The 114,838-nt window shown below is 60.5% G+C and carries 106 protein-coding genes, 6 tRNA genes and 2 pseudogenes (2 of these 114 only partly in view); 36 read left to right on the top strand and 78 right to left on the bottom strand.

The genetic code is table 11. The annotated features are described in order from the left end of the window. On the top strand, positions 1 to 637 hold the 3' portion of the coding sequence (locus F0M17_RS07275) for an IclR family transcriptional regulator (RefSeq protein ID WP_038991426.1). 89 nt of this gene lie to the left of the window's left edge; 637 of the gene's 726 nt are visible here — the last part of the coding sequence; the start codon falls outside the window, past its left edge; it ends in the stop codon at positions 635 to 637. A gap of 27 nt (positions 638 to 664) precedes the next feature. Here F0M17_RS07275 and thiL read toward each other — a convergent pair whose 3' ends face one another. From thiL to F0M17_RS07215, 12 genes are all read right to left on the bottom strand, one after another. After that, positions 665 to 1,681, bottom strand: a complete 1,017-nt coding sequence (gene thiL / locus F0M17_RS07270; RefSeq protein ID WP_149596790.1) for a thiamine-phosphate kinase — start codon at positions 1,679 to 1,681, stop codon at positions 665 to 667. Between the two features lie 6 nt (positions 1,682 to 1,687). Further along, on the bottom strand, positions 1,688 to 3,331 hold the full coding sequence (locus tag F0M17_RS07265) for a GTPase (RefSeq protein ID WP_149596789.1): 1,644 nt from the start codon (positions 3,329 to 3,331) through the stop codon (positions 1,688 to 1,690). Then, positions 3,331 to 5,097 (bottom strand): GTPase domain-containing protein, encoded by a 1,767-nt coding sequence (locus F0M17_RS07260; protein WP_149596788.1) that lies wholly within the window; start codon positions 5,095 to 5,097, stop codon positions 3,331 to 3,333. Before F0M17_RS07260 ends, F0M17_RS07265 begins: the two co-directional genes overlap by 1 nt. Before the next feature lie 100 nt (positions 5,098 to 5,197). Beyond that, positions 5,198 to 5,273, bottom strand: a tRNA-Glu gene (locus F0M17_RS07255). A 48-nt stretch (positions 5,274 to 5,321) separates the two neighbouring features. Then, positions 5,322 to 5,393: transfer RNA gene (locus F0M17_RS07250), tRNA-Gln, on the bottom strand. A 138-nt stretch (positions 5,394 to 5,531) separates the two neighbouring features. Further along, a complete protein-coding gene (locus F0M17_RS17840) occupies positions 5,532 to 5,807 on the bottom strand; it encodes an HAD family hydrolase (protein WP_371737264.1) in 276 nt (91 codons plus the stop codon). 41 nt (positions 5,808 to 5,848) lie between these two features. Then, positions 5,849 to 6,259 (bottom strand): HAD family hydrolase, encoded by a 411-nt coding sequence (locus F0M17_RS07240; protein ID WP_149596787.1) that lies wholly within the window; start codon positions 6,257 to 6,259, stop codon positions 5,849 to 5,851. 30 nt (positions 6,260 to 6,289) lie between these two features. Further along, entirely contained in the window at positions 6,290 to 7,795 is a 1,506-nt protein-coding gene (gltX, locus tag F0M17_RS07235; RefSeq protein WP_149596786.1) for a glutamate--tRNA ligase, read from the bottom strand. A 158-nt stretch (positions 7,796 to 7,953) separates the two neighbouring features. After that, entirely contained in the window at positions 7,954 to 8,718 is a 765-nt protein-coding gene (locus F0M17_RS07230; RefSeq protein ID WP_149596785.1) for a fumarylacetoacetate hydrolase family protein, read from the bottom strand. Between the two features lie 17 nt (positions 8,719 to 8,735). Further along, the gene (galE, locus tag F0M17_RS07225) at positions 8,736 to 9,827 is read right to left on the bottom strand and encodes a UDP-glucose 4-epimerase GalE (protein ID WP_149596784.1); all 1,092 of its coding nucleotides are present in this window, start codon (positions 9,825 to 9,827) and stop codon (positions 8,736 to 8,738) included. Positions 9,828 to 9,902: 75 nt separating this feature from the next. Next, entirely contained in the window at positions 9,903 to 10,997 is a 1,095-nt protein-coding gene (locus F0M17_RS07220; RefSeq protein ID WP_061952313.1) for a branched-chain amino acid aminotransferase, read from the bottom strand. 114 nt (positions 10,998 to 11,111) lie between these two features. Further along, the gene (locus F0M17_RS07215; RefSeq protein WP_149596783.1) at positions 11,112 to 12,170 is read right to left on the bottom strand and encodes a 3-isopropylmalate dehydrogenase; all 1,059 of its coding nucleotides are present in this window, start codon (positions 12,168 to 12,170) and stop codon (positions 11,112 to 11,114) included. Between the two features lie 182 nt (positions 12,171 to 12,352). Between F0M17_RS07215 and F0M17_RS07210 the strand changes: the two genes are divergently transcribed. Both F0M17_RS07210 and F0M17_RS07205 read left to right on the top strand, forming a co-directional pair. Beyond that, complete coding sequence (locus F0M17_RS07210; protein ID WP_149596782.1) at positions 12,353 to 13,585, top strand: sensor histidine kinase; 1,233 nt, start codon at positions 12,353 to 12,355, stop codon at positions 13,583 to 13,585. Positions 13,586 to 13,591: 6 nt separating this feature from the next. Further along, on the top strand, positions 13,592 to 14,284 hold the full coding sequence (locus F0M17_RS07205) for a response regulator transcription factor (protein ID WP_149596781.1): 693 nt from the start codon (positions 13,592 to 13,594) through the stop codon (positions 14,282 to 14,284). 99 nt (positions 14,285 to 14,383) lie between these two features. Here the strand turns inward: F0M17_RS07205 and metG are convergent, their stop codons facing one another. Continuing rightward, the gene (gene metG / locus F0M17_RS07200; protein WP_149596780.1) at positions 14,384 to 15,934 is read right to left on the bottom strand and encodes a methionine--tRNA ligase; all 1,551 of its coding nucleotides are present in this window, start codon (positions 15,932 to 15,934) and stop codon (positions 14,384 to 14,386) included. Positions 15,935 to 15,991: 57 nt separating this feature from the next. Next, positions 15,992 to 16,999, bottom strand: a complete 1,008-nt coding sequence (locus tag F0M17_RS07195; RefSeq protein ID WP_149596779.1) for an NYN domain-containing protein — start codon at positions 16,997 to 16,999, stop codon at positions 15,992 to 15,994. 192 nt (positions 17,000 to 17,191) lie between these two features. On the opposite strand from F0M17_RS07195, the gene F0M17_RS07190 reads away from it, so the two are divergent. From F0M17_RS07190 to F0M17_RS07175, 5 genes and pseudogenes are all read left to right on the top strand, one after another. After that, complete coding sequence (locus F0M17_RS07190; protein WP_246857157.1) at positions 17,192 to 18,268, top strand: IS1634 family transposase; 1,077 nt, start codon at positions 17,192 to 17,194, stop codon at positions 18,266 to 18,268. 42 nt (positions 18,269 to 18,310) lie between these two features. Then, positions 18,311 to 18,802 carry a hypothetical protein gene (locus F0M17_RS17665; protein ID WP_246857156.1) on the top strand — a complete coding sequence of 164 codons (492 nt, stop codon included), beginning with the start codon at positions 18,311 to 18,313 and terminating at the stop codon, positions 18,800 to 18,802. Between the two features lie 1,194 nt (positions 18,803 to 19,996). After that, positions 19,997 to 20,911, top strand: a complete 915-nt coding sequence (locus F0M17_RS07185) for a GT-D fold domain-containing glycosyltransferase (protein ID WP_149596778.1) — start codon at positions 19,997 to 19,999, stop codon at positions 20,909 to 20,911. Between the two features lie 177 nt (positions 20,912 to 21,088). Further along, positions 21,089 to 22,072, top strand: coding sequence for an IS21 family transposase (gene istA / locus F0M17_RS07180; RefSeq protein ID WP_168201976.1), 984 nt, complete (start codon positions 21,089 to 21,091; stop codon positions 22,070 to 22,072). A gap of 155 nt (positions 22,073 to 22,227) precedes the next feature. Then, a pseudogene (locus F0M17_RS07175) lies at positions 22,228 to 23,673 on the top strand (integrase core domain-containing protein). A gap of 314 nt (positions 23,674 to 23,987) precedes the next feature. Here the strand turns inward: F0M17_RS07175 and F0M17_RS07170 are convergent. The 5 genes from F0M17_RS07170 to F0M17_RS07150 form a co-directional block, all read right to left on the bottom strand. Then, complete coding sequence (locus tag F0M17_RS07170; protein ID WP_149596776.1) at positions 23,988 to 27,848, bottom strand: CDP-glycerol glycerophosphotransferase family protein; 3,861 nt, start codon at positions 27,846 to 27,848, stop codon at positions 23,988 to 23,990. A 56-nt stretch (positions 27,849 to 27,904) separates the two neighbouring features. Then, positions 27,905 to 28,924 (bottom strand): XcbB/CpsF family capsular polysaccharide biosynthesis protein, encoded by a 1,020-nt coding sequence (locus F0M17_RS07165; protein WP_168201975.1) that lies wholly within the window; start codon positions 28,922 to 28,924, stop codon positions 27,905 to 27,907. Positions 28,925 to 28,995: 71 nt separating this feature from the next. Then, a complete protein-coding gene (locus F0M17_RS07160) occupies positions 28,996 to 31,560 on the bottom strand; it encodes a glycosyltransferase (RefSeq protein ID WP_168201974.1) in 2,565 nt (854 codons plus the stop codon). A 906-nt stretch (positions 31,561 to 32,466) separates the two neighbouring features. After that, positions 32,467 to 34,299: a hypothetical protein gene (locus F0M17_RS07155; protein ID WP_210416705.1), complete on the bottom strand. Its 1,833-nt coding sequence runs from the start codon at positions 34,297 to 34,299 to the stop codon at positions 32,467 to 32,469. Positions 34,300 to 34,337: 38 nt separating this feature from the next. Continuing rightward, positions 34,338 to 36,959, bottom strand: a complete 2,622-nt coding sequence (locus tag F0M17_RS07150; RefSeq protein ID WP_149596773.1) for a polysaccharide pyruvyl transferase family protein — start codon at positions 36,957 to 36,959, stop codon at positions 34,338 to 34,340. A gap of 262 nt (positions 36,960 to 37,221) precedes the next feature. Between F0M17_RS07150 and glf the strand changes: the two genes are divergently transcribed. Continuing rightward, positions 37,222 to 38,394, top strand: a complete 1,173-nt coding sequence (gene glf / locus F0M17_RS07145) for a UDP-galactopyranose mutase (RefSeq protein WP_149596772.1) — start codon at positions 37,222 to 37,224, stop codon at positions 38,392 to 38,394. A 156-nt stretch (positions 38,395 to 38,550) separates the two neighbouring features. Here glf and F0M17_RS07140 read toward each other — a convergent pair whose 3' ends face one another. Continuing rightward, positions 38,551 to 39,567 (bottom strand): glycosyltransferase family 2 protein, encoded by a 1,017-nt coding sequence (locus tag F0M17_RS07140; protein ID WP_149596771.1) that lies wholly within the window; start codon positions 39,565 to 39,567, stop codon positions 38,551 to 38,553. Positions 39,568 to 39,982: 415 nt separating this feature from the next. After that, on the bottom strand, positions 39,983 to 41,578 hold the full coding sequence (gene serA / locus F0M17_RS07135; RefSeq protein WP_149596770.1) for a phosphoglycerate dehydrogenase: 1,596 nt from the start codon (positions 41,576 to 41,578) through the stop codon (positions 39,983 to 39,985). A gap of 472 nt (positions 41,579 to 42,050) precedes the next feature. On the opposite strand from serA, the gene lhgO reads away from it, so the two are divergent. Then, positions 42,051 to 43,061, top strand: a complete 1,011-nt coding sequence (gene lhgO / locus F0M17_RS07130; RefSeq protein ID WP_246857155.1) for an L-2-hydroxyglutarate oxidase — start codon at positions 42,051 to 42,053, stop codon at positions 43,059 to 43,061. A gap of 4 nt (positions 43,062 to 43,065) precedes the next feature. Then, positions 43,066 to 43,254 carry a hypothetical protein gene (locus tag F0M17_RS17660; protein WP_246857154.1) on the top strand — a complete coding sequence of 63 codons (189 nt, stop codon included), beginning with the start codon at positions 43,066 to 43,068 and terminating at the stop codon, positions 43,252 to 43,254. 424 nt (positions 43,255 to 43,678) lie between these two features. On the opposite strand, the gene F0M17_RS07125 is transcribed toward F0M17_RS17660, so the two are convergent. Next, on the bottom strand, positions 43,679 to 44,560 hold the full coding sequence (locus F0M17_RS07125; protein WP_149596769.1) for a hypothetical protein: 882 nt from the start codon (positions 44,558 to 44,560) through the stop codon (positions 43,679 to 43,681). Here F0M17_RS07125 and F0M17_RS07120 point away from each other — a divergent pair. The 3 genes from F0M17_RS07120 to F0M17_RS07110 all read left to right on the top strand — a co-directional run bounded on the left by F0M17_RS07120 (position 44,553) and on the right by F0M17_RS07110 (position 49,460). Continuing rightward, on the top strand, positions 44,553 to 46,940 hold the full coding sequence (locus F0M17_RS07120; RefSeq protein ID WP_149596768.1) for a SpaA isopeptide-forming pilin-related protein: 2,388 nt from the start codon (positions 44,553 to 44,555) through the stop codon (positions 46,938 to 46,940). The two genes, F0M17_RS07125 and F0M17_RS07120, sit on opposite strands and share 8 nt — an antisense overlap. A gap of 70 nt (positions 46,941 to 47,010) precedes the next feature. Next, positions 47,011 to 48,423, top strand: a complete 1,413-nt coding sequence (locus F0M17_RS07115) for a SpaH/EbpB family LPXTG-anchored major pilin (protein WP_168201973.1) — start codon at positions 47,011 to 47,013, stop codon at positions 48,421 to 48,423. Between the two features lie 125 nt (positions 48,424 to 48,548). Then, positions 48,549 to 49,460, top strand: coding sequence for a class C sortase (locus F0M17_RS07110; RefSeq protein ID WP_149596766.1), 912 nt, complete (start codon positions 48,549 to 48,551; stop codon positions 49,458 to 49,460). 29 nt (positions 49,461 to 49,489) lie between these two features. On the opposite strand, the gene F0M17_RS07105 is transcribed toward F0M17_RS07110, so the two are convergent. Beyond that, positions 49,490 to 50,194 (bottom strand): class I SAM-dependent methyltransferase, encoded by a 705-nt coding sequence (locus F0M17_RS07105; RefSeq protein ID WP_149596765.1) that lies wholly within the window; start codon positions 50,192 to 50,194, stop codon positions 49,490 to 49,492. A 259-nt stretch (positions 50,195 to 50,453) separates the two neighbouring features. Here F0M17_RS07105 and F0M17_RS07100 point away from each other — a divergent pair, with 259 nt between their 5' ends. Next, positions 50,454 to 51,062, top strand: a complete 609-nt coding sequence (locus F0M17_RS07100) for a hypothetical protein (protein WP_149596764.1) — start codon at positions 50,454 to 50,456, stop codon at positions 51,060 to 51,062. Positions 51,063 to 51,372: 310 nt separating this feature from the next. Here the strand turns inward: F0M17_RS07100 and ilvC are convergent, their stop codons facing one another. The 3 genes from ilvC to F0M17_RS07085 all read right to left on the bottom strand — a co-directional run bounded on the left by ilvC (position 51,373) and on the right by F0M17_RS07085 (position 54,930). After that, positions 51,373 to 52,404 carry a ketol-acid reductoisomerase gene (gene ilvC / locus F0M17_RS07095; protein ID WP_038991389.1) on the bottom strand — a complete coding sequence of 344 codons (1,032 nt, stop codon included), beginning with the start codon at positions 52,402 to 52,404 and terminating at the stop codon, positions 51,373 to 51,375. Between the two features lie 120 nt (positions 52,405 to 52,524). Continuing rightward, entirely contained in the window at positions 52,525 to 53,043 is a 519-nt protein-coding gene (gene ilvN, locus F0M17_RS07090) for an acetolactate synthase small subunit (protein WP_038991387.1), read from the bottom strand. A 3-nt stretch (positions 53,044 to 53,046) separates the two neighbouring features. Then, positions 53,047 to 54,930: an acetolactate synthase large subunit gene (locus F0M17_RS07085; protein WP_149596763.1), complete on the bottom strand. Its 1,884-nt coding sequence runs from the start codon at positions 54,928 to 54,930 to the stop codon at positions 53,047 to 53,049. Positions 54,931 to 55,545: 615 nt separating this feature from the next. On the opposite strand from F0M17_RS07085, the gene F0M17_RS07080 reads away from it, so the two are divergent. Next, entirely contained in the window at positions 55,546 to 56,007 is a 462-nt protein-coding gene (locus F0M17_RS07080; RefSeq protein WP_038991384.1) for a hypothetical protein, read from the top strand. Between the two features lie 80 nt (positions 56,008 to 56,087). On the opposite strand, the gene F0M17_RS07075 is transcribed toward F0M17_RS07080, so the two are convergent. From F0M17_RS07075 to F0M17_RS07035, 9 genes are all read right to left on the bottom strand, one after another. Further along, positions 56,088 to 56,612, bottom strand: coding sequence for a hypothetical protein (locus F0M17_RS07075; protein ID WP_149596762.1), 525 nt, complete (start codon positions 56,610 to 56,612; stop codon positions 56,088 to 56,090). Between the two features lie 80 nt (positions 56,613 to 56,692). Continuing rightward, a complete protein-coding gene (idi, locus tag F0M17_RS07070; RefSeq protein ID WP_149596761.1) occupies positions 56,693 to 57,217 on the bottom strand; it encodes an isopentenyl-diphosphate Delta-isomerase in 525 nt (174 codons plus the stop codon). A gap of 30 nt (positions 57,218 to 57,247) precedes the next feature. Further along, positions 57,248 to 58,108: a prenyltransferase gene (locus F0M17_RS07065; protein ID WP_149596760.1), complete on the bottom strand. Its 861-nt coding sequence runs from the start codon at positions 58,106 to 58,108 to the stop codon at positions 57,248 to 57,250. Further along, positions 58,105 to 58,419, bottom strand: a complete 315-nt coding sequence (locus F0M17_RS07060; protein ID WP_038991379.1) for a lycopene cyclase domain-containing protein — start codon at positions 58,417 to 58,419, stop codon at positions 58,105 to 58,107. The genes F0M17_RS07065 and F0M17_RS07060 overlap by 4 nt, the downstream gene beginning before the upstream one ends. Next, complete coding sequence (locus F0M17_RS07055; protein ID WP_149596759.1) at positions 58,409 to 58,738, bottom strand: lycopene cyclase domain-containing protein; 330 nt, start codon at positions 58,736 to 58,738, stop codon at positions 58,409 to 58,411. Before F0M17_RS07055 ends, F0M17_RS07060 begins: the two co-directional genes overlap by 11 nt. Beyond that, entirely contained in the window at positions 58,735 to 60,327 is a 1,593-nt protein-coding gene (crtI, locus tag F0M17_RS07050) for a phytoene desaturase family protein (RefSeq protein WP_149596758.1), read from the bottom strand. Before crtI ends, F0M17_RS07055 begins: the two co-directional genes overlap by 4 nt. After that, positions 60,324 to 61,268, bottom strand: coding sequence for a squalene/phytoene synthase family protein (locus tag F0M17_RS07045; RefSeq protein ID WP_149596757.1), 945 nt, complete (start codon positions 61,266 to 61,268; stop codon positions 60,324 to 60,326). The genes crtI and F0M17_RS07045 overlap by 4 nt, the downstream gene beginning before the upstream one ends. 5 nt (positions 61,269 to 61,273) lie before the next feature. After that, complete coding sequence (locus F0M17_RS07040) at positions 61,274 to 62,407, bottom strand: polyprenyl synthetase family protein (protein ID WP_149596756.1); 1,134 nt, start codon at positions 62,405 to 62,407, stop codon at positions 61,274 to 61,276. Next, on the bottom strand, positions 62,404 to 62,901 hold the full coding sequence (locus tag F0M17_RS07035; RefSeq protein ID WP_168201972.1) for a MarR family winged helix-turn-helix transcriptional regulator: 498 nt from the start codon (positions 62,899 to 62,901) through the stop codon (positions 62,404 to 62,406). The genes F0M17_RS07040 and F0M17_RS07035 overlap by 4 nt, the downstream gene beginning before the upstream one ends. A 116-nt stretch (positions 62,902 to 63,017) precedes the next feature. On the opposite strand from F0M17_RS07035, the gene F0M17_RS07030 reads away from it, so the two are divergent. Together F0M17_RS07030 and F0M17_RS07025 are read left to right on the top strand one after the other, a co-directional pair. Continuing rightward, entirely contained in the window at positions 63,018 to 63,848 is an 831-nt protein-coding gene (locus F0M17_RS07030; protein ID WP_149596755.1) for a tryptophan-rich sensory protein, read from the top strand. Further along, positions 63,845 to 65,308 carry an SDR family oxidoreductase gene (locus F0M17_RS07025; protein WP_149596754.1) on the top strand — a complete coding sequence of 488 codons (1,464 nt, stop codon included), beginning with the start codon at positions 63,845 to 63,847 and terminating at the stop codon, positions 65,306 to 65,308. Before F0M17_RS07030 ends, F0M17_RS07025 begins: the two co-directional genes overlap by 4 nt. A 21-nt stretch (positions 65,309 to 65,329) precedes the next feature. On the opposite strand, the gene F0M17_RS07020 is transcribed toward F0M17_RS07025, so the two are convergent. From F0M17_RS07020 to F0M17_RS06995, 6 genes are all read right to left on the bottom strand, one after another. Beyond that, positions 65,330 to 65,890, bottom strand: coding sequence for a MarR family winged helix-turn-helix transcriptional regulator (locus F0M17_RS07020; protein WP_073707546.1), 561 nt, complete (start codon positions 65,888 to 65,890; stop codon positions 65,330 to 65,332). A 112-nt stretch (positions 65,891 to 66,002) separates the two neighbouring features. Then, positions 66,003 to 66,087 (bottom strand) — tRNA-Leu (locus tag F0M17_RS07015). A gap of 92 nt (positions 66,088 to 66,179) precedes the next feature. Beyond that, the gene (gene bcp / locus F0M17_RS07010; RefSeq protein ID WP_038991372.1) at positions 66,180 to 66,671 is read right to left on the bottom strand and encodes a thioredoxin-dependent thiol peroxidase; all 492 of its coding nucleotides are present in this window, start codon (positions 66,669 to 66,671) and stop codon (positions 66,180 to 66,182) included. A gap of 66 nt (positions 66,672 to 66,737) precedes the next feature. After that, positions 66,738 to 66,810, bottom strand: a tRNA-Lys gene (locus tag F0M17_RS07005). Positions 66,811 to 67,243: 433 nt separating this feature from the next. Next, positions 67,244 to 67,316 (bottom strand) — tRNA-Lys (locus tag F0M17_RS07000). A 49-nt stretch (positions 67,317 to 67,365) separates the two neighbouring features. Next, a tRNA-Lys gene (locus tag F0M17_RS06995) sits at positions 67,366 to 67,438 on the bottom strand. A 173-nt stretch (positions 67,439 to 67,611) separates the two neighbouring features. On the opposite strand from F0M17_RS06995, the gene F0M17_RS06990 reads away from it, so the two are divergent. The 3 genes from F0M17_RS06990 (at position 67,612) to F0M17_RS06980 (ending at position 72,105) form a co-directional block, all read left to right on the top strand. Beyond that, positions 67,612 to 68,544: a 2-hydroxyacid dehydrogenase gene (locus F0M17_RS06990; RefSeq protein ID WP_149596753.1), complete on the top strand. Its 933-nt coding sequence runs from the start codon at positions 67,612 to 67,614 to the stop codon at positions 68,542 to 68,544. A gap of 150 nt (positions 68,545 to 68,694) precedes the next feature. Beyond that, the gene (locus F0M17_RS06985; protein WP_168201971.1) at positions 68,695 to 70,539 is read left to right on the top strand and encodes an ABC transporter substrate-binding protein; all 1,845 of its coding nucleotides are present in this window, start codon (positions 68,695 to 68,697) and stop codon (positions 70,537 to 70,539) included. A gap of 72 nt (positions 70,540 to 70,611) precedes the next feature. Then, positions 70,612 to 72,105: a malate:quinone oxidoreductase gene (locus F0M17_RS06980; protein WP_256370210.1), complete on the top strand. Its 1,494-nt coding sequence runs from the start codon at positions 70,612 to 70,614 to the stop codon at positions 72,103 to 72,105. Positions 72,106 to 72,182: 77 nt separating this feature from the next. Here the strand turns inward: F0M17_RS06980 and F0M17_RS06975 are convergent, their stop codons facing one another. Continuing rightward, positions 72,183 to 72,689 (bottom strand): OsmC family protein, encoded by a 507-nt coding sequence (locus tag F0M17_RS06975; protein WP_149596750.1) that lies wholly within the window; start codon positions 72,687 to 72,689, stop codon positions 72,183 to 72,185. A gap of 385 nt (positions 72,690 to 73,074) precedes the next feature. Between F0M17_RS06975 and F0M17_RS06970 the strand changes: the two genes are divergently transcribed. Next, positions 73,075 to 76,437 carry an efflux RND transporter permease subunit gene (locus F0M17_RS06970; RefSeq protein ID WP_149596749.1) on the top strand — a complete coding sequence of 1,121 codons (3,363 nt, stop codon included), beginning with the start codon at positions 73,075 to 73,077 and terminating at the stop codon, positions 76,435 to 76,437. Positions 76,438 to 76,524: 87 nt separating this feature from the next. Here F0M17_RS06970 and F0M17_RS06965 read toward each other — a convergent pair whose 3' ends face one another. The 3 genes from F0M17_RS06965 to F0M17_RS06955 form a co-directional block, all read right to left on the bottom strand. Then, positions 76,525 to 77,160 (bottom strand): CueP family metal-binding protein, encoded by a 636-nt coding sequence (locus F0M17_RS06965; protein ID WP_149596748.1) that lies wholly within the window; start codon positions 77,158 to 77,160, stop codon positions 76,525 to 76,527. 33 nt (positions 77,161 to 77,193) lie between these two features. After that, complete coding sequence (locus F0M17_RS06960; RefSeq protein ID WP_038991366.1) at positions 77,194 to 77,796, bottom strand: DUF305 domain-containing protein; 603 nt, start codon at positions 77,794 to 77,796, stop codon at positions 77,194 to 77,196. Positions 77,797 to 77,889: 93 nt separating this feature from the next. After that, positions 77,890 to 78,324, bottom strand: a complete 435-nt coding sequence (locus F0M17_RS06955; protein WP_149596747.1) for a DUF6153 family protein — start codon at positions 78,322 to 78,324, stop codon at positions 77,890 to 77,892. Between the two features lie 144 nt (positions 78,325 to 78,468). Between F0M17_RS06955 and F0M17_RS06950 the strand changes: the two genes are divergently transcribed. From F0M17_RS06950 to F0M17_RS06940, 3 genes are read left to right on the top strand one after another with little or no spacing between them, the layout of a single operon-like run. Next, positions 78,469 to 78,921, top strand: a complete 453-nt coding sequence (locus tag F0M17_RS06950; protein WP_236641100.1) for a MarR family winged helix-turn-helix transcriptional regulator — start codon at positions 78,469 to 78,471, stop codon at positions 78,919 to 78,921. Between the two features lie 34 nt (positions 78,922 to 78,955). After that, positions 78,956 to 79,378 (top strand): organic hydroperoxide resistance protein, encoded by a 423-nt coding sequence (locus tag F0M17_RS06945; protein ID WP_149596746.1) that lies wholly within the window; start codon positions 78,956 to 78,958, stop codon positions 79,376 to 79,378. Further along, entirely contained in the window at positions 79,371 to 79,808 is a 438-nt protein-coding gene (locus F0M17_RS06940; RefSeq protein WP_073707554.1) for a DoxX family membrane protein, read from the top strand. The genes F0M17_RS06945 and F0M17_RS06940 overlap by 8 nt, the downstream gene beginning before the upstream one ends. Before the next feature lie 107 nt (positions 79,809 to 79,915). On the opposite strand, the gene F0M17_RS17440 is transcribed toward F0M17_RS06940, so the two are convergent. The 3 genes from F0M17_RS17440 to F0M17_RS06930 are packed head-to-tail and all read right to left on the bottom strand — an operon-like array spanning position 79,916 to position 81,631. Then, on the bottom strand, positions 79,916 to 80,068 hold the full coding sequence (locus tag F0M17_RS17440; RefSeq protein WP_168201970.1) for a hypothetical protein: 153 nt from the start codon (positions 80,066 to 80,068) through the stop codon (positions 79,916 to 79,918). Between the two features lie 23 nt (positions 80,069 to 80,091). Beyond that, positions 80,092 to 80,673 carry a hypothetical protein gene (locus tag F0M17_RS06935; RefSeq protein WP_210416704.1) on the bottom strand — a complete coding sequence of 194 codons (582 nt, stop codon included), beginning with the start codon at positions 80,671 to 80,673 and terminating at the stop codon, positions 80,092 to 80,094. A 31-nt stretch (positions 80,674 to 80,704) separates the two neighbouring features. Further along, complete coding sequence (locus F0M17_RS06930) at positions 80,705 to 81,631, bottom strand: ATP-binding cassette domain-containing protein (protein WP_149596744.1); 927 nt, start codon at positions 81,629 to 81,631, stop codon at positions 80,705 to 80,707. 136 nt (positions 81,632 to 81,767) lie between these two features. Here F0M17_RS06930 and F0M17_RS06925 point away from each other — a divergent pair, with 136 nt between their 5' ends. The 3 genes from F0M17_RS06925 to F0M17_RS06915 are packed head-to-tail and all read left to right on the top strand — an operon-like array spanning position 81,768 to position 83,891. After that, positions 81,768 to 82,553 carry a sensor histidine kinase gene (locus tag F0M17_RS06925; protein WP_149596743.1) on the top strand — a complete coding sequence of 262 codons (786 nt, stop codon included), beginning with the start codon at positions 81,768 to 81,770 and terminating at the stop codon, positions 82,551 to 82,553. Then, the gene (locus tag F0M17_RS06920; RefSeq protein ID WP_149596742.1) at positions 82,502 to 83,191 is read left to right on the top strand and encodes a hypothetical protein; all 690 of its coding nucleotides are present in this window, start codon (positions 82,502 to 82,504) and stop codon (positions 83,189 to 83,191) included. The genes F0M17_RS06925 and F0M17_RS06920 overlap by 52 nt, the downstream gene beginning before the upstream one ends. 31 nt (positions 83,192 to 83,222) lie before the next feature. Beyond that, positions 83,223 to 83,891 carry a response regulator transcription factor gene (locus F0M17_RS06915; RefSeq protein WP_083586897.1) on the top strand — a complete coding sequence of 223 codons (669 nt, stop codon included), beginning with the start codon at positions 83,223 to 83,225 and terminating at the stop codon, positions 83,889 to 83,891. On the opposite strand, the gene csrA is transcribed toward F0M17_RS06915, so the two are convergent. The 30 genes from csrA to F0M17_RS06765 form a co-directional block, all read right to left on the bottom strand. Then, a complete protein-coding gene (gene csrA / locus F0M17_RS06910; RefSeq protein ID WP_149596741.1) occupies positions 83,888 to 84,160 on the bottom strand; it encodes a carbon storage regulator CsrA in 273 nt (90 codons plus the stop codon). The genes F0M17_RS06915 and csrA overlap by 4 nt on opposite strands. A 9-nt stretch (positions 84,161 to 84,169) precedes the next feature. Then, positions 84,170 to 85,213: a hypothetical protein gene (locus F0M17_RS06905; protein WP_149596740.1), complete on the bottom strand. Its 1,044-nt coding sequence runs from the start codon at positions 85,211 to 85,213 to the stop codon at positions 84,170 to 84,172. Further along, on the bottom strand, positions 85,191 to 87,245 hold the full coding sequence (locus F0M17_RS06900) for a flagellar biosynthesis protein FlhA (protein ID WP_149596739.1): 2,055 nt from the start codon (positions 87,243 to 87,245) through the stop codon (positions 85,191 to 85,193). Before F0M17_RS06900 ends, F0M17_RS06905 begins: the two co-directional genes overlap by 23 nt. A gap of 16 nt (positions 87,246 to 87,261) precedes the next feature. Next, entirely contained in the window at positions 87,262 to 88,356 is a 1,095-nt protein-coding gene (locus tag F0M17_RS06895; protein ID WP_149596738.1) for a flagellar biosynthesis protein FlhB, read from the bottom strand. Next, positions 88,353 to 89,117, bottom strand: a complete 765-nt coding sequence (locus F0M17_RS06890; RefSeq protein ID WP_121866619.1) for a flagellar biosynthetic protein FliR — start codon at positions 89,115 to 89,117, stop codon at positions 88,353 to 88,355. The genes F0M17_RS06895 and F0M17_RS06890 overlap by 4 nt, the downstream gene beginning before the upstream one ends. Further along, positions 89,118 to 89,393: a flagellar biosynthesis protein FliQ gene (gene fliQ / locus F0M17_RS06885; protein ID WP_073707563.1), complete on the bottom strand. Its 276-nt coding sequence runs from the start codon at positions 89,391 to 89,393 to the stop codon at positions 89,118 to 89,120. It lies immediately after the preceding gene. Positions 89,394 to 89,396: 3 nt separating this feature from the next. Next, complete coding sequence (fliP, locus tag F0M17_RS06880; protein ID WP_121866618.1) at positions 89,397 to 90,200, bottom strand: flagellar type III secretion system pore protein FliP; 804 nt, start codon at positions 90,198 to 90,200, stop codon at positions 89,397 to 89,399. Beyond that, positions 90,197 to 90,781 carry a flagellar biosynthetic protein FliO gene (locus F0M17_RS06875; RefSeq protein ID WP_168201969.1) on the bottom strand — a complete coding sequence of 195 codons (585 nt, stop codon included), beginning with the start codon at positions 90,779 to 90,781 and terminating at the stop codon, positions 90,197 to 90,199. The genes fliP and F0M17_RS06875 overlap by 4 nt, the downstream gene beginning before the upstream one ends. Before the next feature lie 2 nt (positions 90,782 to 90,783). Beyond that, complete coding sequence (fliN, locus tag F0M17_RS06870; protein WP_149596737.1) at positions 90,784 to 91,527, bottom strand: flagellar motor switch protein FliN; 744 nt, start codon at positions 91,525 to 91,527, stop codon at positions 90,784 to 90,786. Between the two features lie 2 nt (positions 91,528 to 91,529). Further along, on the bottom strand, positions 91,530 to 92,456 hold the full coding sequence (locus tag F0M17_RS06865) for a flagellar motor switch protein FliM (RefSeq protein WP_244213597.1): 927 nt from the start codon (positions 92,454 to 92,456) through the stop codon (positions 91,530 to 91,532). A gap of 92 nt (positions 92,457 to 92,548) precedes the next feature. Further along, positions 92,549 to 93,379 (bottom strand): flagellar motor protein MotB, encoded by an 831-nt coding sequence (locus F0M17_RS06860; RefSeq protein WP_256370199.1) that lies wholly within the window; start codon positions 93,377 to 93,379, stop codon positions 92,549 to 92,551. After that, positions 93,376 to 94,182, bottom strand: coding sequence for a motility protein A (locus F0M17_RS06855; RefSeq protein WP_149596736.1), 807 nt, complete (start codon positions 94,180 to 94,182; stop codon positions 93,376 to 93,378). Before F0M17_RS06855 ends, F0M17_RS06860 begins: the two co-directional genes overlap by 4 nt. A gap of 13 nt (positions 94,183 to 94,195) precedes the next feature. Then, positions 94,196 to 94,402, bottom strand: a complete 207-nt coding sequence (locus F0M17_RS06850; RefSeq protein WP_121866613.1) for a flagellar FlbD family protein — start codon at positions 94,400 to 94,402, stop codon at positions 94,196 to 94,198. Positions 94,403 to 94,467: 65 nt separating this feature from the next. Beyond that, entirely contained in the window at positions 94,468 to 95,643 is a 1,176-nt protein-coding gene (locus F0M17_RS06845; protein WP_149596735.1) for a flagellar hook protein FlgE, read from the bottom strand. A 41-nt stretch (positions 95,644 to 95,684) separates the two neighbouring features. Next, positions 95,685 to 96,200, bottom strand: a complete 516-nt coding sequence (locus tag F0M17_RS06840; protein WP_149596734.1) for a flagellar hook assembly protein FlgD — start codon at positions 96,198 to 96,200, stop codon at positions 95,685 to 95,687. A gap of 16 nt (positions 96,201 to 96,216) precedes the next feature. After that, on the bottom strand, positions 96,217 to 97,791 hold the full coding sequence (locus tag F0M17_RS06835) for a hypothetical protein (RefSeq protein WP_149596733.1): 1,575 nt from the start codon (positions 97,789 to 97,791) through the stop codon (positions 96,217 to 96,219). Beyond that, on the bottom strand, positions 97,788 to 98,615 hold the full coding sequence (locus F0M17_RS06830) for a C40 family peptidase (protein WP_149596732.1): 828 nt from the start codon (positions 98,613 to 98,615) through the stop codon (positions 97,788 to 97,790). Before F0M17_RS06830 ends, F0M17_RS06835 begins: the two co-directional genes overlap by 4 nt. Further along, the gene (locus tag F0M17_RS06825) at positions 98,612 to 99,034 is read right to left on the bottom strand and encodes a flagellar FliJ family protein (RefSeq protein ID WP_149596731.1); all 423 of its coding nucleotides are present in this window, start codon (positions 99,032 to 99,034) and stop codon (positions 98,612 to 98,614) included. Before F0M17_RS06825 ends, F0M17_RS06830 begins: the two co-directional genes overlap by 4 nt. Beyond that, a complete protein-coding gene (locus tag F0M17_RS06820; protein WP_246857153.1) occupies positions 99,031 to 100,359 on the bottom strand; it encodes a FliI/YscN family ATPase in 1,329 nt (442 codons plus the stop codon). The genes F0M17_RS06825 and F0M17_RS06820 overlap by 4 nt, the downstream gene beginning before the upstream one ends. Next, positions 100,356 to 100,964 carry a FliH/SctL family protein gene (locus F0M17_RS06815; protein ID WP_168201968.1) on the bottom strand — a complete coding sequence of 203 codons (609 nt, stop codon included), beginning with the start codon at positions 100,962 to 100,964 and terminating at the stop codon, positions 100,356 to 100,358. Before F0M17_RS06815 ends, F0M17_RS06820 begins: the two co-directional genes overlap by 4 nt. Further along, on the bottom strand, positions 100,954 to 101,973 hold the full coding sequence (locus F0M17_RS06810; RefSeq protein ID WP_149596729.1) for a flagellar motor switch protein FliG: 1,020 nt from the start codon (positions 101,971 to 101,973) through the stop codon (positions 100,954 to 100,956). Before F0M17_RS06810 ends, F0M17_RS06815 begins: the two co-directional genes overlap by 11 nt. After that, positions 101,970 to 103,556: a flagellar basal-body MS-ring/collar protein FliF gene (gene fliF / locus F0M17_RS06805; RefSeq protein ID WP_246857152.1), complete on the bottom strand. Its 1,587-nt coding sequence runs from the start codon at positions 103,554 to 103,556 to the stop codon at positions 101,970 to 101,972. Before fliF ends, F0M17_RS06810 begins: the two co-directional genes overlap by 4 nt. Further along, a complete protein-coding gene (fliE, locus tag F0M17_RS06800) occupies positions 103,556 to 103,861 on the bottom strand; it encodes a flagellar hook-basal body complex protein FliE (protein ID WP_073707577.1) in 306 nt (101 codons plus the stop codon). Before fliE ends, fliF begins: the two co-directional genes overlap by 1 nt. Beyond that, positions 103,861 to 104,256: a flagellar basal body rod protein FlgC gene (locus F0M17_RS06795; RefSeq protein ID WP_073707578.1), complete on the bottom strand. Its 396-nt coding sequence runs from the start codon at positions 104,254 to 104,256 to the stop codon at positions 103,861 to 103,863. Before F0M17_RS06795 ends, fliE begins: the two co-directional genes overlap by 1 nt. Further along, a complete protein-coding gene (locus tag F0M17_RS06790; protein ID WP_121867793.1) occupies positions 104,253 to 104,594 on the bottom strand; it encodes a flagellar basal body protein in 342 nt (113 codons plus the stop codon). Before F0M17_RS06790 ends, F0M17_RS06795 begins: the two co-directional genes overlap by 4 nt. Before the next feature lie 110 nt (positions 104,595 to 104,704). Then, entirely contained in the window at positions 104,705 to 105,037 is a 333-nt protein-coding gene (locus F0M17_RS06785) for a hypothetical protein (protein WP_149596728.1), read from the bottom strand. Further along, positions 105,021 to 105,431: a flagellar export chaperone FliS gene (gene fliS / locus F0M17_RS06780; RefSeq protein ID WP_149596727.1), complete on the bottom strand. Its 411-nt coding sequence runs from the start codon at positions 105,429 to 105,431 to the stop codon at positions 105,021 to 105,023. The genes F0M17_RS06785 and fliS overlap by 17 nt, the downstream gene beginning before the upstream one ends. An 8-nt stretch (positions 105,432 to 105,439) precedes the next feature. Then, the gene (gene fliD, locus F0M17_RS06775; RefSeq protein WP_149596726.1) at positions 105,440 to 106,744 is read right to left on the bottom strand and encodes a flagellar filament capping protein FliD; all 1,305 of its coding nucleotides are present in this window, start codon (positions 106,742 to 106,744) and stop codon (positions 105,440 to 105,442) included. A gap of 119 nt (positions 106,745 to 106,863) precedes the next feature. Then, positions 106,864 to 107,730: a flagellin gene (locus tag F0M17_RS06770; RefSeq protein ID WP_149597715.1), complete on the bottom strand. Its 867-nt coding sequence runs from the start codon at positions 107,728 to 107,730 to the stop codon at positions 106,864 to 106,866. Between the two features lie 149 nt (positions 107,731 to 107,879). Further along, on the bottom strand, positions 107,880 to 108,683 hold the full coding sequence (locus F0M17_RS06765) for a sigma-70 family RNA polymerase sigma factor (RefSeq protein WP_168201967.1): 804 nt from the start codon (positions 108,681 to 108,683) through the stop codon (positions 107,880 to 107,882). A gap of 257 nt (positions 108,684 to 108,940) precedes the next feature. Between F0M17_RS06765 and F0M17_RS06760 the strand changes: the two genes are divergently transcribed. The 8 genes and pseudogenes from F0M17_RS06760 to F0M17_RS06725 form a co-directional block, all read left to right on the top strand. Next, on the top strand, positions 108,941 to 109,432 hold the full coding sequence (locus F0M17_RS06760) for a flagellar protein FlgN (protein ID WP_149596724.1): 492 nt from the start codon (positions 108,941 to 108,943) through the stop codon (positions 109,430 to 109,432). 9 nt (positions 109,433 to 109,441) lie between these two features. Next, complete coding sequence (gene flgK, locus F0M17_RS06755) at positions 109,442 to 110,854, top strand: flagellar hook-associated protein FlgK (protein WP_149596723.1); 1,413 nt, start codon at positions 109,442 to 109,444, stop codon at positions 110,852 to 110,854. A gap of 5 nt (positions 110,855 to 110,859) precedes the next feature. After that, a complete protein-coding gene (flgL, locus tag F0M17_RS06750) occupies positions 110,860 to 111,738 on the top strand; it encodes a flagellar hook-associated protein FlgL (RefSeq protein WP_149596722.1) in 879 nt (292 codons plus the stop codon). Next, a pseudogene (fliW, locus tag F0M17_RS06745) lies at positions 111,735 to 112,040 on the top strand (flagellar assembly protein FliW); the annotation flags it as partial. The gene flgL and the pseudogene fliW, both read left to right, overlap by 4 nt. A 288-nt stretch (positions 112,041 to 112,328) precedes the next feature. After that, positions 112,329 to 113,462: an LLM class flavin-dependent oxidoreductase gene (locus F0M17_RS06740; RefSeq protein WP_149596721.1), complete on the top strand. Its 1,134-nt coding sequence runs from the start codon at positions 112,329 to 112,331 to the stop codon at positions 113,460 to 113,462. Then, positions 113,446 to 113,904 (top strand): MarR family winged helix-turn-helix transcriptional regulator, encoded by a 459-nt coding sequence (locus tag F0M17_RS06735; protein ID WP_149596720.1) that lies wholly within the window; start codon positions 113,446 to 113,448, stop codon positions 113,902 to 113,904. Before F0M17_RS06740 ends, F0M17_RS06735 begins: the two co-directional genes overlap by 17 nt. A 124-nt stretch (positions 113,905 to 114,028) precedes the next feature. Next, positions 114,029 to 114,712 carry a hypothetical protein gene (locus tag F0M17_RS17605; protein ID WP_210416703.1) on the top strand — a complete coding sequence of 228 codons (684 nt, stop codon included), beginning with the start codon at positions 114,029 to 114,031 and terminating at the stop codon, positions 114,710 to 114,712. A gap of 109 nt (positions 114,713 to 114,821) precedes the next feature. Next, positions 114,822 to 114,838, top strand: the 5' end (the start) of a protein-coding gene (locus F0M17_RS06725) for a dihydrofolate reductase family protein (RefSeq protein ID WP_149596719.1). The gene runs 577 nt beyond the window's last position; 17 of the gene's 594 nt are visible here — the first part of the coding sequence; the start codon lies at positions 114,822 to 114,824; its stop codon lies off the right edge, out of view.

Genomic DNA, 114,838 nt, shown 5'->3' with positions numbered 1-114,838 from the left:
GGTGGAACTCACCGAAATTTCGCGCCCCACGGTGCACCGCATTGCCCAGTCGCTCGTCCATCACGGATTAGTTGGGCGCGATATGCATGGCCGCTTTGAGCTGGGAAACCGTCTGGTGGAGCTCGCCAGCGCAGCGGGCGAAGACCGGTTGGTCAGCGCAGCAGGGCCTGTGCTCATCAAGCTTCGCGACCTCACCGGTGAAAGCACGCAAATATTCCGCAAGCAGGGCGATTACCGTGTGTGCATCGCCAGCGCCGAGCGCCCAATCGGCCTGCGCGACACTATTCCAGTGGGAACCCAGCTGTCGATGAAGGCCGGTTCGGCAGCCCAGATCCTGCTCGCGTGGGAAGACAATGAGCGCATGGTGGAAGGATTGCACCACGCGCGTTTCACACCGACAATCCTGGCCGGAGTCCGCCGGCGCGGTTGGGCCCAGTCGCTGGGAGAACGCGAGCCTGGCGTCGCTTCGGTTTCCGCACCAGTTCGCGGGCAGTCCGGACGGGTTATCGCGGCCCTGTCCTTATCGGGCCCGATTGAACGGCTTACCCGCCAACCAGGCAAGATCCACCACGAAGCGGTGACGAGCGCCGCCCACGAACTTTCTGAACTGCTGCGCGTTCAAAACGACCGTGCATAGCCAGCACAAGAATCAGTTGCCGAGGAGCTAAGCGAAGTGGTCAAAGCCCGTCTCAGGCTTTGCGACCTTGCCATCAATCTTCACGACTGCTCGACGCCCATTGGCCGGCTTGGCTACACCGATGACAGTAAATTCTCCGGGGATTTCAACTCCCTCAGGGAAGGCTGCCAGGAGTCCGAAATCCTCACCGCCAAAGAGTACCCATGACATCGGATCGGTGCCCGTCAGTTCTGAGGCAGCCTCCAGCCGAATCGCGAAGTCCTGGAGAGCGGAAGATTCCAACTCGAGATTGACATGGCTGGCTTTGGCCATGCGCCCGGCGTCGCGGATCAGTCCATCGGATAGATCCAACATGGCTGTCGCACCCGCTTCGGCAGCACGTGGGCCAGATTCCAACGGCGGGACGGGCCGGCACTGCGCCTGGACCAGACGGCGAACCGCCCTGCTCCAACGTTCATTGTCATGCTCGTGTTCAAGCACTGAGAGCCCTGCCCCCGCGGCGCCAACACGTCCGGCCACTGCTATGCGGTCTCCGGCTCGGACTCCACTCCTCAGCACCTTCCCATGCTCGCATTCGCCAAGAACGGTCGTGGTAACGGAAATTTCCTGCGACTTCCCGAGGTCTCCCCCGAGAATCGTCAGTTCCTTGGCGCCAAGCTCCGCGATAGCCTCGGCAACTCCACGGCTGAAGTCCATCACCCATTCCAGAGACGTGGACTTCGGCAGGGACAGCGAAATCACAGCGCCAGTGGCGCGACCACCCATCGCATTAATGTCTGAGACATTTTGCGCAATGGACTTCCATCCGATGTCATAAGCATTGTGTTCCAACCCGCTGGGCCAGAGGAGCCGAAAATCCTGGTTTTCAACCAGGGTATCGACCGAAACGAGAACTTCGTTCCCGCTCACCCTCAACGCACCCGCGTCGTCGCCCGGACCGAGACTTGCCTGTGCTGAATCGAGCAGCGGCAAGATCGCTTCCAGGATGCCTTGCTCGCCTAGGTCACCCACTGTTGCATCGACTTTTGGCTGGTTTGTAGTCACAGAGTTCTAATCGGCTTTCTTGGCTGCAGAGGTGATCAATGCTGAGTAGCTGTTGTAGGTGTCCAGATGCTGGTCAACGGGCTCAATGACTGCCTGCCTCACCAGCTGGGATACCGAGCGTTCAATATTCTTCAACGCTTTCCTTCGCTTAACTTTAGCGACTATTCGGTTGACAAACGAGCACGCCAATCCCAAGACAATGCCCAGCAGTATTCCAATGAAAATCAGCAGCGTTGGTACAGCGATACCTTCGACTCGGGGAGCCTCCGGAAGCTCGAATTGGAAGTATCCGGCAACCGGATAGCCGGCGAGCCACAAAGCACCACCTAATGCCGCAACAAGTGCAACCCATTGGATGACCTTGACTACGGGCCACCACCACGAAGACCGTTCAACACCTAACGGCGTGCCGGCAATCGCCGCATCAATGCCGTCATCCAGCACCGCCGTTTTTGCGTGCACTTTCTCTCGGAGAGGCTCTTTCCAGCTTTCCGGAAGATCTGAAGACGCTTCGGCGACGTACTGGTTGATGCCATGTTCTATAGCCGCAGTTTCTGCGATGGACAGCTCTGGACGAGAAGTCAAGGACAATTCTGGGTCTTCATGCTGCCGTCCAAGATTCATCCTCTTGAGTGGATCGTTGCGCAACTTGACCAGCCATGTGGTCAACGGCCATCCCGTGCGCGAAGCACCACGAAGCAAGTATGAGGTTTCCACTGCATCAGCAATGTAATGGGCACCGTGCGCTTTCGCGATCACGCGCTCCAGCTCGGCTTGGTGCAGCTGGCTGGGCAAGCGCACTTTCTCTACTTGGAGTTCCTCGCTCAAGTGATGGATGACCTGATCAACATCTGCGCGGAGTCGACGCGTGGAAAGTGCCTTGTTCTTGGCCGCGGCCGCGATCTTGGCCTGCACCTCCGCGACTCCTTCACCCGTAGCAGCCGAGGTGCAGATGATGGGAAGATTCTCCATCCCAGAGGTGGCCAAGATGCCGCGCAAGGAATCGACAACTTGTTTTCGCTCGCGCTCGGCAATCGTGTCTATCTGGTTCAGGACGATCAGCAGGTTGCCTTGCTGGCTGCGCAGGGAATTGAGATACCCGTGGTGGATTGAAGCATCGGCATATTTCTGAGGATCAAGCACCCACACCAGATAATCAACTTGGCCCACCAATCGGGAAGCGATCTTGTGGTGATCAGCTGCCGTCGAGTCCATGTCGGGCAGGTCCAACAGCAGGAGCCCGGAATCGAACGTCTTTTTCTTTGCAGAGTCCGTTTGGCCGTCCCGATCCTCTATGACGTGGCGAGTTGACACTTCCAGCCAGTCCAGCAGTTCGCAAGCGCCTTCTGGTTCCCAAATGGCAGCGACAGTGTCGGTAGTCGTCGGGCGGATGACACCTGTGGTGGCAAGGTTCTGACCCACCAGCGCGTTGAACATCGTTGATTTTCCGCTGCCGGTGGCACCGAAAAGTCCCACCACGACATGCTCCGCGGAAAGCTGGCGTCGAGATTCAGCGCGGGCGATGACGTCTGCGGCCAAATCGATGGTTTCTGGTTCCAGGTATGGCTCTGCAAGCTGCATCGCTTCCACGATGCTGTTGATTTGCGAGTTGAGGCCGCTGACGGCCCGCAGGATCTTGCGTTCGGACATCAGTGGGCCCCCTTGCCGTTCAAGCCTGCGGTAATCTTGCCCAGCCGTTCAGCAAGCTCCGGTTGCGAAGTGGCAGAGAGCTCATCCAGATAGATTGAGGAGCTCTTCGCCAAGAGATCGCCTGCTCTGGAATCGAGCATCTTTCGTGCCTTGGTGGCCATGCGGCGTACCGCGTCCTCTCCGAATATTGCTTCCAGCAGTTTCTGGCCCACCAATGCCGAGCCCCCGGCAATACCGATTTCCAATCCAGTGAGACCGGCCGTTGATGCAAAGACCACAACCATCAAGATCACGGCCACCCCGTTGACGCCGAATGCGGCCATCCGGGCGGTCTTGCGCTTTCCAGCGCCTTCCTGGCGGATCATATCCAGGACATCTCTTTGCCAGAGCCGGATGCTTTCTGATGCTTGCTCGTTGAGATCCTGCGGCGGACGCGGCGTTGGCAAATTTGCCCGTAGCGCCTGGCCGAACGGCGTGTTCTGCCACGACCTGTCGATGTCATGGCAGGCCTTGGTGATTTCAGCAATGAAGACTGTATGCAGGCCTGATTCAATGGCTTGTTCAACCCTGTGGGTCGCTGGAGGCTTCCCCGTGAGGAAGGCGCCTACACGATCTCTCACCCGTCCAATGGCGCCTTCGATTCCGCGCAGCAGCTCGCCGGCTCCGACGAAGTCCTGCCAACGCGCCAGGATTTCGCCACGCAGCAACGAGCCGTCATTGAGAGAATCGTTGATCCTGGCCAAGGCTTGTGCGAAGCGTTCGTCGGTCAACGTGCGTAGTTCACCGAGCTGGTTTTCCTGCTCTTGCAGTTCAGCGATTAGTTCACTGACATCGGCGGCGGTGCGGCGCAACGCTCCATCAAGGGTTTGGGCCGCGATTCGCTGACGTTGAGCGGAATCCGCTGCCAGTGAGTTCAGCCACGCAAGCAACGGTTCCACGTGCTCACTGGGAATCAATTTTTCTTCACCGAGTTGCGTCTCATTGAGCACATGCAGCAGTGAGGGATCCAAATCCTTTTCAAGCAATAGGCGCTTCAGGTCCGGAACGATATCGTTTTCGGCTCCTCGAGGAACTCTGTTCAATACGACGCAGACGGTTATTTCGCGTGCACCAGCCTCTGTTAGCAGATCCCAGGGAAGAGCGTCAGCGTATCTATTGGCCGTCGTGACGAAAATCCAGAGGTCCGCTGCGTTTAGAAGCTGGCCAGCTAATTCCCTGTTCTCGTCGGAAACCGAGTCGATATCCGGGGCATCAAGTATTGCCAAGCCTTGAGGTACTTGTTGGCGGGGTGTCATCAATAGTGCTTGGTTGGTGGATGCTCCGCCCTGCGCATTGAATCCACCACCAGCTACACGTTTAAGTTCGGGAAGAATCCGGTCAGATTCAAAGAAGGGTTGGTCAACCGGGTTGAACGCCAAAACCGGAGTTCGCGTCGTCGGGCGTACCGCGCCGGAAAGGCTTACCTGTTCCCCTAGCAGGGAATTTACAAGAGTCGATTTTCCTGAGCCCGTGGATCCGCCGACAACCACCAATAGCGGTGCGCGTAGGTTCGAAATTCGAGGTATCAGGTAGTCCGAAATTTGGTGCAATACCTTGTTGCGCAGTACTTCGAATCCGGATGCATCTCGTGGTTGAGGGTTAACAAAGGACAGCTCACTGAGCAGATCCTGAAGCTCGTTTAAATGCTTCACGGCCTCGCTGCCGGTTCCGGCTGGTGAAGCGGTTTCCTGCCCTGAGCTGTTATCCAGATCTGAATTCGACTCCATGAGAACTATCTTGCCTCATGCCAGCAGGTAATTTCGCTAGCCCAGTACAGTTTTTGTCCGGGAAAAAACGAAAACCGCGGATTTCTCCGCGGTTTTCCATTGGTGACCCCAACGGGATTCGAACCCGTGTTGCTGCCGTGAGAGGGCAGAGTACTAGGCCGCTATACGATGGGGCCGTATGTTGAAGAGCTACCTTCAACTCATCAAATTTCTTTGATGAAGCGCTGGGATACCAGGACTCGAACCTAGAATGACGGAACCAGAAACCGTTGTGTTGCCAATTACACCATATCCCACTGTGACTTGGCGTTTCAGGAATTACGATAATCATCATTCCGGCCACTGCCGTAGCACGAGATAAAACTATACCGGCCAAATGACCAGCGCACAAATCGAGCACCGTGGCCAGTTTTCCACCAGCGATCCGCGGAAAATCAGGACAGAACAGTCGTGAGCGACGCCAAATCCTTCACCCGCCATCCAGGAAAATTCTTGTGAAATGAAGCACGGTCCAGGAGCACTGGCTGGAGTCCAGCGTCACTGGCCCCTTGATAGTCATTAATCGGATTGTCCCCTATGTACAGTGTGTGGGCCGGCAGACTCTTTAGTGCAGCGCACCCGGCAAGGAACGGGGCCGAGTGCGGTTTCGGTGCCCCAGCAGTATCGGAGCCAATGACGCATCGGAATCCAGCTAGCCCTGCCGACTGCAGCTTGTCACGTTGGTATAACTCGACATTGTTGCTAACCGCACCTACGGGATATACAGATCAGCCAGCTGGCCCAAGAATTCCGGCACGTCATCAAAGGGTTTCCACGACTCGCGAACTTTCGTCTCATATTCATGCGCCCATCGCGCATATGCTTCGCCGCTGGGCGCGGTGGCCCCTGCCAACCTATATGCGCGCTGTAGCCGCACTTCTCGCTGGCCAAGGAAAGTCAGCTCACCCGCCATATACCTGTGGTAGGCCTGCGCGCCATCATCTGCGAAATCAGCTGCGATCGCAGCTATTCGTGCAGGATTCAGATGCGCCAGCGCCGGTGCCGACAAGGATGCGAAGCCTTGGATAGCAGCGGAGCGCAAATCAACCAAGGTCTCATCAATATCGAAGAGAACGCCCCGGACAGGGCCAGTTGCAGGACTGGTTCCTTCCGAGGCGTTCAAAGTACTTCTCACCGATTTATCGGAGAATCTTTAGCGGGACTCGCCGAATGCACGCAGTCGTTTTAGGCTCGACTCGCGTCCAAGAATTTCCATGGACTCGAAGAGCGGCGGCGAAACGCGCTTTCCGGAGATTGCTACGCGGGCTGGCCCGAATGCTTGGCGAGGCTTCAGTTCCAGTTCGTCGACAAGCTTCGTGCGCAGTGCTTCCTGAATGGTTTCGGCATTCCATTCGGAAAGGGATTCAAGGCCCCGGATACTAGCGTCGATCACCTCAACTAGGTTTGCAGGCAAGCCCTTGAGTGCTTTTTCTTCGATGGCAATTTCGTCATCAGCCTTGAAGAGGAACTCGAGCATGTCGGTTGCTTCGCCCAACAGCGCGATGCGTTCCTGAACCAATGGCGCCGCCTGATCCAAGATCTCGTTTTCTCGTTCTGTAAGCACTTCGCCCACTAGGCCCGCGGCCTTCAGGTATGGAACCAAACGGTCACGGAAGTCCCGCGGCTCCAGCATGCGCACGTGGGTGCCGTTGATTGCTTCTGCCTTCTTCACATCGAAGCGGGCAGGGTTGGACAGCACGTCCTTTACGTCGAAGGCTTCAACCAGCTGTTCACGCGAGAAGATATCTTCATCAGCGCTCAGCGACCAACCCAGCAGGGCCAGATAGTTCAGCAGGCCTTCCGGGATGAAACCGTTGTCGCGGTGGAGGAACAGGCTGGATTCTGGATCACGCTTGGAAAGCTTCTTGTTGCCCTGGCCCATGACGTACGGGAGGTGGCCGAAGCGTGGCATGTACTGGGCAACTCCGATGTCATGCAGCAGTGTGTACAAGACGACCTGGCGCGGAGTTGAGGACAACAGGTCCTCGCCGCGAAGGACGTGGGTAATCCCCATCAGCGCATCATCAATTGGGTTGACCAGGGTATACAACGGCTTGCCGTTGGCGCGCACCACAACGTAGTCGGGCACGGATCCCGCCTTGAAGGTGATCTCGCCACGCACCAAATCATTGAAGGTGATGTCATGATCTGGCATGCGAACACGCAATACCGGTTCGCGGCCTTCGGCCTTGAACGCGGCTTTCTGCTCACCGGTCAGCTCGCGGTCGAAGTTGTCGTAGCCCAGCTTTGGATCACGTCCAGCCGCCTTGTGGCGAGCTTCGACTTCCTCGGGGGTCGAGTAGGACTCGTAAAGATGGCCAGCTGTACGAAGCTTCTCAATGACATCCTGGTAGATGTCACCACGCTGCGACTGGCGGTATGGCTCATGAGGACCGCCCGCGTTGACACCTTCGTCCCAATCGATGCCCAGCCACGCCAGGGCATCCAAAAGCTGGTTGTAGCTTTCTTCGGAGTCGCGCTTGGCATCGGTGTCTTCAATGCGGAAGATCATCTTGCCGCCGGTGTGACGCGCATAAGCCCAGTTGAACAGGGCAGTACGGATCAAGCCTACGTGAGGGGTACCAGTGGGTGATGGGCAAAAGCGGACGCGGACCGGGGTGTCTTCGGTTACTACAGGAATCAGCGATAGATCAGTCATGATGTCTTCATTCTATGCCTTCCGAGCCGAAAGTTGCATTTAAACCGCAAGGCTCCCGATCACATAAATGATCGAGAGCCAGTGCGGTTCCACCAAAATGATGATGGCAAGTTGGTGGTAGTTATTATTGTACCCGGATAAAGGTTAGTTGTGCTAACTCACCGCCGGAATACAGTTCGCAATGAACCGATTCCTTCAACCTCAATTTCGACGACATCTCCGGCATTAACTAATCCGACGCCAGCAGGCGTTCCGGTCATAATGACATCTCCCGGTAAAAGGGTGAATGCTTCCGATGCCCGTGCGACCAGTTCGTTGACGGGCCAGATCATCTCGTTGGTGGATCCGTCTTGGCGGACATCCCCATTGACTCGGGTGACGATGTTGACATCATCTGGATCAGACAATTCAGTTTCGATCCATGGCCCCAAGGGGCAAGCACCATCGAATCCCTTGGCGCGGGCCCACTGAGGGTCTTTGCGTTGAGCGTCGCGTGCAGTCAAGTCATTGGCAACGGTGTATCCGAAGATCACGTCCTGGGCTTTATCGGCCGGGACGTCCTTGCAAATTCGTCCGATGACTACTGCAAGTTCTCCTTCGAAGGAAACTTCATCTGAAAACGCAGGCAAGGTGACAGGATCCCCATGGCCAACCACGGAAGTGTTTGGCTTCAGGAACATCAGGGGTTCCTGCGGAACCTCGTTGCCGAGTTCCTTGGCATGCTCGCGGTAGGTGCGTCCGAATCCCACGACCTTGGAGCGCGGGATGATTGGAGCCACTAGTCGAACATCGTCAAGACTGTGGGTTGCACCGGTGGTCTTGATTCCCTGGTAGAAAGGGTCACCTGCTAGGACATGGATGTCGTTTCCATCGACGACTCCGTAGATCGGGTCACCGTCTACTACAAATCTTGCAATTTTCATTTGATTATTTTTCTTGTCTACTTTTCTTTGACGATTGAGGCGCGGGCCCCGCGAATGAATTCGTTAATTTCTTCTTCAGAAATTCCGTCAAGATCATAATCCGGGTATCCGGCAGGGTTTTTGGACTGCCATTCCCACATATCTCGGGCCATTTCCTCAACGCCTCGTTCGGCCTTCCAGCCGAGCTCCAGGCGAGCTGTGGTTGGATCACCGTAATACTCGGCAATGTCACCTGGGCGGCGATCTACCAATTTGTATGGCAGCTGGCGGCCGCAGGCTCGTGAGAATGCGCCGATGACGTCAAGCACGCTGGTTCCGCTTCCCGTTCCGAGGTTCCAAACGTATTGCCCGTTGTGGCTGTTCAGGAAGTCCAATGCGTCCAGGTGTCCCTGGGCGAGGTCCATGACGTGAATGTAGTCGCGTACACCCGTGCCGTCATAGGTCGGGTAATCATTGCCGAAGACTTGAACTTCGCTTCGGCGTCCAACGGCAACCTGAGCAATAAAAGGCATGAGGTTGTTCGGGATGCCTTGTGGGTCCTCGCCGATATTCCCCGATGGATGAGCACCGACTGGGTTGAAGTAGCGCAAGGTGGCGATGGACCACGAGGAGTCGGAGACTGCAAGATCTTCAAGGATCTGCTCGATATGCAGCTTGGTGCGGCCATAGGGATTTGAGGCATCCCGCTGGGCGCCTTCAACCAACGGCAATTCGGTGGACTCGGCGTAGACCGTTGCGGAAGAGCTGAAGACCAAACGCTTCACGCCAGCCTTTTCCATCGCGGAAACCAGGTTCAAGGTGCCAACAACATTGTTCTGGTAATAGGAAATTGGCTTTTGCACGGATTCGCCAACGGCCTTCAACCCGCCGAAATGAATTACAGCGTCAGGCTGGGTCTGGCTCAAAACTGAATCCAAGCGGTCGCTGTCGAGCAAATCGCCAATGAATAGATCCGGAGCGGAACCAGACATTTCTCGAACGCGGCGCAACGACTCGGGCGAAGAATTGCTGAGATTATCGAAGACAGAAACCTTGTGGCCAGCTTCGAGCAATAGGAGCACTGCGTGCGAACCTATGTAGCCTGCACCGCCAGTTACCAGTACGTGCATTTCATTCCTTTTCACATAAAAACGATGGCCCCAGGGCTTAAGCCCCGAGACCATCGTAGTCGCTTACTTTAGCGTCTATGCCAAACGCTCAAGCCAGCCGTGTCGATCTTCAACAGTTCCCAGCTGGATGCCCAGCAGTTCCTCGCGAATGGACATGGTCACTTCGCCAGCCGGTGCATTTTCGTCACCAATGAGCTCATCGCCGTTCTTCAAAACACCGATCGGGGTGATCACTGCCGCAGTACCGCAGGCGAAGACCTCGGTGATATCGCCGGAGGCAATTCCATCACGCCATTCGTCTAGGGTGATCTTGCGTTCTTCAACTTCGATGCCACGGTCCTTGGCAAGCTGAATAACGGATGAACGGGTAACGCCTTCAAGGATGGTGCCAGTCAAAGCAGGGGTAACCAACTTGTTGTCCTTGGTGACAAAGAAAACATTCATGCCGCCCAGTTCTTCAACTGCGTTGTCGTTAAAGGAGTCCAGGAACAGAACCTGCTTGCAGCCGTTTTCTTCAGCCTCCAGCTGCGCCACCAAGGATGCAGCATAGTTGCCGCCGCACTTGGCTGAACCGGTGCCGCCACGTCCCGCGCGGGCGTAATTCTTCGATACCCAAATAGCTACGGGCTTGAGCTCGCCACCGAAGTAGTTGCCTGCAGGCGAAGCAATGACACGGTAGGAAACTTCGCGAGCTGCTCGCACACCGAGGAAGGCTTCGGTAGCAATCATGAATGGGCGCAGGTACAGGGCTTCGCCGTCTCCGGTTGGCACCCAGTCAATGTCAGTGGCCACGAGCTTCTTCAGAGACTCAACAAAGACATCCTCATCCAGCTGTGGCAGCGCAAGACGCTGGGCAGACTTGTTCAAGCGAGCAGCGTTGGCGCGTGGGCGGAACGTCCACACGGACCCGTCAGCGTGGCGGTAAGCCTTCAAGCCTTCAAAAATTTCCTGGCCGTAGTGCAGCACCGAAGCAGCTGGATCCATGGCGATTGGCCCATAAGGCTCAATACGGGCGTCATGCCATTCGCCACCCTGGCCGCCTTCGTTGGCGGTCCAGTCAACGACAGTGGTGTGGTCAGTGAAGAAGTCCCCGAAACCAGGGTTAGCCAGAACGCTGGCGCGCTCTTGGTCGCTCTTGCGACTCGTTGAAAGATTTTCGGTGAATTCCATCTACCTTGGACTTCCTAGCTCAATAAACAAAGAACGGATGCTCCACGCCAAAGCGGAACACCCGTTCGTGGAAATACTACCGATTAACTACTAATCGGAAACGTCACTTTCAGCTTATGCCAGTAACGCGACAATTGCATCGCCGATTTCACTCGTGGTGCGATTATCGGTCAATTCTTGACGCGAAGTGATCTCCTTTTCAACAGCTTGCTCAACCGAGCGTGCTTCTTCTGACAATCCGAGATGATCAAGCATCAAGGCCACCGAAAGGATAGCCGCAGTTGGATCCGCCTTCTGCTGCCCGGCAATATCTGGCGCTGAACCGTGCACCGGCTCAAACATCGAGGGGTAGGTGCGGTCCATGTTGATGTTGCCGCTTGCAGCCAAACCGATGCCGCCGGTGATTGCGCCTGCTTGGTCGGTCAGGATATCTCCGAAGAGATTGTCCGTGACGATGACATCAAATCGAGATGGATCAGTTGTCAGGAAAATGGTCGCAGCGTCAACGTGAAGGTAATCGTGAGTGACTTCAGGGAACTCCACTGCCACTGCCTCTACCGTGCGCTTCCACAAGTGGCCAGCGTGCACCAGGACATTGTGCTTGTGCACCAGCGTGACATGCTTGCGTTCACGCTCTGAGGCGCGGCGGAACGCGTCACGGACAACGCGCTCGACACCGTAGGCCGTGTTGACCGAAACTTCGGTTGCGATTTCATGCGAGGTGCCAGTGCGGACTGAGCCGCCATTGCCGACATACGGGCCTTCAGTACCTTCACGCACCACGATGAAGTCGATTGCTCCCGGGTTGGACAGCGGGCTTTCGATGCCTGGGTACAACTTGGATGGACGCAGGTTCACATAGTGGTCCAGCGAGAAGCGGAGCTTCAGGAGCATTTCACGCTCGATGATCCCAGACGGAATGCGGGTGTCGCCCGGCGCCGCACCTACTGCGCCGAAGAGAATCGCATCGTGCTGCTTGATCGAGGCAAGGGTCTCATCCGGAAGAGTCTCGCCGGTTTCCAACCAGTGCTCTGCACCCAGCTTGTAGTAAGTGAGCTTGACGTCTTGCTTGCCACCGTTGGTGACGAATTTCAGAACCTTGACCGCTTCAGTTACAACTTCGGGGCCAATACCGTCGCCTGGAATGACCGCAATATCAATTTCATTTGCCATGTTTTAACTCTAGCCACCTAAGTCCAACATGTGAGAGTTCATCTCATATATTGAGAAGATTGTTTCCAAGCGTTTCAGAATTCAAACCCAGGCATGAGGCACAGGACTAGACGAAGTCGATATTCTGGATACTCCGGACGTAGCAACCAGTGCATCAATAGTCCGCAGCAAGCTCCACGGAATTGAAGGAAGAATTGATTTTTGCCAATCCCCACCGTCGAATTGACGGTTGGATCCGAGCGAATCCCCGACGAATAGACTTCATCACGGGTCTGATCTATACCCTATTCTGTGTCTCAGGAACACTCGGTTTCGCGGGCACGATGTCAGGCTCCGCCGTCCTTTCAATTTTTGCCATCGCCCTGTTGCAGACCGTTCCTTTGATGGTGCGAAGGCAATATCCATGGGCTGCGACACTCGTTGTGGCCTTCGGGCATATATTGCAGCTCGGCTTTGACGGCCTCGTGCTGCCATCGCAATTCTCAGTCCCAATCATGGTTTACACGATGGCAGTGTACGGAAAACGCTGGCAGTCCTTCAGTACCCTTGCCCTTGGTCTGACCGGTGCCGTCTTGGCCACCTTCAGCATGTTCAACCCTTTCCGCGACGTTTCTGACCCCACACCGTCGATGACCCTGAATATGTTGGTCTCCTTTGTGGGTCTCGCCCTCGTTGTCACCGTCTCGTGGACCTTCGGCGACCTTGCACGCACTCGACGCTTAGCCATGAAATCCCTAAAGGATCATGCCGAACGACTTGAAAAAGAGCGCGTCATGGAAAGAGCTTTGGCGGCGTCTGATGAACGCAATCATATTGCCCGCGAAATGCACGACATTGTTGCCCATTCGCTGTCTGTCATCATCACGCAGGCGGACGGTGCCCGCTATGCGGCGGTCAATGACCCCCAGATTGCCATTGATACTCTCAAGACAGTGTCCGGCACCGGCCGCGCATCGCTCAAGGAAATGCGCAGACTTCTCGGCGTCCTCCGTAAGGACGAAGAAGTTCAGAACCGTCCCTTGCCAGGCCTGTCCGACATCTCGGATCTCGTGGAGTTAGCCAAGAATTCGGGCCTGACGGTGCAACTAACCACCGTAGGCACTCCGCGAAAAGATCTACCCGCTGGCGCCGAGCTCACCGCGTACCGTTGCGTTCAGGAATCACTGACTAATGTGCTCAAACATGCCGGTGCTAACGCTGTCGCCGAGGTAATCCTCGGATGGACTTACCGAGGCCTAGAGCTGCAGATCAAAGACGACGGGCGCGGCGCTGGAGCTCTCAAGCTAGAGGGGGCCGGCCAGGGGCTGCTCGGCATGAGGGAACGCGTAGCCTTATACGAGGGAACTTGTCATGCTGGCCCACAATCTTCTGGCGGATTCGCCGTCGCCGTATTCATTCCATACTCCGAGGACTAACAACACATGGAAAACGACATCGCCATCAAGGTCGCCTTGGTGGATGACCAGCTACTTGTACGCAGCGGCTTTCGCATGCTGATCAACTCGCAAGAAGACATGCAGGTGATTGTTGAAGCAAGCAATGGCCGAGAGGCCATCGCCACTCCGCTGATGAATCAAGCTGATGTCATCCTCATGGATGTACGCATGCCAGAAATGGATGGCATCGAAGCAACAGAACGCTTGCTTGATCCGGCAAAGACCGCAGCAGAAGGCCCCAAGGTCATTGTGCTGACGACATTTGACATGGATGAGTACGCTTTAAGTGCCATTCAAGCTGGCGCCAGCGGATTCCTTTTGAAAGATGCGCCACCCGAAGAGTTGCTTGAATCCATTCGCACGGTGAATCGCGGCGATGCAGTGATCGCTCCTTCGACCACTCGCCGATTGCTGGACCATATGGCGCCTCTTTTGAAGAAGGAAAGTGCTCAAGGCAACGAGCAGCTGTCAGCTCTCGTGGATTCGCTGACTCGACGGGAACGCGAAGTCTTCGGCCTTATCGCGCTGGGTCGATCCAATCCTGAAATCGCCGAGGAGCTCTTCCTCTCTGAAGCCACTGTCAAAACCCATGTTGGCCACATATTGGCCAAGCTAGACGCCCGGGATCGGGTTCAGGCCGTAGTCATTGCATACCAGACCGGCGTTGTCAGCCCGTAGACGTAGAGATTCTGTAATGGCTGAAGCGAAAACTGCCGGCCAGGCAGAGAACTCACGTTCTCGGCTTGGCCGGCAGTTTCTTTGCCTGAGTAGCTTTGGCTACTTCTCTTCCTCATAGCGAGGGAACACTGGTGATGGCGCTGGCAACTCGGTGCCTGGAACCAAAGCAGTGTCAAAGTACTCGAAGGTACGGGCTGACCCTTCGCCAACTGCCAAAGAATTCAGCATGGCTGTCATGGCCTGCGGCAGAACCGGTTGCAGAAGCAGTGCGACCTTGCGAACGATTTCGATGGTCACGTAAAGCACCGTGGCCATGCGTTCAGGATCAGTCTTCTTCAGCTTCCAAGGCTCTTGTTCCGCGAAGTACGCATTGGTATCACCCAATACGTGCCAAACGGCTTCCAGAGCCTTGCTGAATTCCTGACGCGAGTATGCGTCCCGGTTGGCTTCTAGAAGCTTCCCGGCAGCATCAAGAATGTGCTGGTCTGCCTCGAGCAATTCACCAGGGGTCGGCACCACTCCGCCGCAGTTCTTGGCAACCATTGACAACGAACGCTGCGCTAGATTGCCAAAATTGTTGGCAAGGTCGCCGTTGATGCGGGCAACGATGGTCTCGTGGTTGTAGCTACCGTCTGCACCGAACGGGACTTCGCGCAGGAAGAAGTACCGGACCTGGTCCAGGCCGTAGCGGTTCACGAAGTCATCAGGCGAAACGGTGTTGCCCAATGACTTGGACATCTTGACACCGTTGTTGTGAAGGAATCCATGGATCATCACGCGCTTCGGCAAAGGAAGCTTGGCAGACATCAGGAATGCAGGCCAGTAGATGGCATGGAACCGTGAAATGTCCTTGCCGATGACGTGAACGTCAGCCGGCCAGTACTTCTGGAATGATGCAGACTCGACATCAGGGAAACCCACGCCGGTGAGGTAATTAGTCAATGCATCTACCCACACGTACATAACGTGCTTTTCATTGCCCGGTACCGGGATACCCCAGTCGAAAGTTGTGCGCGAAATCGACAGGTCGGTCAGGCCGCCCTCGACGAATCGCACAACCTCATTAAAACGTGAACGAGGCGCACCGAATTCTGGGTGCTCGTTGTAGTACGCGAGAAGCTTGTCCTGGTACTTGGAAAGACGGAAGAAGTAGGACTCTTCTTCTGTCCAGGTGACCTCGGTGTCGGTTTCAGTGGCGTATCGAATGCCGTCCTCGCGGACCTCGGTTTGCTCTTCGGTGTAGAAGGCTTCATCGCGTACCGAATACCAGCCAGCGTACTTATCCAGGTAGATATCGTCGTTGGCTTCCATCCGGCGCCACAGCTCCTGTGCCGCGGCGTGGTGGTCAGCGTCAGTGGTACGGATAAATCGGTCGTAGCTGGTGCCCAATTCATCGTTCATCGCCTGGAAGGCGTCCGAGTTACGCTGGGCCAGCTGAGCCGGAGTGATTCCCAGCTTTTCAGCTGTCTGCATCATCTTCTGACCGTGCTCATCGGTGCCGGTCATGAAGAAAACGTCGTGCCCGTCTAGTCGCTTGAACCGAGCCATAACGTCGGTGGCCACTACTTCATAAGCGTGGCCGATATGCGGGGTGCCGTTCGGGTAGGAAATGGCAGTGGTGATGTAAAAGGGTTTCTGCTGAGAAGTCACGTTACAAATTTACCTTAGCTCGCGTCAGTTAGAGTTCTTCAAGTCGTTGCTAGCTCGTCACATGATCTTTGCTAGATACTCCCAGAAGGCACTGCGTAAGGTTCTGCGGATGGTCTGTTGATCAGTCTTCCACTCCCCCAGGACTTGAGCACAGTCCTTCAGCAATGTCCTATCGATTTCAGGTGGCAGCTGTGGCTTATCGGCCATGAGCTCAACGACTTCAGACTGAGTCGTAAATGCAAGCCAGGACTTGGCAACCTTTGCACCGATTTCTTCGGCCACTTTAAGTTCTTGTTGCTCGTAGGCAGCGTTGCCTTTGTAACCCGGTTGCTCGCCGCCACTTGAGTAAACGACTTCGGCACTGGACGCAATTGGAGTCTGTGCCTTCGCAGTTGTTTTCTGGGCCATTACAGCAGGCGTTGGAGCGAAAGGCTTAGGTGCCATCGAAGTCGGGACTTCAGTCGGTGCGTTGGCAATAATTGAGGTCTTCTCGGAGTGGTGCTGGTCCCACTCCAAAACTTTTGTGAACGCGCTATCGAGCAGTTGATTTGGAATGGTTTCGATATAGTCCGCGGTCAAAGCCAAGTGCTCAGCCACTGAAGCAACCCCTAGCCTGCTGTCGGACTTTGCTACGCCCAGGAGCACCACTTTCATGCCGAGATCCTGGGCCTCCTCTACAGCCTCAGCGAGGTCATCATCGCCAGATACTAGGTACGCAATCGAAGCGGATCGATTCCTTGCCACTCCAACAAGGTCCAGAGCCAAACGTAGATCTACGCCTTTTTGCTCACCGTTGTACGAGATACGTCCCAGACGCACCTTTACTCCCGGTATCAGCCCGATCCTTTTATGTTGCTCAGTAAACAGACCGTCTTTAGATGCGTCATACCAGTAAACGCGTAGGTTACTAAGGCCGGTATTCTTCTTCACCGTTTGCACGATGCCGCGAACTAAGGACTCGTAGTGCGTCGTAAACGCAGACCGTAACGTTGTACCCGCGGCGCGATGACCACCTAGTGAGAGTAAGAATCCGGCATCTATAAATATCGCAGTATGGTTCATCATGGTTACAGCCTAGCGGTATGCTTTTCAGTTCTGGCGGACACAGTTCAAAAGTGGTAGCGAAAAACATTGATCTCGGCACGTCTATCCCGCCCCCAGCCTGTTTCGTGCCATGTTTTGAGAACTGAAAATCGATATGTGCGCTGACCTGTAATGTTAAGAGACTCGCAGTCTCGATGTGGTTACTAAAAATAGGTGTTTCGGTACGCTGAAGAGCATGGGATCACGATTCATCCGCAAGGTTCGCACCGCCTTCGGTGCCAATGCAGTGCAAATCGTGAAGAAAACGGCCGAACCGTCACCGGCATCGAACACCTGGGCTCCGCCAACACCGACCAAGACCTCGCCCTCCTGCTTGCCACCGCGAAAAAACGACTCTTGCCCGGCCAAGACACCCTTGATTTCAGCATCGAGCAACAACCTGCGGCCATGACAGATGTCCCGAACTGGACCGTTCAAAAGTTGCCCGTGGAAACAGGAGCCGCCGGACGTCCACGCAGCGCACCAGTCGACGCTGATGCGAAAGTGATTGCCTCCCCAGCCACGATCCTCTGGGAAATTCTTGAAGCCGCCTACGACCGGCTGGGATTCAACGTCTTGGATGACACAGCCTTCAAAGCCATGGTGCTGGCCAGGCTGATTGAACCGACGTACAAAGCAGACACCATCCGCGTCCTGACAGGCATCGATGCGCCTCACCCTTCGTTGCGGACCCTGTTCCGCAGCCTAGGAACCTGCATCGAACAGGACTACCGCGACCGGCTGGCCAAGGCCATGGTCACTTACCGGTCAGCCACCGTCGGTTTAGCGTCTTTGGTGATGTATGACGTGACCACCCTTCATTTTGAGGCGAAAGATGAAGATCAACTCCGCAAAGTCGGGATGAGCAAAGAACGTCGCGTCGACCCACAAATCCAAGTCGGGCTGCTGGTTGACCCGGCAGGGTTCCCTTTGGAGCTGCATATATTTGAAGGGAACAAGGCAGAGACCACCACGATCATCCCTGTGCTGGAAGCCTTCCAAGAACGTCATGGCATCACCGACCTGGTTGTCGTTGCCGATGCTGGCATGCTTTCGGCGCATAATTTGAATGCGATTGAAGACGCAGGATTCAAATTTATCGTCGGATCCAGATTGACTAAGGCGCCCTATGATTTGCAGGAGCATTTCGATACCAGGGGCAACAGGTTCACCAACGGTCAGGTCCTTGAATCCACCAGGGTGATGGGTACGGGGAAGAACGCGCGGGAACGACGCATTGTTTACCAGTAGTCAGCGAAACGGTTCGCCAGGGATAACAGGAATATCAACCTCATGGAACGCAAAGCACTAGCAGTAGCTGAGGGGAAAGCACCGATGAAGAAGGTGCGGTTCCTGAAAGTGACTGGGGCTGAGAAAGAACCGGACGAGAAGGTCATCGAGCGTGCCAGGATGCTGGCTGGGCTCAAGGGCTACGTCACGAACCTGCCGGTCGAATCGGTGCCGGCCACGCAGGTGAATAGTGCTTATCACGATTTGCGGCAGGTGGAAGCGTCGTTCAGGATGACGAAGTCAGATTTGCGGGCCAGACCGATTTTTCACCGGGAAAAGGATTCCATTGATGCGCATTTGACCGTGGTCTTCGCTGTATTAGCGATCGGCCGGCATTTACAGGAACTCACCGGATGGCCGTTGAAACGGTTGATCACGGATTTGAAATCTGTCAGGTCAGCGAAAGTACTGGTGAACGGTCAGATGGTGACATTTGCTGCGCAGATTCCGGAAGGCTTGGAGGAAGTACTTTCGCGTCTTCGCGGTGGTTACTAAGGCATTTGGCACGACACAGGCCCAGCACTGCCTATATGTTTAATTTGGACGCATGAGCGCCCCACAAATCGCCGACGAAGAACGCCAACTCTCCAATAGGATACAAAGCAATTACACCGCACAGGCTTGTGATGGAAAAGGCGGAAGCCTTGCAGCTACTTTCTCCGGATATCACCCCGGAATTTATTGCTGAATTCGAGGACCGAGATCCCTCCACCTTTCATGACTGGCCGACGGATTGGCACCGCCCCGTATGGCTTCATTCTTTACCGGCATGCGGGAAATCCTAACCGTAGCTACCACGCTGCGGACCAACGAGCATCAGTCACCGATGCGCTCTCGCAACCATCAGGAGACGAGTATCTGCCGATCCATTTCTGAGATGCCCTGATACTTGAACGCCGGTTGGCGCCACCTTCAACGTCGAGTACGCATCGACTTCTTCGTGTCAATATGCGCTTCGCATGACTGGGCGGTCGTTTCATCATCCGGGAGAAGTTTGACCTGCGGCATGCCGATAAATGGCTACTAATAGGTGGGGGAAGCGATACGCGAGGCGTTTTCCGGCCCGTCGGCTAACCAGGGCACGGTGGCGTTCGTGGCTGATGCGGTGCATATCGATCATAAATCGGTAATACGCCAGGCCTGGTTCGAGAAGAACACTAACGCGCATTTTTCATCGGCGATCAGACGGCCACCGAAATCCACTACCAATGGATTCCCGCTGGCCGTTGGAGCCATCATGAAAATTTGAGCTAGTTCATTATCATACAGTTGCTTGAGCTGGATGGGTGCGGTAGATCTTTATTCAACGGGGACTCTGCGTTCTTTGGAAATGGTTCTTGATGAACAATTCAGATGGGATTGAACCTGTCGAAAGTAACACTTTTGGACGTGCAAGAGAATAACTTACTGTCTTCACCCACGACAGGTTGATTCCCTCCTAATACCACCACGTCTATCTCACCACCATCAGTATCACCCTGAGGCCCAAGCGACGTGAACACTATCCGATCGAGGCATTGGTGCTATCGTGTAGTCACACAGAGGCTACATAATTGCTCTGCCAAACCGCTACCCAGGCAATGTAGAGTATTATCAATGTATTGACTCTACTTCCAGTAGGACATTAAAGGCAATAAACGTTTTACCAAACAATTTGGTGCATAATATCAGTCAGAATGGACATCTCTAATGAACATTGATAGCAGCGCAGGAAACTCGGATAAATTTAATGAGTTGCTGAAACTTATTGCGATTCAGAATAACATTCTCGTTAATCAAGCAAAAGACATTGCAGCTATGAAGGTTAAGCAGAACGAAAAAAGCGCCATGCTAGAAGTTCTGGGGCGAGCAATACTTCGCGACGTAATGGCTGACGTGGACCGTACGATTCAACGTCGACAGTATTCCATGATGGAGACTTTGGACCTCGTTGCGCAAGGTCGATCGCTTGCCCGATGGGGTGACGGTGAAGTGAAGCTGATGCTTCAACCTGAATTCGACCTGATGTTCCAAAATTCCAACATGGATTTAGCAAAAGATCTCCAAGATCTACTGAGAAACTACGATTCCATTGAAGAAACCACTCTTCTCGCATTTCCAACAATTTACTCAAGCAGATTATGGCAAGGTATCTGGGCTGAGAATTGGCACCTGATGAAACCAATACTCGAGGCGTCAAGAGCCCGATTCGCGAACACTCATGTCTCAAGGCCTCTGTTCTTTCAAAAGCACGGACAATCGGGCGTCGTCGCCTGGCGAAAAGTGTGGGAGGGCAAGAGGGTATGTGTTATTGCAGGCAAAGGCTCTAAATTCGAACTGCTGCCAGAACTGTTCGACAACGCAGAGAGCATTATTAGAATTGACTCCATGCCGAAGAATGCATACTCAGATCTTAGCCGCTTAAAAAACGAATTAGACGGGATCCAAGGAGTAGACATTTTCCTGACATCACTCGGCCCAACTGGAACAGTGCTGGCCGGTTGGTTGGCTTCGCCCGAAGGCGGCAGACGCCACGCAATCGATGTGGGTCACTTGGCCTCGAGCTATTTGAACGTTTTCAAGGGTGGAGCAACTCCTGAAAGCGTCCCTTTAGTTCGTAGGTGAATCACTGTATGGCTCTTGTTCGTATCGCACGTCCTACTACCAAATTGAATCCCAGTACCAGCCGACCGGGCTAGTGCTTCCAACTAGCTATATCCTGTCATAGACACCTAAATTTCCAATGCGATGGCTAGCGGTGTCGACGGAAGTTGAAAACTGGACATAATCGGAACTCGAAAAGTGAACACTCTCAGAATAAGGAGTGTGATCACTTTGGAAGATTCGGCTTTGATCAGAAGGCTCGTAAAAGATGGAGTTCCCAAGTCGCGGATCGCCTGTGACCTAGGAATCTCCCGCACCACCGTTGTGAAGGCGGCAGCTTCAACCACACCGCCTAAGTACGAACGCAAACAGCAGGCAACCGCGTTCGCCCCCTACGAAGATGCCGTACGATGTTTGCTCAAGGAAACACCGACGATACCCTCAACGGTAATCGCTGAGCGGATCGGCTGGACCGGGTCGGTGCGCTGGCTGCGTGAACACGTCGCGAAGATCAGGCCCGAAATGCGGCCGGCCGATCCGGCCGACCGCATTACCTGGTTACCTGGTGACGCCGCCCAATGCGACCTCTGGTTCCCACCGCAGAAAATCCCGTTGGGCCAAGACCCGGCCTCGTTGATGCCGGTGCTGGTGATGACCTTGGCGCACTCCCGTTTCATGGCGGCCCGCATGATTCCCAGCCGTCATACCGAAGACCTTTTGCTTGGCATGTGGGATCTCTTGCAGCAATTTGAACGAGTGCCACGCCGGCTCATCTGGGATAACGAGACCGGCATCGGTCGGGGTGGGAAGCGCGCAGTCGGGGTGGAGCAGTTCATGGGTTCCTTGGGCACGAAACTCGTGCTGTTGCCGCCGCGGGACCCGGAGTCCAAGGGCATCGTGGAACGCCGCAACGACTTCTACGAGCGGTCCTTCATGCCTGGCCGGCAGTTTGAATCCCCGCAGGATTTCAACGAGCAGTTGAGCACCTGGATCCGGCAAGCCAAAACCCGAACGGTGCGCACGATCCGCCGTTCGCCCATGGAGCTGCTCGATACTGACCGGGAAGCCATGCGCCCGCTACCGCCAGCAGTCTTCGATCTGGGGTGGCACCACCAGGTGCGGTTGCCTCGTGACTACTATGTGCGGGTTGCGACGTGCGATTATTCCGTGGCTGCCGAATAGGGCCATATGGTACTCCTATTCCGGCGAGTCGGTACCGCCATTTCTGGCTGTCCTGTCTCATCACTTTGTGGACACACGATCTCATGACTTCATGGACATGATGTCTCACCTCTTCGTGGACATTTACAACGTGACTTTCTGGCACGTTCATGTGCATGCCTAACGCACTTTCTCCACGCCTGCGCGCGATGATCATCAGCTTCGATCCGACACAGCCCGAGGCCCTGGCCATCAGCGAATTCTGCAAGACCCAGAAAATCTCGCGCAGCATCTTCTACTGCATCCGCGAACGTGCCACCCAAGAATCAGCCGGCGCGCTCCACCCGCGTTCCAGAGCCCCAAGGCAACCTTCCAGACGCTATGGTCCCGAAGTGATCAACGAACTGGTCAGGATCCGCAAAGAACTCAAAAAAGACGGTTGGGACTACGGACCGAAAACCATCCACTACGAAGCAACTATCCTGGATGATTTTCCTGGCGGACAAATCCCATCCGTGGCGACCATTGCCAGGTTGCTGGCCAGTGTCGGTCATGTTGAATGCAGCCCTCGCAAGCGCCCTAAATCCTCCTACGTTCCCTTCGTACGCTCCACCGCTATGGCCCTGTGGCAACTCGACGCATTCGAGTTCAGAACGCTCTCCGACCAGGTGGTGACCGTCTACCAGCTCATCGATGATGCGACGCGATTCGATGTGGGTTCCAGCGCGTACGCACGGCATGAGAACAGCGGCGATGCGCAACAGGTGCTCACCCACGCCATCAATGAATACGGCCCTCCCAAGGAAGTCCTCAGCGATAATTCCAAGGTGTTCAACCAGCTTCGCGGTGGAACCATCGGCATCGTTGAGGCCTATCTAGCTTCTCAAGGAAGCATGCCGATCACAGGACTACCGGGCAGGCCGACGACTCAGGGCAAGAATGAACGCTCGCACCAGACCCTTCAACGGTTCCTCGAAGCCAACAAACCCCACAATCTTGCTGACGTGCAGAGGCTGCTTCGACGTTACCGTGAGCATTATAACCAGCGCCGGCCCCATCAGTCCTTGAATCAGGCAACCCCGCAGAAGGCTTGGGAGCTGCTGGAGCACACACCGGCCACCGAGCCGATACCGATGGTGGTGCTGTAGGCCAAGGCGGCGGAGTACCTGATGAAGCGCCGCGTCGGCAGCTCCGCGGTGAATCGCGCTGACCTTGTCGTTTCGAAAACCGGGGACATCTTGGAGAAGCTCACGGAGCAGTACGAGCCTGTCATGGATCGGGAAAGCCATCAGTTACTGGTTCGGGTCAATAGAGACAACTGCCAAGCGTATTATCGGGGCAAGCAGATCTCACTGCCTCAGACCTATGCCGACCGACAGTTCTTGAGAACCATCACCGAAGACGAATTCATCTTGTCGGACCCCGATACCGCAGAAGTCGTGTTGAGCTTCCCGTTGCCCCTGGTGGCATTGCGTGTTCATCAGCGGTTTGTGGCCTCGTACTCGATCAGAGGAATTCACCTGGCGCACCCAACCAAGCAGTGGAGCCGGAAGGCCGCCGAATACAAGGCCCAGTACGAAGCGCGGGAAGAAGATATGCCAGAGGTCTTTGATTACCGGTAGTCAGCCGTTGCCGGCGGCTCCCGAATGGGCACCGCCGGTAGCTGTGTACAAAATCATGAGATCGGTTGTCCACGAAGTAGTGAGTTTCAGTGTCCACGATGTTGCGAGATTTCACACCAAGTCGTCGGAACAGCACTACCCACTGACGCTATTCGGCACTGCTCTTAACTGTTCATTTTTCGGGTTCCGAAAATGTTCAGTTTTCAACTTCCGCCGACAAGCGGGACCTCGGAAATAGTCTACTTAATGCTGCGGCTGTAGGTTGAAACCCACAGCCGCAGCATTGCGGGATTTACTTTAAACCTGCTGGACGACTATTTTCCAAGTACGTAGCGATCGAACGAAGTGCGAGCGTCTCTATTGTAGAAATTCACATCAAAATTGGAGACAAAATCTTGCGACGAGCAGATTTCAATCATCCCCCGCTGAAGTCCATTAATCGAATTTTCAACTAACTTCCCTTCGCCATTTTCAAGGATGCTCCGAGGCCCCACAACGTCTGTGGAAACTACAGGAATCCCCAGCACAAGCGCCTCCAGTACGACCAGCCCCTGCCCTTCATAATTTGAAGAAAATACAAATGAAGAGCAACGCCTCATAATTGCATACGGATTAGACTGCAGACCCGTAAAGTAGACCGAATCCGCAATTCCAAGTTTCGATGAAACTTCACTTAACTGCTGGGCCAGTGGGCCTTCTCCTACGATCACCAACCGCAATTTCTTGTCCACTTGGGCCTTAACTTTCGCGAAAGCGTGAAGGAGCTTCTCTTGATCTTTCTCAGGAGAGAGCCGAGCGACGTTGACAAAAACATGATCGGCATTAGCAATCCAGTGACCGAGTTCCGGGTCAATCTCTTCAGTTGACAACCGGAGAATCCTCGATGGATCGATCTGATTGTTTACATTGACGAATCTCTCAGATGGAATGTTGTATGAAGCGCTGAGTTCTGCGGCATTAATTTCTCCGACGCTCTTAGACACGGACACCAAAGTATCGTAGCTCCTATACAACTCGAACATGCTCTTCAGATAGTGGAAGCGCGTCTCGTACTCACGGATCATGTCATTGTGGAGATAAATTGCTCTGCCATTGGTTGGCTTCGGGCTATTGGCAAATAGCGCAGCCCAGAAGCGTGCGTATCCTTCAAAGCAAACAACTGAGGAAAATTCTGTTGCGCCAAATAGCCTGCGGAATTCGCGCGAGAAGGCATGGTTATAGCGATCCCACATTCGGTCGCTGTCCAACTCGTGTTTAGAATTCATCCGGTCAATAATCCACAGTTCCTCTAGACTGGCGGTCATGCCGCCCACCCGGCCAATCGTTTGGAATTCGTCCCGGACTCCATTGAAAACGTCCAAACGATTCTGATTCATGTGAAGCGCGCCCGGCTCTAGCACCACCACCGGCCTATAAACATCGTGGTCAATTGCGCGAACTAGAGCATCGAACGCCGTGCTAATCCCGTTAGGGATGAACGAGCCTTGGAAGAACAATACCGGCTTCTTATCGGCAAGTTCTTCGACTACAGCAGTCATATCATCTTCAAAGAAGAACGATGCAGCTTTGCTCGCAGCCTTTCCGTCTTCGTGAGCGAGCAACAAGCGACTAAGCGGAGTCTCGAGTACTACATCAAAGCTAGCGTCGTCCTTGATGCGAGAAATCGAATTCACCAGATCGCCGATATTGTCGCAACGAACGCCAGGCAGGTCTTCAATTTCAAAGTAGAGCCCGCGCTCCTGCTTATATTCCTCAAGGTCGTAGGTGTAGTAAACAATCGGCCTCTGCAAAGGCATGAAATCGAAGATGATACTCGAATAATCAGAAATTAGAACATCAACACCTAATAGCAAGGTATTGGTATCAATATCTACGTCGAGTAAAAGGTCATTCAAAGGGCTAGCCGCTAATTCGGCTTCAACCATGGCATGACCCTTGAAAATTACCTTACAACCAGTGGAATTTAGTGCAGTCACATCCGAGAGTATCTTGTCAACGTCAATAACTTTGTTACTGAGATCGCCTCTCCAGGTTGGCGCATACAATACAACGGTTTCATCGACATCCGCACCGATCATCCGTCGGACTTCGTCACGTCGCACAGCTGATTCATTAACAAGCTGGTCCACACGCGGGTAGCCAGTCATGGCAACCTTAGCGGTCAACAAACCTTGGACCTCATTACGTTCCGTGAGAACATTCATGAAATGTTCATTGGGCGCAATCAAATGTGTCGCATGCAAAAGGTTGCGCGCCGCATTCTTGTGATCCATCATCCCAGATCGAATATCTCGGCCAAGGGTCTTTAATGGAATACCGTGCCATGTATTGAGATATTTTTGCTCTTCCCTGCGCGAGAAATATGGGGGGAATGTGTTGTTGTTAATCAACCAACCAGCCGTTGCCAAATATCGAAGATAGGCGTCGCTTTCTTTTTTGATGAAAATAATTCTCGAATCACCCATAAGCGATTCGGGAATCTTGGAGGTATCATTAACCACCCAAACGAATTCGTGATTCTTGAACTTAATATCGTCTACAATTACTTGGAAAATAGCGAGAGGGTTGCAACCAATAAATGATCCGCCACCACTTTCGAATAGTATAGCTTCATGATTGACTTCCAAGGTATCGCAATACTCAACGTAGAAAAGGCTATTTTTGGCGGCGGGCGTTTTGGTGTATTTCTTCGAATCTACACCGTGAGGTAGCTTGAGGATTCGAATTTCCTTGTACGCTTTAGCCGCAGACTCGAAATCCCCATTACATGCGTAGGCTTCTGCCAAGGAAGCGAAATAATCAGCGTTGAATTCGTTGGACCGTTTGCAGGCGTCAGAAAAGGCGACAATCGCCAGCTCATACTTTTCGAAGGACATGTATGTCTGGCCAGCCCGGTAAGAAGCAGCAGCACTTTGCAAACTCAGGACGGTCTTCAGTCTGGAATTCGGCCATTTGTCGTCTTCATCGACTGTCTCCGCGACGATCTCAGCATCAGATTCAAGGGACGAGCCGTTCTCCGGCGCATCGTCTTCAACAGCCCAGATAATCTTACGACCTGCAGACAGAGCAAACTTTTCACAAGCAAGTTCGTACGCACCAGCTTCAAGCTGAGTGCATGCTTCGCGATATAGCCAATAAGAGTTCTTTGTCTTAAGGCCGCGGTTTGCCAATTCATAGGCTTCGCCGGCTTCGTTCCACCGATTGAGCCGCTCTTGCGTTAAAGCCAAACGATAAAACCACATTGGGTTACCGGGGTTCAGCAACAATGCTAGCTCGTACTCACCCGCTGCTCCTTCCCAGTGGTACGAACGTTCCAAAGCGTATGCGCGCCGAAAATGAACTTCGGCATTGTCTGGGAATTTTTTCGAAAATTTTCCGAAAAAGTCAGCCGCGTTTCTGTAATCACCGATTGACTCAAAGAAGACGCCAGCACCCAGCTCCTTGGCACGAAGCTTCGTGTCCAGCGAAATCGCTTTATCAAACAGTTTGGAGGCTTCGGACTCTTTACCAAGTTCCAATAAGGCTACGCCATGGCGGAAACAAGTAGCGGCGCTCGCCTCTGTAGTCGTATTGATGGTGGAAAAGTACTCGTGAATATGATGCGGGTTTTGAAGTGCAACATACGAATCTGCAAGCTGCTTTTTAAAGGTCTTGTCATTCGGGAAACTTGAGCTAGCCTGTTGCAAGACCTCATTGATCATTTTCGCTTGTCCGGTACGACGAGTCGCTCGGATCAGCGCTTCATGGTGATACCGCTTTTCTGGTTCCTGGCCAGCTGCTTTACGATATTCAGCTATTGCGTCAAGACTCAAGCCGAGCTTTTCTTTACACTGCCCAAGCCGATAGTGCAGGTCTGCCTTGACGATTCCATGAGTGGCAGCTTCTTCAAACGCCGCAATTGCAGCATCCCACGCTTCGAGCTTTTGGAGCGCGGTTCCGTATCTGAAAAGTCGATGTCCATTTTGTGGTTCGGCTGCAACCGAGCGATTTAGAGCCTCTGCAGCGAGCTTGAAATTCTCTCGCTGCAGATACAAATGGCCCAATCGATATGCGATTTCCCCCGCTGGATCGCTCTTTTCAACTTTTAAAGCGTCAGCATAGTGGCCGATGGCCGTTTCAATACGACCGGATTTTTCCGCTAGTCGACCTTTTCCGTAGCTAGTTCGCCAATTCAACGTTACACCTTCAACTTATTTCCATAGTGATAATGATTCGTGTATGTGGATACGTACTAGAAGTGAACCTTGCCAGGTTCTGTGCGTATTCCAAGAAGATAGCTGTTGATCAAACCTGTAACTGTACGCAGAGTCTCACGACTCACGCCTGGGTGTGAATCGATTTTAGGGTTGTTGGAAATGAATACCCGAGCACTATCCTGAGGAATCTTGTCAGTAAATTCAGTTATTGAATCAAATAACGGAGACCTTGGCGAGCAAACTACACCAATAGATTCATAATCTGCCCTCTCCCGCGAAGAGTAGGACGTGACCATTTGGTTGAATTCTTCCTCCTTCTTTAGAGTGAAAAGGCTGCCCGCAGTCCAGTGACTATCGTTATATGTCTGTTCATAAAGAGAATCATGAACAACTGGGTCGACTGAAACACATGTCAGCCCCGACATCAGTGCGTGATACAGAGACCCAGTGCCTCCCTTGGACGCGCCGTATAGCACTACACGTTTGCGATCGATACCGTGTCGACTAATCATCGCTTCAATTAGATTTGAAACCTTTGATGCTGACAAAGGGTCGAAGGTGGTTGGCATGTAAAAACCACCCACAACCCCTCCGATGTCAGCAATACGGAGAACTAATGTGTCGTCAGGTACAAACTTATGCACTGACTTAAAGTTGGGCTCAAAGTACCTACTCAAAGAAGACTTGTTTATATCGTCCGCTATCGAAGAGAAAATAACCAGCATTGATTTACATTGATCAAGATCGATATTGCTTGACATTGTATAAATGAGGCCAGAATCGGCAACGCTTAACTCGCCTTGTCGAACCCTATGCCAAAGGTCGACTATTTTGCGCTGAGCCACAAACCATGAAGTAGTACCGTCTGATTTATAGAGATGAAATCCTCGGCCGGCCAATCCGTACAGTGAATCCTTTACCTGAGCATTTGTTGCAGCAATCTGGATCAAATTCTTTTTAGACTCGGCATACTGCCCATGATCAACTTCGACAAAGTGCATTTGATCCATGCTGGATGAAGAAATCTCTTCATTTACTCGTGCAAGATCGTTCATGGATAGTTTCAATCGCGTCATTAAGTCCCCTCGAACTATAGATAAATATCTTCAACTAATAGTGCAACCGATCAGTTATCCTGATCGAAAATTCTATAAAACTCGTTCATCGCCCGTTCGTTATACTCCATCGCATCAAATGGTTCATAGGCAACATTTTCGACTGTGTGCCTATACATAGCGTTTGCCAATGAATCAACGTTCTTGTCAACAATTGTTCCGACGTTTGGTGGCAGCGCGCCCTTGACGGACCCGAATGATGTAGTAATAACAGGCAGACCAAGAACCAAAGCTTCTAGAAGCACCATTGGTTGCCCCTCGTAGTCGCTGGATAAGACAAAGACGTCGGAATTGGCCATCAAGCGATAAGGGTTGCTCGTGTGGCCTACTAATTTGGCCGATTCGCTTAGTCCTAGTTGAGTAATCTTTGCTTGCAATTCACCACGCAATGGGCCATCGCCCGCGATTACTAAGCGAGTCTGAGGGTTCTTTTCGTGGACTTCTCTAAAGGCTTCGATCAACCTAGTATGGTTTTTCTCGGGCGAGAGCCTTCCGGCCGAAAAGAAGGTGAAAAATGTTGGCGATGCACCAACTACAGTGTCGAGATCCCCCGGAGTCTCACGTAATGCGTTGGTTTGATCGATTATCGCTGTCACTAAGTTGCCCATGTTCCGGCTCCTGGTAGCTCTGTCAGAGTGCACCAAAACACCAGGCTCGTTGTCAGCGATCTGAGCCATCTTACGGATCTTTTCAGCGTTTATCGTATTCGACGCCCACGTGAATTTAGATCGGTCGGTCCACTTTTCTAATGACAAGGCGTTGATCTCAGCTAGTCCTTGAGACACAGAGACTAACTTGTCAAATTTCGGATATAGAGAGAAAGTCGAAAACAGCCCACTCTTGAGGGGCATATTTCCCGCGATCGATCGATGAGCATCAGCCGCAAGATCATTGTGCATCCAAATAGCACGCGATTCAGCAGGACCATGAAGGAACAGCGTTCCCCAAAAAGACGTGTAGCCGCTGAAATCAATCATATGGTCGAATCTCGCATCGCCAAAGCAACGATGCCATTCTCGCTTCCACAGTTTTTTCTGGCTCTTAAACGATGCGCCAAAACTCGAACTTCCATTTTTGAGAATTCTTAGCCGAAGGAAATTATCAATATATCCTCCGTTGAAAGTTCCAAATCTGAATACCAGCCGAGCTTTATTATTAACCTGACGGAAGCTCCTCTGTTGAGTCTCATTAGAGGAGAATGGACATAATACAGTTACATCATACTTTTCATAATCTATATTATCTAAAAGATTCAACGCGGAGGTAGTGATCCCATTTGGAATCATTCCGCCCACGTAAATTAGAAGTTTAATCTTTGAAGTAGCATTGAGACGTCTATTCTCGTAGAAAGAAATTTTATCGCCGAATATAGAGTCAATTACTCGGTCGCAGACGTTTCCGTCGTCCTTGACAGTATACATCTGGCTTAACGTTTCATGCTGTGGATTGAGCGACGCACTCAAATCTGATGAGGAAATGGCTTCGCGCAAGGAAGTGATCAAATCATCAGCATTTTGGCTAACCGGGCCTGGTAAGTCTTCTGGTTCAAGATATAAGTCACGATATTCTCTATAGTCCAAAAGGTCGGGAATATAGAACAATATAGGTCGTTTGGTTGGCAGGAAATCAAAGAAAATGCTCGAATAATCAGTGATTAAATAGCTCGCTGCGCCTAACGCTACGTTCGTCGGAACTGAATTTGGGATGACATTGTTCTTGAGCGAAGGAATGTCGGTAACAACATCAGAGATAACTTGATGTGCTTTCAGCATTACTCTATAACGGGATGTGTCTATCTCCGACTCAATCTTCTTGATAATTTGCTGCAACGCAGAGGCGTCAGTAAACGGACTGAAATAAGATTCGCCTTTCCACGTAGGGGCGTACAAGATGACTTCACGGTTGTCAGCAGCTAGGCCCTCTTTGGAAAGACGAAGATTAAATTCCTCCTTGGATGCCTTCGTATCAAACTGTCGGTCAGTTCGAGGGCTGCCTTCCTCAATGACGATTCCTTCAAATATGTTTTCCATTTTAAATGCTTTTGCGTACATGGAATCTGTCATCGAAGATGATGACGAAAGTAGGAAATCGGCCGCCAAGAAATTTCTAACTATATTCTTGGCATCTGAGGCGCGGCCTTCAATGTCGTATCCCATTTTCTTAAGCGGAATTCCATGCCAAGTATTCACATAAACCTGACCAGGCCTTTTGACAAACTGCGTGGGGAAAGATACGTTATTAATCAGGTATTTGCTAGTATTTAGAGCTTTGTAATATTCGAAGCTTAAGTATTTTACGAATTTTACTCTGCTATCAGATTTGAAGTCTTCGATTGATCGCGAGTACCTTTCGAAATCATTAATTACCCAAATAAACTTGAAATCCGAGAATTCAGTTCTGTCGAGCATTCTTCGGAATAGAGCTTCCGGGTGACAGAGCATTCCATTCCCGGAAAATGACTCGAAAAGCACTGTGTTGTTTTGAATTGGATAATTTTGCCAAAACGTTCTAATTTCGTTCTTTATTAGTCTTTTGACCTTGCTAGGCAACCGCCTCGCGCTGTCTAATTTTGGCATTAACTTATCCTTCTGCTTCAGTATCAGTTCACTGAGGTACATGAACATTGACCCGAGCCCGTACGAAGCTGTCAATCACGCGCTGTCCTGCGAAGGCGTGCAGCTACTTCAACTCAACCCACTGTGCAAGTATAGTCTAATGCTTGGAATTTAGAAGAAGTTTCGAGGTGCATCACATGCGGACGCATCTCTGAACCACGCGAGAGGTAATTCTTGCCAGTGGGTGGTGGTGTGCGAATGCGTTGACTTTTCGCTATGTATGTATGAGTTTCTCGCGCCTGAGCCCTGGGAGCGCTGGAACAGCATTGACCAGTCTTTGTTTTTTGTAACATCACCGCGTCGTTGGACTTAGGTCACGTTGGGGCGGCTATCGTCTCTTGTCTTCTTAGCGTAGAAGTTTGACAATATGATTGAATATTCAACTAGATCATCGACCTGATCTCAGTGCTCGTCACTAATCTGTTTAGGAAAAGCTTCTGGAATCGTTAGAAGAGGTCTTGAAGTTAGTTCGCCCGGGTGGCCAACCATAGCGATTGGCCGTGAGCGCGCTCTGCAATGAGATCGCAGGGCACAACTACCATTTCTGAAGCCTTGTAGAATCAAAAACACATCGCACCAGCACTGTTTCCAATGCTGGTGCGATGATGCAATATGTATCTGTGCCGCTTTCAGCACGTCAACCGAGATCCGATAGTGTCTGCCCACTAGTTATCTAAAAGGGAAGTTTCGTTCGCTGAAGTCATAGCGAGCTGATTACTTACCCGTTGTCGATAGGTTTCACGGGGCGCACCTGAATACCGGAGGGTTTAACTGTCGAGCAATATCCCTGGCGCATGTACAACGATCTAATCTCGGTTGAAGACTAATCACAGCTCAGTCCAGTTAACATGGCCAATCCGAAGCGCGTTACTTGGTAGTATCCCGGCTCTCAAGATTCAACTTCTCACTCCAATAACTGTCCGAAGTCAGCTGATCATAGCCATCACGCCACAACCGGATATTCTCATCGTAGGCTGAACGCAAACGCATCGTGTTCCGAACCAAGCGCAACGACTCGCGCCAGAACTTTTTCTGATTACGGCGAACCACGTACGCCGAAGACTGATCACCGTTGAGATAAGTGATCTCCTTAGCTCCGTAAACCTTCCGGTAGTCATCACGGAAAGGCGATGACAGCGTCAGATTCGCATCAGCTTCCTTGCCCAGTGGCAGCAAGTGACCGTTCAAAGTTGCCAGGAGCAACCCGCGTGAATAGCGCGGCTTTTCTCCGTGCAGTTCGCTTTGCCGTTCCAGGACTGGCTTCCACGCTTCGTCTTTGGTGAGCGCCTTAAGATCGGCCCGCCGTCTTGCCATATCGGCATGCTTATCAAAGAACTTCGGTCCACGAAGCACATCCTCAAACGCCAAGTTGATGGCGGAGAGAGTGTCGTAATGGAACCTCATGACGTTCCGCATGTAGAAGCTGGCCACCATCTGCTGCAGCTCCAACCAAGAACGCTGCTTTTCTGGCAGTGACAAGTGGTGTACCAAGTGGCTGCGGAAGTCCAGGTACCAGGTCATCGGAGATGCCTTATCGGTAAAGTTTTCCTGGACTGATGCAACGCCAGGCAATGACACGATGTCAAAGTCATTGACCAAGGAGAAACTTACGTCATCACCACGCACGAAGAATGGAAATGGCAGGTGCTGCACCTGGTCTATCGGGAAGGCGAAGAACCACCAGCCAGCATACAGATCCTCTGGCGCTGGAGCGGTCGTCTCGTATTCCATGTTGAAGACGGCATCGCGTGAACGAAGATCCAGGCCGTGATAACGAGGCTTGCAACCAAGCTCGAATTCGGCACCGTTCTCCCAGATCTGCCAGCGGTGCGATGCGTTGATCATCGAGCCGGCAACTGCGGTGCGTGGATCCTTGGCGAAGGCCAGCAGCCACCAAGTGCGCGATAGTGCCTCCATCTGGATGGAAGCGTCATCATCCATGAAGAGGCAGTGGGTTGCTCCGATTTCTCGGGCACGCAGCAAGCCGCGAGTGAATCCACCGGCGCCACCGAGGTTTTCGTTGGCAATGACCTCAACACCGTCACCGTCATCAACCTTCAGCGAATTGCCGTTATCAACCACAGTCATGCTGATGTGTTCTTTGATCTCGGAAGTCGCACGAAATTCGCGGAAACGAGAGATCGTGTTCTCAACTTCAGCTTCACGCCGGAAAGTCGTTACCGAAAGCATCAATTCCGGAGTGCGTACTGGCGTTGCCGTGGTTGCCCAGGCAAAATCTTCCAGCTCGCCGTCCTTGAGCGCCATGAGGTCGAAGAACAGCAAGGACTCGTCAGAGGTCGACTCGTCAATGACCACCGGCTGGCGGTACGTTCCATCGAGGGTGACAACTTCGCTGACAATCTTGTGCCACGACTTATGGCGGTCAGCCTGGAACACGTTCAGCTGGTACTTACCGTGGCCCTTGAGCTGGAGTTCCAGTGGAAGGTTTCCGCAGATCCTTCTCCACTTTCCGTAGTTGAACACGTTGTAGTACGTGCTCGTGGAGAGCAGCCCGCCCGGGGCGAATTCTGCCACGCCCCGGCTGAGCGAGATGCCCACTGGACCGTAGACATGAAAGTGCGCTTCTTGTTCCGTCGAGATTCCGGCTTGCAGCCAGATTCCCGGTTGTACGGGGTAAGAGGTGCTTGACTCGGTCATGTCAGGTCCTTCGATCTGTTCCTGTTCAAATGCTGCTGTCATCGTCATACTCTTGTTACGTTCCTAACCGGGTCTAAGATCTATGCGTGTCGCTTCAGAATGCTGTCTGCTTCAACTCGCTTTGAGCGAGGAACCAGGACATTCTTGTCGAAGTTGCCGACGGCTACGAACGCGATGAATACTTCGTTTTCTGGAATATCGACGATGTTCCTGATCTTCTGTTCCTTCTCCACGCCCATGGCGGTGTTCAGCAGGCACGAGCCGAGCTCCATCTGGGTCAGTCCAAGAAGCAGGGACATCATGAACAGTCCCCCATCAACGAATGGCTGATTGCGTTCTGGAGCGAAGAGGAACGCATCCAGGTCTGCAGTCACCAGCAGAAGGCGTGGTGGTGCCTTGAATCCAAAGAATCCACCCTGGACTTCCAAGAGCTGCTTGATGGTTTCCGGGTCATCAAACTGGTGAACACGTGCACCCTGACGGCTACAGACGGATGGCGACTGCATTGCAATCTGCACGGCGGCCGAAATGGCTGCGTCGTCAACTGGAGTATCAACGAACTCTCGTACGCTTCGACGCCCGTACATCACGTCCATGAACGCGCGGTCATCATTCGGAGTCTCTATCGGATCCTCACGGTGGTTCGCAGCAGGGAATGCTCCACCCTCGCCTACTCGGCCATTGGCGATGACGTCCAGTGCCTGCGGCGAGAACAGATTGCGGAAGTGCGAGACATCCGTATTGGTTTCCTCGTTGCGGGCAAAGTAGGCCTTCATCACCGATGCGGAGCTCTGCACGATGGTGTCGTTGGTGTCCAGGCCGCGGGTGATCCAGGCGTTCATTTCCTTGGCAAGGCCAGGAATGGCGACGCGGCCGAAACCTGGACGGAAGTTGCTGTGGGTCAGGCCCTTTTCGATCGCGTGGGCGTGGAAGAACATGCGTGCCCGGATTCCGGTGACGGAATCTGCTGAGCGGCCACGGCTGAACGAACGTACCTGGGATTCGAAGTCATGCAGCGCCAAGCGGCGTGCTTGCTTCGAGAACCCTTCAACGATGTCGTCGTTGGACTTCGCTGGTGCTGCTGGGGCGGCTGGTGCCTTGGGCTTGATATCCGTAATGGAGATCTCATGAACCTGGGCGCCGGCCTGTGGACCGGTGAAGTGCAGGGCACCGAGCATGACCTGGCTCAGGCCGGCTTCAGCTACCGAGAACTCGAATTCATCGGTGCGAAGGCTGCCGGAAGTTTCGGCGACTTCTGCCTTGCCGATGACCTTGAACGTACCGGACTGCGGATTGCGCAGGTGCACGTTGATGCTCTTGGTCTTGGTGGTTGGAGCCCACTGGATCTTCAGGCGCTTGCGGGAGCCAGGAGTCAATGGTTCGGGCAGATCGGTCCAGACATGCTTTCCGCGCAGGTCCTTGTCCTTGCCGACGGTAAGCGATACGCCGTCCTTGCCCTTGGTGATAGCCCAGATGTCGCTGTTTGCCGAGAAGTCCAGATCCAGCGTGTGGCTCTGCACCGAGGCGCTTGCAGCGTCAATCACGGCCTTGCCGATTTCAAGAGCAGCTGATGATTTCACTGCCGGGTCCAGGGCCGCGTTCAACCATTCGAGGGAAGTCTTGCGGCCGTTCTCGATGTAGTTGCGGGCCTTGGTGAAATCAATGTCCAGCGAGACGTTGTCATTTGCGTTGATTGTCTCGGCGGTATCGCTCTCGTAGACGCGTCGGGTGTCACCGAAGCCGAGGGACGACAGCAGGTTCTTGAACCGGTCAGCGCCACGCTTGTTGTTGTAGATCGAGGAGAATGGCTTCTCGAAGATGACCGAGAATGCGGTGCCGTGGAAGCTGTCGGTGACCACGTAGCTGGAATCCTTGTAACCTCGCAGGAAGTTTTCCGGCGAATCGCTCTCGATAATTTCTGCGCGTGGTTCGTCAGCCCAAATCTCCTGGGCAGCTGTGCGTCCCTCATCCGGATTGCAGATCACGAGGATCTTTTCCAACCCGGTCTTTTCAAGAATGGCCAGTGCCGTGGATTTCTTCTCTGGAGTTGGATCCAGGAAGAAGACGGCCATGTACTTGCCTTCTGGCGAGATCGTTGCCTTCGCAGCCAGTTGGCTGTAGTGGTTCTGGTCCAGCAGGAACACTGGGTCAACAACCAGGTCTGCCTTGGCCCCAAAGATGTTGCGAGCGGTATCGATGCCGTAGTTTTCTCGAACCGAGATGGCTTTGAACTTCTGCAGGTTCTGGGCGTGCTTGGCTATGAACTCTGGCTTGAACTTCTCGGTTCCGCGATTACCGAACGAGGTTCCATAGGCTACGCGATTGCGGTCTGGAGCGACGAAATCTAAGAAGAGATCGTCATTGACGCGACCGATGAGCGGGTTCCACAGCTGGTCGCTGCCGACAACGAAGGTATCTGCGAGCTCATTGAGCTGTCCGAGCTGCGAGTAATGCATCTGCTCGGTGTACTGGTAGCCGGTTCGGCGCGCGAAATCCATGGACAGGATGTCGTCTGGCCAACGTACTCGGAAGCCGTTGTAGCCCAGTGGTTCATGAACCATAAGTACCGAACGTCCGAGATTTTCGATGGCGCGATTCAGACCGTAGTAAGTCAGAATTGATCCGTAATTTTTGCCGTACCACCATCCGAGGACGGCTACATCATACTTGTTCTTCGGATCCACCAAGGGGAAGTTCCTCATTCCTTGTCTTACGCATCATGCATTAATTAGCTCGCAACCGGCGGGCTGTTCCGCGGGATTGCCCTCTCGTTCCTAGCAGAACGGGGCACTGCTACGACGTGCCGAAAACAGACGAATTTCTCGTCGCGAATAACCACGCTATCAATAAATCAAATCCACGACCTTTGAAATACCTTGATATGGCTATTTGTTAGAGCGAAATACACCTCGCGTTAACCTTCAATACGATAGTCGGTTACTGCGCAATGAATAGATAGCATCTATGGATACAGATTTATTAGTTGTCGGGTCCGGTTTCTTTGGTCTAACGATTGCAGAACGGGCTGCCGACGCAGGTCTCAAGGTCACCGTCATCGACAGGCGCTCGCACATTGGCGGCAATGCCTACAGCGAGGCAGAACCAGAGACCGGCATCGAAGTGCATCGATACGGAGCACACCTCTTCCACACCTCAAACGAGCGAGTTTGGGAGTATGTCAATCGCTTCACCAGCTTCACCAATTACGTCCACCGCGTTTACTCAACGCACAACGAGCAGACCTTTGCCCTCCCAGTAAATCTGCACACGATCAATCAGTTCTTCAATGCCGCATACACCCCTGATGAAGCCCGAGCCCTGGTCAAGGAACAGGCGGGCGAATTCGATGTAGACAGCGCAAAGAACTTCTACGAGAAGGGCATTGCCCTTGTTGGGCGTCCATTGTTTGAGGCCTTCTTCGCCCACTACACGGCCAAGCAGTGGCAGACCTCCCCCGAAAAACTCTCGGGCGATATCGTCAGTCGCCTCCCAGTTCGCTACAACTACGACAATCGATACTTCAATGACAAGTACGAGGGACTGCCGGTAGACGGCTACACCGCCTGGATTGAACGCATGGCCGATCACCCGAACATTACCGTTCACCTAAATACCGACTTCTTCGATACCAGCCAGCCTTTCAACAAGGAGGACTTGGTTGGCAAGATGCCAATTGTCTACACCGGTCCAATTGACCGCTACTTCGACTACAGCGAAGGCAACTTGTCCTGGCGTACCCTGGACTTTGAAGAAGAAGTTTTGAATGTGGGTGATTACCAGGGCACCCCGGTAATGAACTACCCGGATGCCAACGTGGAATTCACCCGAATCCACGAGTTCAAGCACTTCCACCCGGAGCGCAAGGACAGCTACCCAACGGACAAAACCGTGATCATGCGTGAGTTCTCGCGCTTCGCTGAACGTGACGACGAGCCTTACTACCCGGTGAATACTCCTGAGGACCGCACTGGACTGCTTGCCTACCGCGAGCTCGCCAAGAAGGAAGAGAACGTCTTCTTTGGCGGCCGTCTGGGAACTTACCAGTACCTGGATATGCACATGGCCATCGGTTCAGCCTTGTCGATGTGGGATAACCAGATTTCGAACATTGTTGAGGATCTGAAGGTCTCGCAGTAGTACATTCAAAAGTGGCAGCGTTCGCATCCGCGAACGCTGCCACTTTCTTGTATGTGCAGTCTTTCAAAATTGTTCTTCGGAACAATTAGTGCGGGGCCACGCCCTGGGCATCAACCGCCCAGGGGTCGACACCTGTTGGCTATGAAATGCCGTTGTTCAGTCGTACTTGTGGTGCTGATTCTGCTTGTGAGCTTCCAAGGGAGCCATTGGCTCCCAAGTATTGTCCTTGGCGATCTTGTGGCCGTCTCGGATTCCCCTGAAGAGATTCGACGTGCCGCGAATAGTCTTCTCCACCAAGAGCAGGCGCAAGATTTCCTTGCCGAACGTCAACGCTGTTCCCAAAGCGAATGCCACTGGGTTCCACAAGCCATGAGCGCGGTAGTACTGCTTGAGTATCGCGCGGTTTCGCATGATGTAGTAACGGTAAGGATCGCTCGAAGCATTGAAGTGGCGGATGCCCAAATCGAGCTGTCGGATGTCCCTCGTACGCCGAAGGACGAATTCATTAACAATGACCGCAGTGGTAATTCTTGATGCCAGCCAGCCGTAGAGCTGATCGTCCCAGTAGATGAAGAAGCGCGGATCGGGAAGTCCAATTCGACGAACTACGTCGCGATGGATAAACATTCCCTCGAAACAGCCCGAATTCATTTCTCGGTAGCCCGTGACGTCGAAGTCACTAGGCGCGAACGGAATCGGGATGGCCAGTCGGTCCGAAATTCGATACTGCCAGTAGAACTCGCTGCCATCGTAGTCATAGCGCCTGCCCTGGATAACCTTAAAACGCTGCGACCAGTGGCCCAAGCGGCCAAGGCCATTGGGAATTACTTCAACGTCATCGTCCATCATCCAGATCCATGTGGCGTCAAGCTCATATGCAGTCTTGACTCCGGTGTGGAATCCTCCGGCCCCACCGGTATTGGTTGGCAGCTTCTTATAAACGACTTTCGCATCAAGTTCAGCCGAGTGCTTTTCGACAATCTCGTGCGTATCATCCGCGGAGGCATTGTCGATGATAACGACATGACCAGGGGCGGGATCCATCACTTGGATACTAGTCAGGAGTCGATCGAGAAGATGTGATCGGTTGTAGGTAACGATCACAATAGCAGTGTCCGACGGCTCGAAACTCGCCTCAACGGTTTCCGCATTGTCTCTTGATTCATCCCTCATATCGGATCAAGTTTATCTCAATAAAAAGAAGTCAGCTAATTTACTAACCACTTCTGATTAGCGAAAACCCAAAATCAATCTTATATTAACTTTTCGTCAACCTGCTGATTTCCAGAAATTCATTTGTCAATTAATTGCAACCTTCAACAGCCCCTACAGCACAGGGGCCGAGTCAGTGGAAACCCCACCGCCTTTCAAGGGGCAGCACTAAGTATGCGGTGATGAGAGTAGTTGCAGCCATCCATGGGAAGAGCGCCAGCGGTGTTCCTGTTCCGCTCTCCCATAGCAGGAGAGGAAGCCACCCGCGGTGGGTGGCTTCCTCTCTTGCTATGGAGCTCAGAGCTTGGCCTTTTGCCTCAGTGAATCACATACGATGATTCGACTGGGCAAGCTCGGTCAACGATCCGCTTGGTGATTACTCCTCGAGGTTGATCTCGCGAGCAACGCTGGCGCCGATTGCAGCGCCAACGACATCGAGAACACCGGCAGGAAGCGCCGAGTCAATGCTGATTACAGCGAGGGCTTCAGCCTTCTTTTCGTCGCGCGATACCTGCATGCCGGCGATGTTGACGCCCTGCTCCCCCAGTACGTTGCCCAAGGAGCCGACGACACCCGGACGATCCGCGTAGCGAACGACGATCATGTGATCGGAAATCGGGATTTCGATCTCGTGACCGTTGATGCCCACCAGCTTCTCAATCTGCTTGGGCCCGGTCAGGGTGCCAGCCACTGCAAGCTGGTTCCCTTCATTGGTGGATCCCTTGATGGTCAGCTGGTTGCGGTACTCCGGCGAGTCTGGGGTGGTGATCAGACGAGTGGCGACGCCGCGCTGCTCAGCCAGGACGGGTGCGTTCACGTAGGAAACCTGGTCAGAAACTACGTCCATGAAGACACCCTTGAGCGCCGAAAGCTCCAGGGCCTTGACATCGAGTGACGCAATTTCGCCGGCAACCTCAACATCAATGCTGGTCAGCGAGCCGGAAGCCAATGCGTTGAAGATGCGGCCCAGCTTCTCGATCAGCGGAATGCCTGGGCGCACGTTCTCATCGATGACGCCACCTGCAACGTTCACGGCATCTGGAACCAGTTCACCGGCAAGTGCCAGGCGGACCGACTTGGCAACCGAAACGCCTGCCTTCTCCTGCGCTTCGTCGGTCGATGCACCAAGGTGCGGGGTCACCGTGACATTGTCGAATTCGAAGAATGGAAGGTCGGTGCTTGGTTCCTTGACGAAGACGTCAATGCCGGCGCCGGCAATTTCTTCATTCTTCAATGCTTCGTACAGCGCATCTTCGTCCACCAGGCCGCCACGTGCCACGTTGACCACATAGGCGGACTTCTTCATCTTGGTGAAGGCGTCCTTGCCCAGCATTCCCACGGTTTCCGGGGTCTTCGGCATGTGGATGGTGATGAAGTCGGCTTCAGCCAGCAGCTCGTCCAAGGTCAGCAGGGTGACACCCAGCTGCGCGGCACGGGCTGGGGTGACGTATGGGTCATAGGCGACAATCTCCATGCCGAAGCCCTGCAGGCGTGCTGCGACGAGTGCACCGATGCGGCCCAGTCCGATGATGCCGGCCTTCTTCTCGAAGAGTTCAACCCCGGTGAAGGAGCTGCGCTTCCATTCGCCGCTCTTCAGCGATGCGTTGGCTGCTGGAATGCGGCGTGCCAGTGACACGATGTGGCCGACGGTCAGTTCAGCTGCGGAGATGATGTTGGAGGTCGGTGCGTTGACTACCATGACGCCAGCCTGGGTGGCTGCCTTGATGTCCACGTTGTCCAGGCCCACGCCAGCGCGGGCGATGACCTTCAGGTTCTTCGCCGCAGCGATTGCTTCTGCATCTACTTGGGTGGCGGAGCGCACGAGGATTGCGTCTACGTCGGCAATGGCTTCGAGCAGCTGGGAGCGGTCGGCTCCGTCGGTCTGACGAATTTCAAAGTCGGGGCCGAGGGCAGCAACGGTTGCTGGGGAGAGTTGTTCGGCCAGAAGTACGATTGGCTTGTTGTCAGACACGGGTGTGGCACCTTTGCGATTTCTTGGGCTGATGCTTGCATGAAAGCAGCTGTTGATCGCCGCTTCCATTTCCAGAGTAGCGCTATGTATCCCCCGTTTTCCCTTGAATTCACGCATGTTACGTAGGGAAAATCCGACTTTGTGAAAACTTTCACTTATTCGCTAGACTGTGACGAGAACTAACTCCTGTCGCGTGGTCAAGCCTACATTTCTCGAGCAGGAGAGTCGTGGATTACGTAATAATTTCCTGAACCGCTGGTCCATACGAGCTAGGCCTCCGGCACCGATACATCACGTCAATTTCTTGCCACAGGGGATCCGTTCAGCGTTCAAACGATACTCATGCTGTTGCCCACTTCCTGCCAAATCGAGTACAGGCACTTATGGACGCGGTAATGCACCCCGGATACCATCAGTGAGCATCTGAATCCTCCGCTACACCAGGAGTTGCGGACTTACTTCTTGGGGAGCCATGGAAACACGTATCGGGATCATTGGCGGCGGGATCCTCGGCATTGCCATAGCCCGCGTCCTGTCCACCACCGCGGGCCATCACGTCACGGTGTTGGAAAAGGAAGCAACCCTGGCCAGCCACCAGACCGGACGCAACTCCGGCGTGGTCCATGCCGGGTTGTACTACCAGCCCGGCTCGCTCAAGGCGCAGCTCTGCGCCCGGGGCATGGCAATGACCCGGGAGTACTGCCAGCAGCACGACCTTCCCTACCAGGAGCTGGGAAAACTCGTCGTAGCCCTGGACGATTCCCAGCTGGGGCGACTGGCGGACATCGAGCAACGGGCTATCAAGAACCGGGTTCCTTCCCTGGCTCGCCTGGAACGCGACGAACTGAAAGAAGTCGAACCGCATGCCGCCGGAATCGCAGCACTGCATTCCCCGCGCACCGCCTCGGTTGATTACTCGGCCATCACCCGCCGCATGGCCGAAGACGTGATTCAGGCCGGTGGCCAGATCCTCTGCAGCACCGAGGTGACGGCCATCCAGAACCTCGGCGATACCTGCCTGGTCTCCACCAGCGACACCACGCATCGATTCGACCAGCTCATCGTGTGCGCCGGGCTGCAGTCCGATGTCATCGCACGGATGGTCGGTGCCAGCCCGTCCCCCAAGATCCTTCCCTTCCGCGGAGAGTACTGGGTGATGAGCCAGGATTCCGCTCCCATGGTCAACGGCATGATCTACCCGGTACCCGACCCGCGATTCCCCTTCCTCGGCGTGCATTTCACCCGTGGCGTGAACGGAGATGTGCACGTGGGCCCGAACGCTGTCCCGGCACTGTCGCGCGAAGGATACAGCTGGAGATCCATCTCGGTGAAAGACACCGTCGAGTCGCTGCGCTGGCCCGGTGCGCCGAGCCTGGTGAAGAAGTACTGGAAAATGGGACTCGCTGAAATCGGCGCCTCGCTGGCCAAGCCGCTGTACCTCAAGCAGGCGCAGTCCTATTCTTCCCGAATTGTCGTCCGCTGATCTCGTGGCAAAGGGCAGGGCCGGGGTCCGGGCCCAGGCCTGGGACAAGGATGGCTCGCTGCTCGATGATTTCGCCGTGGACCGCGTCGGGCCGGTGACGCTGTTGCGCAATGCTCGCTCCCCTGTGGCAACCTCGGCCATGGCCATTGCCGAATACGTGCTGCAGCACGTCCCCATCAGCCGGCGTCGGTAGCGACGCGACTCTAGTTCGCCGCGGCCGGTAGCTTCCTCGGTAGATTCGTCGGCATGAATGAAACTATCTTGGCCGGGGAATCAAGCCACGCCTGTACCCTCCCCGAGCCGTGAACGAGCCGAGCCGATCATCGTGTGGCTCGTAACAGAGATCGCGGATCTGCGATCCGGAGGCGTCGATGGCCATTTAGGGTTTTGCTGGACGGCCGTATACGACATTCAGTATGGTCGGCTCGCTCTCACCCGAAAATGCTCGGGCAAAGTCGTCTTAAGTAGTTCCAGCAGTCGCGCTGTTCTGCTCTTCGTTAAGTCCTCGTTTAAGCTAATTCTTAGAACTTTTTGAATGCCCAAAATTTTCCTCTTCCAAGAGAAACCGCGCATTCGCAACCTTGACTGCCATCCTCTTGAGCTTCCGCATCCAATTATTAATTTTCGTTGTTGACGAAATTGAATTTCATCCGATACGCTATCGCCATATCACTCGCCCGGATGTTGGGGGTCCGGCAAAACTTGGGGAAAGCCAGTTGATCGTGGGGATCAAGTGGCTGAAATTTTGGCACTCGTTTTGGGAAACGAGCACCAGATTCAACGCACCAGTCTGCGTTCTTCAGGTCTAGCATCCCCGATGTCCTCGGATATTGGGGAATTCTTGTGTTTGGCAAACCTGTTGGGGACAGAGTTGCACGACGGAACAACGGTCGTTCCGGTAAATACTCCTTGCTCTGGGGAGCAGGAAAACATGGCACGTCGCAAGGTGCCATTTCCAGCGTGGCAATCAGCGCTGGAATCGTCTTCGCCTTGGCGTTCGCCGGAACATTAGTTCCAGCTTCCGCCACTTCGTCGGGCGAATCGCCAGTAGATGAAAGGCTGGCCCCCTCGGCTGCCGAATTCGATTCGAAAATTGTACTTGCTTCTGAGTCTCCAACTAGCCCGGCACCATCACCGGCTGAATCTTCAACGGCTGCGTCTTCTCTCGAACCTACTGTTCCAAAGGTGAAATCTTCAAAGCCACCCGTTGAAAAGCAACTGGCGGTGACGCAGACGCCAACTTCCGTGCCGAAAAAGGAATCGGAGGCACCGGTTGCTCGAACGCTGCCAACTGAGGAGCCGACTGTCGATGAGGAGACCACTACCGAGGAAGCTTCCAGCGCGCCGTCCTCGAAAAGCGCACCGGCAACCCTGAAAGCATCTGCCACAGCCGAATCCTCTCCAACCGAGGCTGCGAAGAAGTCATCGGAATCGTCCTCTCCGACACCGACATCGTCGCCCAGCAATACTGAAAACAAACTGCTCGCACCGATGGCCATAGGGGGCGTTTGCAACGTCGTCCAGGCATCAACTCAGGTTCTTGGGGGATTTGAGCTTGATGGCAACCTATGTGCCAATAACGCGAATCTCGCCGATTGGACGACCGTCCTGTCGGCGCCTTCGGGCAATGATGGTTTCGACGACAGCACACAGTTCACCAGCGGTGCCAGTGAAAGCAACTGGCCTTGGTCGGCTAAACAAATAGCTGGTGACGGCAGTGCATCGGGCCAGGCAGACATTGGACGCAACTACGCCTACTCGACGACAAGTAGCGGTCATGTCTACGCATTCTTGGGTTTTGAACGAGGGGAAGCAGAAAATACCAACGGTACCATCCGTTACATCGTCGAGCTCAATGTCGAGAATAACGCCCCATCGGGCTCTCCTATTCCGGTGCGCACCAATGGAGACCTTCGATTAAGCATCCAGCAAAATGGCAACGGCCCGCTCTACCTTTCCGGTGCCTATTTGTGGGATGCCAGTACGGAAAAATGGGTGCAGCAGCAGCAAAACCTCAACGGCTTTGTCGGGGCAACGAATACGCAGCCCATTTCCGGCTTCGATGAAACCACCACGATCCCGGCACGCGGCTTCGCAGAAATCGGCATAGACCTGACTGCCCTGTTTGGAGAAGCGACCTGTACCGGCAATTACGGCACGCTGAATCTGCGTTCCTCTCGTTCCACAACGGAAACTAACAGCTTGGGCGACTGGATCACTCCAATTCCCCTTGCTGTGCCCAGCACCTGCTCCAGCGTGGTTGTCGAAAAGAACTGGGTTATTGACGGTGAAGAATTCGAGAACGGCCAGCAGCCCGATGATTACACTGCCGCTCTGGAACTGACCGGCCAGAACTCCCCGCAGTTCGGCACCGCTTACGCCAAGCGCAGCAATGGAGCCGATTACGAGGCCAATGATCAGATCACCATCGCAGAATCTGTCCCGGCGCTGCCCGCCGGTTGCACCAATGTTTCCTCTGGGGATCTCGGAGCACAGGTATTGCAACCGGGGCTGAACACCTACACGGTCACCAACACCGTCACTTGCACCACCCTGACCTTGGAAAAGGAAGTTATAGGTGCGGCGGCGGCCACGGAATGGACGCTGGCAGCTGACGGCAGCTCATCGGACCTGTCCGGAATAACGGGCAGCGAAAGCGTAACCAACGTACCGGTAGCTCCCGGCCAATACGCCATCTCCGAATCCGGACCGGAAAACTACCAGCTGACGGACTTGTCCTGCGAGGGTGCGGTTGTTAGGGAAGACAACACCATCACCATTGCGGCCGGGAGCAAGGCCACTTGCGTGCTCACCAATACCCAGGAAATTGACCTGATAGTCACCAAAACCTGGGTGGTCAATGGCACCGAATACGCCCATGGAGATCAACCGGTCGGCGACGCAGATTTGAGCATCGGTGGGCAAACCGCAGAATTCGGGGCAATTAGCACCGGACACCTGATCGGCCGCGAAGTAGCCATTGAGGAAACCCTCTCCGACGCGCTTCCGGAACTATGCACGGTCACCAGTTCAACGATCGACGGCATCGAAGGCGAATCCGCTACGCACACCATGACCGAAACACCTTCGCCCAATGTGGTAGCGATTGTGAACACGGTGGACTGCAAGCAGCACTTGACCCTAGTCAAGGTGCTGGACAACGAGGACTTCAACGGAACGTCGACCACCGGCGACTGGACGCTGAAGGCTGCCGGCACCGCCGGGAGCATTGAAGGCAAGACCGGGGATACCTCCATCACCAACGCTTTGGTCGGCGTGGGAACCTACCAGTTGACCGAGGAAGGCACCGCTGCAGGCTATGAACCAGGCACCTGGAGCTGCGTCGGCACCGGAAGTGGAGAGGGCGCGAGCATCACGCTGGAACTTGGCCAAGAAGCCACCTGCACCATCGTGAACACGGCCCTTCCCGGGGCGGTCAGCTGGAGCAAGACCACCGTTGACGGCGACCTGCTTGCAGGCGCCGAATGGACCCTGACCGGTCCGCTGGGAGATGCATCGGAAACCATCTTGGTCACCGACTGCATGGCCGAGGGGTGCATCGGTCCGGACATGGATCCAGCCAAGGGGAAGTTCGCCTTGGCAAACCTGAAATGGGGGAACTATACGCTCCAAGAAACTACGGCTCCTCCGGGCTACATCAAGGACGAGACGATCCACGAGTTTGACGTCACCGGGGACACGCTGGATATCGAGCTGCCTGCCATCACCAATGAGCAGCAGGACGGTCCCGCGCTTCCACTCACCGGAGGCATCGGCCGAGATCAGATATATCTGATTGGCGGCGGAATCCTGGTACTGGGGCTGGGCATTTGGGGTGCGCAGACCTTCCGTATCCGTCATAGCCGGAATCTCGGCTAGATTCAACAATTTCACCAACCACGCTGAACTTGGGTAGGCGTAAAAATCACTCGCACAAGAAGGAGTAATCGTGTTCACGCAACGCAGACTCGGCAAGCTAGTTGCCGGAGCAAGCGCCTTGGCTCTTGCTGGGATGGGGCTATTTGGGGTAGCTGCCGCATCCGCTGACGAAGTTTCGGATATTACGCCGGGAACCAAAGGCAGCATCATTGTCCACAAGTCTTCGGCGGACCCTGTTGCAGGGCTCAATAACGGCACCCTGCTGGATCCGGATCCAGGCTTCGGGAAGGGCCTGGACGGTGTCGAATTTACCTTGCAGCCCGTGCTGTTCGACGGCGATCTCATTGACCTGAGCACGGCTGAAGGCTGGGAACTCGCAGAAGCGTTGCCATCTGAAACCGCCGGCGAAGCATTGCCGGAAGGCTACAGCCTGGGAACCGGTGTGCCGCAGACAACCGTTGGAGGCGTCGCTACCTTCTCCGGTTTGGAATTGGGGCTGTATCTGGTCACCGAAACCGATTCCGGCAACAACCTGATCAATGCAGCGGCCGCACCGTTCTACGTGAGCATTCCGTACCCGAATGCTGACAGCACCTGGAACTACAACGTTCATGTGTACCCGAAGAACACGCTGAACACGATCCACCAGCACAAGACCGTGGATGACACTGCCAAGCTGCTGGGTGACGTGGTCACCTGGACGCTGGTCACCGACGTGCCTGCATCAGATCTTCCATACAAGTCCTACACTCTGACCGATAACCTGTCGGCCAATCTGGAATTCATCTCCTGGGAATCGGTCTCGATCGGTACCTTGGATTTGGATCTGGATGTCCATTACGAGGTATCAGATGACAAATCGGTGATCACGTTGACCCCGTTGGGGCTCGAAGAGCTTGACGACGCAGGTGCAACCACGGTGACGGCGATCCTGAAGACCAAGGTCGTCTCGATTCCTGAAGGCGGAGTCATCGAGAACACGGCAGCGGTGAACATCAATGGCACTCCAGATCAGCAAACCACCAACACCAATCTGGGCACCCTGCAGCTGGAAAAGAAGGCTGAAGGCGAGAACGGAGCCCTGCTGGACGGTGCGGTCTTCGAGCTCTACGGAACTGAACCTGATGCCGACGGCAATGCCACCAGTGCACCAATAGGTGAGGCCAAAACTACGGTCGACGGAAAAATCACCTGGGAACTGCACCTGGGCATCGAGCAGGACATGCAATCGAGCTACTGGGTCAAGGAAACCAAGGCACCAGCCGGATACGTGCTCCCAGCTGACCCATGGTCCGATGAATTGGTTGTCATCAACGGCCAAATCCTGGTCGAAACGATCACCAACCATAAGCCGACCGGTCCTGATCTGCCGCTCACTGGCGCTTCGGGCACCGTCCTGTTCACCATTGCAGGTGTTGGCCTGATGGCCGCCGCCGGTGGTGCGGTACTGGTGAAGCGCCGCCGCGCACGCACCCAGGGCTAAGCCCGCGTACTGGTTGCTGCAGCGCAAAGCCAACCAGTAGATGGCGGGAGAACTAAGCATTGCTTGGGTCTCCCGCCATTTCCATTCTGAACTTGCTGCTTCCTACGACTCCATAGGCAGAAATCATGAGCTCCACATCCAGTTCCACGCTGGCTCCACCACCCAGGCCCAGGGACCGCTGGCGCGCCCCGGTCTCCACCTTGGTGATCGCCGCCGTCTTCCTGGCGGGCACGCTCATGCTGCTGTACCCACCAACCGCGAGCTGGTTCTCGCAGTACAACCAATCCAGGATCATCAAGGAGATCTCCAGCGACGTTTCGCACGAGGACAGCTCGAGGATCTCCCAGGAGCTTCTGCGGGCACAGGAGTACAACGAGGAATTGGTTGGCGGTGGATTGCTGGCTCCGGGCAGCAACGTCCCCACCAGCGACGGCTCGGTGCGGGAAGATACTGAGTACGACTCCCTGCTGAACGTCAACAGCGAGGGGCTCATAGGCCGGCTGCGCGTACCGTCGGTGGAAATCGACCTGCCGATCTACCACGGTACCGATGCGGAAACCCTGCTTAAAGGCGTAGGGCATCTGCAGGGCACGGCGTTGCCTGTAGGCGGGCAATCCCGGCATACGGTGCTGACCGCTCACCGCGGACTGCCGGAAGCCAATCTGTTCAACGATCTGCCCCAGGTCGAAATCGGCGAGACCTTCAGCATCGAAGTCTTCAACGAGGTGCTGACTTACCGGGTCGTCGAAACCCAGACGGTGGAACCGGATGAGACCAAGGCGCTTGCCCCTCAGTTCGGCAAGGATCTGGCCACCCTGGTCACCTGTACTCCCCTGGGCATCAACACGCATCGCATGCTGGTCACCGGCGAACGCGTGCACCCCACCCCGCAGGCCGATCTCGATGCTCTCGGCTCCACTCCCGAGATCCCGGGCTTCCCCTGGTGGAGCGTCTGGCTCGGGTCGGTTCTGGTGCTCCTGGGTATCTGGGTGTACCTTGCCGGTCGCCCGCGAAAGAGCGGGGACACCGGGTCCTAGTCCGCGGTGGCAGGTTTGCGCATCACCTGCTAGCGCGTCGAACGCAGCGAGAAGAATAGGAAGCTCAAGAACGCGTCTCGCTCGCGCAGCGCCTCCGGAATCACTCCTTCTGGCGCATCCTTCACGTACGGAGGTTCCCATACCCGCTCGATGGCGAACCCGGCGGAGATCAGCGCTGCCATGGTTTCATGCAGCGGACGATGCCAGTAGGTTAGCTGGGCTGGCTTCCCATTGAAGGCTACTTCATCGGTGTACTGGGTGAGCTGGAAGTAGTCCTTGCCGCGGTGGTTGAACGGATAGAGAATCGGGTGGTTCACCGACATGATGAGCCGCCCGCCGGGCTTGAGCACACGGCGAACTTCTTCCAAGGCGTAGGTCCAGTCCGGCAAGTAGTGGAATACCAGGGAAGCAATGGCGTCATCGAAACTGCTGTCGCTGTAGGGAAGCTTCTCCCCCAGCGTGGCTACTTGGAGGTCTGCGTCATCGCCCAGCCGCTGGCGCGCCAGATCCACCATTGCCTGGCTGGTATCGAAGCCCGAGACGGTGGCTCCGCGAAGGATCAGCTGTTCAGCCAGGGGCCCAGCACCGCACCCGATATCAAGGATCTTCCGGCCTGCGACCTCTCCTGCCAACTCCAGTGTGGCCGGGCGCTCGTAGTAGCCGTTCAGCAGGCTGAATTCGTTCTCATCCGCGTAGTCCGTAGCGAAATCATCGTAGTTGCTTTCCTGCAGCACCGGCGCACTCCCTTGGTTGTTTCCAGCGAGTCTAGCAATCAGCCTAAGAGAATCACGTGGGAACACGGCCTGCCGGGCGACTGCTTTCCATGAGCTTGGCCGCTCGTGCTTCCACGGCGTCCAGCTAACAGAACCATCAGAAACACGTATTTGAACAGGACATAATTCCACGATCTGCTTCACGTTACGACAAAGCCATTTACACTCAAAGCATGGGACAAACCGGTCCTGTAATCGCTCGCATCTATATGGGGAGAAATTGAATAAATTGATTCAGCGCGCGCTGGCAGTGGTTGCCACCGGCGCGCTTGCTTTCTCTGGTGTTGCTGTTTCCGCGGCGGCGCCGCCGCCAACTGCCGCACCTTCAGTCTCTGTTGCCGCCGCCAAGAAGGCACCAGCCGTGTCCATCAAGAAGATCGGCACGAAAACCGTCAAGGGATCCGCCAAGGCGACCATCAAGCCCAGCTATTCCAAGGCCAAGAACGTCAAGATCAAGTCGGCGTTGCTGAAGGTGGTCAAGGGCAAGAAGACCATTGCCAACAAGAAGAAGTCGGTTAAGCTCGCAGCAGGCACGTATAAGGTCACCACCACGGTCAAGTACCAGCTCAAGGGCAAGACCTCGACTGTGAAGAAGACGCAGACCTTGCTGGTGAAAAAGAAGGCTGCCGCCAAGCGATCCGTGAAGATGAATGGCAAGGCCAAGAACTGCCCGGCGGGCTACCCGGTGAAGGGAAACCGGACGGGCAGCAAGAAGGAATGGAAGTACCACGTCAAGGGCCAGCGCTTCTACGACATCACCAAACCCGAAGAATGCTTCAAGACTGCAGCTGATGCGCGCAAGGCCGGCTACAGGGCATCGAAGATCTGAGCCGGCTCCGGCTGGCACTATTTATCAATAACTGAATAGGAATTGGCCTCGACTGCTGTGCTGGCAAAGCAGTCGAGGTCAATTTTCTTGTGGGAGCCTTTTGGTCCAGTTCGGCTTTGGAAGCGTCCGCGTTGTCCATGGATCGGTTCTTCAGGATATTCTCGGCTAAGGAACTCGACGTGTCCTAAGAGGTCAGCGAGCCCAGCGATTCAGCTCATGATTTTCACGCAGCAAAAAACCGCTGGCCCCGACAACTAATAATTGTCGAGGCCAGCGGCGCTTGGCTAGTAAATCAGCTCATTGCCTGCGATTAGCGGGCTACAGAACCATCTACGTAGTCATCCGAGGATGCATCCGAGATCCAGGAGAACAGCGAGCGCAGTTCGCGGCCGGTGGTCTCGATTGGGTGTGCTTCGCCCTTGGCACGCAGTTCCTTGAACTCAGGAGCGCCGGCCTTCTGGTCTTCCATGAAGCGGTTTGCGAAAGCGCCGGACTGGATGTCAGCCAGGACAGCCTTCATGTTTTCCTTCACCTCTGGGGTGATCACGCGTGGGCCGGAGACGTAGTCGCCATACTCAGCGGTGTCGGAGATCGACCAGCGCTGCTTGGCGATGCCGCCTTCCCACATCAGGTCGACGATCAGCTTCAGTTCGTGGAGCACCTCGAAGTAGGCGATCTCCGGCTTGTAGCCAGCTTCGGTCAGGACCTCGAAGCCGTACTGGACCAGCTGGGAGGTGCCGCCGCAGAGCACAGCCTGCTCGCCGAACAGGTCGGTTTCGGTCTCTTCGGTGAAGGTGGTCTCGATGACGCCGGCGCGGGTGCCGCCGATGCCTGCTGCGTAGGACAGTGCCAGTTCCTTGGCGCCGCCGGTGAAGTTCTGCTCCACGGCGATCAGGTCAGGGATGCCGCGGCCGGCTTCGAATTCGCGGCGCACGGTGTGGCCTGGCGCCTTAGGGGCAACCAGGGCAACGTCAACGTTGGCTGGTGGCTGGATGAAGCCGAAGCGGATGTTGAAGCCGTGGCCGAAGAACAGGGCGTTGCCCTCTTCGAGGTGCTCGGCGATCGACTCGGTGTAGACCTGGGCCTGGACCTGGTCCGGGGTCAGGATCATGATGACATCTGCCCAGGCTGCTGCCTCGGCAACGGTGGCGACCTTCAGGCCTTCGGCCTCAGCCTTAGCGCGGGACTTCGAGCCCTCGGCCAGGCCAACGGTGATTTCGACACCCGAGTCGCGCAGGCTCAGTGCGTGGGCGTGGCCCTGGGAGCCGTAGCCAATGATGGCTACCTTCTTGCCCTGGATGATCGAGAGGTCTGCGTCGTCTTCGTAATACAGATCAGCCACTGTAATTCTCCTTATATGTGCTTCTGGTGAAGAAGTCTTTGCTGAGGCACTGTTGCTTACTTCCAAGCTAGGTGCCAAGTATCTAAATTTTGTAGTTCGTGTCTCTTGAAGTCGTTGCGCCTAGGCGGAAATCGTCTTCAAAGCGCGGTCGCTCATTGACTTGGATCCGCGGCCTACGGCCAGGGTTCCTGCCTGGACGATCTCGCGGATGCCGAAGGGCTCAAGCACTGCCAGCAGCGCATCGATCTTCGCGGCGTTGCCGGTGGCCTCCACGACCAGCGAGTCGGTGGATACGTCGATCACCGAAGCACGGAACAGTTCCGCGGCCTGGGTGACCTGCAGACGGGTCGTTGCATCGGCGCGCACCTTGATCATGATGTGGTCGCGCTGCACCGAGGTTTCGGGCAGCAGTTCCACGATCTTGATGACGTTGACCAGCTTGTTCAGCTGCTTGGTGACCTGCTCCAGGGAATCCCCCTCGGCGTCGACCACCACGGTCATGCGGCTGATGCCGGCAATTTCCGTCGGGCCCACGGCCAGCGAGTGGATGTTGAAGGCGCGGCGGGCGAAGAGGCTGGCGACGCGGGTCAGCACGCCGGGAACGTCTTCAACCAGTACCGAAAGCGTATGCTTTGCCATGTTCTAGTCCTCCTCTTCCCATTCAGGGGTCATGCCGCGGGCAATCTGGATCTGGTCGTTGCTGACTCCCGATGGGACCATTGGCCACACCATGGAATCGGCTGAGACCACGAAGTCGATGACTACCGGGCGGTCATTGATTTCCAATGCCTTCTGGATGGTCGCATCGATATCCTCATCGCGTTCGCAGCGCAGGCCCACGCAGCCGTAGGCGTCTGCCAGCTTCACGAAATCGGGAATCCGGGCGGTTCCATGTCCGGTGTTCAAATCGGTGTTGGAGTAGCGGCCATCGTAGAACAGGGTCTGCCACTGGCGAACCATGCCCAGCGACGAGTTGTTGATCACCGCAACCTTGATCGGGATCTGGTTGATCACGCAGGTGGCCAGTTCCTGGTTGGTCATCTGGAAGCAGCCGTCGCCGTCAATGGCCCAGACCACGCGGTCCGGCTGCGCCACCTTGGCGCCCATCGCGGCAGGCACCGAGTAGCCCATGGTGCCCAGGCCTGCGGAGTTCAGCCACGAGCGCGGACGCTCGTACTTCACAAACTGCGCAGCCCACATCTGGTGCTGGCCCACGCCTGCCACGTATACGCCTTCCGGACCGGTCAGCTCGCCGATCCGCTGGATGACATTCTGCGGAGCCGAGAGGCCATCATGGGTTTCGGTGTAGCCGATCGGGTAGGTTTCGCGCAGGCGGTTGAGCAGTCCCCACCAGCCGGTCAGATCCTGCTGGGCTTCGTTCTCGAAGCGTGCGGCGCAGGCTTCGTGCAGCTGCGGGATGATCTCATCCAGCGAACCCACGATCGGCACATCGGCCACGCGGTTCTTGGAGATTTCCGCGGGATCGATATCGGCGTGGATCACCTTCGCGTTCGGCGCGAAGGTGGAGAGCACGCCGGTGACGCGGTCATCGAAGCGGGCCCCGAGGGTGATCAGCAGATCCGCCTGCTGCAGCGCGGTCACTGCGGACACGGCGCCGTGCATGCCCGGCATGCCCACATGCTGTTCATGCGAGTCCGGGAAAGCGCCGCGGGCGGTCAGGGTGGTGACCACCGGTGCGTTGATGAATTCCGCGAATTCCTTCAGCTGGTCGTGCGCGTTGGCCTTGATCACGCCGCCACCAACGTACAGCACCGGGCGGGTTGCCGAAGCGATGAGCTTGGCGGCTTCGCGCAGCTGCTTGTTGTGGCCACGGGTGACCACGCGGTAGCCGGGCAGGTCCACCTTGGGCGGCCAGGAGAAGGTCATCTCGGATGTCTGCGCATCCTTGGTGATATCCACCAGCACCGGACCGGGACGGCCGGTCTGCGCCAGGTAGAACGCGCTGGCCAGCGTGCGAGGAATGTCCTCTGCGTTAGTGACCAGGAAAGCGTGCTTGGTGATCGGCATCGTGATGCCGACAATGTCTGCTTCCTGGAATGCGTCAGAGCCAATGAAAGCGCTATTGACCTGACCGGTTATGGCCACCATTGGGACCGAGTCCATATTGGCATCGGCCAGTGCGGTGACGAGGTTGGTTGCGCCTGGACCGGAAGTGGCGATGCAGACGCCCACTTCCCCGCTCACCATGGCGTAACCCTGTGCGGCATGGCCTGCACCCTGTTCGTGGCGGACCAAGACGTGGTTAATCTTGGTCGAATCCATCAGTGGATCATAAGTGGGAAGGATGGCCCCACCTGGTAATCCGAAGACGTCTTTGACGCCCATTTCTTCCAGCGAGCGGACGATGGCTTGTGAGCCCGTCATCTGCGTGGGAGCAACGATATTATTCGGACCCTGGACCGGGTTCGAAGCTTCCACGACGGAAGAGACAGCGGCGGCGGCATCCTTGGTTCGATTGACTGACTTCGCAACCGACGCCGGATTGGCGGGTGTTGAGTTGCTCATCGGGATCCTTTCCATTTCTATCTCTTCGTTTACGCATAAAAAACGCCCCGCGGCCGTCACTGATGACGAAAGGGGGCTTGCGCGTTACCGGTGTACCGTCCGTGGTGTTGGACAGCGCCTCAGGCTCCGCGCCTGATAACTAGTAGTACATCGGTGTTTATTTGCATGCCTCTAGTTTTCTCCACCTCACGGCAAAGAGCAACTAGACACCCTGTTTATCTCATTATATGAGATGAATGTCCAAAGATTGGACGCGTCTCACGTTCAGACTTTGGCCATTTCGCTTCCCGGGCACTGAAAGCGCCTGTCGAAGCGGGGTTAGCTAAAGACAAGCACCAGCTGCCAGGGATGCGATTAATCCAGCTCGCAGCCCTGCCCCAAGGAAACCGCCCGCCTTGCAGATGGTTTCGCTTGCAGCTTTAAGCCAAGAATGGCATGAATTGGGCCAGTGGCCACACGTGCGCATGGCGTCTTGACTCAATTAGCATCTTGGCTCATTAATCCCATTCTAGAAGTCAATATGACCAATCAGATAACCCATGACGTGTCGATGACATATTTCGATAAGTGTTGCGTCTGATCAAATTGTCCAAACTTATCGGTAGAGTAAGGGGTATGGACAAGCGCCCAGACGAAAATCCGACCCAGCAGGTCAAGGACCGCCTCCACGAGGCTTTTGACTCGCAGATCCCCAATTTCGCCAGCTACAATCTCGTGGCGGGCACCGGCATCGCCGGCTCCGGGGGGCTCAAGGTCATCGGATATCGACGCCAGCCGGCGGAGCTGATTATTGCGCCAGTCAATGCAAGCAGCTTGGAAGCCTCCGAAGATGCCATCAACATCAACAACACGAACGTGAACCAGCTGGCCGAGCTGAGCGATGGCGGCTACGAGATCGCGATCTCTACCGGTCGCGTGTTCCGCTTCAGCGTTCCTGAAGCACCGAGCATCGACTTGCATGTGGATGACGCGATCAGCATTGGTGCCACGCTCGACCAGAAATCGGATGCCGAAGACTTCGCCGATTTCATGGATCACTTCATGAACACCATCGAAGGCACCGAGAACTTCGTATAAGCAGCAACAGCATCCCAAAACGAGAAGGCCATCTCGCCTGCCAGCTCCAACGCGAGCCCTGCGGCGAGGTGGCCTTTCGTTCACAGCGCCCCGGGGTGATTCCCGCGGTAGTCGGAAGCGAGAAACTCACCTTCTACGGTGATAATCTCGACCCGGTCCAATTCGCTGGATTCGTAGCCGACGGATGTGATGACCAGTTCGGCATAGCGGACGGCACTGCCATCGGCGATCCAGTCGCTGCCCTCCACGACGATGGCGAGCACGCCCTGGACCGGAGAAAGCCAGCCGACGGTGGCGTATTGGATGGAATCCTTGGCGAATGAATGGAATCCCGCAGCGCCCTGGCCGTTGAGGTACTGGAAGATTTTCTGATCAGCCCATTCCTGCCGGCCCTCGACTTCCTCCAGGTTATCGGCATACTTCGGCAGCGCCGCGATCGTCGCGTTTGCACCCGGGATGCGGTCGGATGCTTCGAACTGCAGCGGCGTGCAGCCGGCCAGGCACGTTGCCAGCACCAGTCCGGCAGCTACGACGCCGGTTTTGCCCAAGGCATGCCTGGCCTTTGAGCGCCGCTTGATACCGGCAGCAATTACTTGAAGCACCATGCAATTGAGCCTAGCCCATGGCTAGGACATCTCCACAGGCCATTACCGAACCGGTGTTCATGCCGGCGCCGCGCTCGGGGTCAGCCTTGCGCGGCCTGGTACAGGGAAAGCTCCTCGGCCTGCATCACCAGCCACGGGCTGAAGGCCCACGGGGTTGCGCGCAGGGCAACGCCCAGCTGCGCCGGATCCACCCAGCAGTAGTCCATGACTTCATCCGGGTTCGCGGTGATCTCGCTGTCAATCACGGCGGTGAAGACCGGGCAGATTTCATTCTCCACAATGCCCGAGGCATCCACGGCGCGATAGCGGAAATCCGGCAGCGCCGCTTCGATGCTACTGACCTTGAAGCCGAGCTCATGAGCCGCATGGCGGGCAATCGCTTCCTCGAAGCTTTCACCGGGCTGCGGATGCCCGCAGAAGGAATTGGTCCACACCCCTGGCCAGGTCACCTTGGACAGTGCGCGGCGGGTCACCAGCACCTGGCCGGCGGCATTGCGCACATGGCACGAGAATGCCTGGTGCAGCACCGTATCCGTGGTGTGGACCAGTTCTTTCGGTCGCACGCCGATTGGCTGGCCATCCTCCGAAAGCAAAATGACATCCATTGAAATCCTTGATTCCCCATCCGGGTCTAGTTAGGTGAAAAGTGCCGAAAAGATCAGGAGCATGGTCAGCAGGAAACCGCACAGGTAGTTGATCCACAAGAATCTCTTCCATCCTCGATTAACCGTACCCGAGCTCGCGTCGCTGACCCCAAGATGCGGTAGGACGTTGAGCACATAGGGCAGGGCCAGCAGCGACGCCCAGCGGCCGATCCCCTGCACCCCGGCGACCACCAGCACTCCGGCCAGCACATAGCCGGCAAGGACCAGCCAGATGGTGGTGCGGGCGGACAAGGCGGTGGCAATCGAAGACAGGCCGCCCTGGCGATCGGGAATGATGTCCTGGATTGCTCCGAGGGCGTGGCTGGCCATCCCCCACAGCAGGAACGCGCCAAAGACCAGCCACTGCCCGGGCTGCACGCTGGCACCAGCGAGCACCCAGCCGTAGACCGCTGGCGAGACGAAATGCACCGCGCTGGTCAGCGAGTCCAGCCCGGGCCGTTCCTTGAAGCGCAGCCGCGGTGCGGAATAGGCCAGCACGGCGAAGATGGACACGGCCAGCACGAGGTTGGCCACCATGCTTCCCGCCGCTGCGAGCACCACGAGGAACGGAACGGCGCACGCAACGCAGGCGACGAGCAGCGCCTTGTGGCTCTGCCGGGACAGCAGCGCCCCCTCGATTCCGCCCTTGCGCGGATTGCGCAGATCCGATTCGTAGTCGAAGACGTCGTTGATGCCGTACATCAGCAGATTGTAGGGAAACAAGAAGAACACCGCGCCCACGGCCAAGCGCCAATCAACTCCCCCGCCGGCCAGCAGAAAGGCGGCGGCAAACGGGTAGGCGGTATTCACCCAGGAAATGGGCCGAGAGCTGGCAACGATTCCGCGGATCATGAAGCATCCTTTCCGCCTGCGCCGAGCAGCCACCACAGTCCGGGGAGAAGGAAGACCGCGCAAGCGGCATAGAAGAAGTCCTCGATCGGGGCCAGGCCGATATGCACCCCGGACAGCGTGCCGCTGCCGTAGCCGAATAGCCCGGCGTAGATCATCAGGTTGTCGAAAATCGCGGTGAGCACCAGCATCACGGCCAATGCGGCGCCCAGCGGCTTGATCACCGTCCGCAGGCGCTGCTTGCTGGCGGCCAGCCCGGCGGCGAAGATGGCCATGGCCGCGGCAAGGAAGCAGAAGCTCAATTCAAGGAACATGCCGCTCACCTCGCAGCCCGCGCACCAGCATCGGCAGGCCGGCGAAGGCGATCACCGCGCAGTAGCACAGGAAGACGAGGAAGAAGACTTCTTCCAGCGGGAACTGCTCGCCCACCATGATCCCGGTCATGAGCTGCGATTCCTTGTGCAGGAAGATGCCCTGCCTGATGGCCAGCACATCCCAGAGCACGAAGAAACCGGTGCCCAGCGCAAGAGCCAGGATCCCGCGCACGGGGTGGCGGAAGAGAAATAGCTTCCCCTTGGCATCCAGCAGCACCATGCAGGCAAGCAGAAACAACAGGATGCCCAAATAGATCATGCTCCGGCCTCCTGCGCCAGCGTTGCAGCACCGCTTTCGGCCATCGGCCCGGCACCGGAGACACCGAGCACCGCCTTGGCTGCCAGCTCGCCGCTGATCAGGCACATCGGCACCCCGATTCCGGGGCGCACGGTGCTGCCGGCATAGTGCAGCCCGCGCACGGTGGCGCTGCGGTTGCCCGGACGCAGCATGGCGCTTTGCCCCAGGGTATGGGCCAAGCCCAGCGCACCGCCCTTGAAAGCGCCGTACTGGGCGGCGAAGTCCCCCGGGCCGATGCTCTGGCGCACCACGATCCGCGACCGCAAATCCTCGATGCCGGCCCAGGAGGCCAGCTGGTCGATGGCAGCGTCGGCCACCGCCTCGACCATGGCGGCTCCTGCGCCATCGGCGGCGCCCATCCCCCATCCGGGAACGGCTGGGGCAGGGACCAGGATGAACAGGTTCTCGCAGCCCTCCGGTGCCACGTCCGGGTCGGTGGCGCTGGGCTTGCAGACATAGATGCTGGTTTCTTCCTGCAGCGCCTGCCCATTGCGGATGCGCGAGAAGTTCTCGTCCCAGTCGGTGGTGAACAGCAGGTTGTGGTGTTCCAGCTGGGGCAGCTTGCCTTTGACCCCCAGGCAGAGCAGCACCGCGCTGGGGCCGGGGTCCTTGCGCTGGAAGCTCTTGGCTGTATGGGTCTGCAGTTCTTCGGGCAGCAGCTCGCCGTCCAGGTGGCGCACGTCCGCGGCTCCGATGACATGCGCGGCCTCGGTGCGCTGCGCCTTGCCGTGCTCATCGATCCAGCGCACCGCGGTGACCCGCGGGTGCTTTCCCGGGCTGGTTTCGATGGCCGTTGCGGTGGCCGAGAGGTGGATGGATGCGCCGTGCTTGCGGGCCAGCGCGGCCATGGCATCGGCCACGGCGGCGAAGCCACCCATCGGGTATTTGACCCCATCGGCCAGATCCAGGTGGCTCATCAGCTGGTAGAGCGCCGGCGTGCGGTTCGGGCTGGAGCCCAGGAACACCGCCGGGTAGCCGAGCAGCTGGCGGATCTCGGTGCTGGCAAAACGCCGGGCGGCATGGCCTGCCAGGCTGGTGGCCAGCAGCTTGGCCAGCTGCGGGGCGCGGCGCAGGATCTTCGGGTGCAGCAGCCCGGTCAGCGAGCTGAAATCATCGTAGAGGAAATGCTCCAGGGCCAGTTCGTAGCCTTCCTTCGCGGTGCGCAGGTAGCGTGCCAGGGCTGGAGCGCTGCCCGGTTCCAGGGCTTCGAACAGGGCGCTGGCCGCGGCGCCGGTGCCCACGTCCACGGGTGCGTCGCGGTGCTGGAAGAAGACGCGGTAGCCGGGATCCAGCTCGCGCAGCTGAAGCTGTTCGCTGGTGCTGGTGCCCATGAGCCGGAACCAGTGCTCGAAGACCTCGGGCATCAGGTACCAGGAGGGCCCGGTGTCGAAGCGGAATCCTTCGCGTTCCAGGCGCCCTGAGCGTCCGCCGGGATGCGGCTGCTGCTCGATGACGGTGACCTTGCAGCCCCGGGCGGCCAGCAGCCCGGCGCTGGCCAGGCCGGAGAAGCCTGCCCCGATGACGACGACATCCGGGTTTTCGTTCTTCATCTGCGTGCTCTTTCCATGAGTTGCTTGCGGTGCGCGCTGCGGCTGGTTCCCAGCAGCACGCGGGCGGCGATCAGCGCCTTGCGCGGGGTGGAGACCGAGATGCGGGTGCGCAGCAGGTCGGCGGCGTCGGCCTTGCCCAGCTGGGAATTCAGTTCGCGGAACAGGTCATGGGCCAGGCGCACCGCCCGGGCCGCTGACGGGGCCAGATACGGAATCCCGGCGCGGGCTTGGGCCAGGTCCTGCTCGATCTGCTCCACCAGCAGCGCCTTGGCCTGCTCGTCGAAGCGGGCCGGGTTGATCCCGGGAAAGTAGCTGCGTCCCAAGTCCTGGCTGTCTTCGGCCAGATCGCGCAGGAAGTTGACCTTCTGGAAGGCCGCGCCCAGGCTGCGGGCAGCCTGGCGGGCCTGCTGCTCCTCGGCCCGGTCCAGTTCAGGTGCGCCGGGCATCGCACCGAAGACCTGCAGGCACATCAGCCCGATGACTTCGGCCGAGCCGTAGATGTAGTCCTCTAGGCTGCGCGCGTCGTGCTGCCCGGTGGAGAGGTCCGCGCGCATGGATGCGAAGAACGGGCCGGTGAGCTCGGCGTTGATGCCGGTGGCCCGGGCGGAGATAGCGAAGGCATGGACCACCATGTTGGTGCTGTAGCCGCGGTCCATCGCGCGCAGGGTTTCGGCTTCCAGCTCGTCGAGGCAGCCTCCGATGGCCTGGTTATCCAGGCCGGCCTGGCAGGCCACCCCGTCCACGATCTCATCGGCCAGGCGCACCAGCGCATAGATATTGGCAATGTGCCGGGCACTGCCGGCATCCAGCATCCTGCAGGCCAGCGAGAACGAGGTGGAGTATTCGCCCAGCACCACCCGTGCGCTGCGCTGGGCGGCGCGCGAGTAGTGCTCCAGGGCGGCGGTGCCGGCAGCGGGCTTCAGGGAAGTATCGCGTTTCATGGTGTTCAGCTGCTTCGATCCAGGATCAGGCTGGTGCATTCGAGCAGCAGCGTGCGGGCTTCTTCGGGCAAGTCCAGGAAGGCGGCGGAGCCGGTGGCCCGCGAGCACAGCTGCGCAGCCAGCTGGCGGGCGAAGCGTTCGGCTCCCTGCGCCGCCAGCTCCTGGCGGATCCTGCCGGCATCCACCGTTCCCTCGCGGAATCCGGTGAGCAGTGCGGAGAATTCTGGTTGCTCGCTGGCCAGGGCCAGCAGGATGGTGCTCTTGAATTCGCGCAGATCAGATTCCACCGGCTTGCCGGTGCGCGCCGGATCACCGAAGGTGCCGAGCACGTCATCGATGATCTGGTAGGCCACGCCGAGCTGGCAGCCCACCGTGCCGAGGGCTTCGGCCTGCGCGGGGTGCGCTCCGGCCAGCAGGGCTCCTGCCTGCAGCGGCAGCTGGAAGGAGTAGGCGGCGGTTTTCATCTGCTCCATGCGCAGCACCTGGCTGGTGGTGGCAGGTGCCGGGCCCAGCGAGTAGAGCAGGTCTTCGAGTTCCCCGGCTCCTGCCTGCTCGATGGCTTGGAAGAAGGCTTGTTCCACGCCGGCTTCGGCATCGCTGCCGGCCGCGGCGCGGGCGGCGAGCTTGATCGCCTCGCTGATCAGCAGGTCCCCGGCGATGATGCCCACCGAATTGCCCGCATGCTCGGCATCGGCAGGATTCCGGCCGTTGGCCAGTGCGTGGTCGCGGTAGACCGCCGAGATGGTCGGCTCTCCGCGGCGCACGAAGTCGCGGTCCACCACGTCGTCGTGGATCAACAGGGCCGCGTGCAGCAGCTCGAAGGCGCAGCCCAGGTCGATGGCGCGGGCTTCGTTGCGTCCGCCGAAGGCCCGGTAGCCGAGCATCACCATCCCTGGCCGCATGAGCTTGCCGGTTCCCAGGCGTGCGCCGATTCGGGACCAGAGCAGCGCGGTCTGCTCCGAGTAGGCGGCGCTGCGCCGCTGGGCCTGCATGGCCAGAAGTTCCAGCCGGTCGCTGATGGCCTGCCGGGTGGCGTCATCGATGAGCCCGCGCGCGGCCGGTGGGGTTTGCGATAGCGCAGTGTGCGCTGGCGCTGTTGGGGCCGGCAGGGACTGGTGCGTGGTGGTGTGCGTTCTCATGATTCCCTGCTCCCAGGTTGTGGTGTGGTTGCTTGGTGTTCTTCACTGCTCCCGGTCTCCCGCTGGTCCAGTTCGCGCCGGGACGCTTCCAGCTCGGCGCGCAGCCGGACGCGATCCGGCTCGTCGAGTTGCGCACTGAAGGTGTGCAGATGCCGAAGCAGTACCTGTCCCGGTCCGGTGGACACAGGGAAATTGGGTCCCGGGACCACCAAGGTGCGCCGGCGATCCGAGGCGTGATGCCGTCTTTCCACCACTCCGCGGGCCTCCAGCCGATCCAGGACCGAGGTGATTCCTGCCGATGAGACCCCGAGTTCGCGGGCCAGTTGCCCGGAGCTGGGAGTTTGCATGGAACGCAGCAGGTTCACCGCGCGCAGGTCTGTATCGTTCAGGCCAAGCCGATGCCGCAAGCGTGCCTCGCACAGGGCGTAGGAGCGCGTCAGCCGCAACAGCTCCCGGAAGAGTTCCGAGGTCGTCAGCACTGCTGGACATTCCATGATCACTTCTCTCGGCTTATTGATATTTAGCTTATCTAGATACATCATGGTTTAACTATCTCGTTTTGTCGACCCGACACGGGAAAAACTTTCCATCGACCTTTCAGGAGCGCACGATGAGCAGTCCAGCCAATTCCCCCGATTTCCCCCTGCCGGCCCGAACGGCCACGGCATCGTGGACGCTGCCGGTGATCACGGCGCTGGGACTGGTTCTGGCCATCGCCGTCTCGTTCATCGGCAGCGGCGCCCTGGGCGGGACCCCGATCCAGCAGGCAGCCGGCGGCTATCTCAGCGCAGATGCGACTTTGCTGGCACCGGCCGGCCCGGCGTTCTCCATCTGGAGCGTGATCTATGCAGGGCTGGCCGTCTACGGTATTTTCCAGCTCACGCCCGCCGGGCGCCGCTCGGCCTGGGCAGCTAGGTTGCGGATGCCCGCGCTGCTTTCGGCTCTGCTGAACGCCGCCTGGATTGCCGTCGTGCAGCTTGGCTGGCTGGGAGTAAGCGTCGCGGTGATCTTCGCCCTGGTTGCCTGCTTGGCCTGGATGCTGTCCCTCATGATGGCCGGCACCCCTGGCTCGCGCACCGAATACTGGATCATGTGGCTGACCTTCGGCATCTACCTGGGCTGGGTCTGCGTGGCCAGCATTGCCAACACCGCAGCGTGGCTGCTCTCGCTGGGCGTCGGCGAAGGCGCTTCCTGGACGCCGGGATTGGCTGTGGTGCTGCTGGTGGCGGCAGCGGGCATCGGTCTGGGCATCACCGCCTACTCGGGCAGGATTTTCACCGCGGTGGCCATCGCCTGGGGCCTTGCCTGGATCGGCGCGAGCCGGCTGGCCGGCAGCAACCAGTCCGAGCTGGTGGGCTACGCCGGCTTGGGCTGCGCTGCATTGCTGCTTCTCGGCTCGCTGGCCATCGCCTGGCGCCAGCGCGGGGTGACGGCGCCATGAGCTTGATCGCGGTAACCGGAGCCAGCGGATATATTGGCGGACGGCTGGTGCCGCTGCTGTTGAGCAATGGGCACCAGGTCAGGGTGTTCACCCGTGATGCTCAGCGCCTGCGCGATATACCCTGGCGCAGCCAGGTGGAAGTCGTCGAGGGCGACCTGCAGGACCGGGACGCCGTGGCCAGGCTCTGCAAGGACGTGGACCTGCTCTACTACCTGGTGCACTCGATGTCGGGAACCCGAGATTTCGCGGCCCAGGAGAAAGCCTGCGCACAGGTAGTGGCGCAGGCCGCGCGGGAGCAATCGGTCGGCCAGCTGGTCTACCTCTCGGGCCTGCATCCCGCCGGCGAACTCAGCGAGCATCTGGCATCACGGGTGGCCGTGGGAGAAATCCTGTCGGAGGCCGCCAGCACGCTGGTGCTCCAGGCAGGCCTGGTGATCGGCTCGGGCTCGGCCAGTTTCGAAATGGTCAGGCACCTGAGCGATGTGCTGCCGGTAATGCCGGCACCGCGATGGGTGCTGAACCAGGTGCAGCCCATCGCCATCCGCGACACCCTGCACTACCTTGCGGCCTGCGCCGAGCTGGCGGAACCCGCGCAGGGCACCTATGACATCGGCGGGCCAAGCACCTACAGCTACGCCCAGCTGATGAAGATCTATGCCCGGGTGGCCGGCCTGCGCGAGCCGAGCATCTGGCCGCTGCCGCTGCTGACCCCGCGGCTGGCCTCGCACTGGGTGAATCTGGTGACGCCGTTGCCGCACACCCTGGCATCGGCGCTGGTGCAGTCGCTGCAGCATGATTGCGTGATGGGCTCGCGGGAGATCGATGCGCTGATTGCCCCGCCAGCCGAAGGGCTGTGCGACTATCCGCGGGCGGTGCAGCTGGCGCTGGAGAAGATGGATGCTGACGCGGTGCAAACCAGCTGGGCTACCGCCCAGCCGATCGCCGCCCCGGCCGAACCGCTGCCTTCAGACCCGGACTGGGCAGGGCGCAAGGCCTACACGGACATCCGCCGGATCAGCACCAGCGCCACCGAGGCGCAGCTGTTCAGCGTGCTGCAACGGCTTGGCGGGGATTCGCACTATTTCGCCTTCCCCGCCCTGTGGAAGCTGCGCGGCCTGATGGACAAGCTGGCGGGAGGCGTAGGCTCACGGCGTGGCAGGCGCTCGCACAGCACCTTGGCGCTGGGAGATGTGCTGGATTGGTGGCGCGTGGAAGCCCTGGAGGAGAACAGCCTGCTGCGCCTGCGCGCGGAGATGCGCGCCCCGGGGCGGGCCTGGCTGGATTACCGCATCGGGAAGGACAGCGACGGGCGAACGGAACTGATCCAGCGTGCGGTGTTCTTCCCGCGCGGCCTGGCAGGACGCTGCTATTGGTGGGCAGTATTCCCGTTCCATGGCGCCATTTTCCCGGCCACCATCAAGAACATCGTGCGCGCCGCGGAAAAGCAGGAGGAGGGCTGAGCAGCTCCTGCTGCTCCGGGGCTATTCGGTTTCGCCGGGGCCCGCTTCGTCGAGGCTGCTTTCCATGGCATCAGAGGTGCTGGCAAGGAACCGGATCACCACTTCCCGTTCTTCGGGGCTCAGCGATTTGGCGACTTCGAATCGCTTGGCATGATGCCGGCCGACCTGCTCGCGGGCGGCCAGATGGGTTTCCTCGGTCACTTCCACGCACTGCGAGCGACGGTCGGTTGGATGCTTGGTGCGCCGCACATGGCCATGGGCCTCCAACCGGTCAATCATCTTGGTGACCGACGCACTGGAAATTCCCAAATACTGGCTCAGGGCGCCAGGAGTGACCGATTGCCCGGCATGCTTGGCGGAGATCATCTTGCGGATGGCGCGCATGTCGGTTTCGTTCAGTTTCATGTACTGCTGCGAGCTGCGCATGATCCTGCGCTCGATCTGGCGCATCCGGCCCATTTCAGCCATGATCCGGTCGATTTGCTGCAGATCCGCATCCACGACGCCAGCCCGCTTGATCAGCTTCTGGCCAGGATCGGATTCAGCTAGCCCGTACATGGTGGGCAGGTCTTTGGCGGACATGGTGCCTCTCCTGATCGGATCTCGGTCGCGTGCCTAACTGGATCTTACGCCGTGCGTGATGGATGCATGCAGAAAACCCTGCGGCCGATGGAATCAGACCGCAGGGTTTTGTTGGTGCGAGTAGAGAGACTTGAACTCTCACGTCCGAAGACACTGGAACCTAAATCCAGCGCGTCTACCAATTCCGCCATACTCGCTAGCGCTACACCGGAAACACCGTTTCCCTGAAGGCGACCTCATTTAGTGTAGCGGAACTTGGGCCTGATATGAAATCAGTCAAGGGCAGCGGTTACTTCGGATCAATCCCCAAGTCACGGCGCAGCTTTGCCACATGTCCGGTGGCACGCACGTTGTACTGCGCGAGCGCAACCTTGCCCTCTTCATCGACCACGATCGTGGAGCGGATCAGGCCTTCGTAGACCTTGCCGTAATTCTTCTTTTCTCCCCAAGCACCATAGGCTTCAGCCACCGCGTGATCTTCATCGGAAAGCAGCGGGAAATTCAGTTCTTCGTTGGCAACGAACTTTTCAAGCTTTGCAGTCTTGTCCGGGGAGATGCCCAGAACTGCATAGCCCAGGCCCTTCAATGATTCGAGCGAATCACGGAAGTCGCACGCCTGCTTGGTGCAGCCAGGGGTGGATGCCGCTGGATAGAAGTACACAATGGTCTTCTTGCCACGGTAATCGGACAAGGAGACGGAATTGCCGGCAGCGTCCTGCAAGGTGAAATCAGGGGCCTGGTCGCCGACGGACAGGCGGTTAGCCGTTGCGGGAGTACTCATGAGCTGATCCTCTTTTCTTTGCGGTATACAAAAAATCCGACCTGATGAATCAGATCGGATCTACTGTGCGCCCTCCGGGACTCGAACCCGGAACCTAATGATTAAGAGTCATTTGCTCTACCAATTGAGCTAAAGGCGCTTCCTCGCTCTGACTAGTTCTTTTTCAGAACCCGTCATTGCGACGTAGACAATCATAGGCAGAAATGGCGCAAAAGCAAAAATCGCCCAGCATCCAGTCCGCAAAGATAAACATCCAAGTCAGGTTCATGTTATCACGACTACGCCGATGACGAAGTAATCTAAAACACACGCAAGTTTTCGCTTCGGCAATGCCCATTGCCATCGCGCACCGTAGTTGCATATTCCATAACGCCGACCACCCGCTAGAAGTTCGCCATCGCGGTCGCTGCGCCGCGAGCCGCAAACGGGCATGAGTCGAAGCGCTGATCCGCCCCGGCATTGCCAGCGGACAAGCCCCGCGGCCGGTAAATTTCGGCCTGGCGCCATGACCGGAGCGCAGAATCGCGCATGGTCAACAAAAAAGGCCAGACCGAAGCCTGACCTTTGTTTCGTGCGCCCTCCGGGACTCGAACCCGGAACCTAATGATTAAGAGTCATTTGCTCTACCAATTGAGCTAAAGGCGCGTATTGATTTATATAAACAAGCTGTCTGGTGAACCGAACAAATTGTTCGTGCGCCCCCCGGGACTTGAACCCGGAACCTAATGATTAAGAGTCATTTGCTCTGCCAATTGAGCTAGAGGCGCCCGCTGCGATGTTCTAGAAGCTTTTCGGGCTTCGCGCTTTCGCAACGAGATAAAACTCTACCAGCAATTTCCCTCAGCGCAAATTCGATTGCCAGTATTCCGCGGTGACCTTCATTACAGGAGATGACTAGGGGTTACTACCAAAGAGCGGAAGGGGTTTGTACAGTGATTCCATGAGCACCCAACGAACGATTTCATTCCCCTCCCAAGAACTGATTGATGCGGTCGGACCGATCCCGGAAAATCTCAAGGCAGTGCTCTGGGACTTGGAGAACGACCCCGAGACCCCGCTGGAAGACATCGACATTGCCGTCCTTCCCTACATGGCGAATCCCCAGACGCTGAAGAACGTCCGCAAGGCGCCCAATGTCAAGGTGGTCCAGACGCAGACAACCGGCTTTGATGGAATGATCGACCTGATCGGCGACCGCGCCGATATCAATACAGCGGCCGGCGTCCACGCGGCGGCTACCGCCGAGATGGCACTGGGACTGGCCATCGCGTCCTTGCGAGGCTTTCCGCAATCGGTGCGCGATCAGCAGCAGGGCCGATGGAATCCCCAGCAATGGCCCGGGTTAGCTGACCGTACCGTGGGCTTGGTTGGCGTGGGCGGCATCGGCGAGGAGATCCGCAAGCGCCTGGAGCCTTTCGAAGTCAATCTCTTGCGCTTCGGATCGACCGCCCGCACCGATGAGCATGGCGAGGTCTTCGGAACCTCCGAGCTGGCGGCTCGTGCGCCGGAAATCGAGGTGCTGATCCTGATCGTGCCACTGAATGATTCCACCCGCCACCTGGTGGATGCGCAATTGCTGGCCAAGCTTCCTGACGGCGCGACGGTCATCAACGTGGCCCGCGGTCCGGTGGTGGACACCGACGCCATCGTGGCGGAAGTCGCCTCGGGCCGCTTGAACATGGCATCAGATGTCTTCGACCCGGAACCGCTGCCTGCCGGCCATCCCCTATGGCAGCACCCCAATGCGTTGGTCATTCCGCACAATGGCGGGAACACCAAGGCGTTCTTCCCGCGCATGGTGAAGCTGCTCAAGAAGCAGGTGCAGGCCTGGGCGGCGGGCAACGACGGCGAGAACCGCGTGCACCGCAGCTAACAATTTAGTGACAGTTGACGGCTCCGGGAGTTTTGGCTCCCGGAGCAGTGGACGTGGTGCGCTATCTTTGATAAATACCTTTGCGCATTGCTCCCTGCTTGTTCCCTGCGCAAAGCAGTACCGCCTGCCGAAGGAAGATGAGCCATCCCCGTGCCCGAATTGCCACCGAAACCCGTATCACGACGCGCATTGCTGACCGGTACATTGGCGACAACCGCACTGGCGCTGACCGCCTGCACCGGCAATTCCGGGCCCGCTGCCTCCGCTTCGCCCTCGGCCTCCGCCAGCGCGAAGCCTGTTCCGCGGACCCTGCGCTTGGCCGCAGCCGCTCCCCCGGTCAAGCTTGATCCAGCCATCGTCGGCGATAACGAATCCTTCCGGATCACCCGCCAGGTTTACGAAACACTGGTCGATATCGATCCGGATACCGGCAGCACCGTAGCCGGCCTGGCCGAGTCCTGGACCGAAAGCCCCGACGGCCTGCGCTACACCTTTACCCTGCGCCAGGGAGTGCTCTTCCATGACGGCACCGAATTGACCGCAAAGGCAGTGGTCGCCAACTTCAACCGCTGGGAGAACTTGTCGCCGCAGCTGCGCACCGCCTCCAGCCAGGGTTTCGCGAACATCTTCCACATCGACAGCGACATCCCCAAGCTGCCCACCGCCAGGGAACTTGAGAAGACCTTCAAGAGCACTGGCGAGGCTACCGAAGAAGAGCTGGCTACCCAGCAGTCGCGCACCGAGCAGCTCGAAGAGTTGTCCAAGCAGTTCGAGACGAAGCTCTTTGAAGGCAAATCCTCCGCGGGTTCGGCAAGCTATTTCGCGTCCGTCGAGGCCACCGGCGAGTACGTGGTCACCTTGAACTTGCGCCGCAGGCTGCCAGGGCTGGTCGACGCGCTGACCTTGCCGGGCATGGCCATCGCTGCACCCAGCGCGTTGACCGGCGGACCAAAACAGAATCCTGCCCAGTCGCTGTCCACCCACCCGGTAGGTACCGGGCCCTACGCCTTCGTCTCCAATGGCAACGGCGTGGTGCGCCTGGAGATCTTCAAGGACTACTGGAACCAGGCGCGCCTGGACAACAACGCCGGGCATCCTGAAGTCGCGCTGATCTCCGCAGTTCCTTCGCCCTACAACCGCGAAGGCGCGCTGCTGGCCGATGAAATCGACGGCTTCGACATGGTGTCGGTGGACATCATGCGCACACTGGTGCGCAATGCCAAGGTGGTCGTCCAGCGCGACCCCTTCTCGGTGCTCTACCTGGGCATGGACCAACGCAACAAGTGGCTGGCCAAGCCGGATTTCCGCCTGGCCATCGCCCATGCGATCAACCGCAGCTCGCTGGCCGAGAAGCTGTTCCTGCAAGGATCCAAGCATGCTTCCACCCTGCTGCCTCCCGCGCTGAGCATTCCGGCTCCGGAAGAAACCCCCAACCACGACGCCACGAAGGCCAAGGCGTTGCTGGGCGAGCTGGGCTACGACGGTGAAGAAATCGAATTCGCCTATCCGCTGCGGGTTTCGCGCAATTACCTGCCGTTGCCCGAGCGCACCTTCGCGCAGATCGCCGACGACCTGGCCGCGGTGGGGATCCGCATCAAGCCCAAGCCGATCGCCTGGACCGACGGCTATGTGCAGACCGTGCAGTCCAAGGACTTCAATGGGCTGCACCTGCTGGGCTTCTCCGGCGGCTACCGTTCCGCCGACGACTTCCTTTCGGGCATCCTGGCGTCCAAGGAGAATGAGTTCGGCTACACCTCGGCGTTACTTGACTCACAGGTCATGCTGGCTCGTTCCGTCCCATTTGGCGAGGAGCGGACCGCTGCCTATGCCGATATCCTCAAGACCCTGAACACCGATCTGCCCGCGCTCCCCTTGGTTTTTCCGATCTCTGCGCTGGCGTTTAACGGGAACGTCACCTTCTATCCGCCATCGCCAATGCTCAACGAGTGCTACGCGGATGTGCAGATGACGAATTCACCGTCCATCTCAAGTTAGCGACCGTTAACCCAGTTAACGATTTCTGGCCCCCGGGGATATGGGTCTACTCTGGGAGAGAGCAAAGTATCACTGTCGATGGAGATCCTCGTGCCTTCTGAAACGTCAACCGAATCTTTTGACGTAGTACTAATCGGTGCCGGCATCATGAGTGCCACCCTTGGCACCATGATCAACCAGCTGGAGCCAACCTGGTCCATTGGTCTTTTCGAGAACCTGGACAAGGCCGGGCAGGAATCCTCCTCCCCTTGGAACAACGCAGGCACCGGCCACTCGGCACTGTGCGAGCTGAACTACACCGCTGCCAAGGCTGACGGCTCGGTCGATCCGGCCAAGGCCATCGGCATCAACGAGCAGTTCCAGGTGTCCCGCCAGTTCTACTCGTGGGCCGTGGAGAACAAGCGCGTAGCTGACAACAGCTTCATCAACGCCCTGCCGCACATGTCTTTCGTCATCGGCGAGGACCACTCCAAGTACCTGCAGACGCGCTACGAGGCGCTGAAGCCGAACGTTCTGTTCGACGAACTGGAAATCACCAACGACCTGGGCACCATCAACGAGTGGACCCCGCTGGTCGCCAAGGGCCGCGACGCCTCGCAGAAGGTCGCCGCGTCCCGCGTGGTCTCCGGCACCGACGTCGATTTCGGCCGGTTGACCCGCGAGTTGACCGACTCGCTGAGCGCCGCCGGCGCCTCGGTGAACTACGGCCACAAGGTCAAGGGCCTCAAGCGTTCGGGCGCCGGCTGGGAGCTGACCGTCAAGGACAATGCTTCGGGCGCCGTGAAGAACGTCAAGGCCAAGTTCGTGTTCGTCGGCGCGGGCGGCGGAGCACTGCCGCTGCTGCAGAAGGCAGGCATCGACGAGATCAAGGGCTTCGGCGGATTCCCGGTCTCCGGGCAGTTCCTGCGTTGCACCGACGAGACCGTCATCGACCAGCACCATGCCAAGGTCTACGGCCAGGCTTCCGTGGGCGCACCTCCAATGTCGGTGCCGCACCTGGACACCCGCTTTGTCGACGGCAAGCGCTCGCTGATGTTCGGCCCGTACGCCGGCTTCTCGATGAACTTCCTGAAGTCCACCGGCCAGCTGGATCTTCCACTGTCCCTGCGTCCGCACAACATCATCCCGATGCTGGCCGTGGGCAAGGACAACCTGGATCTGACCACCTACCTGATCAAGGAAGTTCTCAAGTCGCGCGCCAAGAAGGACGAGTCGCTGGCAGAGTACTTCCCTCAGGCGGATGGCTCCAAGTGGGAACTGATCACCGCTGGCCAGCGTGTCCAGGTCATCAAGAAGGATGCCAAGAAGGGCGGCGTGCTGCAGTTCGGCACCGAGGTCATCACGTCCTCGGACGGCTCGATCTCCGGCCTGCTCGGCGCTTCGCCAGGCGCGTCGACCGCTACCCCGATCATGATCGGCCTGCTTTCGCGTTGCTTCCCTAAGCAGTTTGCCGGCTGGGAGTCGAAGCTGAAGGACATGATTCCTTCCTACGGCCAGAAGCTGAACGAGAACCCGGCACTCTACGCAGAGGTCAAGGCAGCTACCGACAAGTCCCTGGGACTGTAGCCACCTAGCACCACGAGAACCGCCCACCAGCAATGGTGGGCGGTTCTTCGCATATCCGGGCTAAGCAGTACTTCGGGTTATTGCACCGACGCGGCGACCTCGATGTCCAGCGGGGATTTCAAGGTCTGGAGCACCACGCAATACTTTTCGGTGGCCTCGATCAGCTGCGCCACTTCCTGCTCGCTGGCCTCGGTCTGCAGCTCGAAAGACAACTTGATCGAACTGAAGCCCACCGCGACGTCGGGATCCAATCCCAAGGTGCCGCGCACATCCAGCACGCCGCTCGCGTGGACGCTGACGCTCACGCTCAGCGAGCGGTTGATCGCCACCGTGGCCAAGGTGACACCGGCACATGCCACCAGCGCCTGCAGGAGCATATCCCCCGAGCAGGCCAATGTCCCGTCCCCGCCGGTGGAAGGGTGCAGGCCGGCGTCCACCAGGGCTTGGCCGGTGTGCACCGAGCAGGACAGCCCTTCTTTTCCGAGCGTTCCGCTGGCCTCCAGCACGAGGCTTCCAGCCTCCGGCTGCTCGCGGTACAGCTGCTTCAATGGCTTCTGCACGCTGCGTAAGGTATCCCGATCCATGGCTGCCCTGCCCCTCTGCGAAGTTCCGCGGGACGATCCCGTAGATCGAGTATGCGCGCGATTCGGGCCAAAAGAGCCGGGCGATCGGCAGATTCTTCAACTGATCAATGGCAACGGCAATTCACAACGGCCGGGATCGCTTTCCAATGTTTCCCGCCCAAGGAAGCACCCGCGGCATCCGATGACGCATGGGTCAGGCCGGCTGAATGGCGCAAGCCCGAAAAATCAAAAAGCAGCATCCAATTCCGGCCCCGTGCGGCTGCCGGGTAGTCCATTCGGATGATTTTTGCGTGCTTAACATCTCTCGGTGACCGTTGTGCAACGGCAACCAACTAAAGTTGGATATAAGCCCTTCCCACTGCGACACAACGAGGACCGCACCCGCATGCAGCGCTTGGCCATCTTGTCATTGAAGAACCGGGCGCTCATTGCGCTCATCACGGTTTTCGCCGCCGTTTTCGGCGCGATTTCCATGGGATCGCTCAAGCAGGAGCTGATCCCGGAACTGGAATTCCCGCAGATCTCGGTCATGGCAACCCAAATGGGTTCCAGCCCCGAGGTGATCGACGAACAGGTCGCCGAACCGCTGGAAACCGCGCTGCAGGCTGTCGAGGGCTTGGAATCCTCCACCGCCACTTCGCAGACCGGCTTCACCCGCATCGGCTTGACCTTCGAATACGGCACAGACATGGACCGCGCCCGCACCCAGGTGGAACGGGCCATTGCCAACTCCAAGTCCCAGCTGCCCGAGGATGTGGAGCCGACCGCCTTCGCCGGTTCCATCGCCGATTTCCCGGTGCTGGTCCTGGCGGTCTCCTCGGACCAGTCGCTGGAAGCGCTGAACGACGACGTGGAGCGCATCACCCTGCCCAAGCTGCAGAAGATCGACGGCGTGCGCGAGGCCTCGGTCTCCGGCGGCTCCTCCCAGCACATTGCGGTGATCCCGAAGGACAGCCAGATGCGCGAGGCCGGGCTGTCCGTCGCGGATCTGAAGGACGGCATCGAGAACGCCGGCTCCCCCATGCCGATCGGCAACATGGACGTCGACGGACTGGAGCTTCCGGTGATCGCCGGTTCCACCCCGGATACCCTGGACGCCATCAAGGACATCCCGCTGGTCACCGACAACGGCCCGGTGCTGCTCAAGGACGTCGCCGAGGTCTCGGTGCAGGCCGACGAGGCCACCAGCATCACCCGCACCAACGGCGAGGAGACCCTGTCCATCCAGGTCACCAAGACCCCGGATGGCGACACCGTAGCCATCTCGCATGCCATCACCGCGATGCTCGCCGAGCTGGAAGCGGAGCTGGGCCACAAGGCCACGATGACCACGATCTTCGACCAGGCGCCGTTCATCGAGGATTCGATCAAGCACCTGGCACTGGAAGGCGCGCTGGGCCTGGGCTTCGCCGTGATCATCATCCTGGTGTTCCTCTTCTCGGTACGCTCCACCCTGGTCACCGCAATCTCCATCCCGCTGTCGCTGATGGCGACGTTCATCGGGATGAACGTTTTCGGGTACACGCTGAACATGCTGACCTTGGGCGCTTTGACCATTTCCATTGGCCGCGTGGTGGATGACTCGATTGTGGTCATCGAGAACATCAAGCGCCATCTGGCCCACGGAGAATCCAAGGCGCAGGCCATCTTGCTGGCGGTCAAGGAAGTTGCCGGCGCCATTACCGCGGCGACCCTGACCACCGTGGCGGTGTTCCTGCCGATCGCCCTGGTGGGCGGCATGGCCGGCGAGCTGTTCAGCCCGTTCGCGCTGACCATGACCATCGCGCTGCTGGCCTCGCTGCTGGTCTCGCTGACCATCGTCCCGGTGCTGGCGTATTGGTTCCTGCCGCACCGCCCGGGCAGCGGCGAAACCCACACCGTGCACGTAGCCGAAGACAAGTCCTGGCTGCAGCGCGCCTATATCCCGGTGCTGAAGAAGACCCAGAAGCACCCGGTCATCACGCTGTTCGCCTCCGTGCTGGTGCTTGCCGGTACCGTGGCGATGACCCCGCTGCTGAACACCAACCTGCTGGGTTCCACAGGCGAGAACTCGATCTCCATCACCGCCGAAATGCCGTCGGGCACGGCCATGGAAACCACCGAGAAGGAAGCGGCGAAGATCGAATCCAAGCTCGCGGACATCGACGGCATCGAAGATGTCCAGCTGACCGTGGGCACCGCCAGCGGCATGGCGGCCATGTTCTCCTCCGGCTCTGACACCGCCAGCTTCACCGTGATCACCGATCCCGATGCGGACCAGGAAGCGCTGAAGAACACGGTGCGCGAGCAGGTCGAGGCACTGGACCTGCCCAAGGACCTGGATCTGAGCTTCGGCTCGAACTCCTCGGCCATGATGTCCAGCGATGTCACCGTCGAGATCAAGGCCCCGGATGAGGGAATCCTTCGCGAGGCGACCACCGCGACCCGCGAGGCGCTGGAAGGCACCGAGCACATCACCGAAATCTCCGATAATCTCTCGGCCGAACGCGAGCAGGTATCCATCGATATCGACGCCACCAAGGCCGCCGAGGCCGGGCTGACCGAAACCCAGCTGGCGGGAATGGTCGCCTCCCAGGTCTCCCCTGTTCCTGCCGGTACGCTGCGCCTGGACTACACCGACATGACGGTGCAGATCGGCGAGGGCATGGACCTGGACAGCCTTGACAAGCTGCGCGAGCTGAAGATCCCGACCGCCGCCGGCGTCAAGGAACTGCAGGACCTGGCCACCGTGGAACGCGCCAAGGTGGTCCAGCAGGTCACCACCTCCAACGGCGAGCGGATCGCCACCGTCACCCTGGCCCCTGCAGAGAACATGCTCGGGGATGTGTCCAAGAACGTCACCGAGCGCCTGGAGTCGGTGCAGCTGCCCGAGGGCGCCACAGCCGAAATCGGCGGCGCGGCCACCGAGCAGGCCGAGTCCTTCAACCAGCTGTACCTGGCGTTGCTGGCGGCCATCGCGATTGTCTACGTGATCATGGTGGCCACGTTCAAGTCCCTGATCCAGCCGCTGATCCTGCTGGTCTCGATTCCCTTCGCCGCCACCGGCGCGATCGGCCTGCTGCTGATCTCCGGCATCCCGCTGGGACTGCCGTCGCTGATCGGCATGCTGATGCTGGTGGGCATCGTGGTGACCAACGCGATCGTGCTGATCGACCTGATCAACCAGTACCGTCAGGACACGCCGGAGCGCCCGGCCATGGCCCTGGAGCATGCCATCATGCACGGCGCCCGCCAGCGCCTGCGCCCGATTTTGATGACCGCACTGGCGACCATCTTCGCTCTGGTGCCGATGGGCCTGGGCCTGACCGGCCAGTCGGGCTTCATCTCCCAGCCGCTGGCCGTGGTGGTCATCGGCGGCCTGGTCTCCTCCACCTTGCTCACGCTGATCCTGGTGCCGGTGCTCTACCGCCTGGTCGAGTCCCGCAAGGAGAAGAACGCCAAGGCCCGCTCCGCGCGCAAGCATTCTGCGCAGCAGCACACCGCGGCCCAGGACCTGACCCGTGCCATGGACAGCGCCAGCGCCAAGATCGCGCCGGAGGCTGCACCGGCAGCCGATGCCAAGACTAAGGCCAAGTCGGAAGACAAGGCCTTAGTCAAGGACAAGGGCAAGGCTGGCCAGAATGAAAAGCCGGCGGCACCGGCCGAGCAGGTCGTCAACCCGTTGACCGGACAGATTCCGGTCTCGCGCAAGGAACGCCGCGCGTTCGAAGAGATGATGAAGCAGACGCCGCCCAAGGCTGACGGCTAGCTTTCAGCATCGATAGAACTCGGGCCTGCAACCACAGCGGTGGTTGCAGGCCCGAGTTCTATCGTGCTCTGCCGGCGGCAATTGGTGCTACACCAGCTGCAGCTCCGTCAGGCAGGTAGCGTTCTCATCCCCGGCGGTGGACACCGTGGTCTGCGCGGTCTTTCCCTGGTACGTGAACTCCAGCTCCACCGTAATTCCCCGCGGAACCCACAGGCCGATAAATCCGTTGTCGAAGGATTCCATTTCCTTGTCCACCAGAACTTCACCGGTATCCGAGTTGACTGCCTTGACTTTCATTTCCACGCCTTGCAGCTGCCCCACGCAGGTGGTGAGGCTATGGAAATGGCAGCTGTGCGTCTGGTCCACGTAGGGTGCGGCTGAGAGGTAGTACTGGCCTTCGGGCAGCGGCAGGTTCGCGGTGCGTCCCGATTCATCGGCCAGCACCAGCTGCGTTGGCTTCACCTGGGCGGTGAAGTCCTGAGGCCGTTGGTCCTTCGGCAAGCGATCGAGCTGGTCGATGACCTGCTTGGCGTCCAACCCCTCCAGTCCCAGCTCGGCAAGGAACTGCCCTGCGTGCTCGGCGTCGATCGCCGTCGTGGCAGACTGGCTTGCTGGCTGCCCGGCACTGCACCCTGCGAGGAGGGCCAATGCCAGGACGGTTCCAGCGCCGGTTGCCGCTGCCTTCCAGCGTGCAGTGCAAGGGGGCGAAATTCGTTGAGTCAAGTGATATCCCATCTTCCTGGTTCGCAGCACCGTTTACAGGCCGGCCAGCAGCTGCTTCATCTCGTCGATTTCAGTGGTTTGCGAGTCGATGATCTGCCCAGCCAATTCCTTGGCCTCGGCATCCTGGCCGTCCTCCAGCTCCGACTCGGCCATGTCCACCGCACCTTCGTGATGCATGATCATCTGCTCGAGGAACAGCTGCGCCGCTTCCTTTCCGGAAGCTTCCTGCAGTGCCTTGATCCCGTCTTCCGGAACCATGCCATCGTGCTCCATGCTGCCGTGGTCCATGCCTTCTGGCATGTCCCACTCGTCCAGCCATCCATCCATTCGCTCGATCTCCGGCGCCTGGGCTGCCTTGATGCGCTCGGCCAAGGCTGTGACCTCCTGCGGGATGTCTTTCTTGCCCAAGATCATCTCGGACATCTCGATCGCCTGTTCATGGTGCACCTTCATGCCCGAAGCGAAAGCCATATCGGCATCGTTGGCTGACGCTGACTGGTCCATGGAATGGCCGGCATGCGAATCGGACGCTGAGGCGCTCGGCGCCGGGGTACTTGATGATTCCCCCGAGCATCCGGCGAGGGCGAGCGTTGCGCCCAGCACGAGGGCGCTGCAAATGAGGATCTGCTTGTTCATGGTAATTCTCCTGGTGGATATCGAACGTGAACGGCGCCCGCCTGCGGCGGCGCCGGAACCAGCCGGAAGCCGGTGCGTGGACCGGCCAAGCCCTCACGTTCGGCAGATCCCCAAGGCAACCAGATCAGGTTTTTCCGGCCCGATACCAGGCAGCGCCGATGCCGCGCACAACGTCTGCGGGAACGCCGTCGGGAGCACGGCTACGGTATGCGGCGGGCGCAAGAACAGCAGCATGGCCAGCAGCGCCAACACGCAACCCGCGGCGGCCATGCCATGGTCCATCGGACAGTCGGCGCAGCCCTGCTCCGAGCCACCCGCGTCGGCTGGCGGCGCATGTGGCGTGGGCTCGGCGTCTGCCGGATGTGCATGGGCCACCGGGGCCAAGGACTGCGTCTGGGCTCCATGGTTCATCACATGCATCGAGAACAAGCCGAGAAGCACCGCGCTGATCAGGAACAGCGAGCGGACGACCGCCAGGCGGGGGCAGTTGCGCCCGCTGGCCTTCGTCGGGTGTTTTCCGATGCTCATGGATCCCAGCTTAGCGACGGCAGCTCACGGACGCGAAGCGCGTCCACGTCCAAATCCCCGTTCTGCGTTGATTGCAGCTCCAAGCTCGGATAAACCATTAATATTTAAGTTGTGCACAATTGAATTGTGTGCAATCATTATTCCATGGCAATAGTTGACGATATGGTGTGCTTCTCCCTCTACTCGGCAAGCCGGGCAACCACTCGCGCATATACCGAACTGCTCGCCCCGTGGCAGCTAACCTACACCCAGTACTTGGTGCTCGTTTCACTGTGGACCGAAGGCGATAAGCCGGTGCGCGAGATCGGCGAAATGCTCCAGCTGGACTCCGGGACCCTGTCTCCGCTACTCCGCCGGCTGGAGCAGAAGGGCTTTATTGAACGCCGCCGCGATGGCCAGGACAGCCGCGTCGTCAACGTCAGCTTGACTCCCGCTGGAACATCCTTGCGCAAGGACTTGGCGCACATACCGGCGCAGATTGCTTGCGGTACCGGACTGCCGGACATGCAAAGCGCCAAAGCGCTGCTGGCAACCCTGCACCGCATCACCACTTCCATGCAGGAAATCCCTGCTCCGGAGGGATCCTCCGGAAAATAGCTGCGAGCTTTTACCATCAACGAAAGGCAATTCCATGGAAACCCTGTACACCGCAGAGTCCCTGTCCACCGGCCAAGGCCGCGAAGGCCGAGTCCAGACCCCCGACGGCAAGCTCGACCTGGTTTTGGCCTCCCCGGCAGAACTAGGCGGTTCGGGCGCCGGGACCAACCCGGAACAGCTGTTCGCCGCTGGCTACGCCGCTTGCTTCCACTCGGCATTAAATCTGGTCGCGCGCGGCCGCAAGGTAAAAATTGAGGACTCCAGCGTCGGCGGCCGTGTCCACCTGAACCGCGACGGGGAGAACGGATTCAAGTTGTCGGTAGAGCTGGAAGTCATCATTCCCGGCCTGGAACCCGCACTGGCCCAGGAACTGGCTGATGCGGCTCACCAAGTCTGCCCCTACTCCAATGCCACCCGCGGCAACATCGATGTCCTGGTGAGCGTCAGCGATGACTAGCTCCCGGGAGGGGAAGCCGCTGGGCTTCGCCCGGCACGGAGCACGGATAGCGCTCGGCTCATTTCTCGGCTTCGCCGGGGTCAGCCATCTGACCTTTGCCCGCGAGGAATTTCGCTCCCAGGTCCCGGACTTCGTCCCGCTGGATCCGGATCTGACGGTCATCCTTTCCGGAGTCGTGGAAATCGGCCTGGGACTTTCCTTGCTCGCGCTGCTCAAGAATCGGGTAGCCGTGGGCTGGATCGCCGCGCTCTTCTTCGTCGCGGTGTTCCCCGGCAATTTAGCCCAGTGGCAGGAGGGACGCGATGCGTTCGGCTTGGACACCGACGCGAAACGACTGGCCCGGCTCTTCTTCCAGCCGGCGCTGATAGCGCTCGCGCTGTGGAGCACCGCAGCATGGCGCGACCGGGCCCAGCTGCGGTCCAAGGCCTAGAGAAGCGGCGGCATGCGCACGGCGGGAGTTTCGGGCATCACGCCGGATGCCCCGCCGTGCACTGCCTGCGCAATTTCGCTGGCCGGCGGCCTGGCGACCGCCCATGGCTAGGCATCCCGACGTTTCAAGCTGATGCATCCGGCGCCCAGCAAGGCCACGCTCCAGGCTACCAACACCAGCAGGGCTACCGTTGGCCCGTAGGGTTCGCTGGCTCCGGTCGCCATGAACGTCGCCGCGCTGGTTGGCAAATACTGGATCACTTCTTGGATCCACTCAATAGGGATCAGCTGCAGAATCTGCGGCAACCCGATGACCAGCATGATTGCACAGACGATGGTCCCGCAGAATTGCGGCAGAGCCAACCCAATCCAAGAACCATCAAGCTCAGCAACGCCAGGTAGGTTCCGGCTCCTAGTGCCGCGGACACCATGTCAGGGAAACTGAATGTGCCGTACTCCCCTGCGCTCAGCGCTGTGGGAATGGTGGCCAGCAAGATCATCACGACACCGGCCAGGAAGTTCACGATGAACAGCAGTAGCGCTTTGGCCCCGAGGAATATGCCGCGTCGCGGGACAGCCTGCAGGGAGCTGGCGATGGTTCCGCTGGAGTACTCGTTGGTGATGTGCAGCGCTGAGGCGGCCGCGAAGAACAGCTGGCCGAATTGCAAGGTGGCGAAGGCCAGCAAAGGGGCTGGCATCGCGGTGTCGAAGCCGTTGTCCCCGCTGGCTTTCGCGCTGATGCCCAGGACCCAGCTCAACGCGATGGTTGCCACGAACTCGGCAAGGAACAACCCGGTCAGGGATCGCAGGCCAAAGAACTTGGTGGTTTCCGCTCGGGTTGCGGCCATCAGCGCTGGGGCTGACAAACCGGACGTGCTTGGTTGATTGCTGGCGAGCTCATTTGCCCATCGCCTTTCCTGCCGTGCTTGAAGTGAATTCCACAGTGTCTCTTGTCAATTGGTCATAGGCCGATTCAAGTGATCCGCGTGCCTGGCTCAACTCGTGCAGTTCGAAACCGTTGCTGAACGCGATGGCGCCGACTTCCGCCAGGGAAAGCCCGGAAATTTCCAGACGGTTTCCGCCACCCTCAGTGATTTCAGCACCGTGGCCGGCCAAGGCTCCGGCGAGCGCCGAAGCTTGCGGCGCGCGGACTGTAATCACCTGCTGTGCGAAGCCCTTGATGAGCTCGTCGGTAGGTGCCTGGGTGATCAGTTCTCCGCGCCCAATCAGGATCAGCTGGTCTGCAACCTGCTGCACTTCGCTCATCAGGTGGCTGGAGACGAAAACTGTCCCTCCCTGGGCGGCCCGGTTCCTCATGAGCTGCCGGATCCAGGCGATGCCTTCGGCGTCCAGGCCGTTCATCGGCTCGTCCAGGATGAGGATCTGCGGGTCGCCGAGCAGAGCGGCGGCGATGCCCAGGCGTTGGCGCATGCCGAGCGAGAAACCGCCGATGCGTTGTGCCGCTACCGATTCGAGTCCGGCGTGGGCCAGGACTTCATCGATGCGGCTGGCCGGGATCTTGTTGCTTTGCGCGAGGGCTTTCAGGTGCGTACGAGGCGTATGTCCGGGGTGGCCGGCGGTTCCTGTGATGTGCGCTCCCACGGTGCGCGTCGGATAGCGCAGTTGTTCATAGCCCACCCCGTTTATCAGCGACTTCCCGCTGGTGGGTGCATCAAGTCCGAGGATCATGCGCATGGTGGTGGATTTGCCGGCCCCGTTGGGTCCGAGGAACCCGGTGACGGTTCCGGGCTCTATGGTGAAGCTCAGTTCGTTGACGGCTCGGTTGTTCCCGTAGTCCTTGGTCAGCGAGTCTAGGGTGATCATGGGGTTTCCTTCCATTTGGCTTCCACTGTAGGAACCCGCCCCGTCCCTGCGCCCCGGGCATTGGTCCCTACTTCGGCCCGCCATTCCCCTACTAAAGTCGGTGTTGCCTGGGCTCCAGCCTGACTAGCATGAAGACATGCTTTCTTCTCGCGTTTCCCGGGCCGGCTGGCGGGTCCAAAAATGGTCCCAGTGGCTGTGGCTGTCCGGCCTGGGCCTGGCGGCCTACCTGGTGCCTATTTCCGCATCTGGAGCCTGGCTGCTGCTGGCCCCTGCGGCCATCGCCGTCGGCTACGGGGCCGGGCGACGCGTTGCTTCCTTGTCGGCCGGCGTCACCGCCTTATGCCTGGGCGGCGCCTTGGCCGCAATCTCCCTGGTCTTCTCCGCCCACCTGAGCGTGCTGGGCTTCGTGCTGAACCTGCTGACAGCTGTGGTGCTCTTCGTGCTGCTGCCCTGGTTCATCGGCCGCTCGCGCCGCATCTCGTTGGAGTTCCGGCGGCAGGAGCGCGAGCACCTTGTCATCCAGGCGGGCCTGCGGGAACGTTCGCGGCTGGCCGGGCAGATGCATGACCAGCTGGGCCACGACCTTGCCTTGCTGGCCCTGCAGGCCTCGGTGCTGCAAGTGAGCGTGGCAAAGGACTCGCCGGCCCAGGCGCAGGCGGCGAAAATCCGTGAGCAGGCCGACGCCTCGGTGGACAACTTGCACCGCATCATTGGCGTCCTCAACGATCCCCAGGCTGCGGCTCCCCTGTCTCCGGGCACTGCGGTGCCAGAGATCCTGGGTCCTATTGGCTTGGCCCCGTTGGAAATCATCGCGCGCGCCGAGTCCGAGGGGATGTCGCTGGCCTGCATCGACGAGCAGGGATTGAGGGATTGCTGGCGCAGGCGGCCACCTCCTCCTGGGGGCCGTTGCTGGCCTTCGTAATCCAGGAGGCCCTGACCAATGCGGCCAAGTACGCGCCGGATTCGGCGGTACGGATCACCATGGCCGGGGATCTGCAGCGAGTTTCCCTCGAGATTTCCACCGACCTGCCCGACCCTGCCCCCGCCCGCCGATCCGGGGCCACCGGCCTGGCCTCGCTGCGGGACCGGTTGGAGGCCCAGGGCGGGCAGTTGCAGGCCAGTCCGTCTGCCGGGCGGTTCACCGTGCATGCGGAGATCCCCCGCAGCGCCGCGCCAGTTGCACTGGCATCCGTGCCGGCCACTGCCACGCGCAGGCCGCGCCGGTGGCTGGCTGTGCTCATCCCGGCGGTGATCGTGCTCGCCTTCTGCTTCGGGCTGTACCAGCTGCAGGCGGCTACCTACCGGGCCACCGGCCTGTCTCCGGCCAGCTTCAGCCAGCTATCAATAGGGATGGACCGCGAGCAGGTGGAGGCCATCGCCACGGCCAAGGGACTGGATGAGCCGTTGCCAATCATCGATGCCCCGCTGGCCCCGGCCGGTGCCCAATGCCGCTATTACGCCGCACGCAACGGTCCGCTGGATCTGGGCAGCGACATGTTCCGTCTGTGCTTCAGCGAGGGAACACTAGTGGCCATGGATCACCTCTACCCGCTGGACTAGGACTGTGATGATTCCAGGAAGAAGGAAGAACATGGCAGATGCACGCGTGCTCACATTGCTGCTGGTGGATGACGATGCGCTGATTCGCGCCGGGCTGGCGGCCATCCTCGGCAGCGCTCCGGGACTGCGGGTTATCGGCGAGGCAGAGAACGGGGTGCGCGGTCTCGAACTGGCCAGCCGCCTGGATCCGGATGTCATTCTCATGGACATCCGGATGCCGCAGCTGGACGGGCTCTCCGCCTTGGAAGAGCTCATCGCCCGGGATCCTGCGGCGAAGGTCATCATCTTGACCACCTTCGGGGAAGAAGAATACATCGATCGGGCCATGGCCCACGGGGCCAGCGGCTTCATGCTCAAGAGTTCTGCACCCGAGGAACTGATTGCCGGGGTGCACGCGGTGGCCGACGGAGCTGCGGCGCTCTCGCCGCGCATTGCACGGCGGCTCGTCGAACGGGTGCGCGGCATCGACACGCAGTCCGCGGCCGCCGCCGTGGCACGGGTTTCGGCCCTGACCGGTCGGGAGCTGGACGTCTTGGCCTTGGTCGGGGCAGGGCAGTCAAATGCGGAAATCGCCGGGCAGCTGGTGCTGACCCAGGCCACAGTCAAGGGGCATATGACCTCGATCCTGCTTAAGCTCGGCGCACGCAATCGGGTGGAGGCGGCCCTGCTGGCCTACCAGGCAGGTGTGGCGCGCGCCTAGCCCCCGGCCGGGGGCTGCCGGTGCGCGGCATCCGGTGCCGGGGCGGCAAACAAGGACTTGAGCTTGTCCTCGGCGGCCGGGCCTGTGCTGGCGGCTGCTTTCTGGTTGGCCTCGATCACCGCGGCGAGCACCTCGGCCCGGTGGATTTTCACGCCCTTTGGCGCGTCGATGCCCAGTTTGAGGGAGTCGCCTTTGGCTTCCAGGACCGTGACCACGATGTCCTCGCCGATCAGGACCTGTTCTCCAACTTTTCGAGTAAGTACCAGCACCGTTCCATCCTACCGGGTGCCGCGAGGCACCGGGAGGTGCCCGGCGGCATCCAGGCGCAGTAACGGGTAGCCCAGCTCAAGCACCGAGTCCGGGGTACCGGTCAGCTGCGAATGCAGCACGAGCACCCCGTGGATCCCGATTCTCCCGCCCAGCTCGCCCACCCAGCGGGCGGTGTCCTCGGACTTGTGCCGAGCATCAACCACCACCAGCAACTGGTCGGCCCCGAGGACCTCCAGCCGTTCGGCCGCGTCCGCCGCGGCGCTAAACCCAGCCAGTGAATCGGCGAGCAGCACGCTGCAGCCTTCGGCCACGGCCGCCGCCCGGGTTTTCATGGCGCTGCGCCGGTCGGTGACTGGCCGGTGCAGGGCATCTGGCTGTCCGGTGGTGCGCAGCATCACCGATCCGTCGTCCAGTGCCGCGGCCGCAGTCACGGCATCGGTGCCCAGCCCGACCAGCAGCACCAGGTCCCCCACCTGGCGGCGCACGGCGAGCTCTGCGGCACGGGCCACCGGGGCGGCTTGGCGGGGTGTTGCAGGGCGAAGCTTTTGCCCGCGTGGTGCTTCGGCGCGGCCGGCGGCACGGCGCCCGGCCGCCGGTTCCAGTGCAAAACTCTGCTCGTCTAGAATCGAGGCAAAGTCGCTGCCCTGGCTGCCGACTGGGGCGGCCTGCCGCGTTGCCAGGCGGGTCTCGGAGGACTCGGCGGCAGCCAGCAGGCGTTCCAGCCCGGATTCGGGATGGCTTCCGGGCCGCGGCGGGACCTGCATCCGCGCTCGGGTGCGCAAGCGCGAGCCGGGCTGCCCTGGATTGGGCTGGGCCGTATTGGGCTGGGCCGTTTTGGGCTGCACGGGGTTTGCCGGGGACGGTGCAACTGGCGGGCGGGCATCGCGGATCTCGATGACCGCCTCGTAATGGTGCTCGCGCAGCAGCCCTCCGACGCGCGGCGTAGTGATCTTCTCCGCCGAGACCAAGAAAGCATCGGGGCCGAATTCGGCGACGGCCCGCTCCTGCAGCTGCCGCAGGCTGCTGCCCTTAAGCAGGAAGCGCGTTGGCACCGCGGATCACCCCCACCGTCTCGATCTGTGCCCCGCCGGCGGTGGCCTCCTGGTAGGAGAGCACCGCGGCGAAGCCTCCGGCCTGCCCCAGCAGCCGGCGCACCGCAGGGCGCAGCGCCGGGGCGCACACCAGCACCGCCGAAACTGCGCGGGCCTCCAGCTCGGCGCCGAGCGTCTTGGCCGAGTCCAGCACGCCCTCCAGCCGCGGGGCATCGAGCATGATCTGGTTGCCGCCCTCGGCCGGGCGCAACGCCTCGAGCATTCCCTGCTCGAGCACCGGGTCGATCATCGCCACCTTCAGCACCTTGCCTTCCAGGTAGGGCGCGGCGATGGCGGGGCCCAGCGCCTCGCGGGCGGCCTCAACCAGCGCTTCGGGGGCGGTGCCGTTCTTGGCCTGCAGGGCCAGGGCCTCGTAGATGCGCGGCAGGTCGTTGATCGCCACCTCCTCGGCCAGCAGCCCCTGCAGCGCCCGCTGCACCTCGGCCAGCGAGAGCAACCCGGGGATGAGCTCCTCCACCGCCGAGGGGCTTTGCTCGCGCAGCGCGTCGGTCATCACGCGCACGTCCTCGCGGGAAAGCAACCGCGGCGCCTGGGCGCGCACGATCGAGGACAGGTGGGTGACGATGACCGAGACCCGGTCGATGGTGGTGGCTCCGGCCATCTCCGCATTGTGCCGCAGCTCTGCGGGCACCCACTTGCCCGGCAGCCCGAAGACCGGCTCGTGCACCAGTTCCCCGGGCAGCGCGCCCAGCTGCTCGCCCAATGCCAGCACCTTGCCGCGCGGGGCGGTGCCGCGCCCGGCTTCCACCCCGGCGACCAGGATGGCGTAGCTCGCCGGCGGCAGCGCCACGTTGTCCCTGGTGCGCACCGGGGGCAGCACCAGTCCCAGCTCCATCGCCACGCGCCGGCGCAGCGCGCGCACCCGTGCCAGCAGGTCGTCTGCCCCGCCGTTGACCACGTCCACCAGGTCCGCGGCCAACTGCACCTCGATGGCGTGCACGCGCATCTTCTCCAGCAGCTGCTCCGGGGTTTCGGCCGCTTCGCTGGCCTGCTGGTTGGCTTCGGCGACCTTCTCGGCGTCGGCCTCGCGCTGCTCGCGGGCCTTGATCCGCAGCGAGAACCAGATCAGCGCCGCGCCGATCAGCACGAAGGGCACCTTGGGCATGCCGGGGATCAGGGCCAGGGCGATGGCCGAGCCGCCGGCGATCAGCAGGGCGGCGCGGGACTGGCCCAGCTGCTTGCTGGCGGTGGCACCCATGTCGTCGGCCGCATTGGAGCGGGTGACGATCATGCCGGTGGACACCGCCATCAGCAGGGCCGGGATCTGGGTGGCCAGCCCGTCGCCGATGGTCAGCAGCGCGTAGGTTTCCAGCGACTCGGCCAGGCCCAGGCCGCGCGAGAGCATCCCGATGCCGATGCCGCCGAGCAGGTTGATGATGATGATCACCAGCCCGGCGATGGCATCGCCCTTGACGAACTTGCTGGCTCCGTCCATCGCCCCATAGAAGTCAGCTTCGGCTGCCACCTCGGCCCGGCGCTCGCGCGCCTGGCTGTCGGTGATCAGCCCGGCGTTCAGATCCGCATCGATGGCCATCTGCTTGCCTGGCATGGCGTCCAGGGTGAAGCGCGCGCCCACCTCGGCCACGCGCTCGGCGCCCTTGGTGACCACCACGAACTGGATGACCACCAGGATCAGGAAAACGACGAAGCCGATGACCAGCGAACCGCCGATGGCGATCTGCCCGAAGGCCTCGATGACCTGCCCGGCGTAGCCCTGGCCGAGCACCAGCCGGGTGGAGGCGACGTTCAGGCCCAGGCGCAGCAGCGTGGCCACCAGCAGCAGCGAGGGGAAGACGGAGAAATCCAGCGGGCGCTTTGCGAACATGGTGATCAAAAGGATCACCAGGGAAAGCAGGATGCTGGTGGCGAAGAGGGCATCGAGCAGCGCCGCCGGGACCGGGACGACCAGCAGCAGCACGATCCCCACCACGCCCACGGGCACGGCTACCTTGGACAGGTTGGCAAAGTTCATTGTTCTTCCTCGCTTCCTAGCCGGCGGCCGGCGGGGCGGACGGGGCGGTATGGATTCCGGAGGCCGCTCCCCGGGCTTTCAGGCGCATCACGAAGGCCAGCACCCGGGCCACGTCGGTGTAGGCCGCCGCCGGGATCTCCTGGCCGATCTCGCAGTCCGCGTGCAGCGAGCGGGCCAGGGCGATGTCGCGCACCAGCGGCACCCGGTGCGCCGCGGCTTCCTCGCGCAGCTTCGCCGCGATCTGCCCGGCGCCCTTGGCCACCACCGTCGGTGCGGATACGCCCGGCTGGTAGCGCAGGGCCACCGCCACGTGCGTGGGGTTAACGATGACCACGTCGGCATCGGCCACCGCGGCGATCATCCGGTTGCGGCTCAGCGACAGCGCCCGGCTGCGCCGCTGGGATTTGAGCAGCGGGTCGCCCTCGCTGCGCTTGTGCTCGTCGGCGACCTCCTTGCGGGTCATCCGGGTGTGCTTGCGGTTGCGCCGCATGACCACCAGCACGTCGGCGGCGGCCAGCACCAGCCCGGCGGCCACCGAGGCGCGGATCAGCCAGCTGGCTCCCTGCCCGCCGGTGGACAGCAGCGAGGACAGCGGCAGCGCCCCGGATTGCAGCAGCAGCGGCATCATCCAGGCGATGACCAGCCAGAGCACCACCCCGATCACCAGCACCTTGGCCAGGGCCTTGGCCCCCTGCCACAGGGCGCCGAAGCCGAAGACGCGGCGCAGGCCGGACACCGGGTTCAGGTGCGCCGGGTCCAGGGTGAACTTGCGGAAGCTGATGCCCCCTTGCAGCGCGGAGACCGCCACGAGCACCACCAGGCAGACCGCGAACAGCGGCAGGATGATCCCGCCGATCGCCCCAAGCGCCCGGGCGAGCAGCGCCAGGGCCACCGCCGGCTGCGGGTCGGCGGCCAGTGCGTCCAGGGCGGCGAACTGCTCGCGGCCGGCTTCCTGCGCCCGGTGCAGCACCCCGGGGACCATCAGCGCCGCCGCCGCGATCCCCAGCCAGGCGGCCAGGTCCTGCGAGCGGGTCGTCTTGCCCTTGGAGCGCACCTCCTTCATCCGCTGGCTGGTGGCCTTTTCGCTGCGTTCCCCCGCTTCCTGGCTCATCGCGGCACCACCGCCGGCAGCGCGGACAGCCCGTCGCCCACCAGGGCGGAGACGACGGAGGGCAGCACCACGAACACGGTCCCGGCCAGGGCCAGGGTGATGAAGATCTTCAGCGGGAAGCCCATGGCGAAGGCGTTCAGCGCCGGCGCGGCCCGGGTCAGCAGCCCCAGCCCGAGGTCGGCAAGGACCAGCACCACCAGCAGCGGCCCGGCGATCTGCACGGCGGCCAGGAACATGCTGCCCAGCAGCTCGCCCAGGTTCTCCGCCATCGCCGGCAGCGCCAGCCCGGCACCCAGCGGGATCGCGGAGAAGGAGCGGTAGATTCCGGCCAGCACCAGCTGGTAGCCGTCGGAGGAGACCAGCAGAGCCAGGGCGGCGAAGTGGAACAACCGGGCGAACTGCGCGCCGTTGACCATGGACTGCGGGTCGAAGCCCTGGGCCATGGAAAATCCGCCGAACAAGTCGATCAGGTTTCCGGCCGACTGGATGGCGGAAAAGGCCAGCATCACCAGGAAGCCCATGCCTGCCCCTGCCAGCAGCTCGGCCAGCAGCGCGCCGAGGTACCCGGCGGTGTCCAGCGAGCGGTAGCCTTCCAGCAGTCCCGGGGTGGTGGCCAGCGCCAAGCCCACGCCCAGCATCCCCCTGATCCGCAGCGGGATCGCCCCGTGCGAGAAGGGCGGTGCCACCACCAGGAAGGCGGTGATCCGCACTGCGGCCAGCAGCAGCACCTCGAGGAAAGCCAGCGGCAGGGTGAACTGCATCTAGCTCCCTCCCAGCAGCCCGGGGATCCGGCCGAAGAGCTCGTGGGTGAACAGCACGGCCTCGGAGATCATCCAGTGACCGCAGACCACCAGTGCGATGGCCACGGCCACCGCCTTGGGCACGAAGGACAGGGTGATCTCCTGGATCTGGGTCATCGACTGGAACAGCGAGATGGCGAAGCCCACCACCAGCGAGGTGACGAGCACCGGGGCGGCCAGCTTGGCGGCGAGCACCAGCCCGGACAGGCCGATGTCCAGCACGGACGCGGAATCCATGGCTCAGCCTCCCGCCAGCTGGTAGGAGCCGACCAGGGCCGTGACCACCAGGGACCATCCGTCGACAAGCACGAACAACAGGATCTTGAAGGGCAGGGAGATCATCACCGGAGGGAGCATCATCATGCCCATGGACATCAGGGCCGAGGCCACCACCAGGTCGATGACCAGGAAAGGCACGAAGATCACGAAGCCGATGATGAAGGCTGCGCGCAGCTCGGAGACCATGAACGCCGGGATCAGCGTGGACAGCTGGACGGCCTCCGGGTTGGCCGGGTTGGGCAGTTCCGCGGCGCGGGTCATCAGCGCAAGGTCCGCCTCACGCGTGTGGGCCAGCAGGAATTCGCGCAGCGGCGCCAGCCCGTGCTCCAGGGCGGTGGACAAGTCGGCGGTGCCATCCAGGTAGGGCTGCACGCCCAGCTCGTTCATCTGCCCGAGCACCGGCGACATGATGAACAGCGAAAGGAACAGGGCCAGGCCGGCCAGCACCTGGTTCGGCGGAATGCTCGGCAGGGACAGGGCGTTGCGGGTGAAGGCGAGCACCACGAAGATCTTGGTGAAGGAGCTGGCCATCAGCAGCAGCGCCGGAGCCACCGAGAGCAGGGTGATGGCAATGAGCGTGACGATGCCCGAGCTCGGGGTGCCGTTGGGGCCGTTGATTTCCACCGACAGACCGCCGTTGCCGTCGCCGCCGGGCTCGATCGGGGCGGCCAGCGCCCCGGCCGCGGGCAGCAGCAGCCAGGCCAGCACCGCGGCCAGCACCAGCAGCACCCGGCACGCCGCACGCCGCGGTGTGCGGGCGCTCACCGCTTCGGTCCTTGGCGCAGCGCCTGGCCGGCATCGCGCCAGGTCTGCGCGTCCAGGATGGACCCGGCGACCAGGCTTGGACGCCCGGCACGGCGTGGAGCAAGCGGCCCGGGCTCAGGCAGTTCGGCCCGGTGGCGGCGCAGCTCGGCGTCGAAGTCGACCACCTCGGGCAGGGTGCGCCGCCCGCGCAGCACCGGCTGGCTGGCGGTCGGTGCCTCGCCAGCTGCCGGCTCGATGGCGGCGGGCAGCTCGAGTCCGGCGGTCGGCTGCTCGTCCGCCCCCTCGTGCTCCGCGAAGTCCAGGGACTCGTCGCCCCGTCCGGGGCCGGCAGGATGGCTGCCGGGCATGCTGTCCAGGACGTTGACCGCGGAGTCCGAGACCCCCAGCAGGTAGCGCGAACCGCAGGCCTCAACGAGCACCACCGACGACTTGGGGCCGATGGCCTGGCGGGAGATGACCTTCAGCGCCTCGTCCTTGGGTGCGGTGAAGCGTGCCGGGAGCTTCTTGCGCAGGTAGAAAAGCAGGCCGAAGACCGCCGCCAGCGAGACGAGCACCCGCAGCAGCAGGAACAGGCTGTCCACGCTCAGGCGCCCATCGCCTCGGTGTCCAGGATCCGGGTGATGCGCACGCCGTAATCCTGGTCCATCACCACCACCTCGCCCTGGGCGATGAGCCGGCCGTTGAGCAGCACGTCGGCAGGGGCGCCGGCCGAGCGGTCCAGCTCGATCACGGTGCCCGGTTCCAGGCCGAGCACGTCGCGCACCGACATCCGGGTGCGCCCGATCTGCACGGTCAGCGCCATTTCCACATTCGAGATGCGCGAGAGCCGGCTGGCCATGTCCTGTTCTGCGGCCGGCGCCGGGGCGGCGGCGCTCGGCGCGTTCTCGCGCAGGCGCAGCGCGAAGAAGCCTGCCGCCTCGCCGGATGCGGTGCGCAGCTCGAAGCCGACGGTGTCGGTGGCGGCCAGGGTGGCCTCGGCGCCGATGGAGGGTTCCACGGTGAGCACCCCGGCCCCCAGCACGCCGGTAGCCGCATCCAGCGCCGGGCGCAGCAGGTCTTCGGCGCCCAGGCGGGCGCCGCGCCGTTCGGAGGACGCGCCGAGCTGGCGGGAGTGCAGGTGCAGCACCACATCGGCGGACTGCTCCCCGACAAACGTGGCGCTCACCACCGGGCCGGTGGCCCCGGGGAGCCACTGGTGCCGCGAGCCCGTATGCAGCACAGCTTCGATGCCTTCGGCGGTGGGCAGCATGGCGGCCAGGGCGCTGGCCGCGGAGGTGTACATGGCTGTGGAATGCAGCACCGGGGCGTGCTCTGGGGTCTCGTTCATGCTCAGCTTTCTTGGGTGGTGACGATGACGGCGGCGGCCCGGCCGCTGCGCGAGCCGGCAGCCGCGGTGCCGACCCGGTGGTTGCCGGCCAGCAGGTCGAAGGGCTGGTGCACCCGGTGACCCAGCGGCAGGATGTCCCCGACAGCCAAATCCAGGATGGCCTGCGGCCTGACCGCCGATGGGGCGGTGGCCAGCTGCACGTCCACCGGCACGGTGCCCAGCGAGGCAGCCAGCAGGGCTTCGGAATTCCCGCCCGGTTCCGGCTCGCGATTCTCCCCCAGTTGCTCCAGCAGCAGCTCGGCGGGCAGGGCGACCGAGGCGCTGGCGCTGCGCTCGCCCACCCGGACGGTGAACCAGGCGGTGATCAGCAGCTGGGATTTGTCCGCGGCCTGGGCGAATTGGGACTGGTGCGCGATCGAGGAGACCTGCAGCCTGCGCGGGAGCAGGGTGCCCAGCGAATAGTGCAGATCCTCCAGCGCCTCGTTCATCAGCGAACGGATGAGGGTGGCCTCGATGCGGGTGAAGGCCCGCTCGGGCAAGGTTCCCGGGGCCGGGCTGCCGAGCATCCGGCACACCCAGCTCAGCGCCTCGCTGGCCGGGAACTGGATGACCGCCCGGGCCTCGGTGCCCTCCGGCTCGCACAGCACCATGGTGGTCAGCGCGGGCAGCCCCGCGACGTAGTCGTCATAGGCCTGCATCTGCACGGAGACGAAGCCCACCTGGCACATGACGCGGATCTTGGCCGTGAGCTGGGTGCCCCACTGGCGCGCGAAGGTCTCGAAGGCCAGTTCGAGGATGCGCGCGTGCTCGCGCGCGAGCGTGGTGGGGCGGCGGAAATCGTAGACCGGGGCGGCGGCCTGCGCCGCGGCGGCGATACGCTCAGGGCCCGGTCCGCCAAGGCCCGATGGCAGGGATGTCACGGTACCCACTGTCGGCCGCTTCCGGGGCGCGGTAAGCCGGCTCTGCCCGATCCTGCGTGCGATGCTCCTCACAACCGGTCCGCGGCGGTGTCGGTGGCCGGCTACCCGGTCAGTTCGGGCAACTTCTCGCGGATCTCCTCGCGCTGGTTTGAGAGCACCACGATATCCACGCGGCGGTTGAGCTGCAGTTTCTGGCTGCCGTGCACCGGGCGGGCATCCCCGTAGCCCACCGAGGAGATCTTCGCCGCATCGACACCGCTGTCCTCCACCAGCACGCGCAGCACCCCGGTAGCCCGGCTGGCCGACAGCTCCCAGTTGGTCGGATAGGGGTCGACCGGCTGGCGGACGTCGGCGAAGCCCTCCACGGCGATCTGCATCCCGGCATCCACCAGCACCGGGCCGATGGCCCGCACTATGCGCTCGGCCTTGCCCGTCAGCTCGGCGCTGTTGGGCACGAAGAAGGTCTCGGCGCTGACCAGCCGCACACTCAGCCCGCGCCGGTCGATCTGGTAGGCCGCGGCCTGCGGATAGCCTTCGGCGGCCAGCGCGCCCTGGATCTTGTCCTTCAGCGCGATCAGCCGCTGGGCTTCGGCATTTGCCAGCTCCTGGATCTGCTCGCTGTCCAGCTCTTCCCCGGCCGAGGTGGTCAGCAGCCCCTCGGTGCCCGCCAGCTCGGGCGGGACGACGATCCCCTGTGCCGTGTCCGCGCTCTGGCTGCTTTCCATGCCGAAGCCGGTGGCCAGGGAATTGCGCAGCGCGGCGTACTTATCCTGGTCCACGCTGGACATGGCGTACAGGACAATGAACAGGCACATCAGCACGGTGACCATGTCCATGTAGGAGGCCATCCAGCGTTCGGAATTCCCCTCCTCATGCGCGGACGAGCCGGACCGCCCGCGGCGCCTGGATCGCGGGGACCGCGCTGCACTCACGGGACTGCCTCGAAATCCTCGCGCTGCACAGGCGCGCCGGTCTTGGACGGGGCCTTCGCTGCCTGAGGCAGCAGGCCTTCGAGCTTCTCGCGCAGCACCAGCGCCGGGGTGCCCGAATGGATCGCCAGCAGCCCTTCGATGGCCAGGTTCATCCGCTCGGATTCCAATTCGGCCAGCCGGCCGAGCCGGGCGCCGATGGGCAGCCAGATGAAGTTCGCCGAGACCAGGCCCCACAGGGTGGCGACGAAGGCGGCGGCGATCATGTGCCCGAGCTCGTCGGGTTGCGAGAGGTTTTCCAGTACGTGGGTCAGCGACACCACCGTGCCGATGATGCCCACGGTCGGCGCGTAGCCGCCGAGGGTGTTGAACCACTTGCTGGCGATGGCGCTGTCCCGTTCGGCCGCCATCAGGTGGTCCTCGAGCATGTCGCGCAGCTCGTCGGTGTCCACCCCGTCGGCCATGGCCTGCAGGGCGCGGGCCACCAGCGGATCCTTGGCCCCGGCCACCTCGGCCTCCAGGGCCAGCAGCCCGTCGCGGCGGGCCACCTCGGCCAGAGCCACCAGCTGCTCCACCAGTTCACGTGCATTGCCCACCTTGCCGCGGAAGGCCCCGGGCAGCGCCTTGGCGGCGGCAAGCATGTCCTTGATGGTGCCGCTGGCGATGCCCACGGCGATGGTGCCGAAGAACACGATGATCATCGGTGCGGGCAGCAGGATGGATGACGGGCTGGCCCCCTCCATGAACAGCATGGTGAACATGGCGCCGAAGGCCAGCAGCAGCCCGATGATTGTTGCCGGATCCATGGATCCCTCCCCTTTAGCGCGGTGCCGGACCGCGGGCGGCATTCAGCACCCGGGCCCGGTAGTCGATGGTCAGCTCGATGATTTCCTCCGGGGATTCGCGCACCACGTATTGCGCCCCGTTGGCCATGACCACCACGGTGTCCGGGGCCTGCCCGATCCGCTCGATCAGATCGGCATTCAGCGCCAGCTTCGTGGAGTTCAGCCGGGTCAGCATGATCATCGGGCCCTCACCTCGTTAGTCCACCCTTGACTGTCGGCAGCGCGGCGCCCGGGGTTAGCCGCCGGCTACCGCTTGAGGTTGGACAGCTCCTGGAGCAGCTCGTCGCTGGTGGTGATGATCCGCGCGTTGGCCTGGAAGCCGCGCTGGGCGACGATCAGGTTGGTGAATTCCTGGGAGAGATCCACATTCGACATCTCCAGCATGCCCCCGGCCAGCGCCCCGAAGCCAGGGCTGCCGGCGGTGCCCAGCTGCAGCTCGCCGGAGTTGCCGGTCAACGTGTAGGAAGAGCCGCCGGCCTTGGACAGACCGGCCGGGTTGGCGACGTTCCCGATGGCGATCTGCGCCACGACCTGCTGGGCGCCGTTGGAGAAGGTTCCGGTCAGCGAGCCGTCCGCTCCCAGGGTAAAGCTTTCCAGGGTGCCCGCGGCGTTGCCGTCCACCCCGGAGATGCTTGCGGTGCTCAGCTCCGCGTAGCCGGTCAGCCCCGCCAGGTCCACCTCGATGCCGCCCACGGCGAGCACCGCGTCGGAGAGCTCTCCGTTGGCATCCAGGGCCAGCTGCGCGGTGCCGTTGCCGCCGGCGCTGTGGGTCCCGGCCACGTTCCAGCCGCCGGCGGTGCGGGTGAAGGACAGGGTCAGGGTGTGCTCGGTGCCGTCCGCGGCGAAGACCTGGGCGTCGCGCACCAGCTGCTCTCCCACGGCTGTTTCCTTGGGCAGGTTGCCGCCCACCGAGGCGACGCCGGTGGCCGCTCCCGGGGCGATCAGCCCGTCGGGCAGGGCGATATCGGACAGTGCCCCGCCGGTGGCCAGCTGGCCATCGGCCCCGGCCATCCAGCCCTGCACCAGCCCGCCGTCGGGGCTGGTGAGCCGGCCGTTGGCGTCCAAGCCGAACGCGCCGGCGCGGGTCAGTTCGGTGGCATTGCCGTTGCGGGTGACGAAGAAGCCGTCCCCGGAAATCATCATGTCGGTGGACCGGCCGGTGTTCTGGCTGGATCCCTGGGCGAAGTTCGTGGAGATTCCGGCCACCTGCACGCCCAGGCCCACCTGGGCGGGGTTGGCGCCTCCGCGGTCAGTGGCCGGGCCGGTGACGCCCTGGGTGAGCTGCGAGAGGGTGTCCTGGAACTGCACCGAGGAGGATTTGAATCCGGTGGTGTTCACGTTGGAAATGTTGTTGCCGGTGGCATCGAGCATGGTCTGGTGGGCGCGCAGGCCCGAGATGCCGGAGTACAGGGAGCGGAGCATGGTGTGGCTTTCTGCTAGGTGTTGGGTGGGGTCGTTCTCGTTCAGGCCGTGAGCGCTTCTGGCACGGCGAGGTTCTCCTCCGGGCCGTCAGATTCCTTAGTGCCTGGAGGCTCGGCCAGGTCGGCTGGCGGCTGGGCCGTGTCCGGAGCCTGCTGCACCTGGGCGATGCGCGAGAGCGGGATCTGGTGCTCGCCGACGGTCAGCACCGGCCCCTCGGCAGTGAAGGCTACCGCGGTGACCAGGCCGGTGAGCGCCGGTTCGTCCGCCGAGGTGGCCTGCTGGCCAATCAGCGAGGAGGCGGCGGTGCGCTGCTGGATGTCCAGCGAATACTGCTGTGCGGCCGCCATGGTATTCAGCCGCTCCATGGAGGCCAGCTGCGTGGTTTGGGAAATCATCTGGTTGGTGTCCATCGGCGAACTCGGGTCCTGGTTGGCCAGCTGGGTCACCAGCAGGTGTAGGAAGACCTCGGAGTCCATGACCTGCTTCGGCGCACGGGCAGGGGCGGCGGTGGCCGCCTCCCGGGACGCTCCGGCCGGTTCTATCGGTGAAATGCTCATGGTTCTCTTCCGTGGGTCAGGCCAGCAGGTCCAGTGCGGATGCGGCGAGGTGGCGCGTTGCAGGATCGTTGGGCGTCCCGGGGGCCAGCGGGGCAATGGGCTGTTCCGGCATCCCGGTGACTTCGCCGGCCGCCGGCAGCGCCGGTTGCGGTCCTGGTTCCGGTGCGGATCCGTCCCGGCCCGGCTGGCCGGGCTGTCCCTGGCCGCCGGCCGGCAGGCCTTGCTGCCCGGAGGATGGCGAGTTGGGCGAGCTACCGGCGGCCGCCGGCTCCGGCGTCGCGGCCAGCACCTGGACACTGCCGTGGCCGAGCATCGCGAAGTCGCGGCGCAGCTCGGGCAGCAGGGCGCGCAGGGCTTCGCGTCCGGCGTCGCTCGGGGCCGCCAGATCCAGCTTCATCCCCTCGGCACCCCAGTTCGCGGTGAGCACGACCGGGCCCAGTGAATCCGGAGCGACCTGGACGGTGAGCGTGTGCAGCCCGTTCGGTGCCGTGAGCACCGTGGCCAGCGGGACCGCGAGCTGGCGCAGCAGCGGTGGCGGGGCTGCCGGGCGAGCAGCAACCTCCGCCGCAGGCTTCGCTGCCGGTGCCGCCTCGGCAATGCTGCCGGTGGCTAACTGCACCGCGTCCACGGCCCCGCGCGCGGCTGCGTTCCCGGCAGAGTCGGCGGCGATGGCAGGGACGGTAGCAGCGTCGAGTTCTGGTGCTTGCGCGACGGAACTGCCCGGGGCCATCAAGGAACTTCCCATGGCGTGCCCCGGCAGGGCAACGGCTTGGACAGCATCGGCCGGCATCGGTCCAGCTGAAACCACTCCGCCAGGCTGCGTGCCCGCCACGGGACCGGCCGCCAAGTTGGCTCCACCGCTCGGGCCCGTTGCATTAACTGCACCGGCGGACGGGGGTTCTGCCGGCCCAGCCAGGGCCGAGGAACGTTTGCCACGGCCAGCATCCTCAGCGCGGGCCATGGCTTCGGGAACGGGCAGCGCTGGTGGCGCAGCTGTCCCCTCCGGAGTCGGGTGCGCCACGGTGGGCGCAGGGATGTGGTTCGGCGCGAGGGCTCCTGCAATCGTTGATCCAGCAGGAACCTCTGGCAGCCCTGCCGGTGCCGCGTGGATGGCAAGATCCTGGACTGGTGGCGTGGCTGTATCCTGTCCCAGCACCAGCGTCTCCGGCAAGCCGCCGGTATTCCCGCCGGCATCTTGCCCCGGCACTGCCGGATTGCCGATTAACGGCTGGATGCCGGTGTTCGGGCCAGGACCCGCCAGACGCTGCATGTGGGACAGGTCCACGCGCAGCAGCAGGTTCTGGGCGATGATTGGCGGCATCCGGCCCTCTGCCAGGTTCCGGGACGCAGCGGCGTCATCGTTGCCGGGCTCTGCCCGATCGCCCAGTGCGCTGCTTCCTGGCACGGTGGCAGCACCCGGCGCGCTCCCCGGGCCTCCATCGGCTTGCGCGGCTGCCTGTTCGGCGGCGTGCCGGACCACGTGGCCCGCAAAGAGCTCGGCCGCCACGCTAACCGGGGCCGTGCCGGTGGCTACGGCGGCCGGCGCAGCGGCAAAAGGCAGGATGCTGCCCGAGGCAGTCGGCGGGATCATGAGGCACCGCCCGCAGTGTGGTTGAAGCTGGCGCGCTGGGCTGCGGCCAGCTGCTGGCCCTGAGCTTGGACCAGTGCCGTGTCCGCGGCCTGGGAGGGCACGATACGCCGGATCGTCATGATGTCCTTGTCGGTTTCGAACAGTTCGCGGATGCTGACCTGTTCCCCGGGGCGCGGGGCATGGATCATCCTGTTCTCCCCCAGGTAGATGCCGATATGGCCTCCGCCACGGGTGACAATCAGGTCACCTGGCTTCGCCTGGGCCAGGGTGGGCACTTCCGTGCCTTCCTTGGCCTGCTGGCGGGCCACCCGCGGCAGCTCGATGCCCAAATCGCGGAAGGTGTGCTGCACGAAGGAGGAACAGTCCAGGCCGACGGCCGGGTTGTTCCCTCCCCAAACGTACGGCACGCCCAGGTACTTCTTGGAGGCTGCCACGACGTCACCTCCATCCGCCCCGGAAACGGCGCCTGCCGGTTCCTTGGCCTGCACCTGCGGTTTCTGCTGGACTGCTGGCGGGGCGGCGGCTTCGGCCCGGGTTGCGCCGGACACCGTTCCGGCGAGCGTGGAAGCGGACGGTGCGTTCTTCACGGACGCCGACATTGCGCCGGCGGCGATTGAGTTGGGGACGCCGGTTCCGCCGCCGAGCACGGCATTATCCAGAAGCTGCGCGAACCCGGCGGCCTGGGCGGCGACTTCGGTTGCGGCGACCTGGGGCGCGGTGGCCGCAGGCGTGCCGCGCGACGTGGCGCCGGGAACGGTCCCCGCCACCCGGGACAGGTTCGCCTCGATCGCCCCGATGCGTGCGGCAACGGCTGCATAACTCATGTGTGGCCCTTTCGTGCCGTGGTTCCTGCCATTTCGTCGAGCAGCTGCTGCTCGGTGCGCAGCTGCTCGGTGCGTTCCTGCTGCTGGTGCCGTTCTTCGAGCTTCTCGACGGCCTTCAGCTCGCTGCGCGCCACCTGGTAGCGTTCGGCGGCGCGTTCGGCCTCCTGCACAAGCCTGGCGTCCAACGCCTGCAGGTCCGCCAGCGCCGCCCGCCCGGCGGAACGGGCCGCGGCAATGGCCAGCAGGCTGCCGCTGTCCACCGGGTCCTCCCCGGTGCCGTGCAGTTGCGCCAGCGCCTGTTCGCGCTGCCGCCGGTTGCCGCGCACAGCGGCGTTCGCGGCGGCCAGTTCCCCGGCAGCCCGGCGCTCGGCCAGCTGGCGCACGCGCAGCAGCCCGGCCAGGCTGAAACCGCGGCTCATGGCTGGATTCCCATCGATGCCAGCAGCGCCTGCAGCTGCCCCCAGGAGTCCGCTGCCGAGACAGGTTCTTCCAGCCGCTGGCGCAGGAAGCCGTCGATGGCCGCCCGGTGCGCCACCGCGGCATCTGCCTCCGGGTTGGCCCCGGGCTGGTAGGCGCCGACGTCGATCAGGTCCTGGACACTGGCCCGGGCGGCCAGCGCGCGGCGCAGGGCACCGGCTTGCCGCTTCTGCTGTGCGGTGGCGACCTTGCCGGCCAGTCGGGAGACCGAGCCGAGGACGTTGATGGAGGGGAAATGCCCCTGCACGGCCAGCGCGCGGTCGAGCACCACATGGCCGTCGAGCAGGGAGCGCGCGGCATCGGCGATGGGCTCGTTGTGGTCATCGCCGTCCACCAGCACCGTGTAGATCCCGGTGATCGAACCGTCCGCGTCCCTCCCGGCCCGTTCGAGCAGCCCGGCGAGCACGGCAAAGGTCGAGGGCGGGTAGCCGCGGGTGGCCGGCGGTTCCCCGGCGGACAGGCCGATTTCGCGCTGCGCCATGGCTACACGGGTCAGCGAATCCATCATCAGCACCACCTGGGCGCCCTGGGCGCGGAAATGCTCGGCAATCCGGGTGGCGCTCTGCGCGGCGCGCAGGCGCATCCGGGCTGGTTCGTCCGCGGTGGAGACCACCACCACGGAGCGGGCCAGGCCCGCTTGGCCCAGGTCGTCTTCGAGGAATTCGCGCACCTCGCGGCCGCGTTCGCCGATCAGCGCGATGACATTCACCTGGGCGGCGGTGCCGCGCGCGATCATTGACAGCAGCGAGGACTTGCCCACCCCGGACCCGGCAAACAGGCCCAGGCGCTGACCGGCGCCCACCGTGCACAGGGTATCCAGGGCGCGCACCCCCAGGTTCAGGGGCTCGGTGATGCGGCCGCGTTCCATGGCCGGCGGGCTGGACTGCTCCCGGTCGACCAGCTGGTGCTCGCCCAGCGGACCGCGCCCGTCGATGGGCCGTCCCAGCCCGTCGATGACGCGCCCGAGCAGCCCGGGCCCGGCCGGAACGACGTTGCCGCGCAGGCTGGCGTGCACCGGGTCCCCGAGCTTGACCTGCTGCAGCGAGGCCAGCGGCATGCAGTGCAGCCCGTCGCCGCTGGCTGCCACTACGTCCACGGCCACCTGCTGCGCGCCGACGTGCAGCACGCTGCCCACCGGCACGTCCAGTCCCTGCACCCGCAGGCCCAGGCCCACCAGCTCGCTGACCACGCCGCTGCGTTCCGGGGCGGCCGCGGCCAGCGCCTGCGCCCAGTGCGGGTGCAGCGCCGACAGTTGCGGGCCGTTCACTGCGCCCCTCCGGCCAGTGCGTCCTTGGCCCGTTGCAGCCCGGCGGCGATGCGGGCATCGAGCAGGCCGTCGGGGAGCTGGGCGATCGCGTCCCCGGAGGCCAGCGTTGGGTCGGCGACCAGGTCGATGCCTGCTGCGGGGCCGGTGCCGCGGCGCAGCAGCTGCAGGTCCCGCGGGTTCAGCCGCACCTGGCACAGGGCGCCGGGGGCCACTTCTGCGGTGGCGCGCTCGAGCGCGCTGCGAGCGGCGAAGTGCGCATCGTCCAGCACCTGCCCGAGAATGGCTTCGGCCAGCTCGATCGCCGCCGAAGCCAACATGCCGCCAGCCTCGTGCAGGACGGGGGCGGACAGGCGTTGCACGTGCTGCACCGCTGCCTGCAGGGCTGCCTGCGCCTGGGCATGCTCGCTGGCACGCGCTGCTTCGGCGTCAGCGGCCTGCCGGGCCAGCTCGGTGCGCGCGGCCCGGGCGGCGGCCTCCGCGGCGCGAATGCCGGTGGCATAGCCTTCAGCGTATCCAACGGCGCGGGCCTCGGCCTGCGCCTTGTCCGCCTCGGTGGTGGACAAGGCGCGGAAGGCCGAGGGAATGAAGGCGGAGTCACTGGACAAATTCGTCGCCCTCCCCGCGCTTGATAGTGATCTGCCCCTCGGCTTCCAGGGCGCGGATCTGCCGGACGATTTCCGCCCGGGCAGCGTCGACCTCGGAGACCCGCACCCGGTCCATGGCCGCGCTCTCGGCGTCCAGCAGTTCGGCGGTGCGCTCGGAGATGTTCGCCCGGATCACCGTTTCCAGTTCGCTCGCCGCGCCGCGCAGCGCGTAGGCCAGGGTTCGAGGGTCCACGCCGCGCAGCACCTGCTGGATGTCGCGGCGTTCGAAGCGCACCAGGTCGCCGAACGACAGCAGCCGGGAGGCCACGTCCTCGGCCAGGGCCGGATCGTGCTGTCCCAGCGAGGCGAGCAGCTCATTTTCGAGGCTGACCTCGGACCGGTTGATGATGTCCACCAGCGGCTGGATGCCGCCGACCTGTTCCACCGGCTCGTGGCGGGTGGCCAGGGTCCCGGTGCGCCGCTTGAGTTCCTCGGAGACCACCTGCACCGCTTCGGGCACGGCGGTGCCCATGGTCGCCAGCGCAGCCGCGGTCAGCGTCCTGGTGTCGGCGGGCAGGCCAGCGAGCACCTGCGAAGCGGTGTCCGGTCGCAGGTAGCCGAGCACCAGGGCGATGGTCTGGGGCAATTCCCCGTCGAGCAGGGAGACAATGTGCGCGGCCTCGGTGCCGTCGAGGAATTCGAAGGTGCGTCCGGCCATCGAGGAGTTCAGCCGATTCATCACCGTGGTGGCCTTCTCGGTCCCGAAGGATGCTTCGAGCAGCTCGCTGGCTGCTTCGCGCCCGCCGGTGAGCGTGCCGGTGGCCAGCTCATGGACCTCATCGAGGGCTTGATCCACCACCGCGGTGTCCACCTGGCTCAGGCGCAGCAGTTCGGCGGCGATCTCCTCCGATTCGTATTCGTTGAACTGGCGCATCACCTCGGCGGCCTGCTCCTGGTCCAGCTGCATGAGCACCACGGCGACCTTCTGGATGCCGGTCAGTTCCACCTGGTGGGACTCCTGCTGGCTCATGGCTCGCCCTTGCCGGACATCAGCGAGCGCAGGTGCTCGGCCATCTTCGCCGGGTTCTCGGCGGCCAGCGCGGAAAGCTGCTCGCGCTTGGCCCGGGCCGGCGTGGTCTCGGCCAGCTCGGTGGCCGGGATCTGGCTCATGGCGGTGGTCTGCGTATCGGGCATCGCGGTGAGAGCATCGCGGGCCTCACGCAGCTCCTGCAGCTCCCCGAGATCCACCAGCTCGCGGCGCTTGCGGTTGCGGCTGCGCAGCAGCAGGTAGGCCGCCAGCAGTGCCAGCACCAGCAGCACGGCCCCGGCGATCACCAGGGTGCGCAGCAGCTGGGCGTCGCGATCCTGCTTCTGCGCGTCCCGGGCCGCGTTCAGCGCTTCTTGGGCTTCGGTGGCCGCCTCGGTGGAGAAGGGCAGCACCGAGACGTTGACGGTGTCATTGCGTTCCGGGTCGATGCCGGCGGCGGCGCTGATCATGCCGGTCAGTTCCTCGACATCCAGGCCGCGGGCGGCCTCCGAGTCCAGCGCCACCGACACGCTCTGGCGGTTCAGGATTCCCGAGGGGATCATCCGGTTCTCGGTGACCTTGTTGATCGCGTTGGTGCGGTTGGCCTCGGTTGAGGAGAAGGTCCCCTCGCTGCCGCTGCCCCCGGGTACGGCAATGTTGTCCGGGCCGAGCACCCCGGCCTCGTTGCTGCCGCTGCCCTCGTAGTCCTCTTCCTTGGTGGTTTCGCTCAGCACGGGGTTGTCCTCCGGCGCGGTGAAGCTTTCCTCGACGCGTTCTGCCGATTCCAGCGAGACATCTGCGGCCACGGCCACCGAGGCGTTGCCCGGGCCGACAACGCGGTCCAGCATGTCCTGGACCATTCGGGTGATCCGGCTTTCGTAGTCGGCGGCCTGCTGGCCGGCCGAGCCTTCCATTCCCACCCCTGCTGCGGAGAGCAGCTTGCCGGTGGAATCGACCACAGAGATGTCCTCTGGCTTCAGCCCCTCGACGGCTGCCGAAGCCAGGTGCACGATGGACTGCACCTGTTCGCCGGACAGCGTCGCATTGGGCTGGGTCTGCACGAAGATGGAGGCCGTGGGATCCGCAGCGGATTCCACGAAGACAGTCTGCTCAGGGATGGCCAGCTTGACCGAGGCAGTGCTGACCGCGTCCATCGCCTGGATGGTGGAGGCCAGCTCCCCTTCCAGGGCGCGCTTGTAGGTGATGCTCTGCTGGAATTCCGAGGAAGTCACGCCCATCTCGTCCAGCAGCGAGTAGCCGCTGGTGCCTGCCGAGGGCAGGCCGGCGCTAGCGGCCTTCAGCCGGGACTCGTAGACGTTGGCCTGGGGAACCAGGATGGTGCCGCCGGCGCCGGTGATTTCGTACGGGATGGCGTCGGACTTTAGCTGCTCGACGACGCCGGCGGCGTCTTCGGCTGACAGACCGGTGAACAGCGGGGTCATCTTCGGCTGGCTGACGAAGTTCACCAGCGCGATCGTGCCCAGGGCCAGCACGGCCAGGCCGATCAGAGCGATGGTGCGTTGGGCGAGGGTGAAGTTGCGCAGGCTTGTGCCGACCTTGGCCAGCGCCGGGGGCAAGGCGGCCACTAGGCTTGCATCCTCATGATCTCGTTGAAGGCTTCGACGCCGCGGTTGCGGAAGGTGGCCGCCATTTCCAGGGCCAGCGAGGCCCGGGCGGAGGCCAGGGTGGCGGTGTGGATGTCAGCGAGGTCGCCGGTGACGGCCTTGAGCGACAGGTCGTTGGAGGTGGCTTGTAGTTGCTGCAGCTCGTCCAACGCTCCGCCGAGTGCCGTGGCGAATTCGGAGCCGTCGGTGGTCGGGGTGCTCGGTGCGAGGTACCCGCTGGCCCGGGTTGGAGCGACCGCGGTGACCGCGTTGATTTCGAGTGCCATTATTGTGCCCGTCCGATCTGCAAGGCGGCCTGGTAGCTCTCCCGGGCGCGGTCCACCACGGCCGCGTTGACCTGGTAGCCGCGCTGCGCCATGATCAGTGCGCCCATCTGCTCGGACATGTCGATGTCCGGGTAGCGGACATTGCCCTCCTCGTCGGCCAGCGGGTGATCTGGTTCGTGCACGATGCGGCCCTCGGCGCTGCCGCGCTCAATGCCGGCGACATAGGCCCCGGAATTCTCCGCGCCAGCGCGGGCCACGACGTATTGTGCGCGGAAGGCCTCGTCGTCGGTGGCGCGCACGGTGTTGGCGTTGGCGAGGTTGTCGGCCACTGCGTCCAGCCATTTGCGGTGGACGGTCAGCCCGCTTCCTGCGATGCCGATCGCGTCAAACATCAGTTGCCCCTCAATGCAGTGCGGATGGAGTTGAAGGGTCCGGAGGCCGCCTGGGAGGCGAACTGGTAGCGCAGCATGGTGTCGATGTTCGACAGGGTCTCGGTGTCCAGGTTCACGTTCGAACCGTCCAGCCGGGTCGGTTCCAGCGAGTTGGAGATGCTGGCCTCGACCTGGCCGCCGCCTTGCTCGATGGACCGCGAGAGCGCGGCTTCGAACTGCACCCGGCGGGCCTGGTAGCCCGGGGTGTTGACGTTGGCAATGTTGTTGGCGATGGCCCGCTGGCGCAGGGACAACGCGTCCAGGGCGCTTTCCAGCGACAAGGACGTCACAGAATCAAACAAGACGTGATGCTCCAGGGTCTTGGACTGGGCCCATCCGTGGGCAACGGGGCGTACGAGCGATCCATGCTCCCCCATGACGAGTGCAACTATCGGCAGGAGCCTCCCTGCCGTTAGCCGGTCTGGTCCAGGTAGATCGCCGGGGCCTCTTCCGGGCGCGGGACGCTGGTTACTGCCTGCAGCTGGGCGGCAACATCGCTCTGGCGCTGCTCGTAGGCCGCCTTCAGGTCGCCCAGCTGCGCGGAGAGCTGCAGGGCCCGCGGACCGAGGCTGGCCGGCATCTGGCCCAGGTGGGCAGGCGGTTCCCACCGGGCCAGGTCCTGCTGCTGCAGCTGAAGGTCCAGGAGCAGCATGGAGGCCATGCGTGCGCAGCCGGCTTCCAATTCGTCGAGACAGGACTCCCAGGCGGAGAACTCGTTCGTCTCCGGATTAGCCAAGGTGCTCACCGATGGTCCTTTCGGTGCTGCCGGCCGGTGCGGCGGCGGCTTCATGCCAGGCGGTGCGCAGCGGTTCGAGCAGGTTGATGGCCTGGGCCACCTGCTGGGCGTCGCGCTTGATGTTGGCGTCGATGAGCAGCTGGGCCAGGAATGCATAGAGGCTGCGCAGCCCCTGGCTCCCGTCCCACTGACCGTCGATGAGGCTGGCATCCAGCTCGGTGATGATCGCCTGGGCATGCACCAGGTTCTCGGAGGCCTCCTGCCAGTCGCCGTTTTGCTGGGCCTGGCGGGCGCGGTTCAGATCCACCAGCAGCCGGTCGTAGAGCATGGTCAGCAGGGTTGCCGGGCTGGCCGAGAGGATGGCCTCCCGATTGAGCTGGGCAAGCTTCTGCGCGGTATTCATGACTGCTGCTACTTCTCCTTGGTTGACGGCAGGGACGCGAGCTGAGAGGCAAGGTACGACTGCTGGGCATTCATGTTGCTCAGTTGGACTTCGAGAGCGGCGTAGGTCCGTTTCAAGGTCGCTTCGCGCTTGTCCAGCCGGCGGTCCCAGTCGGAGATCTGCTCATTGAGCCGGTCGACGGTCGATTCCTGGCCCTTGATCCGCGAGGTGATCCCGCCGTCGTACTGGTCTGCCAATTCGTCGCTCACCGCGTGCACGCGCGAGGTGATGGTCGCCAGGATGGCTTGCACCGCGGACGGGTCCTCGGCCAAGGCGGCAGTGAATTTCTCCTTGTCGAATTCCAGGGTTCCCTGCCGGGTGATGGAGATGCCGATTTCGGAGGGCGACCTGCCATCGATCGGCATGATGGCGGCATCGGTGATCCGCTGCTTAACCGAACGGACCAGGCTGTCGCCGGTGAAGATCATGCCGCGGGTCGAGCCGCCGGTTCCGACGTTGACCGAGGAGTTGGCGGTGATGAACTCGAACAGCCCGTTGAGCTTGTCCACCAAGGAGGAGGCTTGGCCGGCGGTGGCTTCGGGGTCAGAGGCGATAGCCAGGGTCACCGGTTCCGTGGAAACCTTGGAAACCGTGATCTCGGTGCCCGGCAAGAGCTTGACGAAGGTATTCGTCGGCGAGCTGATGACCTGCTCGGCGGCGCTTCCGGCCCAGAGCGTGACTTCGGCGTCCTGCGCGGCGCTGGTCTGGATGCCGGAGATGGAGGTTCCCGACAGGGTGAACGCGTTTTCCGCGCCGCTGCCAGCGGCGGTGAACTGCAGGCGGTAGGTGCCGTCGCCCATGTCGAATTTGACGGCCTTCAGCCCTGAGTCCGAGGCGTTGATTGCGGTGATCACGTCATCCAGGGAGGTTGAGGCCGTCGAGATGGCGTAGGCTTGGCCGGCGCTGGTGATGGTGAAGTTGGCGGTGTCCCATTCAGTGACCGGTTCGGTGACCATGACCTGGCTGGTGGCGAGCTGGCCGACCACGATATCCAGGGCGCCGGAGGTCGCGCCTTCGGCCACCGAGATGGCGACGGAATCCGCGGTGGAGGTCGCCGTGAATTTCTGGAAAGCCTCAGGTGCGGACAGGTCCTTGGATAGCGTGGCCAGCCCGGCGACCTTGGTGTTCAGTTCCTGCAGCGCCGAGATCATTGTCTGGGTGGCACTGGCCTTGTTCTTGAGCAGTGCCTGCGGGATGGCTTCGACCTGCATCAAGGAATTGATCAGCGTGGTCGAATCCAGGCCGCTGGCCAATCCGTCAAGTGATAGCCCCATGACTGTCGGTCTCCTGCCTCGCGCGCGAAGGTTTTGCCTGCCGATTGACGGCCCCGGTCGCCGTTCCCAGAGGAACGGCTACCGGACCCGGGAATCATTGCTGTTCAGCTAATTGGTGACTAGCCCAGCAGCTGCAGTACACCCTGGTTGGACTGGTTGGCCTGCGCCAGCATGGCGGTGCCAGCCTGCGACAGGATGTTCGAGCGGGTGAAGTTCACCATCTCGGCAGCCATGTCCACGTCGCGGATGCGGGACTCCGCGGCCTGCAGGTTCTCGCGCGAGACGTTCAGCGAGTTGATGGCGGACTCGAAGCGGTTCTGCTTGGCACCGAGTTCGGCACGCGAGGTGCTGATGTTGCCAATGGCAGTATCGATAGCTTCGATGGCCAAAGCAGCGTTGGCCTGGGTGTCGACAGTGATAGTCGCAGTGAGATCAGCTCCGGTGGCTTCCAGAGTTGCGACACCGTCGAGTGCGGTGGCCAGGTTGGTCAGGTCAACGGTGATGACGTTGGAGACGTTGGCGCCAGCCTCGTTGCCGTTGGCACCGATCTGGAAGGACTTGGAGCTGCCGTCCATCAGGTTGATGCCGTTGAACTCGGTGTTGGCGCCGATGCGGTTCAGCTCCGAGGCCAAGCCGTCAATTTCGGTCTTGATGGCGGTGCGCGACTCGGCGTTGTTCGAGTCGTTGCCTGCCTGAACCGTTAGATCACGCATGCGCTGCAGGATCGAGTGGACCTCGGTCAGTGCGCCTTCAGCAGTCTGGATGACCGCGATTCCGTCCTGTGCGTTGCGGGCGGCAACGTTCATGCCGTTGACCTGCGAGCGCAGGCCTTCGGAGATCGACAGGCCTGCTGCGTCATCGGCTGCACGGTTGATGCGCAGGCCCGAGGACAGCTTTTCCAGCGACTTCGACAGGTCGTTCTGGGTGTTGGACAGGTTGCGGTGAGCGTTCAGCGCCGCGATATTGGTGTTGATCTGCATACCCATAATGTTTTCCTCCATGAGAACGGGCTAACTGTTCTACGAGGTCCATCCGTGGACCTCAAAGAGGACTATCGTCAGATCACTGAATGCTGTTAGTTGAATCGGCAATCGAATGGTAGGCAAAGGTTCTTCCCGCCACCAGAAGCGACGCTTTACGCGACAGGCAGCGCGGTGCTAGCCGGGATGGACCGGGCGTTGAGACGTTCGAAATTCGCCAGGTATTGCTCGCGCCGGGCGGCAGCAGACTTGGTGAGCTTGGCTTCAGGAAGTGGCGCTTCCTCGGTGAAGTAGTTGCCTTGGAGTGCCTCATGCAGCAGCTTGATGGCCGCGCTACGCTGTTGCGAGATGGCCGAATGGGTCACGCCTGCTTCGGCTGCGATTTGCTTGACGGTGGCACCTTCGAAATACAGGCGGCGGATCAGGGTTCGCATCGTCTCCGGCAACGCCTCGACGGCACCGTGGATCTTGCTGCGTCGCTCGCTGTCCAGCAATTCCTCGCCGGGAATGCCGAAGGCCGCCGCCAAGTGGTTGTGGTCGGATCCTTCCAGGGTGACGACGGTGCGCTCGGCATCTTCCATGATGGAGCGGACTTCCGAGTCGGCCACGCCCAAGGCATCTGCCATCTCACGCACGCTGGGATTCCGGCCCAGTGCAGCGGTGAGGCTTTCCTCGATCGACCGCAGAGCGGTGATCTTCTTCCGAGCACCACGCGTTGCCCAGTCATTGGACCGCATGTCATCGGCAAACGCCCCGAGGATGCGGCGACGGGCATAGGCTCCGAAGGGCACACCCCGAGATGCATCAAAGGCATCGGCCGCGGCAATCATCGCCAAAGTTCCGACGGACACCAGATCTTCGTGGGATAGATGCGTGGCCTTGGCGACGAGTTCGGAGGCGAGGTAGCCAACAAGTGGAAGGTTTTCCAGAACCAACTCATTGCGCGCGGCTTGCTCCACAGCTATTCCCTTAATCTACGAGTGCGCGACCCTGTTTCCGCCCCATGCAGAAATCCAGCCACGCACACAAACCTTAGAGGTTCCATGGAAAATAATCAAAGCAGCCTCACTGTCCCGCAGCCCATTCGCTCATATGCAGTTCAGCCGTGATCTTGGCCGTTCTTACCGCATTAAAGGTCCGTTCACTTACGCCTGCGCCAAGTCGACCGATAATGTTAGGTACAACGCTTTGTGGGATGGCGGTGGATTGGGGAATCATGACTACACGCATTAATGATTTATCGGCCTTGCTATTCAAGGAACGAGAAATCCTGGACCTGTTGCGGTTCAAGCTGGAGGAACAACGCCTTCTGCTGATCTCGGGGAAAACGCAATGGATTTCCAGGGCTTCGGCGGAAATCGAACAAGTGCTCGACAGCCTGCATCATGCAAGCTTGGAACGGAGCATGGTGGCACAAGCGGTGGCTAAGCAGTTGGGAGCAGCCACCGAGGCGACCTTGGCGGAGCTCGCCGACCTCGTGCCGAACCAGATGTGGGGCGAGATCCTGCGTTCCCACCTTCAGGCGCTTCGGGAACTCGCCGCATCGATTGCCGGCATTCGCGAGTCAAACGACGAGCATTTGCGTGCCGCTCTCAGATCCACTCAGGAATCACTAGCCAATCTTGGCACGTCGCCTGCGACCTACGGACCAGATAGCACCCCGAAGCACGACCAGCCGGGCGCTCGCATTCTGGATACGAACCTCTAAGGACATCACGTGAGCACTTTTGGAAGCTTGAATACCGCCCTGTCCGGGCTCAATGCGGCGCGGGCCGCCATCGAGGTGTCGGGGAACAACCTGGCGAATGTCGGTTCGGCCGGCTACACCCGGCAGCGTGCAGAACTGCAGGCAGCCGCCCCGCTGGCACAGGTGGGCAAGTTGGGTTCTGGCGAATCCATCGGCCAGGGCGTGATCGTGGGCAGCATTGCCAGGCTGGCCGATGCCGAGCTGGACGCCCGCGTTCGGGGCACCGTTGCACTGGCCTCGCAGACGGATGTGCGGGCCGATGCGTTGGAAATGCTTGAAGGATTCCTGCGTGAACCCGGGGAGAACGGCCTGTCGTCCCTGCTGAACGACTTCTGGGCCGGTTGGTCCGAGGCGGCCAACCAGCCTGGCGGCGAGGCGGCGGCCGCGGTCGTGATCCAGGGCGGGCAGTCGGTCGCTGACCGGATGGCCCTGATGAGCAGCGAGATCGACAATCTCTGGGTACAGCAGCATGAAAAGCTGGAAACCTGGGTCACGGACGTCAATGTCTCGGCGCAGGGAGTCGCCGAGCTCAATGCCCAGATCCGCAGCACCCTGGCCGGCGGCGGCAACGCCAATGCCCTGCTGGACCAGCGCTCGCAGCTGGCCGAGCACATCGCGGGCCTCTCAGGAGCCACCGTGCGGGAACTGCCCGATGGCACCGTGGACGTGCTCATCGACGGCAGCCCCCTGGTCACCGGCAGTACCGCACGGTCCCTTCGGGTCTCTGGCGGGCAATCCATGGACGGCGAACCGGTGAAGGTCAGCTGGAGCCACCGGCCGCAGGATGCCGCGGCGCTGGACTCCGGACGCATCGCCGGTGCCCTGTACCTGCTCGCGCCGGCCGGACCTTCGGGCTCCGGCGGGCCGCTGGCCACGGCCGCCGCCTCCCTGGACGAGACCGCACGCACCCTGGCCACGATGGTCAACGAGGTGCACTCCCAGGGCTCCACGACCGCCGGGATGCCCAGTAGCGATTTCTTCGCTTTCGATCCGGGCAACCCCGCGGGGTCATTGCGCGTGCTGGCCACGGGTGCGGGCGACCTGGCCACGGGCGCACCGTCAACCGGCGCCCTGGACGGCTCCAATGCCCAGAAGCTGGCGGCCCTGGCCGATGCTGCCGGAGGCCCGAACGAGCTCTGGTCGACCATGGTGCTGGGCATCGGCACCGCCACCCACTCCGAAGCCCAGCAGGCCCTGTCTAGCGCCGTCGCGGCGGACAGCGCCATCACCGCGCGCCAGTCGGCCTCGGCGGTGTCCATCGACGAGGAGAACGTCGCCCTGATCACCAACCAGCACGCCTACCAGGGGGCCGCACGGGTGCTGACCGCTGTCGATGAAATGCTCGATACCCTGATCAACCGAACCGGCCTGGTAGGACGATAGGAGCGATGACCATGCGCATCACCCCGGCAACCATGGCATTCAATGCCGAACGCAACCTGAACGCGGCAGCTTCCCGGCTGGCGGCTATCCAGGACAAGATCGGTTCCACGAAAGAGATCAACCGGCCCAGCGATGACCCGGCCGGCGCCGCGGAAGTCATGTCGCTGCACTCCCAGCAGCGGCAGAACGAGCAGTTCACCCGCAACGCTTCGAATGCCGCCGGCTGGCTGTCCACCGCCGATGTCGCCCTGGGGACCGCGACCGACCTGCTGCACCGGGTCCGCGACCTGACCATGCGGGGGTCCAACAGCGGGGCCTTGTCCCCCGAGGCCCGGCAAGCCATTGCGCTGGAGCTCGACCAGCTGTCCGAGTCAATGGCTGCGGCGGCCAACACCCAGTTCAACGGGCGCTTCGTCTTCGCCGGCACCCATGATGGCGCGGCGGCCGTCGACGCGAACCACCAGTTCCCGGCCGGCACAGCAGTCGAGCGGCGCATTGGCCCTGTCGCCACCGTGCGGGTGGACACCAGCGGCGCGGCGGCCTTCGGGGAAGGACCGGACAGCGTGTTTGCGCTGGTTGCGGGGATCGCCGCAGACTTGCGCAATGGCCTGAGTGTCTCCGGCCGGCTTGAAGCAGTCGATGCCCGGATGCAGGACCTGCTGGCGGCCCAGGCCACGGTCGGCGCCACGCATGCCACCGTGCTCGCCGCGGAGGAATCCCTGCTCGGTGACGCCGTCTCCTTGGAAGGTCGACGGGCTGGTCTGGAGGACATCGATCTGGCCAGCGCGATCTTGGAACTGAAGACCCAGGAGGTCTCCTACCAGGCGGCGCTGTCGGCCACGGCGCGCACGCTGCAGCCCTCGTTGATGGACTTCCTGCGATGAGCCGGGTCCTGTCCCTCGCCGCGCCGCTGCCCGGTTTCCCGCTGGCTTCCACGCTTACCCTGTCTCCGGTGGAAGGTGCCGCAGGCCTCTTCGCCCTGTCCTCTCCACAGGCCCCGACCTTGCACTGGTTCGCTTTGGACACTGCAGCGCACATCCGCCACTACGCGCCGGAATTCTCCAAGAACCAGCTATCTCTAGTGGGCAATCCAGGGGATGGCGACTTGCTGGTCCTGGCCGTGGTGACCACTTCGGGTGTGCGCCCGAGCGCGAATCTTTTCGCACCGTTGCTGGTCAATGCATCGAACGGGCAATGCCTGCAGGCCATACTCGAAGCCCAGGAATGGCCCCTTCGCTACGAGCTTCCGATGTAGTCGAACCTCCGGCTTTGCGTGCACTCCCAGGGCGCCGTGTGATTCCATGCTGCGCCCTGGGAGTTCCAGCGTTAACAGCATTGCCGCTCAATAGTTGGCTATGGGGAAGGACACAGTCAACCTCACGGGAGTATTTGACACATCAACTTGTTATTACATGCATACGCATATAAATTGGTGGCAGGATAAAACGCTTGCCCCGTTGTAACAGGAGTGGACATGCAATTCGGAGTATTCTCAGTCAGCGACATCACCCGCGACCCGACCACCGGCCGCATCCCCACCGAGAAAGAGCGCATCGACGCATCGGTGGCCATCGCCAAGAAGGTCGAAGAGATCGGCATGGATGTCTACGCCATCGGCGAGCACCACAACCGCCCCTTCTTCTCTTCCTCCCCCACCACCACGCTGGCCTACATTGCCGCGCAGACCGAGCGCATCATCCTGTCCACGGCGACTACGCTGATCACCACCAATGACCCGGTGAAAATCGCCGAGGACTTCGCGATGCTCCAGCATCTGGCCGACGGCCGCGTGGACCTGGTCCTGGGCCGCGGCAACACCGGCCCGGTCTACCCATGGTTCGGCAAGAACATGCAGGACTCGGTCAACCTGACCGTGGAGAACTACCACCTGCTGCGCCGCCTGTGGGATGAGGATGTGGTGAACTGGGAAGGCAAGTTCCGCACCCCGCTGCAGAACTTCACCTCGACCCCACGCCCGCTCGATGACGTGGCACCGTTCGTCTGGCACGGATCGATCCGTACCCCGCAGGTCGCTGAAATCGCCGCCTACTACGGCGACGGCTTCTTCGCCAACAACATCTTCTGGCCGAAGGCGCACTACCAGCAGCTGATCGGCCTGTACCGCGAGCGCTACGAGCACTACGGCCACGGACGCGCAGACCAGGCAGTGGTGGGACTGGGCGGCCAGTTCTACATGGCCAAGGATTCCCAGCAGGCGGTCAAGGAATTCCGCCCCTACTTCGACAACGCCCCGGTCTACGGCCACGGCCCATCGCTGGAAGACTTCACCGCGCAGACCCCGTTGACCGTCGGCTCGCCGCAGCAGGTGCTGGAGAAGACCCTGTCCTTCCAGGAATACTTCGGCAGCTACCAGCGCCAGCTGTTCCTGATCGACCACGCGGGCCTTCCGCTGAAGACCGTGCTGAACCAGCTGGACATGTTCGGCGAGTACGTGCTGCCTGAACTGCGCAAGGAAATGGAGTCCCGCGCACCGAAGGACCTCACCCCGGCACCAACGCATGAAGGCCTGGTGGCCGCTCGCAACGCTAAACTGGTCGCTGAGCAAGCAACCACCAAGGAGCCAGCAGCAAGTGACCGGGACCAGTAATCCAGCAGCCTCATTGAAGGTCACCACCGATGCCTGGGAAGCGCTTTTCCGGGCACAGGTGGCGGTCATGCGCCAGATCACCGCAATGCCGGAATTCGGCAAGCTCTCCATGCGCGAGTACGACGTGCTGTTCAACTTGCGCACCTGCCCCGGAGGCAAGAGCCGGCTGGTTGACCTGAATAAGCAGCTGCTGATCTCGCAACCCAGCCTGAGCCGCATGGTCACCCGATTGGAAGACCAGGGGCTGGTAGTTCGCGAACCCGACCCGGATGACCATCGCGCCATGCAGCTCTCGCTGACCGAGAAGGGACGCAAGCTGCAACAGGAAATCGGGCGCGAGCACGTCAAGCACCTGCACAACCTGCTGGGCAGCGCGCTGAGCGAAGACGAATTCCATGAACTGCGGCGCCTGAGCACCAAGCTGCGAGATGCGGTGCAGTAGCGCATCCGCCGAGCCCGGAAGGACATGCCATGTGACGGCTCCTTCCGGGCTCTTGGGCATTGCATGGGATTAAATTGATTCATCATCACCTGTTCATTCACGGCACCCAGAAGGCAGATCACTTTTGAAGGACGAGAAGCTATTCAGCTTGGAAGAAGCCGCCGGCACCCTTGGGGTAGACACCAAGCAGCTGCGCAGCTATCTGCGCCAGCATCGTCCCAAGGGCGCAATCCAGAAGCCGCCCCAGCCAGGCGGCACGTGGCATGTGTCCGCCACCTTGCTGGCCCAGCTGCAGTTCGCCGGCGCACCGGGAATGGACATTGTCCTCAAGCCCGTCGATGACCAGGTCATTGATTCGCTGGAATGGTCGCCGTGGGAATCCTTCGAAGCCACAGCCGACTCGGCACCCGTGGCTCCGGGGGTCTACATGTTCCGCCGAGCCGGCGCCGGGGACCACAAGCCCATCTACGTGGGGCAGGCCGGCGAGCGCAGCGGCAAGGGCCTGCGCGGACGGCTGAAGATCTATTCCAGCGGCAAGGGTGCGACCTCCGGCCTGGGCAAGTACGCCTTCGACGAAGCGTTGGCTGACCCGCAGTGGCTTCGGGAACTGGCAGCCGAGGCCGATCGCGGAGAGTCCCGGACCGTCCAGCAAGTGGCGCGCTTGGCCATTGACCGCTTGCATCTCGAAGGCCGGTGGGTGACCTGCATCCACCGCAAGGCGGCCCTGCTGCTGGAAGCCGCGTTGATCCGGAAATACCACGCTACGCTGTGGAATGTTGCCGGTGCGCCGAAGGATGCCGGGAACTGAGTCTCCTGCTGGATTTTCCCGGGCTTGGGGTTGATTCTGCTTGCGTGCAGGTTCATTGTTGGAGTAGCCACCCTCCCGCCAGCACACAGGTTGAATCGAGGCATTTGCCATGGGCCCGGTAGTTTG

Origin of the sequence: Glutamicibacter sp. ZJUTW (genome assembly GCF_008370855.1) — a bacterium.
In the GTDB taxonomy this organism is placed as follows: Bacteria; Actinomycetota; Actinomycetes; order Actinomycetales; family Micrococcaceae; genus Glutamicibacter; species Glutamicibacter nicotianae.
This window is presented reverse-complemented; position numbering and strand designations above follow the sequence as displayed.

What these genes read in the sequence shown, in the direction of transcription:
- F0M17_RS07265 (WP_149596789.1), bottom strand. Translation starts at nt 3,331, where the DNA reads ATGTCCGAACGCAAGATCCTGCGGGCCGTCAGCGGCCTCAACTCGCAA.
- F0M17_RS07260 (WP_149596788.1), bottom strand. Translation starts at nt 5,097, where the DNA reads ATGGAGTCGAATTCAGATCTGGATAACAGCTCAGGGCAGGAAACCGCT.
- gltX (WP_149596786.1), bottom strand. Translation starts at nt 7,795, where the DNA reads ATGACTGATCTATCGCTGATTCCTGTAGTAACCGAAGACACCCCGGTC.
- F0M17_RS07230 (WP_149596785.1), bottom strand. Translation starts at nt 8,718, where the DNA reads ATGAAAATTGCAAGATTTGTAGTAGACGGTGACCCGATCTACGGAGTC.
- galE (WP_149596784.1), bottom strand. Translation starts at nt 9,827, where the DNA reads ATGCACGTACTGGTAACTGGCGGTGCAGGCTACATAGGTTCGCACGCA.
- F0M17_RS07220 (WP_061952313.1), bottom strand. Translation starts at nt 10,997, where the DNA reads ATGGAATTCACCGAAAATCTTTCAACGAGTCGCAAGAGCGACCAAGAG.
- F0M17_RS07215 (WP_149596783.1), bottom strand. Translation starts at nt 12,170, where the DNA reads ATGGCAAATGAAATTGATATTGCGGTCATTCCAGGCGACGGTATTGGC.
- F0M17_RS07205 (WP_149596781.1), top strand. Translation starts at nt 13,592, where the DNA reads ATGGAAAACGACATCGCCATCAAGGTCGCCTTGGTGGATGACCAGCTA.
- F0M17_RS07195 (WP_149596779.1), bottom strand. Translation starts at nt 16,999, where the DNA reads ATGATGAACCATACTGCGATATTTATAGATGCCGGATTCTTACTCTCA.
- F0M17_RS17665 (WP_246857156.1), top strand. Translation starts at nt 18,311, where the DNA reads ATGGAACGCAAAGCACTAGCAGTAGCTGAGGGGAAAGCACCGATGAAG.
- F0M17_RS07185 (WP_149596778.1), top strand. Translation starts at nt 19,997, where the DNA reads ATGAACATTGATAGCAGCGCAGGAAACTCGGATAAATTTAATGAGTTG.
- F0M17_RS07165 (WP_168201975.1), bottom strand. Translation starts at nt 28,924, where the DNA reads ATGAACGATCTTGCACGAGTAAATGAAGAGATTTCTTCATCCAGCATG.
- F0M17_RS07160 (WP_168201974.1), bottom strand. Translation starts at nt 31,560, where the DNA reads ATGCCAAAATTAGACAGCGCGAGGCGGTTGCCTAGCAAGGTCAAAAGA.
- F0M17_RS07155 (WP_210416705.1), bottom strand. Translation starts at nt 34,299, where the DNA reads ATGACAGCAGCATTTGAACAGGAACAGATCGAAGGACCTGACATGACC.
- F0M17_RS07150 (WP_149596773.1), bottom strand. Translation starts at nt 36,959, where the DNA reads ATGAGGAACTTCCCCTTGGTGGATCCGAAGAACAAGTATGATGTAGCC.
- glf (WP_149596772.1), top strand. Translation starts at nt 37,222, where the DNA reads ATGGATACAGATTTATTAGTTGTCGGGTCCGGTTTCTTTGGTCTAACG.
- F0M17_RS07140 (WP_149596771.1), bottom strand. Translation starts at nt 39,567, where the DNA reads ATGAGGGATGAATCAAGAGACAATGCGGAAACCGTTGAGGCGAGTTTC.
- lhgO (WP_246857155.1), top strand. Translation starts at nt 42,051, where the DNA reads ATGGAAACACGTATCGGGATCATTGGCGGCGGGATCCTCGGCATTGCC.
- F0M17_RS07120 (WP_149596768.1), top strand. Translation starts at nt 44,553, where the DNA reads ATGGCCATAGGGGGCGTTTGCAACGTCGTCCAGGCATCAACTCAGGTT.
- F0M17_RS07125 (WP_149596769.1), bottom strand. Translation starts at nt 44,560, where the DNA reads ATGGCCATCGGTGCGAGCAGTTTGTTTTCAGTATTGCTGGGCGACGAT.
- F0M17_RS07110 (WP_149596766.1), top strand. Translation starts at nt 48,549, where the DNA reads ATGAGCTCCACATCCAGTTCCACGCTGGCTCCACCACCCAGGCCCAGG.
- ilvN (WP_038991387.1), bottom strand. Translation starts at nt 53,043, where the DNA reads ATGGCAAAGCATACGCTTTCGGTACTGGTTGAAGACGTTCCCGGCGTG.
- F0M17_RS07085 (WP_149596763.1), bottom strand. Translation starts at nt 54,930, where the DNA reads ATGAGCAACTCAACACCCGCCAATCCGGCGTCGGTTGCGAAGTCAGTC.
- F0M17_RS07080 (WP_038991384.1), top strand. Translation starts at nt 55,546, where the DNA reads ATGGACAAGCGCCCAGACGAAAATCCGACCCAGCAGGTCAAGGACCGC.
- F0M17_RS07075 (WP_149596762.1), bottom strand. Translation starts at nt 56,612, where the DNA reads ATGGTGCTTCAAGTAATTGCTGCCGGTATCAAGCGGCGCTCAAAGGCC.
- idi (WP_149596761.1), bottom strand. Translation starts at nt 57,217, where the DNA reads ATGGATGTCATTTTGCTTTCGGAGGATGGCCAGCCAATCGGCGTGCGA.
- F0M17_RS07065 (WP_149596760.1), bottom strand. Translation starts at nt 58,108, where the DNA reads ATGATCCGCGGAATCGTTGCCAGCTCTCGGCCCATTTCCTGGGTGAAT.
- F0M17_RS07060 (WP_038991379.1), bottom strand. Translation starts at nt 58,419, where the DNA reads ATGTTCCTTGAATTGAGCTTCTGCTTCCTTGCCGCGGCCATGGCCATC.
- F0M17_RS07055 (WP_149596759.1), bottom strand. Translation starts at nt 58,738, where the DNA reads ATGATCTATTTGGGCATCCTGTTGTTTCTGCTTGCCTGCATGGTGCTG.
- crtI (WP_149596758.1), bottom strand. Translation starts at nt 60,327, where the DNA reads ATGAAGAACGAAAACCCGGATGTCGTCGTCATCGGGGCAGGCTTCTCC.
- F0M17_RS07045 (WP_149596757.1), bottom strand. Translation starts at nt 61,268, where the DNA reads ATGAAACGCGATACTTCCCTGAAGCCCGCTGCCGGCACCGCCGCCCTG.
- F0M17_RS07040 (WP_149596756.1), bottom strand. Translation starts at nt 62,407, where the DNA reads ATGAGAACGCACACCACCACGCACCAGTCCCTGCCGGCCCCAACAGCG.
- F0M17_RS07035 (WP_168201972.1), bottom strand. Translation starts at nt 62,901, where the DNA reads ATGGAATGTCCAGCAGTGCTGACGACCTCGGAACTCTTCCGGGAGCTG.
- F0M17_RS07030 (WP_149596755.1), top strand. Translation starts at nt 63,018, where the DNA reads ATGAGCAGTCCAGCCAATTCCCCCGATTTCCCCCTGCCGGCCCGAACG.
- F0M17_RS07025 (WP_149596754.1), top strand. Translation starts at nt 63,845, where the DNA reads ATGAGCTTGATCGCGGTAACCGGAGCCAGCGGATATATTGGCGGACGG.
- F0M17_RS07020 (WP_073707546.1), bottom strand. Translation starts at nt 65,890, where the DNA reads ATGTCCGCCAAAGACCTGCCCACCATGTACGGGCTAGCTGAATCCGAT.
- bcp (WP_038991372.1), bottom strand. Translation starts at nt 66,671, where the DNA reads ATGAGTACTCCCGCAACGGCTAACCGCCTGTCCGTCGGCGACCAGGCC.
- F0M17_RS06990 (WP_149596753.1), top strand. Translation starts at nt 67,612, where the DNA reads ATGAGCACCCAACGAACGATTTCATTCCCCTCCCAAGAACTGATTGAT.
- F0M17_RS06975 (WP_149596750.1), bottom strand. Translation starts at nt 72,689, where the DNA reads ATGGATCGGGATACCTTACGCAGCGTGCAGAAGCCATTGAAGCAGCTG.
- F0M17_RS06970 (WP_149596749.1), top strand. Translation starts at nt 73,075, where the DNA reads ATGCAGCGCTTGGCCATCTTGTCATTGAAGAACCGGGCGCTCATTGCG.
- F0M17_RS06960 (WP_038991366.1), bottom strand. Translation starts at nt 77,796, where the DNA reads ATGAACAAGCAGATCCTCATTTGCAGCGCCCTCGTGCTGGGCGCAACG.
- F0M17_RS06955 (WP_149596747.1), bottom strand. Translation starts at nt 78,324, where the DNA reads ATGAGCATCGGAAAACACCCGACGAAGGCCAGCGGGCGCAACTGCCCC.
- F0M17_RS06950 (WP_236641100.1), top strand. Translation starts at nt 78,469, where the DNA reads ATGGCAATAGTTGACGATATGGTGTGCTTCTCCCTCTACTCGGCAAGC.
- F0M17_RS06945 (WP_149596746.1), top strand. Translation starts at nt 78,956, where the DNA reads ATGGAAACCCTGTACACCGCAGAGTCCCTGTCCACCGGCCAAGGCCGC.
- F0M17_RS06940 (WP_073707554.1), top strand. Translation starts at nt 79,371, where the DNA reads ATGACTAGCTCCCGGGAGGGGAAGCCGCTGGGCTTCGCCCGGCACGGA.
- F0M17_RS06930 (WP_149596744.1), bottom strand. Translation starts at nt 81,631, where the DNA reads ATGATCACCCTAGACTCGCTGACCAAGGACTACGGGAACAACCGAGCC.
- F0M17_RS06925 (WP_149596743.1), top strand. Translation starts at nt 81,768, where the DNA reads ATGCTTTCTTCTCGCGTTTCCCGGGCCGGCTGGCGGGTCCAAAAATGG.
- F0M17_RS06915 (WP_083586897.1), top strand. Translation starts at nt 83,223, where the DNA reads ATGGCAGATGCACGCGTGCTCACATTGCTGCTGGTGGATGACGATGCG.
- F0M17_RS06900 (WP_149596739.1), bottom strand. Translation starts at nt 87,245, where the DNA reads ATGAACTTTGCCAACCTGTCCAAGGTAGCCGTGCCCGTGGGCGTGGTG.
- F0M17_RS06895 (WP_149596738.1), bottom strand. Translation starts at nt 88,356, where the DNA reads ATGAGCCAGGAAGCGGGGGAACGCAGCGAAAAGGCCACCAGCCAGCGG.
- F0M17_RS06890 (WP_121866619.1), bottom strand. Translation starts at nt 89,117, where the DNA reads ATGCAGTTCACCCTGCCGCTGGCTTTCCTCGAGGTGCTGCTGCTGGCC.
- fliQ (WP_073707563.1), bottom strand. Translation starts at nt 89,393, where the DNA reads ATGGATTCCGCGTCCGTGCTGGACATCGGCCTGTCCGGGCTGGTGCTC.
- fliN (WP_149596737.1), bottom strand. Translation starts at nt 91,527, where the DNA reads ATGAACGAGACCCCAGAGCACGCCCCGGTGCTGCATTCCACAGCCATG.
- F0M17_RS06855 (WP_149596736.1), bottom strand. Translation starts at nt 94,182, where the DNA reads ATGGATCCGGCAACAATCATCGGGCTGCTGCTGGCCTTCGGCGCCATG.
- F0M17_RS06850 (WP_121866613.1), bottom strand. Translation starts at nt 94,402, where the DNA reads ATGATCATGCTGACCCGGCTGAACTCCACGAAGCTGGCGCTGAATGCC.
- F0M17_RS06845 (WP_149596735.1), bottom strand. Translation starts at nt 95,643, where the DNA reads ATGCTCCGCTCCCTGTACTCCGGCATCTCGGGCCTGCGCGCCCACCAG.
- F0M17_RS06840 (WP_149596734.1), bottom strand. Translation starts at nt 96,200, where the DNA reads ATGAGCATTTCACCGATAGAACCGGCCGGAGCGTCCCGGGAGGCGGCC.
- F0M17_RS06835 (WP_149596733.1), bottom strand. Translation starts at nt 97,791, where the DNA reads ATGATCCCGCCGACTGCCTCGGGCAGCATCCTGCCTTTTGCCGCTGCG.
- F0M17_RS06830 (WP_149596732.1), bottom strand. Translation starts at nt 98,615, where the DNA reads ATGAGTTATGCAGCCGTTGCCGCACGCATCGGGGCGATCGAGGCGAAC.
- F0M17_RS06825 (WP_149596731.1), bottom strand. Translation starts at nt 99,034, where the DNA reads ATGAGCCGCGGTTTCAGCCTGGCCGGGCTGCTGCGCGTGCGCCAGCTG.
- F0M17_RS06810 (WP_149596729.1), bottom strand. Translation starts at nt 101,973, where the DNA reads ATGAGCCAGCAGGAGTCCCACCAGGTGGAACTGACCGGCATCCAGAAG.
- fliE (WP_073707577.1), bottom strand. Translation starts at nt 103,861, where the DNA reads ATGGCACTCGAAATCAACGCGGTCACCGCGGTCGCTCCAACCCGGGCC.
- fliS (WP_149596727.1), bottom strand. Translation starts at nt 105,431, where the DNA reads ATGAATACCGCGCAGAAGCTTGCCCAGCTCAATCGGGAGGCCATCCTC.
- fliD (WP_149596726.1), bottom strand. Translation starts at nt 106,744, where the DNA reads ATGGGGCTATCACTTGACGGATTGGCCAGCGGCCTGGATTCGACCACG.
- F0M17_RS06770 (WP_149597715.1), bottom strand. Translation starts at nt 107,730, where the DNA reads ATGGGTATGCAGATCAACACCAATATCGCGGCGCTGAACGCTCACCGC.
- F0M17_RS06760 (WP_149596724.1), top strand. Translation starts at nt 108,941, where the DNA reads ATGACTACACGCATTAATGATTTATCGGCCTTGCTATTCAAGGAACGA.
- flgL (WP_149596722.1), top strand. Translation starts at nt 110,860, where the DNA reads ATGACCATGCGCATCACCCCGGCAACCATGGCATTCAATGCCGAACGC.
- F0M17_RS06740 (WP_149596721.1), top strand. Translation starts at nt 112,329, where the DNA reads ATGCAATTCGGAGTATTCTCAGTCAGCGACATCACCCGCGACCCGACC.